General features: G+C 72.0%; 90 protein-coding genes and 4 pseudogenes. 49 read left to right on the forward strand and 45 right to left on the reverse strand.

What is annotated here, in order from left to right:
* Window positions 1-131: 131 nt before the first annotated feature.
* A complete protein-coding gene (locus AB0435_RS12000; RefSeq protein ID WP_366426799.1) occupies window positions 132-1,313 on the reverse strand; it encodes a glycerate kinase in 1,182 nt (393 codons plus the stop codon).
* Window positions 1,314-1,463: 150 nt separating this feature from the next.
* Between AB0435_RS12000 and AB0435_RS12005 the strand changes: the two genes are divergently transcribed.
* Complete coding sequence (locus AB0435_RS12005) at window positions 1,464-3,170, forward strand: BCCT family transporter (protein WP_366426800.1); 1,707 nt, start codon at window positions 1,464-1,466, stop codon at window positions 3,168-3,170.
* A gap of 131 nt (window positions 3,171-3,301) precedes the next feature.
* Here the strand turns inward: AB0435_RS12005 and AB0435_RS12010 are convergent, their stop codons facing one another.
* On the reverse strand, window positions 3,302-3,562 hold the full coding sequence (locus tag AB0435_RS12010; protein ID WP_366426801.1) for a hypothetical protein: 261 nt from the start codon (window positions 3,560-3,562) through the stop codon (window positions 3,302-3,304).
* 134 nt (window positions 3,563-3,696) lie between these two features.
* Between AB0435_RS12010 and AB0435_RS12015 the strand changes: the two genes are divergently transcribed.
* Window positions 3,697-4,467, forward strand: a complete 771-nt coding sequence (locus AB0435_RS12015) for a TetR/AcrR family transcriptional regulator (protein WP_366426802.1) — start codon at window positions 3,697-3,699, stop codon at window positions 4,465-4,467.
* A 91-nt stretch (window positions 4,468-4,558) separates the two neighbouring features.
* On the opposite strand, the gene AB0435_RS12020 is transcribed toward AB0435_RS12015, so the two are convergent.
* From AB0435_RS12020 to AB0435_RS12040, 5 genes are all read right to left on the reverse strand, one after another.
* Window positions 4,559-5,344, reverse strand: a complete 786-nt coding sequence (locus AB0435_RS12020) for an SDR family oxidoreductase (protein ID WP_366003568.1) — start codon at window positions 5,342-5,344, stop codon at window positions 4,559-4,561.
* 72 nt (window positions 5,345-5,416) lie between these two features.
* Window positions 5,417-6,007 (reverse strand): TetR/AcrR family transcriptional regulator, encoded by a 591-nt coding sequence (locus AB0435_RS12025; protein ID WP_366003569.1) that lies wholly within the window; start codon window positions 6,005-6,007, stop codon window positions 5,417-5,419.
* 62 nt (window positions 6,008-6,069) lie between these two features.
* Window positions 6,070-6,672 carry a DUF4865 family protein gene (locus AB0435_RS12030; RefSeq protein WP_366426803.1) on the reverse strand — a complete coding sequence of 201 codons (603 nt, stop codon included), beginning with the start codon at window positions 6,670-6,672 and terminating at the stop codon, window positions 6,070-6,072.
* A 35-nt stretch (window positions 6,673-6,707) separates the two neighbouring features.
* Window positions 6,708-7,277 (reverse strand): TetR/AcrR family transcriptional regulator, encoded by a 570-nt coding sequence (locus AB0435_RS12035; protein WP_366003571.1) that lies wholly within the window; start codon window positions 7,275-7,277, stop codon window positions 6,708-6,710.
* Window positions 7,278-7,362: 85 nt separating this feature from the next.
* Window positions 7,363-7,575 (reverse strand): hypothetical protein, encoded by a 213-nt coding sequence (locus AB0435_RS12040; RefSeq protein WP_366003572.1) that lies wholly within the window; start codon window positions 7,573-7,575, stop codon window positions 7,363-7,365.
* Between the two features lie 2,039 nt (window positions 7,576-9,614).
* Between AB0435_RS12040 and AB0435_RS12045 the strand changes: the two genes are divergently transcribed.
* From AB0435_RS12045 to AB0435_RS12055, 3 genes are read left to right on the forward strand one after another with little or no spacing between them, the layout of a single operon-like run.
* Window positions 9,615-10,397, forward strand: a complete 783-nt coding sequence (locus AB0435_RS12045) for a Sir2 family NAD-dependent protein deacetylase (RefSeq protein WP_366003573.1) — start codon at window positions 9,615-9,617, stop codon at window positions 10,395-10,397.
* A 32-nt stretch (window positions 10,398-10,429) separates the two neighbouring features.
* On the forward strand, window positions 10,430-10,705 hold the full coding sequence (locus AB0435_RS12050; protein WP_366003574.1) for a hypothetical protein: 276 nt from the start codon (window positions 10,430-10,432) through the stop codon (window positions 10,703-10,705).
* The gene (locus AB0435_RS12055; RefSeq protein WP_366003575.1) at window positions 10,702-11,292 is read left to right on the forward strand and encodes a hypothetical protein; all 591 of its coding nucleotides are present in this window, start codon (window positions 10,702-10,704) and stop codon (window positions 11,290-11,292) included. Before AB0435_RS12050 ends, AB0435_RS12055 begins: the two co-directional genes overlap by 4 nt.
* Before the next feature lie 138 nt (window positions 11,293-11,430).
* On the opposite strand, the gene AB0435_RS12060 is transcribed toward AB0435_RS12055, so the two are convergent.
* The 5 genes from AB0435_RS12060 to AB0435_RS12080 all read right to left on the reverse strand — a co-directional run bounded on the left by AB0435_RS12060 (window position 11,431) and on the right by AB0435_RS12080 (window position 15,834).
* Entirely contained in the window at window positions 11,431-11,940 is a 510-nt protein-coding gene (locus tag AB0435_RS12060; protein WP_366003576.1) for a methylated-DNA--[protein]-cysteine S-methyltransferase, read from the reverse strand.
* A 5-nt stretch (window positions 11,941-11,945) separates the two neighbouring features.
* Window positions 11,946-13,421 carry an AlkA N-terminal domain-containing protein gene (locus AB0435_RS12065; protein WP_366003578.1) on the reverse strand — a complete coding sequence of 492 codons (1,476 nt, stop codon included), beginning with the start codon at window positions 13,419-13,421 and terminating at the stop codon, window positions 11,946-11,948.
* A gap of 116 nt (window positions 13,422-13,537) precedes the next feature.
* On the reverse strand, window positions 13,538-14,092 hold the full coding sequence (locus AB0435_RS12070; protein ID WP_366426804.1) for an isochorismatase family protein: 555 nt from the start codon (window positions 14,090-14,092) through the stop codon (window positions 13,538-13,540).
* 9 nt (window positions 14,093-14,101) lie between these two features.
* The gene (locus AB0435_RS12075; RefSeq protein WP_366003580.1) at window positions 14,102-15,394 is read right to left on the reverse strand and encodes an MFS transporter; all 1,293 of its coding nucleotides are present in this window, start codon (window positions 15,392-15,394) and stop codon (window positions 14,102-14,104) included.
* A gap of 8 nt (window positions 15,395-15,402) precedes the next feature.
* Window positions 15,403-15,834, reverse strand: coding sequence for a MarR family transcriptional regulator (locus tag AB0435_RS12080; protein WP_366003581.1), 432 nt, complete (start codon window positions 15,832-15,834; stop codon window positions 15,403-15,405).
* Window positions 15,835-15,996: 162 nt separating this feature from the next.
* Between AB0435_RS12080 and AB0435_RS12085 the strand changes: the two genes are divergently transcribed.
* The 5 genes from AB0435_RS12085 (at window position 15,997) to AB0435_RS12105 (ending at window position 21,637) form a co-directional block, all read left to right on the forward strand.
* The gene (locus tag AB0435_RS12085) at window positions 15,997-16,839 is read left to right on the forward strand and encodes a nitrilase-related carbon-nitrogen hydrolase (RefSeq protein ID WP_366003584.1); all 843 of its coding nucleotides are present in this window, start codon (window positions 15,997-15,999) and stop codon (window positions 16,837-16,839) included.
* Complete coding sequence (locus tag AB0435_RS12090) at window positions 16,836-18,191, forward strand: aspartate aminotransferase family protein (RefSeq protein ID WP_366003585.1); 1,356 nt, start codon at window positions 16,836-16,838, stop codon at window positions 18,189-18,191. The genes AB0435_RS12085 and AB0435_RS12090 overlap by 4 nt, the downstream gene beginning before the upstream one ends.
* Complete coding sequence (gene hydA, locus AB0435_RS12095; protein ID WP_366003587.1) at window positions 18,188-19,588, forward strand: dihydropyrimidinase; 1,401 nt, start codon at window positions 18,188-18,190, stop codon at window positions 19,586-19,588. The genes AB0435_RS12090 and hydA overlap by 4 nt, the downstream gene beginning before the upstream one ends.
* 11 nt (window positions 19,589-19,599) lie before the next feature.
* Entirely contained in the window at window positions 19,600-20,604 is a 1,005-nt protein-coding gene (locus AB0435_RS12100; RefSeq protein WP_366003588.1) for a TIGR03842 family LLM class F420-dependent oxidoreductase, read from the forward strand.
* A 349-nt stretch (window positions 20,605-20,953) separates the two neighbouring features.
* A complete protein-coding gene (locus AB0435_RS12105) occupies window positions 20,954-21,637 on the forward strand; it encodes a GNAT family protein (RefSeq protein ID WP_366426805.1) in 684 nt (227 codons plus the stop codon).
* A 19-nt stretch (window positions 21,638-21,656) separates the two neighbouring features.
* Here the strand turns inward: AB0435_RS12105 and AB0435_RS12110 are convergent, their stop codons facing one another.
* Window positions 21,657-22,712, reverse strand: a complete 1,056-nt coding sequence (locus AB0435_RS12110) for a biotin/lipoate A/B protein ligase family protein (protein ID WP_366426806.1) — start codon at window positions 22,710-22,712, stop codon at window positions 21,657-21,659.
* A gap of 143 nt (window positions 22,713-22,855) precedes the next feature.
* Between AB0435_RS12110 and AB0435_RS12115 the strand changes: the two genes are divergently transcribed.
* The 3 genes from AB0435_RS12115 to AB0435_RS12125 all read left to right on the forward strand — a co-directional run bounded on the left by AB0435_RS12115 (window position 22,856) and on the right by AB0435_RS12125 (window position 27,054).
* Window positions 22,856-24,667 (forward strand): gamma-glutamyltransferase, encoded by a 1,812-nt coding sequence (locus tag AB0435_RS12115; protein ID WP_366426807.1) that lies wholly within the window; start codon window positions 22,856-22,858, stop codon window positions 24,665-24,667.
* A gap of 82 nt (window positions 24,668-24,749) precedes the next feature.
* Window positions 24,750-25,577, forward strand: a complete 828-nt coding sequence (locus AB0435_RS12120; RefSeq protein WP_366426808.1) for an inositol monophosphatase family protein — start codon at window positions 24,750-24,752, stop codon at window positions 25,575-25,577.
* 28 nt (window positions 25,578-25,605) lie between these two features.
* A complete protein-coding gene (locus AB0435_RS12125) occupies window positions 25,606-27,054 on the forward strand; it encodes an NAD(P)/FAD-dependent oxidoreductase (protein WP_366426809.1) in 1,449 nt (482 codons plus the stop codon).
* Here the strand turns inward: AB0435_RS12125 and AB0435_RS12130 are convergent.
* The 3 genes from AB0435_RS12130 to ggt all read right to left on the reverse strand — a co-directional run bounded on the left by AB0435_RS12130 (window position 27,042) and on the right by ggt (window position 30,010).
* The gene (locus AB0435_RS12130) at window positions 27,042-27,626 is read right to left on the reverse strand and encodes a Clp protease N-terminal domain-containing protein (protein ID WP_366426810.1); all 585 of its coding nucleotides are present in this window, start codon (window positions 27,624-27,626) and stop codon (window positions 27,042-27,044) included. The two genes, AB0435_RS12125 and AB0435_RS12130, sit on opposite strands and share 13 nt — an antisense overlap.
* Window positions 27,627-27,722: 96 nt before the next feature.
* Window positions 27,723-28,094, reverse strand: a complete 372-nt coding sequence (locus AB0435_RS12135; protein WP_366426811.1) for a hypothetical protein — start codon at window positions 28,092-28,094, stop codon at window positions 27,723-27,725.
* An 83-nt stretch (window positions 28,095-28,177) separates the two neighbouring features.
* On the reverse strand, window positions 28,178-30,010 hold the full coding sequence (gene ggt / locus AB0435_RS12140) for a gamma-glutamyltransferase (RefSeq protein WP_366426812.1): 1,833 nt from the start codon (window positions 30,008-30,010) through the stop codon (window positions 28,178-28,180).
* Window positions 30,011-30,460: 450 nt separating this feature from the next.
* Here ggt and AB0435_RS12145 point away from each other — a divergent pair, with 450 nt between their 5' ends.
* Both AB0435_RS12145 and AB0435_RS12150 read left to right on the forward strand, forming a co-directional pair.
* Window positions 30,461-31,069, forward strand: coding sequence for a TetR-like C-terminal domain-containing protein (locus AB0435_RS12145; protein WP_366003599.1), 609 nt, complete (start codon window positions 30,461-30,463; stop codon window positions 31,067-31,069).
* A 283-nt stretch (window positions 31,070-31,352) separates the two neighbouring features.
* Window positions 31,353-33,599, forward strand: coding sequence for a LuxR C-terminal-related transcriptional regulator (locus AB0435_RS12150; RefSeq protein WP_366426813.1), 2,247 nt, complete (start codon window positions 31,353-31,355; stop codon window positions 33,597-33,599).
* A 234-nt stretch (window positions 33,600-33,833) separates the two neighbouring features.
* Here the strand turns inward: AB0435_RS12150 and AB0435_RS12155 are convergent, their stop codons facing one another.
* On the reverse strand, window positions 33,834-35,855 hold the full coding sequence (locus AB0435_RS12155; RefSeq protein ID WP_366426814.1) for an FAD/NAD(P)-binding protein: 2,022 nt from the start codon (window positions 35,853-35,855) through the stop codon (window positions 33,834-33,836).
* Between the two features lie 263 nt (window positions 35,856-36,118).
* Between AB0435_RS12155 and AB0435_RS12160 the strand changes: the two genes are divergently transcribed.
* Together AB0435_RS12160 and AB0435_RS12165 are read left to right on the forward strand one after the other, a co-directional pair.
* Complete coding sequence (locus AB0435_RS12160; RefSeq protein WP_366426815.1) at window positions 36,119-37,738, forward strand: class I adenylate-forming enzyme family protein; 1,620 nt, start codon at window positions 36,119-36,121, stop codon at window positions 37,736-37,738.
* A gap of 67 nt (window positions 37,739-37,805) precedes the next feature.
* Window positions 37,806-39,143 (forward strand): NAD(P)/FAD-dependent oxidoreductase, encoded by a 1,338-nt coding sequence (locus tag AB0435_RS12165; protein ID WP_366426816.1) that lies wholly within the window; start codon window positions 37,806-37,808, stop codon window positions 39,141-39,143.
* A gap of 67 nt (window positions 39,144-39,210) precedes the next feature.
* Here AB0435_RS12165 and AB0435_RS12170 read toward each other — a convergent pair whose 3' ends face one another.
* The 3 genes from AB0435_RS12170 to AB0435_RS12180 form a co-directional block, all read right to left on the reverse strand.
* Window positions 39,211-41,463, reverse strand: a complete 2,253-nt coding sequence (locus AB0435_RS12170) for an MMPL family transporter (RefSeq protein WP_366426817.1) — start codon at window positions 41,461-41,463, stop codon at window positions 39,211-39,213.
* A gap of 139 nt (window positions 41,464-41,602) precedes the next feature.
* On the reverse strand, window positions 41,603-42,553 hold the full coding sequence (locus tag AB0435_RS12175) for a UbiA family prenyltransferase (RefSeq protein WP_366426818.1): 951 nt from the start codon (window positions 42,551-42,553) through the stop codon (window positions 41,603-41,605).
* A gap of 38 nt (window positions 42,554-42,591) precedes the next feature.
* On the reverse strand, window positions 42,592-43,401 hold the full coding sequence (locus tag AB0435_RS12180) for a methyltransferase domain-containing protein (RefSeq protein WP_366426819.1): 810 nt from the start codon (window positions 43,399-43,401) through the stop codon (window positions 42,592-42,594).
* Window positions 43,402-43,591: 190 nt separating this feature from the next.
* Here AB0435_RS12180 and AB0435_RS12185 point away from each other — a divergent pair, with 190 nt between their 5' ends.
* From AB0435_RS12185 to AB0435_RS12235, 11 genes and pseudogenes are all read left to right on the forward strand, one after another.
* Entirely contained in the window at window positions 43,592-44,632 is a 1,041-nt protein-coding gene (locus AB0435_RS12185) for a hypothetical protein (protein ID WP_366426820.1), read from the forward strand.
* A complete protein-coding gene (locus AB0435_RS12190) occupies window positions 44,622-45,506 on the forward strand; it encodes a sugar phosphate isomerase/epimerase family protein (protein WP_366003610.1) in 885 nt (294 codons plus the stop codon). The genes AB0435_RS12185 and AB0435_RS12190 overlap by 11 nt, the downstream gene beginning before the upstream one ends.
* The gene (locus tag AB0435_RS12195; protein ID WP_366426821.1) at window positions 45,503-46,804 is read left to right on the forward strand and encodes a M20/M25/M40 family metallo-hydrolase; all 1,302 of its coding nucleotides are present in this window, start codon (window positions 45,503-45,505) and stop codon (window positions 46,802-46,804) included. The genes AB0435_RS12190 and AB0435_RS12195 overlap by 4 nt, the downstream gene beginning before the upstream one ends.
* Complete coding sequence (locus AB0435_RS12200; RefSeq protein WP_366426822.1) at window positions 46,801-47,976, forward strand: Ldh family oxidoreductase; 1,176 nt, start codon at window positions 46,801-46,803, stop codon at window positions 47,974-47,976. The genes AB0435_RS12195 and AB0435_RS12200 overlap by 4 nt, the downstream gene beginning before the upstream one ends.
* Complete coding sequence (locus tag AB0435_RS12205; protein ID WP_366426823.1) at window positions 47,973-48,938, forward strand: Gfo/Idh/MocA family oxidoreductase; 966 nt, start codon at window positions 47,973-47,975, stop codon at window positions 48,936-48,938. Before AB0435_RS12200 ends, AB0435_RS12205 begins: the two co-directional genes overlap by 4 nt.
* Window positions 48,935-49,342: a hypothetical protein gene (locus AB0435_RS12210; protein ID WP_366426824.1), complete on the forward strand. Its 408-nt coding sequence runs from the start codon at window positions 48,935-48,937 to the stop codon at window positions 49,340-49,342. The genes AB0435_RS12205 and AB0435_RS12210 overlap by 4 nt, the downstream gene beginning before the upstream one ends.
* 262 nt (window positions 49,343-49,604) lie before the next feature.
* Window positions 49,605-49,778, forward strand: a complete 174-nt coding sequence (locus AB0435_RS12215; protein WP_366003641.1) for a transketolase C-terminal domain-containing protein — start codon at window positions 49,605-49,607, stop codon at window positions 49,776-49,778.
* A pseudogene (locus AB0435_RS12220) lies at window positions 49,763-50,281 on the forward strand (flavodoxin-dependent (E)-4-hydroxy-3-methylbut-2-enyl-diphosphate synthase); the annotation flags it as partial. The gene AB0435_RS12215 and the pseudogene AB0435_RS12220, both read left to right, overlap by 16 nt.
* Window positions 50,282-50,454: 173 nt before the next feature.
* Complete coding sequence (locus AB0435_RS12225) at window positions 50,455-51,642, forward strand: DegT/DnrJ/EryC1/StrS family aminotransferase (RefSeq protein ID WP_366426825.1); 1,188 nt, start codon at window positions 50,455-50,457, stop codon at window positions 51,640-51,642.
* Window position 51,643: 1 nt separating this feature from the next.
* The gene (locus tag AB0435_RS12230; protein ID WP_366426826.1) at window positions 51,644-52,759 is read left to right on the forward strand and encodes a DegT/DnrJ/EryC1/StrS family aminotransferase; all 1,116 of its coding nucleotides are present in this window, start codon (window positions 51,644-51,646) and stop codon (window positions 52,757-52,759) included.
* A gap of 225 nt (window positions 52,760-52,984) precedes the next feature.
* Entirely contained in the window at window positions 52,985-54,247 is a 1,263-nt protein-coding gene (locus AB0435_RS12235) for a nucleotide sugar dehydrogenase (RefSeq protein ID WP_366003617.1), read from the forward strand.
* 201 nt (window positions 54,248-54,448) lie between these two features.
* On the opposite strand, the gene AB0435_RS12240 is transcribed toward AB0435_RS12235, so the two are convergent.
* From AB0435_RS12240 to AB0435_RS12265, 6 genes and pseudogenes are all read right to left on the reverse strand, one after another.
* Entirely contained in the window at window positions 54,449-55,315 is an 867-nt protein-coding gene (locus AB0435_RS12240) for an AfsR/SARP family transcriptional regulator (protein WP_366003619.1), read from the reverse strand.
* Between the two features lie 220 nt (window positions 55,316-55,535).
* Window positions 55,536-56,183 (reverse strand): hemerythrin domain-containing protein, encoded by a 648-nt coding sequence (locus tag AB0435_RS12245; RefSeq protein ID WP_366003620.1) that lies wholly within the window; start codon window positions 56,181-56,183, stop codon window positions 55,536-55,538.
* Between the two features lie 370 nt (window positions 56,184-56,553).
* Window positions 56,554-57,975 carry a 3-carboxy-cis,cis-muconate cycloisomerase gene (gene pcaB / locus AB0435_RS12250; RefSeq protein WP_366003643.1) on the reverse strand — a complete coding sequence of 474 codons (1,422 nt, stop codon included), beginning with the start codon at window positions 57,973-57,975 and terminating at the stop codon, window positions 56,554-56,556.
* Window positions 57,976-58,099: 124 nt separating this feature from the next.
* Window positions 58,100-58,252 (reverse strand): annotated as a pseudogene (locus tag AB0435_RS12255) (transposase); the annotation flags it as partial.
* 72 nt (window positions 58,253-58,324) lie between these two features.
* A pseudogene (locus AB0435_RS12260) lies at window positions 58,325-58,681 on the reverse strand (zinc ribbon domain-containing protein); the annotation flags it as partial.
* A gap of 150 nt (window positions 58,682-58,831) precedes the next feature.
* Complete coding sequence (locus AB0435_RS12265) at window positions 58,832-59,725, reverse strand: SGNH/GDSL hydrolase family protein (protein ID WP_366426827.1); 894 nt, start codon at window positions 59,723-59,725, stop codon at window positions 58,832-58,834.
* Window positions 59,726-59,877: 152 nt separating this feature from the next.
* Here AB0435_RS12265 and AB0435_RS12270 point away from each other — a divergent pair, with 152 nt between their 5' ends.
* From AB0435_RS12270 to AB0435_RS12295, 6 genes are all read left to right on the forward strand, one after another.
* Window positions 59,878-60,897, forward strand: a complete 1,020-nt coding sequence (locus tag AB0435_RS12270; protein WP_366426828.1) for an IPT/TIG domain-containing protein — start codon at window positions 59,878-59,880, stop codon at window positions 60,895-60,897.
* 146 nt (window positions 60,898-61,043) lie between these two features.
* Complete coding sequence (locus AB0435_RS12275; protein ID WP_366003623.1) at window positions 61,044-61,874, forward strand: TIGR03619 family F420-dependent LLM class oxidoreductase; 831 nt, start codon at window positions 61,044-61,046, stop codon at window positions 61,872-61,874.
* Between the two features lie 457 nt (window positions 61,875-62,331).
* Window positions 62,332-63,963, forward strand: a complete 1,632-nt coding sequence (locus tag AB0435_RS12280) for an aromatic amino acid ammonia-lyase (protein WP_366003624.1) — start codon at window positions 62,332-62,334, stop codon at window positions 63,961-63,963.
* A 51-nt stretch (window positions 63,964-64,014) separates the two neighbouring features.
* A complete protein-coding gene (locus AB0435_RS12285; RefSeq protein ID WP_366003626.1) occupies window positions 64,015-64,458 on the forward strand; it encodes an Rrf2 family transcriptional regulator in 444 nt (147 codons plus the stop codon).
* 83 nt (window positions 64,459-64,541) lie between these two features.
* Window positions 64,542-65,732, forward strand: a complete 1,191-nt coding sequence (locus AB0435_RS12290) for a globin domain-containing protein (protein ID WP_366003627.1) — start codon at window positions 64,542-64,544, stop codon at window positions 65,730-65,732.
* Between the two features lie 171 nt (window positions 65,733-65,903).
* Window positions 65,904-67,484 carry a CocE/NonD family hydrolase gene (locus AB0435_RS12295; RefSeq protein ID WP_366426829.1) on the forward strand — a complete coding sequence of 527 codons (1,581 nt, stop codon included), beginning with the start codon at window positions 65,904-65,906 and terminating at the stop codon, window positions 67,482-67,484.
* 197 nt (window positions 67,485-67,681) lie between these two features.
* On the opposite strand, the gene AB0435_RS12300 is transcribed toward AB0435_RS12295, so the two are convergent.
* Window positions 67,682-68,773 (reverse strand): tryptophan dimethylallyltransferase family protein, encoded by a 1,092-nt coding sequence (locus AB0435_RS12300; protein WP_366426830.1) that lies wholly within the window; start codon window positions 68,771-68,773, stop codon window positions 67,682-67,684.
* A 534-nt stretch (window positions 68,774-69,307) separates the two neighbouring features.
* Here AB0435_RS12300 and AB0435_RS12305 point away from each other — a divergent pair.
* The 3 genes from AB0435_RS12305 to AB0435_RS12315 all read left to right on the forward strand — a co-directional run bounded on the left by AB0435_RS12305 (window position 69,308) and on the right by AB0435_RS12315 (window position 78,298).
* Window positions 69,308-76,810 (forward strand): amino acid adenylation domain-containing protein, encoded by a 7,503-nt coding sequence (locus AB0435_RS12305; protein WP_366426831.1) that lies wholly within the window; start codon window positions 69,308-69,310, stop codon window positions 76,808-76,810.
* Window positions 76,811-76,871: 61 nt separating this feature from the next.
* On the forward strand, window positions 76,872-77,102 hold the full coding sequence (locus tag AB0435_RS12310) for an MbtH family protein (RefSeq protein WP_361525978.1): 231 nt from the start codon (window positions 76,872-76,874) through the stop codon (window positions 77,100-77,102).
* Window positions 77,099-78,298 carry a cytochrome P450 gene (locus tag AB0435_RS12315; protein ID WP_366426832.1) on the forward strand — a complete coding sequence of 400 codons (1,200 nt, stop codon included), beginning with the start codon at window positions 77,099-77,101 and terminating at the stop codon, window positions 78,296-78,298. Before AB0435_RS12310 ends, AB0435_RS12315 begins: the two co-directional genes overlap by 4 nt.
* Before the next feature lie 83 nt (window positions 78,299-78,381).
* Here the strand turns inward: AB0435_RS12315 and AB0435_RS12320 are convergent, their stop codons facing one another.
* From AB0435_RS12320 to AB0435_RS12340, 5 genes are read right to left on the reverse strand one after another with little or no spacing between them, the layout of a single operon-like run.
* Window positions 78,382-79,398, reverse strand: a complete 1,017-nt coding sequence (locus AB0435_RS12320) for an aldo/keto reductase family protein (protein ID WP_366003632.1) — start codon at window positions 79,396-79,398, stop codon at window positions 78,382-78,384.
* Between the two features lie 48 nt (window positions 79,399-79,446).
* Window positions 79,447-80,313: an amino acid ABC transporter permease gene (locus AB0435_RS12325; protein ID WP_366426833.1), complete on the reverse strand. Its 867-nt coding sequence runs from the start codon at window positions 80,311-80,313 to the stop codon at window positions 79,447-79,449.
* Window positions 80,310-80,954, reverse strand: coding sequence for an amino acid ABC transporter permease (locus tag AB0435_RS12330; protein WP_366003634.1), 645 nt, complete (start codon window positions 80,952-80,954; stop codon window positions 80,310-80,312). The genes AB0435_RS12325 and AB0435_RS12330 overlap by 4 nt, the downstream gene beginning before the upstream one ends.
* Entirely contained in the window at window positions 80,951-81,871 is a 921-nt protein-coding gene (locus tag AB0435_RS12335; protein WP_366003635.1) for a glutamate ABC transporter substrate-binding protein, read from the reverse strand. Before AB0435_RS12335 ends, AB0435_RS12330 begins: the two co-directional genes overlap by 4 nt.
* A gap of 19 nt (window positions 81,872-81,890) precedes the next feature.
* Complete coding sequence (locus AB0435_RS12340; protein ID WP_366003636.1) at window positions 81,891-82,634, reverse strand: amino acid ABC transporter ATP-binding protein; 744 nt, start codon at window positions 82,632-82,634, stop codon at window positions 81,891-81,893.
* Window positions 82,635-82,842: 208 nt separating this feature from the next.
* Between AB0435_RS12340 and AB0435_RS12345 the strand changes: the two genes are divergently transcribed.
* The gene (locus AB0435_RS12345; protein ID WP_366003637.1) at window positions 82,843-83,589 is read left to right on the forward strand and encodes a GntR family transcriptional regulator; all 747 of its coding nucleotides are present in this window, start codon (window positions 82,843-82,845) and stop codon (window positions 83,587-83,589) included.
* Window positions 83,590-83,768: 179 nt separating this feature from the next.
* Here the strand turns inward: AB0435_RS12345 and AB0435_RS12350 are convergent, their stop codons facing one another.
* On the reverse strand, window positions 83,769-84,209 hold the full coding sequence (locus AB0435_RS12350; protein WP_366003638.1) for a DUF6278 family protein: 441 nt from the start codon (window positions 84,207-84,209) through the stop codon (window positions 83,769-83,771).
* 148 nt (window positions 84,210-84,357) lie between these two features.
* Between AB0435_RS12350 and AB0435_RS12355 the strand changes: the two genes are divergently transcribed.
* Entirely contained in the window at window positions 84,358-86,193 is a 1,836-nt protein-coding gene (locus AB0435_RS12355; RefSeq protein WP_366426850.1) for an SGNH/GDSL hydrolase family protein, read from the forward strand.
* Window positions 86,194-86,218: 25 nt separating this feature from the next.
* On the opposite strand, the gene AB0435_RS12360 is transcribed toward AB0435_RS12355, so the two are convergent.
* Genes AB0435_RS12360 through AB0435_RS12370 form a run of 3 tightly spaced genes read right to left on the reverse strand, consistent with a single transcriptional unit; the run spans window position 86,219 to window position 89,589 of the window.
* Entirely contained in the window at window positions 86,219-86,998 is a 780-nt protein-coding gene (locus tag AB0435_RS12360) for an exodeoxyribonuclease III (protein WP_361525957.1), read from the reverse strand.
* 31 nt (window positions 86,999-87,029) lie between these two features.
* Window positions 87,030-87,668 (reverse strand): MBL fold metallo-hydrolase, encoded by a 639-nt coding sequence (locus AB0435_RS12365; protein WP_366426834.1) that lies wholly within the window; start codon window positions 87,666-87,668, stop codon window positions 87,030-87,032.
* Between the two features lie 22 nt (window positions 87,669-87,690).
* Window positions 87,691-89,589: an alpha/beta fold hydrolase gene (locus tag AB0435_RS12370; protein ID WP_366426835.1), complete on the reverse strand. Its 1,899-nt coding sequence runs from the start codon at window positions 89,587-89,589 to the stop codon at window positions 87,691-87,693.
* A 1,043-nt stretch (window positions 89,590-90,632) separates the two neighbouring features.
* Here AB0435_RS12370 and AB0435_RS12375 point away from each other — a divergent pair.
* The 4 genes and pseudogenes from AB0435_RS12375 to AB0435_RS12390 form a co-directional block, all read left to right on the forward strand.
* Window positions 90,633-92,453 carry a VCBS repeat-containing protein gene (locus AB0435_RS12375; RefSeq protein ID WP_366426836.1) on the forward strand — a complete coding sequence of 607 codons (1,821 nt, stop codon included), beginning with the start codon at window positions 90,633-90,635 and terminating at the stop codon, window positions 92,451-92,453.
* A 46-nt stretch (window positions 92,454-92,499) separates the two neighbouring features.
* Window positions 92,500-94,971 carry a glycoside hydrolase domain-containing protein gene (locus AB0435_RS12380; RefSeq protein WP_366426837.1) on the forward strand — a complete coding sequence of 824 codons (2,472 nt, stop codon included), beginning with the start codon at window positions 92,500-92,502 and terminating at the stop codon, window positions 94,969-94,971.
* A 93-nt stretch (window positions 94,972-95,064) separates the two neighbouring features.
* Window positions 95,065-96,633: an FG-GAP-like repeat-containing protein gene (locus AB0435_RS12385; RefSeq protein WP_366426838.1), complete on the forward strand. Its 1,569-nt coding sequence runs from the start codon at window positions 95,065-95,067 to the stop codon at window positions 96,631-96,633.
* 951 nt (window positions 96,634-97,584) lie between these two features.
* Window positions 97,585-98,667: pseudogene (locus AB0435_RS12390) on the forward strand (VCBS repeat-containing protein); the annotation flags it as partial.
* A gap of 14 nt (window positions 98,668-98,681) precedes the next feature.
* Here the strand turns inward: AB0435_RS12390 and AB0435_RS12395 are convergent.
* From AB0435_RS12395 to AB0435_RS12425, 7 genes are all read right to left on the reverse strand, one after another.
* Window positions 98,682-100,943: a trehalase family glycosidase gene (locus AB0435_RS12395; RefSeq protein WP_366426839.1), complete on the reverse strand. Its 2,262-nt coding sequence runs from the start codon at window positions 100,941-100,943 to the stop codon at window positions 98,682-98,684.
* 148 nt (window positions 100,944-101,091) lie between these two features.
* Window positions 101,092-101,661 (reverse strand): hypothetical protein, encoded by a 570-nt coding sequence (locus tag AB0435_RS12400; protein ID WP_366426840.1) that lies wholly within the window; start codon window positions 101,659-101,661, stop codon window positions 101,092-101,094.
* Window positions 101,658-102,776 (reverse strand): ROK family glucokinase, encoded by a 1,119-nt coding sequence (locus AB0435_RS12405; RefSeq protein ID WP_366007605.1) that lies wholly within the window; start codon window positions 102,774-102,776, stop codon window positions 101,658-101,660. The genes AB0435_RS12400 and AB0435_RS12405 overlap by 4 nt, the downstream gene beginning before the upstream one ends.
* Window positions 102,777-102,957: 181 nt before the next feature.
* The gene (locus AB0435_RS12410; RefSeq protein WP_366426841.1) at window positions 102,958-103,746 is read right to left on the reverse strand and encodes an ATP-binding cassette domain-containing protein; all 789 of its coding nucleotides are present in this window, start codon (window positions 103,744-103,746) and stop codon (window positions 102,958-102,960) included.
* Complete coding sequence (locus AB0435_RS12415; RefSeq protein ID WP_366426842.1) at window positions 103,743-104,783, reverse strand: ABC transporter permease; 1,041 nt, start codon at window positions 104,781-104,783, stop codon at window positions 103,743-103,745. The genes AB0435_RS12410 and AB0435_RS12415 overlap by 4 nt, the downstream gene beginning before the upstream one ends.
* Window positions 104,780-105,760, reverse strand: coding sequence for a sugar ABC transporter substrate-binding protein (locus AB0435_RS12420; protein ID WP_366426843.1), 981 nt, complete (start codon window positions 105,758-105,760; stop codon window positions 104,780-104,782). Before AB0435_RS12420 ends, AB0435_RS12415 begins: the two co-directional genes overlap by 4 nt.
* A gap of 429 nt (window positions 105,761-106,189) precedes the next feature.
* Complete coding sequence (locus AB0435_RS12425) at window positions 106,190-106,909, reverse strand: GntR family transcriptional regulator (RefSeq protein WP_366426851.1); 720 nt, start codon at window positions 106,907-106,909, stop codon at window positions 106,190-106,192.
* A 265-nt stretch (window positions 106,910-107,174) separates the two neighbouring features.
* Here AB0435_RS12425 and AB0435_RS12430 point away from each other — a divergent pair, with 265 nt between their 5' ends.
* A complete protein-coding gene (locus AB0435_RS12430; RefSeq protein WP_366426844.1) occupies window positions 107,175-107,804 on the forward strand; it encodes a LysE family transporter in 630 nt (209 codons plus the stop codon).
* Between the two features lie 130 nt (window positions 107,805-107,934).
* Window positions 107,935-108,627 (forward strand): DUF6875 domain-containing protein, encoded by a 693-nt coding sequence (locus AB0435_RS12435; RefSeq protein WP_366426845.1) that lies wholly within the window; start codon window positions 107,935-107,937, stop codon window positions 108,625-108,627.
* A gap of 194 nt (window positions 108,628-108,821) precedes the next feature.
* Here the strand turns inward: AB0435_RS12435 and AB0435_RS12440 are convergent, their stop codons facing one another.
* On the reverse strand, window positions 108,822-109,043 hold the full coding sequence (locus AB0435_RS12440) for a hypothetical protein (protein WP_366007599.1): 222 nt from the start codon (window positions 109,041-109,043) through the stop codon (window positions 108,822-108,824).
* Window positions 109,044-109,176: 133 nt separating this feature from the next.
* Here AB0435_RS12440 and AB0435_RS12445 point away from each other — a divergent pair, with 133 nt between their 5' ends.
* Both AB0435_RS12445 and AB0435_RS12450 read left to right on the forward strand, forming a co-directional pair.
* Window positions 109,177-109,998 carry a helix-turn-helix transcriptional regulator gene (locus tag AB0435_RS12445; RefSeq protein WP_366426846.1) on the forward strand — a complete coding sequence of 274 codons (822 nt, stop codon included), beginning with the start codon at window positions 109,177-109,179 and terminating at the stop codon, window positions 109,996-109,998.
* Complete coding sequence (locus AB0435_RS12450) at window positions 109,995-110,189, forward strand: DUF397 domain-containing protein (RefSeq protein WP_366007597.1); 195 nt, start codon at window positions 109,995-109,997, stop codon at window positions 110,187-110,189. The genes AB0435_RS12445 and AB0435_RS12450 overlap by 4 nt, the downstream gene beginning before the upstream one ends.
* Window positions 110,190-110,419: 230 nt before the next feature.
* Here the strand turns inward: AB0435_RS12450 and AB0435_RS12455 are convergent, their stop codons facing one another.
* Complete coding sequence (locus tag AB0435_RS12455; protein WP_366426847.1) at window positions 110,420-110,683, reverse strand: hypothetical protein; 264 nt, start codon at window positions 110,681-110,683, stop codon at window positions 110,420-110,422.
* 578 nt (window positions 110,684-111,261) lie between these two features.
* Between AB0435_RS12455 and AB0435_RS12460 the strand changes: the two genes are divergently transcribed.
* Both AB0435_RS12460 and AB0435_RS12465 read left to right on the forward strand, forming a co-directional pair.
* Window positions 111,262-111,621 carry a transposase gene (locus AB0435_RS12460; protein ID WP_366426848.1) on the forward strand — a complete coding sequence of 120 codons (360 nt, stop codon included), beginning with the start codon at window positions 111,262-111,264 and terminating at the stop codon, window positions 111,619-111,621.
* Window positions 111,507-111,956, forward strand: a 450-nt coding sequence (locus AB0435_RS12465; protein ID WP_366426849.1) for a transposase, incomplete at its 3' end; no start/stop codon positions are given. The genes AB0435_RS12460 and AB0435_RS12465, both read left to right, overlap by 115 nt.

A 111,956-nucleotide genomic window follows, 5' to 3' on the forward strand; every position in this document is an offset into this window, starting at 1 on the left:
GGGCTTCCGGGCCTGCTTATCCCCCCCGTGCCGGTGTTTGAGGACACCGCGCGAAGCGCGGTTCGGGGGTCTGGGGGCTTGCCCCCAGTTTCGGGAAGGGGCGGGTAGGGGAAAAAGCCCGCCGCAGGCGGTCAAAGAAGGAAATCCGCCGCCACCCGCTCGGCGAGCCGTTCCAGCAAGGGCCCCGCCTCAGCCATGCACCGCTCCCGGTCCCGCTCCAGCGAAGCGATCGCGTACGCCCGCGAGATCCCCGCCCCCCGCAGCTCCGCCGCGGAGAGCGAGAGCACCCCGCAGACCGCCGCCACCGGCACTCCCCTCCGCCGCGCTGCCGCCGCCACCCCCGCCGGGGCCTTGCCGTGGAGCGTCTGCGCGTCCAGGGAGCCCTCCCCCGTGATCACCAGGTCCGCCCGCTCCAGCGCCGCGGCGAAGCCCAGCGCGTCGAGCATCACGTCGATGCCGGGGCGGAAGGCGGCGCCCAGTCCGACGAGCGCGCCGTAGCCGACGCCGCCCGCCGCGCCCGCACCCGGAGCGCCCGCGTACTCGGCTGCCCGGGGGCCGACGGTGTCGGCCAGGACGCGGGCGTACCGCGCGAGGGCCGCGTCCAGCTCGGCCACCTCGTCCGGGGAGGCGCCCTTCTGCGGCCCGTAGACCGCGGCGGCGCCCTTCGGCCCCGTCAGGGGGTTGTCGACGTCGCTCGCCAGGACGACCCGGGTGCGCGCGAGCCGCGGGTCGAGGCCGGACAGGTCGGCGCGCGCGAGCCCGGCCAGCGGGCCGCCGCCGGAGGTCAGCGGCGTGCCGTGCGCGTCCGTGAAGCGCGCGCCCAGGGCGCTCAGCATGCCCGCTCCGCCGTCCGTCGAGGCGCTGCCGCCGACGCCGAGGACGACCGTGGCCGCGCCCGCGTCGAGCGCCGCCCGCAGCAGTTCCCCGGTGCCGTACGTCCCGGCCGTGAGCGGGGCGTACCGCCCGCCGGGCAGGTGCCGCAGACCGGAGGCCTCGGCCATCTCCACCACGGCGGTGTCGCCGCGCAGCGCGTACGCGGCCGTGACGGGCTCCCCCAGCGGCCCGGTGACCCGCTCCGTGCGGCGCTCGAAGCCCGCGGCCACGGCGGCGGCCACCGTGCCGTCGCCGCCGTCCGCGACGGGGAGCTCCTCGGCCCGTACGCCGGGCGCCGCGCGCCGCAGGCCGGCCGCCACGCGCTCGGCGACCTCGACCGCCGTGAGCGAGCCCTTGAACTTGTCCGCGGCGATCAGCACCCGGCGGCCGGACGCGCCCGAGCCCCCCGCCGTCGCCCCCGCGGCCGTCGCGTCTGTCATCCCGCCGTCCCCTCGCCGTCCGGGCCCGCGCCGCACAACGAGCACGGGCCGCCGCGCCGCGACCCTACCCGGGGGATTGCGTGTTGCCCATGCCTGCGGACGGCGTGCCAGGACGCCCAATTCAGTGCATCCCGGCCATAGTGGGGCGACATGAGCACCGACGCATACGAGTCGCCCGACCCGGCCGCCTCCGGTCCGCCGGCGGACGACTCCCCGGACCTCACCCTCGTCGCGATCGGAGCCGCCGCCGTCCTCGCGGTGGTGGCGTGGGCGGCGCTGGCCAAGCACTCCTTCGACCGGACGACGTCGGCCGCGCTGAACTGGGTGCTGTCCAATTTCGCCTGGCTGTTCGTCATCGCCGCCGACGTGTTCCTCGCCCTGTGCGTGGTGATCGCGTTCAGCCGCTTCGGGCGGATCCGGCTGGGCCGGGACGACGACCAGCCCGAGTTCAACAATCTCGCGTGGATCGCCATGATGTTCAGCGCGGGCATGGGCATCGGCCTCATGTTCTACGGCGTGGGCGAACCGCTGCTGCACTTCGTGTCCCCGCCCCCCGGCAGCGGCGTCACCGCCAACTCGCCCGCCGCGGCCCGCACGGCGCTGGAGTACTCCTTCTTCCACTGGACCCTGCACCCGTGGGCGATCTACGGCATGTCCGGCCTCGCGCTCGCCTACGCGGGGTTCCGCAAGGGCCGCGGCAACCGGCTGAGCTCCGCTTTCGTCCCGCTGCTCGGCGAGGAGCGGGCGGCGGGCTGGCCGGGGCGGGCCATCGATCTGCTCGCGGTCTTCGCGACCGTCTTCGGCACGGCGACCAGCCTCGGGCTGGGCGCGCTCCAGGTGTCCAAGGGCCTCAACATCACCACCGGCGTCAAGGACTCCACCACCCTCGAACTGGTCATCATCGGCGCGCTGTCGGCGGCCTTCGTACTGTCGGCCTTCTCCGGCCTGCACAAGGGCGTCAAGTGGCTGAGCACCCTCAACATCGTGCTCGCCGCGTGTCTGATGCTGTTCGTGTTCGTCCTCGGCCCGACCGTCTTCGTCCTCAACACCATCCCGGCGGCCACCGGCGGCTATCTGCACGACCTGCTGAACCTGGCGACGCGCACCGGGGCGTTCACCGACTCGGCGTGGCTGGGCGCGTGGACGATCTTCTACTGGGCGTGGTGGCTGTCCTGGGCGCCCTTCGTCGGGACGTTCATCGCCCGCATCTCGCACGGCCGGACCATCCGGGAGTTTCTGATCGGGGTCCTGCTGGTGCCCAGCGGGGCGACGGTGGTGTGGTTCTGCGTGATGGGCGGGAGCGCGCTGCGCCTGGACATGACGGGCGCGGCGGACATGGCCGGGACGGTCAAGGAGGGCGCGGAGGCGTCGCTGTTCGCGCTGCTGGACACCCTGCCGCTGGACGCGCTCACCTCGTGGATCGCGATGGCGCTGGTGATGACGTACTTCATCACCAGCGCCGACTCCGCGTCCCTGGTGATGGGTTCGCTCTCCAGCCGGGGCGCGCTGCACCCGCGCACCTGGCTGGTGGTGACGTGGGGCGTGCTGATGGCCGCGGTCGCGGCGGTCCTGCTGGTGGCGGGCGGCCTGAAGTCGCTCCAGTCGGCGACGATCCTGGTCGCCCTGCCGTTCGTCCTGGTGATGCTGGCGCTGTGCTGGTCCCTCGTACGGGAGCTGCGCGAGGACCCGGGCGCGGGTCCGGCGCGGCACCACCCGCTGCACGGGCTGCGGGACGCGATGCGCACGATGATCGGCGACGCGATCACGGAACAGGGCCCGGTCCGCCACCCCCGCCTGCGCCGCGTCGCGGAGAGCGTCCGCGACCGGGAGGACGGCGACAAGGGCGGCGGGGCGTAGGGCCTGTCCGGCGGATCTTGTGATCGGTGCCGCGGGTAGCACCGTCTGCGCACCACCGCTGCGCGGCGGTGTCCTCAAGCTCCCCCAGAGGCAACGGGCCCGCAGACCGGCAAAGATCCGCCGGACACCGCTCAGGCCGCGCCCTGCGGTTCCTTCTCCTCGCGCGCCAGCGCCTTCTTGTGGCCGGTGTCGAGAACGGCGACGACGGCGAACGCCACGAGCACGACCGCCACGGCTCCGACGTAACACCAGGGCGCCGGCAGGTAGTTGACCGCGATCATCGGCGACGGCTCCTTGCCCGTGAACAGCCGGAAGAAGAGGGCGGCCGCCCCTTCCCAGAATCCCGCTATGAACACCAGGAGCATTCCCAGCCGATACCAGCCCTCGTCCATGACCGCCTCCGGATCACGTCGCGCTTTCCCGTCATCTACGTTACGACCGTATCAGTCACAAGGAGTAGAATCCTAAGGATTCATTAGGCAATATCCCTTTTCGTCACACATTCCGGCGAGCGTATGCTGCACATATGCGTGACGAAAAGAAGGCCGCCGGCTGCCGGGTGTGCAAGGCGCCGCTGCCCCGGGCGACCCGGGGCCGCCCGCCCGCGTACTGCTCGCGCGGCTGCCAGGCCAAGGCGTACCGGCAGCGGAAGAGGCCGCCGGTGGCCGCGCCCGAGGCTCCCGCCGGGCCGGGCGGCACGCGGGCCCGCAGGCGCCGCGAGATCGCCGAGGCCGTCTGGCGGATCGCCGCCGGGCGCGGACTCCACGAGGCGAGCATGCGGGAGATCGCCACCGAGGCGGGCGTGTCACTGCGGGTCGTGCAGTACCACTTCACCGGCAAACACGAACTCCTCGTCTCCGCGCTCCGGATGCTGCACGAGGAGAACGAGCGCCGCGCCCGGGCGCGCGTCGAGGCGCTGCGGCGCCCGGACGATCCCCGTGCGCTGCTGCGGGCAATCCTGGACGAGTTCCTGCCGCTGGACGAGCACCGCCTCATGTCCTTCCGGGTGTTCGCCGCCTACTACGCGCGCAGCCTCACCGACCCGGAGCTCGCCGCGGTCTTCCTGCACGGCGACCAGCCCCTGGAGGAGCTCGTCGCGGCGGTCCTGCGCGGGGCGCGGGAGGCCGGCAGGGCGGCCCCGGGCATCGATCCGTCCCGGGAGGCGGATCTCCTGGTCTCGGGCATCACGGGCCTGGGCATGGACATCGTCCACACCCGCCGCACGCCGACGTCGGTGAGCGAGGTGATGGACTACCACCTGGACCGGCTGCTGCCCGTGGGAGCCCCGGGCGCCTGAGCGCTCCGCCGGAAGTCCGGTACGCCGCCTGCGGGTCGTGGCCGGTCGCGCCCCACCGGGGCGCAGCCGCACCGGACTTCGCCGAGCCCGCCTAGACCGTCTTGACCGCTCCCCCGTCGATGCGCAGCTCCGCGCCCACGATGCTGCGGGCGTGGTCGGAGAGCAGGAAGGCGACCAGGGACGCCACTTCCTCGGGTTCGGTCATGCGGTTCGTCGTCATGCCGATCATCTGCGGGACCTGCTCAAGGAAGGTCTCCAGGTCCGCCGCGCCCATCGCCTTGGCGAGGTGGTCTCCGAAGCCGTTCTCGGCCTCCCACAGAGGGGTGCGGACCGGGCCGGGAGAGACCGTGTTCACGCGCACTCCGCGCGGGCCGAACTCCTCGGCCAGGGACCTGCCCAGGGCGTTCAGCGCGGCCTTGGCGGTGGTGTAGTCGACCGGCCCGCTGGAGGGCACGCGGGCGCCCATGGAGGAGATGTTGACGACGGCACCGCCCCGCTCCAGCAGGTCCGGCAGGGCGGCGCGGGTGACGCGTACGGCGCTGAAGAAGTTGATGCCGAAGGTGGCGTCCCACGCCGCGTCGTCGGTGGCGAGGAAGCCCTCGACGGAGTACGAGTCGCCGCCGCCGACCCCGTTGACCAGCAGGTCGATGCCGCCGAGCGCGTCACGTGCCGCGTCCACCGCATGGATTGCGCCCTCGGCGGTGGCGAGGTCGGCCGAGACGGCGACCGCGCCGCTGGCGGTCAGCTCGTCCGTGATCGTACGGGCCACGCCGACGGTCCGTACGCCCTCGGCGACGAGCCGGCGGACGGTGGCGAGGCCTATGCCCCGGCTCGCGCCGGTGACGAGCGCGGTCTTGCCTGTGAGGTGGAGGTCCATGGGAAGCTCTTTTCTTTACCTGTAGGTACAGAATCAAGGCATGGGCGGGTCCGGCGAGCCGGACGAGGGGGTTCAGAGGGTGCCGAGCACCCCGTCGAGCGCCCCGTCGACGACCCGGTGCAACCGCTCCGGGCCGTCGGCGGTGCGGGCGATGACGCGCATACCGATCACGGTCGCCAGCAGCAGGCTCGCGGCGGCGTGGACATCGAGGCGGGCGTCGATCTCGCCGGAGCGCCGCCCCTCTTCGAGCGCCGCCCGGAAGGCCCCTTCGGTGCGCTCGAACATGCGGCGCACGAGCTCGGTGGCCTCCTGGTCCACGCCACCGAGCTCGGTGGCGGTGTTGACGCCGAAGCAGCCGCGCCGACCGGGGTCGCCGAGGTCGATCTCGACGAGGACCTCGAACCCGGCCCGCAGCCGGTCCCGCACGGAACCGTGCCCGCCGAGCAGTTCGACCAGGGCGGCCGCCTGCGTGTCGCGGTAGCGCTCCAACGCTCGGGTGAACAGGGCGTGCTTGCTGCCGAAGGCGTGATAGAGGCTGCCCTTGCCGATGCCGGTCTCGTCGACGAGGTCCTGCGGCGTCGTCGACCCGTACCCCTTGCGCCAGAAGACGTCCATGGCCTGGTCGATCACCACGTCCGGGTCGAACTGCTTCGGTCTGCCCATGCGTTGGAGGCTAAGCCTTTCTTGACCTACAGGTCAACTATCGGCCGCGAGAAAATTCCGAGCTACCAGTGGCGGCCGTCGGGGAGTTCGGACAGGTGCGGGGCGGACAGGTGCAGCACTTCGTACCGCTCGGTGACGTCCTCGGCCCCGGGCACGGCGTGCCCCCACAGGACGAACCGCATCAGCTGCCAGTGCCGGGGGTCGACCGCCAGCGCGGCGGTGTGCACGCCGTCGCGCCGCGCCAGCGCGCGCAGTTCGTCGGTCTCGCGGCGGACGAGTTCGGTGAGACCCATGGGGTCGGCGTCGACGGGGATCGGGGTCAGGCGGCGGGAGGCGGCCTTCGGCGTCGCGGCACGGGCCGGGCCCGCCTCGGTGGCGACGCCCGCCCAGTGCTGGACGACCGGCCGGCCGAAGTCGCGGACGATTCCCTGGAAACCGCCCCCGCCGACGAGGAAGGCGCTCATCGCGCCGGTGTCGTTCCAGAGGTAGAAGGGGGCGTACTGGTTGACGGGAGAGCCGTTCACTCCGCGCTCGCGGATGACGTACGCCTTCAGACCGAGCCCGGCCCGGTCGTCGAGGGTGTGGCCGAAGTCGGCCACGCGCTTGCGGATGACGCGCATGTCGTAGTCGGCGGGCAGGGTGATCTCGTACTGCTGGGCGTGCATGCGGATCGGTGTCTTCCTGGTGGCGTTCGGGTCTTTCACCGGGCGGTGGCGTGGCCGGCCAGGAGGCCGAGCACGCCGGTGACGGCCTGCTGGAACGGCTCCGTCGAGTGCGCCGCGCGGGCCAGGACGTAACCGCCCTGGAGCACGGCGACGACGGCGGAGGCGGTGGCGACAGGGTCCAGCGCCGCGTCCAGCTCACCTCGGTCGCGGCCTTCCGCGAGGATCCCGGCGAGGCGGCCGCGCAGCCAGTCGAAGGTCTCGTCGACCGGGCCGCGCAGCGCCTCGTCGGCCATCACCTCCGGGTCCTGCGTCAGCCGGCCGACGGGGCAGCCCTTGAGGACGTCGCGCTCGCGCAGCAGATACGCGGTGATCCGCTCCAGCGCCGTGCCCGGGGCGGAGAACTGCTCCTCCGCCTTGGCCCGCATCTCCTCCGCGGTGCGGCGGATCGCGGCGAGCGCCAGATCCGGCTTGCCCGCGAAGTGGTGGTACATGCTCCCCTGCCCGGCCCCCGCCCGCTGCTGGATGGCCTTGGGGCTGGTACCGACGTATCCGCGCTCCCACAGGAGCTCGCGGGTGCTCTCGATCAGGCGTTCCGAGGTGCTCATGAGGCGAGTGTACATACCAGTAGGTACAGAGGAGGAGGGGCGAGTGGCCCGCCGACGGGCGACGGGCCACTCGGGGGTTCGGCGGTCAGTAGGGCTGGCAGACCCCGAAGACCTTGAGGGTGACCTCGCTGGGGCTGACGCTGTTCACTCCCAGCAGATAGCGGTTCTCCTCCACGAGGGGGTACTCGGCGACCTTCTCCAACGCCCCCGACCAGGTGCCGGCCTGGGCGTATCCGCCACCGACGATCCGCGTGCCGGCGGGGCACACCGGGCTCTTCAGCACTTGCTCACGGGCCATGGAGGCGATGGTGAACTCCTGCTGGACGACCCTCGGGGGACGGCCGCTCCCGGGTGCGCCCTTGCGGCCGATGCGTCCCGCGGTACTCGCGGAGCCGGGGGGCCCTGCGGGACCGGGAGGTCCTGCGGGACCAGGGGCTCCCTGCGGGCCCGCGGGGCCGGTGGGGCCCTGCGGTCCGGTGGTACCGGGAGGACCCGCGGGGCCCGCGTCTCCGATGTCGCCCTTCTGACCCTTCTGCCCCATCGGCCCTGTGGGCCCCGCCGGGCCCGCGGCGCCGGCCGGGCCGTCCTGGCCTTGGCGGCCGGCGGGGCCGATCGGGCCGGTGGGACCTGCTGGCCCCGCAGGCCCCGTGGGACCGGCGGGACCCGTAGTGCCTCTGTCACCCGTGGCACCCGGGTCACCACGGTCACCCTGGGGGCCGGGAGGGCCGCCGGGGCCCGCGGGTCCTGCGGATCCGGCGGGACCCGCAGGCCCGGCCGGGCCGGGTCTGCCCGTGGAGCCGGACGGCCCGGCGGGTCCGACGGGGCCACTGGGACCCGTAGGCCCGGCGGGTCCGGTGTCACCGGGCTCGCCCCTGTCACCTCTGGGCCCGGCCGGACCGACAGGGCCTCCGGGATCGCCCCGGTCGCCCTTCTCCCCCTTCGCCCCCGCGGGTCCGGTGGCACCAGTGGGACCGACGACCCCGGCTTCTCCCTTGGGACCGGGAGGACCCACCTGACCGGTGGCACCGGCAGGACCGACCGCCCCTGTCGCACCGGACGGACCGGCAGGCCCCACGTCCCCCTTGGGTCCGGCCGGACCCACCGACCCGCTGGGACCGGCCGGACCACCGGGCCCCGCAGGCCCCTTGGCTCCCGCAGGGCCCGCGGGCCCCACGCGTCCGGGGTCACCCTTGGGGCCGGCCGGGCCTACAGGCCCGGCATCCCCGGCCGGGCCGCCAGGGCCCGCGGGCCCCGTGGCACCTGTCGGCCCCACTCGGCCGGGGGCGCCCTTCGGACCCACCGCGCCGGGATCGCCCTTGGAGCCGGCAGGCCCCACGTCACCCACGTCACCCTTGGGGCCTGCCGGACCCGCCGGTCCGGTGGCTCCTCCCGGGTCGCCCTTCGGTCCTGCGGGGCCTACGTGTCCGGGGTCGCCTTTCGGGCCGGCGGGACCCGCAACGCCCGGTCTGCCCTGCGGACCCACCCGCCCCGGATCGCCCTTGGACCCCTTCGACCCCGCCGGGCCTCGGTCCCCCTTCGGCCCCTTCGGGCCCTTCGGCCCTGCGGGACCTGCCGGGCCCCGATCACCCTTGTCACCCTTGGGCCCCCTGGGTCCCCTCGGGCCCGGGTCGGGGCGGTGGTCGTGGTGACCGTCGCCGCACACCGGCACCGAGCCGTACGCGTGGACGTAGCGCGCGCTCATCCAGCCGCCGCCCCGGACGAGCCTGTACCACGAGCGGTCTCCGCCGATGTTCTCGCCGACGGCCCTGCAGTCGATGCGCACGCTCGCCCCGGAGCCGTAGTCGCCGACGATCGGCGTCGAGGTCGACGGCCCTTTCCGTACGTGCTGACCCACCCCGGAGACCACTTTTCCGGGGACCCCGTCGTAGCGCCCTCGCGCGGCCGCCGACAGCATGCCGCCCGCCGACGTGCAGAGCGCGAACATCACTCCCAATGTGACGGCGCCGCCGCCCGCCACGACGGCTCCGACCCGCCTCCTCTTTAGCGACATATCGCTCCTATCACCCTCAGAAACCTGGAGTCGCACAGGACCACAGCCGCAGGAACGCTCCGTCGAGACAAGCCCGCACCTTGGCCCGGATGCGGGCACTTCACCACCCGAGGGAGGGAGGGCAGGTCATACAAAACGACCCCAGAAGGGTGACGAGTCGCAAAGTCGACAAATCTCCAGCCAAGGGCGACCTCGCGCCACCGCCCGGACGGGAACGGGCGAATATCGACAGATACCCAGAACGGCGGCACGGGACGGCTGCCGACGAGCGGCCCACCGCGAGTAAAGCCGTCGCCCGGGCGGGGCCCGCTGCGTACGCTCGCGCCATGAGCAGCGGCGAGGCGAGGCCCGGGGAGCGGCGGCCCCTGGTGGTGGTCATGAGCGGGGCCGGGATCTCCACGGATTCCGGGATCCCCGACTACCGCGGGCCCAACGGGCTGTGGCGGCGCGACCCGGAGGCCGAGAAGCTCGTCACGTACGCGTACTACATGTCCGATCCCGAGATCCGGCGGCGGGCGTGGCGGATGCGGCGCGAGGGTCCCGCGCTGCGGGCGCGGCCGAACGTGGCGCACGAGGCCGTGGTGCGGCTGGAGCGGTCCGGTACGCCGGTGCGTGTGGTCACCCAGAACGTGGACGGGCTCCACCAGCTGGCGGGGACGCCGGAGCGGAAGGTGCTCGAACTGCACGGTTCCGCGCGGTCGGTGCAGTGCACGCGGTGCAAGGTCCGGTCGGGCATGGAAGAGGCGCTGGAGCGCGTGGCGGCGGGTGATCCGGACCCGGCGTGCGAGGCGTGCGGCGGCATCCTGAAGTCGGCGACGGTGATGTTCGGCGAGGGGCTGGACCCGGTGGTGCTGGGCGAGGCGGTGGCCGTGACCAAGGCGTGCGAGATCTTCGTCGCGGTGGGTACGAGCCTCCAGGTGCACCCCGCCGCCGCGCTCGCGGGGCTGGCCGCCGACCACGGCGCGCGGCTGATCATCGTCAACGCGGAGCCGACGCCGTACGACGACCGGGCGCACGAGCTGGTGCGCGAGCCGATCGGGACGTCGCTGCCGAAGCTGCTGGAAGGGATCGCCGCGGGACGGACGCCACCGATGTCAAGGGAAGGTTGACAAACGATCGACGTCAAGGAAATCTTGACATCATGATCACCGACACGCGGCCGGCCACGGACCGCAGCAGCACAGCCCTCCGGGCCGGCGCCTTCGGCATGTTCCCCATGGCGTTCGCCCTGATCGTCATGGGCGCACAGCTGTCGGACGGTTCCGGCATCACCCTGTACATCACCTGGGGCGCCGCCGTCTTCATCGTCCTCTGCGCCATCGCCGCCCTGGCCGGGGCGGGCCGGGCGGCACGGCGTGAGCGTGACCGCGCGGCCCTGGACGCGCTGGAGCCGCTGCGGGCGGCGGACGGCCGATGAGCGACGAACCGCTGATCGGCCCGGAGGAGGCCACCGGCATCCGCGAAGGGATCGCGGGCGCCGTCCTCGGCGCCCCGGACGGACTGGCCGAGTCGCTGGAACACGACGCCGAGGGCTACCTCCGCCTGGTCGCCGCCACCCGGGTCGGCGCCGAGGAGACCAGCCGGCTGCTGCGCGAGGCGGTGCAGGGCGCGCGGGCGGCGGGCCACAGCTGGGACACCATCGGCCGCATCCTCGGGGTGAGCCGGCAGGCGGCGCAACAGCGGTTCGCCGCGAAGGGGTCCGCCACCGCGCCCGGTGCCACGGCCGGAGGGCCGGGCGTGCCGGAGCGCCGGGTGCTCACCCCGCTGACCGCCTTCGACGAGATGGCCGCGCTCGCGGAGGCGGGGCCGGAGGGCTGGCACGTCGTCGACTACGGTCCGTACTTCCACGTGGTCGAGGCGTCGGACCACCCGTGGGAACACCGCCGCGTCCCGTTCGCCATCGGCAACAGGCACCGGCGGATGGAAGCGGAGGGCTGGGTGCAGGTGGGGGCGGGGTCCTTCCCATGGGCTTACTACAAGCGGCCGTTGAAGGGCCAGGGCTAGGCACGGGCCGGTCACCAGGCGGGCTGGATGTGGCTGATGCCGGTATGCCTTCCAGCCCGTCCGGCGTTTGAGGACACCGCCGCGCAGCGGTGGTGCGGACGACACAGCCCGCACCCGGCCACCGGGCCCCGCCACCACCTAGAACAGCCGGTCCGAAGCACCCGCCCCCACATCCGCCCCGCGCTCCAGCGCAAGAAGCATCCGCTTGCGCTCCAGGCCCCCGCCGTACCCCGTGAGCCCGCCCGTCGAGCCCACGACCCGGTGGCAGGGGACGATGATGCCGATGGGGTTCTTGCCGTTCGCCAGGCCCACCGCGCGGGACGCGTTGGGCGCGCCGATGTGCTCGGCGAGTTCGCCGTACGAGAGCGTCTCGCCATACGGGATCTCCAGGAGCCCCGCCCATACGCGCTGTTGGAACGGCGTGCCGTCCAGTCGCAGCGGGAGCTCGAAGCGGGTCGTCCCGCCCGCGAAGTACGCCGCGAGCTGGCGCAGTGCCTCCGCGAAGGGCCTGTCGTCCCGCTCGCCGAACGTCTCCTGGGGCGGCCGGTGCCGCTGTTCGGTCATGTAGAGACCGGACAGGGTGCCGTCGGTGGCGACGAGGGTCAGGGGACCCACGGGGCTGTCGGTGACGGTGTGTACGCGCTGCATGGTGCTCAGTCCTTGGGCATGTCGTTGATGGGATGGTCGTGGGCCGCCCACAGGTGCTGGACGGCGTACGCCCGCCACGGCCGCCACGCGGCGGCGTGCCGGGTCAGTGCCCCGGGGGTCGCGGGCAGGCCGCGGGCGGCGGCGCCGTGCCGGACGCCGAGGTCCGTCGGCACGAAGGCGTCGGGGTCGCCGAGCGCCCGCATCCCGATGATCCCGGTGGTCCACGGGCCCATGCCGGGGAGCTCGGCGAGCTGTGCGTACGCCTGTGCGCGGTCGCTGCCGACGCCGAGGGAGAGTTCGCCGGACGCGAGGGCCCGGACCAGCGTCACGACGGTGGTCCGGCGGCCGCCGGGCATGGCGAGCGCCGCGGGGTCGAGGCCGGACAGCGCCTCGGCCGACGGGAAGAGGTGGGTGAGGCCGCCCCCGGCCGGGTCGTCGACGCGCTCGCCGTGGGCGGTGACGAGGCGGGCGGCGAGGGTGCGGGCCGCGGCGGTCGACACCTGCTGGCCGAGCACGGCCCGTACGGCGAACTCCTCCGGGTCCACGGTGCGCGGCACGCGCCGGCCGGGGGTCTTGGCGACGAGCGGGGCCAACCGCTCGTCGGCGGCGAGCAGTTCGTCCACCGCCTCGGGGTCCGCGTCGAGGTCGAGGAGGCTCCGGCAGCGGCTGATGGCTCCGGCCAGGTCGCGCAGGTCGGAGAGGGCGAGCCGGCAGTCGATGTGGTCGGGGCGCGGGGCGAGGGCGACGGTGCCGTGGCCGTACGGGAGGCGCAGGGTGCGGCGGTACGCGCCGTCGCGCCACTCCTCCACGCCGGGCACGGCGGTCGCCACGAGGTGGCCGAAGAGGTTGTCGGGGCACAGGGGCGCCCGGAAGGGCAGCCGGAGGGCCAGCACGCCGGGGGTGGCGGGTTTCCGGCCGTGGGCCGCGCGGGCGCGGAGTTCGGTGGGAGAGAGCGCGAAGACCTCGCGCACGGTCTCGTTGAAGGCGCGGACGGAGGAGAAGCCGGAGGCGAACGCGGCGTCCGCCATGGGCAGTTCGCTGGTCTCGATGAGGATGCGGGCGGTCTGGGCGCGCTGGGCGCGGGCCAGGGCGAGCGGGCCCGCGCCCAGCTCGGCGAGCAGCTGGCGCTCGATCTGCCGGGTGCTGTAGCCGAGGCGGGCGGCGAGCCCGGGGACGCCCTCGCGGTCGACCGTGCCGTCGCCGATGAGCCGCATGGCCCGGGCGACGAGGTCGGCCCGCTCGTTCCACTGCGGCGAGCCGGGGCTGGCGTCGGGCCGGCAGCGCTTGCAGGCCCGGAAGCCGGCCTGCTGGGCGGCGGCCGCGCTGGGGTAGAAGGTCATGTTCCGGTCCTTCGGCGGCACGGCCGGGCAGCTCGGACGGCAGTAGATGCCTGTGGTGAGCACGGCGGTGTAGAACCACCCGTCGAAGCGGGCGTCCTTGGAGCGGACGGCCCTGACACAGCGGTCGAAGTCGGTGTACATGCTTCAAGGATCGTCCGCGGTGAGGGCTTTGGCTCGCGGAAATCCGACATGAACGTTCGAGGGGTCCGGGTGCGCCCCCGGCGGAGGGCGCACCCCTGTCGGACCAGCCTGCCGGCCTAGGAGGCGAGCAGTTTCAGGATGTTCTCCGTCGTGTCCGTCTCGGCCAGGCGCGGGAAGACCCGTTCCACGGTGACCCGGTGGATCTCCGGGTCGGGGTCGGTGACGGCGTCGGTGGCGACCGTCACGTGGTAGCCGTGTTCGTGGGCCGCGCGGGCGGTCGACCCGACGCCCGCGCCCGTCGCGATACCGCCGAGGACGATCTGGGTGACTCCCCGGCGCCGCAGCTGGAGATCGAGATCGGTGGCGTGGAAGGCGCCCCAGGTGTGCTTGGTGATCACGATGTCGCCGTCCTGGCAGTCGAGTTCGGGGGCCAGGTCGGCGAAGTCGGCCGGGGGCTGTCCGCCGCGCAGCGGAGCGTCGGAGCGGCCGGGCGCGGCGCCGGCGACGCGTACGAGCACGACCGGCAGGCCGCGCTCGCGGAAGGCGGCGGCCAGCCGGGCGCCGCGGGCGAGGATCTCGGCGGAGGGGTGGGCGGTGGGGAGGGCGAGGATGCCCTTCTGGAGGTCGATGAGGACCAGTGCGGTCCTGGGGTCGAGGGTGGTGGCGGGCACGGTGGTCTCCTAGGTGCGGGCGCGCAGGGCGCGGTCGGTGACGGTCAGGACGACGAGGGACAGGCTCAGCGCACCGGTGACGGTGGCGAGGTGGTGCAGGCCGGTGTCGGTGGCGCGCTGCCCGTAGCAGAGGCCGATCAGGGCGGTGGCGGCGACGGCGCCGAGGTACTGCGCGGCGCGCTGGATCCCGGCCGCGGCGCCGACGCCGCCGGGCGGGGCCTGGGCGTAGACGGCGGCCTGGTTGCCGGTGGAGGAGAGGCCCTGCGGTACGCCGAAGAGCGCGGAGACGAGCAGCAGCGCGGCGAGCGGGGTGCCGCCGTGCGCGAGGAACAGCCCTCCGCTGCCCAGGGCGAGCAGGGCGGCCGCCGCGGTGAGAGGTGCGCGGAGCCCCTTCGTGCGGGCACCGAGCAGTGAACACACCGCCGCCGCACCGGACATGGGGAGCATGACGAGGCCGGTGGCGAAGGAGGAGTAGCGGTGGGCTTCCTCCAGCCATTGGGTGAAGCCGTAGAGCGTGCAGTAGATGGTGAGGTAGGCCAGTCCGTGCCGCAGGCAGGTGACGACGAGGGGCCGGTTGCGCAGGAGCGCGGACAGCGGGGTGCGTTCGGCGGCGGGGCGGTCGCGGCCGCGTGCCGGACGTACGGTGTCGCGCGGCAGCCAACGCAGGCCGAGGACGAGCGGGACGATCGCCAGTGGCACGTTGACGGCGAAGATGCCGCGCCAGCCGGTGGTGGCGGTGAGCAGCCCGCCGAGCGCGGGGCCGATCGCCGCGCTGCCGAGCGCCGCGAGGGAGAGCCGCCCGAGGACGGTGCGCGGTGGTTCGCGGCCGACGCGCAGGGACTCGGTCCGGAGCATGGCCATGGCGGCGGGGTAGGCGGCGGAGGTGCCGATGCCGAGCAGGACGCGGGAGACGATCAGCTGGCCGAAGCCGGAGGCGAGCGCGCCGGTCAGGCCCGCGGCGCACACCACCACCAGGCCGGCGAGGAAGACGCGGCGCGGGCCGAGCAGGTCGGCGAGCCGTCCCATGAGGGGCTGGCCGACCGCGCTGGCGAGGTAGAGGGAGGAGACCAGCCAGGCGGTGCCTGCCGGGCCGGTGCCGAAGTCGTGGCCGATGGCGACGAGGGCGGTGGCGATCGCGGTGGTGTTGACGGGATTGAGGACCGCGCCGAGGAGCAGCGGTGCCATGAAGCGGCCGCCGAAGGCCGGGCCGGCGCCATGTTCCGACGGCGGCACGCCCGTCCCGGTGCCGTCGTGCGACGCCCCGGTGGCGGGGGTCCGGGGCGCGCTTCCGGGACCTTTCATTCCTCGGCTCACTCCTCGACCAGGCGTTTGAGGAGGCGGGTGGCCTCGATCAGGGTGCGCTGTTCGCCGGGGTCCAGGCGGCGCTCGATGGCGGCCGCGAGCCAGCTGTTCTTGGAGTCGCGTACGGACGCGAGCGCTTCCTCGCCCTCGGCGGTGAGGGAGAAGACGACCTGCCGGCCGTCCGTGGGGTGCGGGGAGCGGGCGACCACCTCCATCTCCTCCAGCACGCCGAGGATCACGCGCATGGACTGGGGGCGTACGAGTTCCGCGCGGGCCAGGGCGGCGGTCGTGGCGGGGCCGTCGGTGCCGAGCCGGCTGAGCACGGCGCGCTGGGAGGGGGTGAGGGCGCCTTGGGGCGAGGCCGTGCGCAGGCGCCGCATGAGCTGGGAGACGGTGGCGGCCAGATCGGCGGCGACGCGTTCCTGTTCCTTGTCACTCATGGCCCCACCGTAAAGAACGACAGGAAAACTTGCAAGTTTTCCTGTCGAGTTATCCACAGGCCGCGCGCTGGTCTTGCCACCGAGCGTGACGGGTCATACGGTCGCAGCACACGTGGATCTACGCGTGTCAGCCTGGCTGACGCCCCGGCAAAGGAGCAGCTCATGGCCAATGTTGTGCGCGCCGCTCTGGTTCAGGCGACCTGGACCGGCGACACCGAATCGATGATCGCCAAGCACGAGGAGCACGCCCGCGCGGCCGCCGCGCAAGGTGCGCAGGTGATCGGCTTCCAAGAGGTCTTCAACGCCCCGTATTTCTGCCAAGTGCAGGAGAGCGAGCACTACCGCTGGGCCGAGGAGGTGCCCGACGGACCCACCGTCCAGCGGATGCGGGAGCTCGCACGGGAGACCGGCATGGTGATCGTCGTGCCCGTCTTCGAGATCGAGCAGTCCGGTTTCTACTACAACACGGCGGCCGTGATCGACGCCGACGGCCGCTATCTGGGGAAGTACCGCAAGCACCACATCCCCCAGGTCAAGGGCTTCTGGGAGAAGTACTACTTCAAACCGGGCAACCTCGGCTGGCCCGTCTTCGACACGGCCGTCGGCAAGGTCGGCGTCTATATCTGCTACGACCGCCACTTCCCCGAGGGCTGGCGCTCGCTCGGCCTGGCCGGGGCCCAGCTGGTGTACAACCCCTCCGCGACGTCGCGCGGACTCTCCGCCCATCTCTGGCAGTTGGAGCAGCCCGCGGCGGCCGTCGCCAATGAGTACTTCGTGGCCGCGATCAACCGCGTGGGCCGCGAGGAGTACGGCGACAACGACTTCTACGGCACCTCGTATTTCGTGGACCCGCGCGGGCAGTTCGTCGGCGACGTCGCCAGCGACACCAAGGAGGAACTGGTCGTCCGCGACCTGGACTTCGGCCTCATCGACGAGGTCCGCCAGCAGTGGGCCTTCTACCGCGACCGCAGGCCCGACGCCTACGACGGGCTGGTCCGGCCATGAGCGCCGCGCCCCCGGAGGTGCCTCCACCCGGCCGCGCGCCCGCCCCCGCCACCCATCTGCACATCCGGCACCGGGCCGTGATGCCCGAGTGGCTCACGCTCTACTACCGCGAGCCGCTGGAGCTCACCCACGGCGAAGGCCGCCACGTGTGGGACGCCGAGGGCCGCCGCTATCTCGACTTCTTCGGCGGCATCCTCACCACCATGACCGCCCACGCCCTGCCCGAGGTCACCAAGGCGGTCGCCGAGCAGGCGGGGCGCGTCCTGCACACCTCCACGCTCTATCTCGACCGCCACATGGTCGAGCTGGCCGAGCGGATCGCCTCGCTCTCCGGGATCCCCGACGCACGGGTCTTCTTCACCACCTCCGGCACCGAGGCCAATGACGCGGCCCTGCTGCTCGCCACCACCCACCGCCGGTCCAACCAGATCCTGGCGATGCGGAACAGCTACCACGGCCGGTCCTTCTCCACCGTCGCCATCACCGGCAACGCCTCCTGGTCACCCACCAGCCTCTCCCCCTTGCAGACCCTCTATCTGCACGGCGGCGTGCGCACCCGCGGGCCGTTCGCGGAGCTGTCCGACGCGGAGTTCACCGCGGCCTGCGTCGCGGATCTGGAGGACATGCTCGGCCAGGCACACGGCAACGTCGCCGCCCTGATCGCCGAACCGGTCCAGGGCGTCGGCGGGTTCACCGCACCGCCCGACGGGCTGTACGCCGCGTTCCGCGAAGTCCTCGCGCGCCACGGCATCCTGTGGATCTCCGACGAGGTGCAGACCGGCTGGGGCCGCACCGGTGACCACTTCTGGGGCTGGCAGGCGCACGCGGCGAGCGGCCCGCCCGACATCCTCACCTTCGCCAAGGGCATCGGCAACGGCATGTCCGTCGGCGGGGTCGTCGCCCGCGCCGAGGTCATGAACTGCCTCTCCGCCAACTCCATCTCGACCTTCGGCGGCAGCCCCGTCACCATGGCCGCCGGCCTGGCCAACCTGACCTATCTGCTGGAGCACGACCTCCAGGGCAACGCCCGCCGCGTCGGCGGCCTCCTCATCGAGCGGCTGCGCGCCGTCGCCGCCGGGCTCCCCGTCGTCCGGGAGGTGCGCGGCCGCGGCCTGATGGCCGGTGTCGAGCTCGTACGGCCCGACGGGTCGCCCGCGCCGGAGGCCGCCTCCCTCGCCCTGGAGCACGCCCGCGAGCGCGGCCTGCTGATCGGCAAGGGCGGCCACGACGGGAACGTGCTGCGCATCGCCCCGCCCCTCACCCTCACCGTCGCCGAGGCCGAGGCCGGCGCCGCGGTCCTTGAAGAGACCCTGCGCCAGGTGCAGCACGCACAGGAGGGGGAACGGCCATGACCAGAACGGCCATTCGCGGCGGGCTCGTCATCACCGCCGCCGAGGAGACGACGGCGGACGTCCTGGTCGAGGACGGCAGGATCGCCGCCCTGGCCACGCCCGACAGCGCCTTCGCCCAGGGCTGGACGGCGGACCGCACCCTGGACGCCACGGGGAAGTACGTCATCCCCGGCGGGGTCGACGCCCACACGCACTTCGAGTTCCCCTTCGGCGGCACCGCCTCCTCCGACACCTTCGGGACGGGCACCCGCGCCGCCGCGTGGGGCGGCACCACGACCGTCGTCGACTTCGCCGTCCAGCCACGTGGCGGGGCGCTGCGCGAAGGGCTCGACGCCTGGCACGCCAAGGCCGAGGGCACCTGCGCGATCGACTACGCCTTCCACATGATCCTCTCCGATGTGAACGAGAGCTCGCTGAAGGAGATGGATCTCCTGATGGGCGAGGGAGTCACGTCGTACAAGCTCTTCATGGCCTATCCCGGGGTGTTCTACAGCGACGACGGGCAGATCCTGCGAGCCATGCAACGCGCCGCGGGCAACGGCGGGTTGATCATGATGCACGCCGAGAACGGCATCGCCATCGACGTCCTGGTGGAGCAGGCTCTCGCCGCGGGCCGCACGGATCCGCGCTACCACGGCGAGGTCCGCCGGGCACTGCTGGAGGCCGAGGCCACCCACCGCGCCATCCAGCTCGCCCGGGTGGCCGGCAGCCCTCTCTACGTCGTGCACGTCTCGGCGGAGGAGGCACTCGCGGAGCTGGCGCGGGCGCGGGACAAGGGCCTCCCGGTCTTCGGCGAGACCTGCCCGCAATACCTCTTCCTCTCGACCGACAATCTCGCCGAACCGGACTTCGAGGGCGCCAAGTACGTCTGCTCGACGCCCCTGCGGCCGCGTGAGCACCAGGAGGCGCTCTGGCGCGGGCTGCGCACGGACGACCTCCAGGTGGTCTCCACCGACCACTGCCCGTTCTGCTTCGCCGGCCAGAAGGAGCTGGGCCGCGGGGACTTCTCGAAGATCCCCAACGGCCTGCCCGGCGTGGAGAATCGCATGGACCTCCTCCACCAGGCCGTCATCGAGGGCCGCATCACACGCCGCCGGTGGATCGAGATCGCCTGCGCCGCCCCCGCCCGGATGTTCGGCCTCGCCCCGCACAAGGGCACCATCACGCCCGGCGGTGACGCCGACATCGTCATCTACGACCCGCACGCGCGGCAGACCCTCTCCGCCGCGACCCATCACATGAACGTCGACTATTCCGCCTACGAGGGCAAGCGGATCACCGGACAGGTCGAGACCGTCCTGTCGCGCGGCGAGACCGTCATCGAACAGCGGCAGTTCACGGGGCGTGCCGGGCACGGCCGTTACGTACCGCGCACCCCCTGTCAGTACCTCGCGTAAGGAGCACCGCCGTGGACTTCGGAATCGTCCTCCAGACCGACCCGCCCGCCTCCGCCGTCGTGGACCTGATGCGCCGCGCCGAGGGCGCGGGCTTCCACTACGGCTGGACCTTCGACTCCGCCGTGCTGTGGCAGGAGCCCTTCGTCATCCTCAGCCGCATCCTCGACCACACCGAGCGGCTGACCGTCGGGCCCATGGTCACCAACCCCTCCACCCGCACCCCCGAGGTCACGGCCTCCACCTTCGCCACGCTCAACGACATGTACGGCAACCGCACCGTGTGCGGCATCGGCCGGGGCGACTCCGCGATGCGGGTGGCCGGCCGCAAGCCGAACACCCTCGCCACCCTGAGCGAGGCGATGCGCGTCATCCGCGACCTCGCGGAGGGGCGCGAGGCGGATGTGGGCGGCACACCGATGCGCCTGCCCTGGGTGCGGGACGGCAGCCTGCCGGTGTGGATGGGGGCGTACGGCCCAAAGGCGCTCGCCCTCGCCGGGCGGGAGGCCGACGGCTTCATCCTCCAGCTCGCCGACCCCTTCCTCACGGAGTGGATGGTCAAGGCCGTGCGGACCGCGGCCTCCGACGCCGGGCGCGACCCTGACTCCGTCACCGTCTGCGTCGCCGCGCCCGCCTATGTGGGCGACGACCTGGACCACGCGCGCGAGCAGTGCCGCTGGTTCGGCGGCATGGTCGGCAACCACGTCGCCGACCTGGTCCAGCGGTACGGCGAGCACTCCGGTCTGGTGCCCGAGGCCCTCACCGCGTACATCAAACAGCGCCACGGCTACGACTACAGCCACCACGGCCGCGCGGGGAACCCCTCCACGGACTTCGTGCCCGACGCGATCGTGGACCGGTTCTGCCTGCTCGGCCCCGTCGAGGCACACCGCGAGCGGCTGGAGGAGCTGCGGGCGCTGGGGGTGGACCAGTTCGCGGTCTACGCGATGCACGACGCGAAGGAGTCGACGATCGACGCCTACGGCCGGGACGTCATTCCCGCGCTGGCCGGCTCCTAGGGGTTCCGCCTCGACCGCCGGCCGCCGGACCGGGCCTTCTCCCGGTCCGGCGGCCGGGGCTCCTCCGGATTGGCCGCCGGGGCTCCCCCGGTCCCGTGGTCGAGACTCCCCCGGTCCCGCGGCCGACCGCCTCACACACAGGCCGCACGTATTCGCATACGCAATGCGACGGGACCGCGAAGTGCCCCGCACCTCGCCTTCACCTGCCCGTCCCCTGACCTTCGCCCCGCCGACCCCCGCCCGGTGACTTCCCGGACGCACACTGGCCACATCCGGCGCACCTGCCTCGCGGCGCACGCGACGCCCGCCGCCGGGCTCCCCGTTCCCCCGCTGAAGGAGGCAAGGGCCCATGCCCGTACCCGTCTTCCTCCACGGCCGCGGTGTGCGGCTGGAGCCGCTCGGCGAGCGGCACGTCGAGGCGCTGGCCGCGGCGGCGGCCGAGGACCGCGGCGGCTATGTCTTCACGCCCGTGCCCCACGGGGTGGAGGCCACCAAGCGCTATGTCGCCGAGGCGGTGGCGGCGCGGATCTCGGGGCGGGCGCTGCCCTTCGCCGTGGTCCGGGCGGCGGACGGCCTGGTGGTGGGCTCGACGCGGTTCTGCGAGCTGGACTACTGGCAGGGCCCGGTGCCCTGGCCGCCCGCCCCGCGCGAGCCCCTGGGCGACCCGCTCACCGCGATACCCGACGCGACGGAGATCGGCGGCACCTGGCTCTCCCCGCGCGCCCGGGGCACCGGGATCAACACCGAGGCCAAGCTGCTCCTGCTGCGCCACGCCTTCGAGACATGGGACGTCCGGCGGGTGTCCCTGCGCGCCGACGCCCGCAACCTGCGCTCGCGCGCGGCGATCGAGCGCCTCGGCGCGGCCCTCGAAGGCGTCCGCCGGGCCCACACCCGCGGCCTGGACGGCATGGTGCGGGGCACGGCGTTCTATTCGATCCTCGACGAGGAGTGGCCGCACGTGCGGGAGCGGCTCGAACAGCGGGTGGCGGCGGGCCCCGGGCCGGAGCGGCTGCGTCCGCTCATGTCGGCCTAGACCGGGCCCGGACCGTCCCTTACGGGACGCGCGCCGTCCACTCCTCCGAGCTGAACTTCGTCTCCGCCAGGGAGCGGGCGCGGGCCATCTCCTCGGGGGTGACCGCGCCCTCCGTCAGGCCGTAGCGGTCGCGGAAGGACGCGACCATGCGCTCGATGACGGCCGCCCGCGGCAGGCCGGTCTGGCGGCGCAGCGGGTCCACCCGCTTCTTCGCGCTCTTCGTCCCCTTGTCGGACAGCTTCTCCTTGCCGATCCGCAGCACGTCGAGCATCTTGTCGGCGTCGATGTCGTAGGCCATGGTCACGTGGTGGAGCACCGCGCCCTCCGCCCCGACCAGCCGCTTCTGGGCCGCCCCCGCGATCTTCCCGGAGTCGGTGGCGATGTCGTTGAGCGGCTGGTACCACGCCTTGACGCCCATGCCCTCCAGCGCGCCCAGCACCCAGTCGTCCAGATAGGCGTAGCTGTCGGCGAAGGACAGGCCCTGCACCAGGGCGTCGGGCACGCACAGGGAGTAGGTGATGGTGTTGCCCGGCTCGATGAACATCGCGCCGCCGCCCGAGATCCGGCGGACCACGGTCATGCCGTGGCGGGCCGCGCCCTCGGGGTCGACCTCGTTGCGCAGGGACTGGAAGCTGCCGATGACGACGGCGGGCGAGCCCCACTCCCACACCCGCAGCGTCGGCGGCCGCCGCCCGGCCGCGACCTCGGCCGTGAGCACCTCGTCGAGCGCCATGTGCAGCGCCGGGTCCTGCGGGCCGTCGTGGATGAGCTGCCAGTCGTAGTCGGTCCAGTCGGTGGCCTGGGCCAGGGCGCGGCGGACCGCGACGCCCACCGACTCCGAGGTGAAGCCGAACATCACCGTGCCCTCGGGGAGGGCCGCGTCGACGCGTGCGGCGAGCTGCGGGGCGAGGGTGTCCGCGGGCGCGCCCTCCAGGGCGCGGTTGATGTCGAGGAGCGCCTCGTCCGGTTCGAGGAAGAAGTCACCGGCCACCCGGACGTCGCGCAGGGCTCCGTCCTCGACCTCCAGGTCCACGACGACGAGCTTCCCGCCCGGTACTTTGTATTCGCCGTGCACGGCGCGTCCTCCTGCTTGTTCTCTCGGGGCGCCCGGCCGCCCGGCCGCTCGCGGGATCAACCGTAACGCCACCGCCGGCGGAGCCCCGCCGGGCGTCGCGGCGCTATTGCGCGCCGGTCGGGGAATCTGCCTTCCTAGAGGCCATGTTCACCACGCGCCCCACCTTGCAGGGCACTTTCGGCATGGTCTCCTCCACGCACTGGCTCGCGTCGCAGTCCGCGATGGCCGTGCTGGAGGGCGGGGGCAACGCCTTCGACGCCGCGGTGGCGGCGGGCTTCGTCCTTCAAGTGGTCGAGCCGCACATGAACGGACCGGCCGGTGAGGTGCCCGCCGTGATCGCCCCGGCGGGCGGCGCCGTGCGGGTGCTCTGCGGTCAGGGGCCGGCGCCCGCGGGGGCGAGCATCGCGCACTACACCTCGCTGGGGCTGACGCTCGTGCCCGGCACCGGGCCCCTCGCGGCCGCGGTGCCGGGCGCGTTCGACGCCTGGCTGCTGCTGTTGCGCGACCACGGCACCAAGTCGCTCGCCGACGTCCTGTCGTACGCCATCGGGTACGCGGAGACCGGGCACGCCCCGGTCCCGGCGGTCGGCATGACCGTACGGGCGGTGCAGGAGCTGTTCACCCGTGAGTGGCCGGACTCCGCCGCGCTGTATCTGCCCGGCGGCCGGCCGCCCGCCCCCGGCCGGCTCTTCCGGAACCCGGCGCTCGCCGCCACCTGGCGCCGGCTCCTCGCCGAGGCCGACGCGGCGGGCGGCGGCCGGGAGCGGCGCATCGGCGCCGCCCGCCGCGTCTGGCGCGAGGGCTTCGTCGCCGAGGCACTCGTACGGACCGCCACCCGCCCCACCCTGGACTCCTCCGGTGAGCGGCACGCGGCCCCGCTCACCGGTGACGACCTCGCGGGCTTCCGGGCCGGTTACGAGGACCCGGTCACGTACGACTGGAACGGCTGGACCGTGTGCAAGGCCGGCCCCTGGTCGCAGGGTCCGGTCCTCCTCCAGCAGCTCGCCCTGCTGGGCGAACTCCCGGAGTACGGCACCGGGGACTACGTCCACACGCTCGTCGAGGGCGGCAAGCTCGCCATGGCCGACCGCGAGGCGTGGTACGGCGACGCCACCGGTGACGTGCCGCTGCGCGAGCTCCTCTCGGACGGCTACAACTCGGAGCGCCGGTCCCTGATCGGCGACTCCGCGTCGTACGACCTGCGCCCCGGCAGCCCCGGGGGCCGCGTCCCGCGGCTGCCCGAGCACGCGCTCACCCCCGTCGGCGCGGCGGAGGCGCTGTTGGCGTCGGGCGGCGGCGAGCCGACCCTCGCCTACGGCGCCGACCCGGCCGTCGGCCCCGACGGGGTGACGCGCGGCGACACCTGCCACCTCGACGTCGTCGACCGCTGGGGCAACATGATCTCCGCGACGCCCAGCGGCGGCTGGCTCCAGTCCAACCCCGTCGTCCCCGAGCTCGGGTTCCCCCTCGGCTCCCGGCTCCAGATGACCTGGCTGGAGGCGGGGCTGCCCAATTCCCTCACCCCCGGGCGGCGGCCGCGCACGACCCTGACGCCGTCCCTCGCGCTGCGCGGCGGCGAGCCGGTGCTGGCCTTCGGCACACCCGGCGGCGACCAGCAGGACCAGTGGCAGCTGCACTTCTTCCTCGCGGCCGCGCTGCGCCCCGCCGTGCGCGGCGGGCTCGACCTCCAGGGCGCGATCGACGCTCCCAACTGGCATCAGGAGTCCTTCCCCAGCTCCTTCCACCCGCGCGCGACGCGGCCCGGCTCGGTCACGGTGGAGGCCCGGATCGGGGAGCGGGTCGTCGAGGAGCTGCGGCGCCGCGGCCACGACGTGACGGTCGCCACACCCTGGTCGGAGGGGCGGCTGTGCGCGGTGGCGCGCGACCCGGAGACGGGCGTGCTGTCGGCGGCCGCCAATCCGCGGGGCATGCAGGGCTACGCGGTGGGCCGCTGACCGCGAGGTCCGTTCACGCGGAAGACATCCTGTGGCCATGACCACGCCCCCGGATGTCGGTGGGGCGTGGTTCGATGGACGCATGATCGATGAATTTCTCGCAGGTGATCTGAACCACGTCGAGGAGGCGATCCGCAAGGCGGCCGCCGCCGAGATCATGCCGCGCTTCCGGCAGCTCGCCGCGGACGAGATCGTCGAGAAGAACGGCCCGCACGACCTGGTGACGGTCGCCGACCGGCTCGCCGAGGAGCACCTGACCGCCTCGCTCACCGCCCTGCTGCCCGGATCCGTCGTCGTCGGGGAGGAGGCCGTGCACGCCGATCCCGGCATCCTCGACGCGCTGCGCGGCAGCGCCCCGGTGTGGATCGTGGACCCGGTCGACGGCACCCGGCAGTTCGTCCACGGCGACCCCGGGTTCACCACGCTCGTCTGCCTGGCCCACCACGGCGAGCTGCTCGCCTCCTGGACGTACGCGCCCGCCCTGGACCTGATGGCGACGGCCCGCCGCGGCGGCGGCGCGGCGCTCAACGGCACCCCGCTGCGCTCCGGCTCGCCCGATCCCGGCAAGGTCCTCGAAGTGGCGACCTCGCACTACGACTTCACGAACGACGAGCAGAAGCGCGTGCTGGCCGCCCTGCGCACGGACGGCGTCGCGCCACGCCCCTGCGGCTCGGCCGGGCTCGAATACCTCAACGTGGCACGGGGTCACATCGACGCGCTCGCCTTCTCGTGGGAGAACGCCTGGGACCACGCCGCCGGGCTGCTGCTGGTCGCCGAGGCCGGCGGGGCGAGCGGCACGGTCGCGGGCGAGCCGTTCCGGATAGCCGGTGGCAACGCCCTGCCGTTCGCCGCCGCGCGGGACGAGGTGACGCTCCGGCATATCCTGGGCCTGCTGGCGTCCGCCGGCTGATCCACGGGGACGAGGGGAGTTGCGTCCGGTGCCCACCATGCTCGACGCGGTCGTCGTAGGTGCCGGGCCCAACGGGCTCACGGCGGCGGCCGAACTGGCCCGCCGGGGCCTGGCCGTGGAGGTGTTCGAGGCCGCGGAGGCGATCGGGGGCGGCGCGCGCACGGAGGAGCTGACGCTCCCCGGCTTCCGCCACGACCCCTGCTCGGCCGTACACCCGCTGGCGGCGGGCTCGCCCGCCTTCACCAGGATGCCGCTGCACCGGCACGGCCTGGAGTGGATCCACCCCGAGGTGCCGATGGCGCACCCCTTCCCCGACGGCAGCGCCGCCGTCCTCTCCCACAGCGTCGGGGAGACGGCGCTGTCGCTGGGGCCGCGCGACGCCGGCACGTACCGGCGGCTGGTCGCGCCCTTCCGCGGCCGGTGGGACACGGTGGCCGCCGACTTCCTGCGCACCGCGTGGGACGGCCTGCCGCGCGACCCCGTGCTGTACGCGCGCTTCGGCCTGCTCGCCGCGCAGCCCGCGGCGCTGCTGACGCGCCGCTTCCAGGACGCGAAGGCCCGCGCGATGTTCGCCGGGCTCGCGGCCCACGGCATCGCGCCGCTCACCGGCTTCGGCACCGGCGGCATGGCCCTGATCTTCGCGCTCGCCGCGCACGCGGGCGGGTGGCCGGTGCCGCGCGGCGGCTCGCAGTCGATCGCCGACGCCCTCGGCTCGTACGTGCGGGAACAGGGCGGCGCCCTCCACACCGGCTTCGAGGTCAAGCGCCTCGACGACCTCCCGCCCGCCCGCGCGTACGTCTTCGACACCTCGCCCACCGCCCTCGCCCGCATCGCCGGGCTCGGCGACGCCTACCGGAACTTCCGCTACGGCCCCGGCGTGTTCAAGATCGACTACGCGCTGAGCGGGCCCGTGCCCTGGGCGTCGGAGGCCGCGCGCCGCGCGGGCACGGTCCATGTCGGGCCGACGTACGGGGAGATCGACGCGGCCCTCGGCGCCGCGCTGCACGGCGGCGACCCCGCGGTGCCCTTCCTCATCACCGCGCAGCCCAGCATGGTCGACCCGACGCGGGCACCGGAGGGCAAGCACACGTTCTGGGTGTACGGGCACGCGCCGAACGGCTGGGAAGGCGACGCGACCGAGGTGATCGAGCGCCAGATCGAGCGCTTCGCACCGGGCTTCCGCGATCTGGTGCTCGCCCGTGCGACGGCCGGACCGCCGGAGCTGGCCACCCGCAACGCGAACTACGTGGGGGGCGACATCGCCGCCGGCTCGGTCGCCGGGCTGCGGCTGCTGATCCGCCCCAAGCTCGCGCGGGTCCCCTACACGACGGCCCGCCCGAACGTCTTCATCTGCTCCTCGTCCACGCCGCCCGGGCCCGGGGTGCACGGCATGTGCGGGCACCACGCGGCGCGGGCGGTCTGGCGGCAGCTCGGGAAGGGCCGGAGGCGGGCCGCCGGCGCGGATTACGCGGCGTAGTACCGCACGAGGTCGGTCAGGGCCTCCGCCCGCACGGCCTTCGCTTCCGTGCCCAGCCGACGGAACATCCGGACGATCACCTCGTCCTCGGGGGCGAGGATGCCGTACAGCACGTGCTCGGGCGCGATGCGGCTGTCGCCCTGGGACACGGGCACGTCGCCCGCCTCCTCCAGCGCCCTCTTGCCGTTGAGCGTGAACGGCAGGTGCTGACGCAACTGCCGGTCACGCACCGCCGCCGGGTCCTCCTGCGGTTCCGCCTTGCGGCGGCCGAAGAGCGACCGCCGCTGCCTGGGCCCGGGGGCCGTGTCCGCGGGCAGCAGGATGCCGAACTCGCGCAGGGCCGCCGTGTCCGTCGCGGACAGGCCCGCACCGCCGCGCACCTCGGCGACGAGCGCCTCCTGGCAGGCGTCTGCGGTGATGCCGTAGCGGACCAGCGCGTTCGGCGTGCAGTTCTCACGGAAGAGCCCGAGCAGCAGGTGTTCGCTGCCGATCCACGGGTGTTCCAGCTCCCGGGCGACCTCCTGGGCGCGTATGACCGTCATCCGCGCGTTCATCGTCATCCGCTCGAACATGCCTTGCCTATCTCCTGGGTGCTCACCGTGGGCCCGGCAGACGACACGGGCCCGCACGTCAACCTACCGTGACGTGCGGGGCGCCGGGCCCGGCGGTCACAGGGGAGGGACGAGGGCGAAGTAGCGGTCGAGCACACCGCGGTCCCCCGTCACGTCGAGCCGGTCCGCCGGGACCCGGTGCCACAGGAACAGCACCAGGTCCGACGCCGTGCCGGCCAACTCGACGTCGGCGCCGGGGCCTTCGCCCTCGGTGAGCCTGACCTCGGCGCCGTCGAAGTGGACGGCCCAGTCGCCGTCGCCGTCCGTCTGCCGGAACCGGAACCGCTCGCCCACGGCCGGGGGGAGCTGCCGCCGGGCCCGCCGGGCGGGTGCCATCTCCTCGAAGTTCTGGGCGACGGCGGCCGCGGCGAGTTCCGTCGCGAGCGGCCGGGCCGCGCCGAGCGCGTGCTCGGCGTCCCAGCGGTGCACGGCCGTCTCGATGGCCTGTATCCGCGTCCAGAACGCGACGGTCCCGTCCCTTCCCGGACCGGGGCTTCGGGCCCCGGTCGTGGTCAGTGCCTCGACAGCGGGCCGTCCGGGTGGACGACCAGGGCGGAGCCGCCGCCGCGGCGTGTCCGCTCCGCGGCGGCCACCCAGCGGCCGTCGGGCAGCCGTTGGACGCCCGTCGCCGCGCCGATCTCCGGGTTCCGTGTGAACGCGTGGCCGATGGCCTCCAGCTTGCCGCGCAACGCGCTGTTCCACAGCGCCGGTTCGAGCTCGGTCGTCGTGGCGTTGCGCTGGCTGGCGCGGGGCGCGGCGATCGCGTCGACCAGGGGCATGCCGCGGTCGACGTGGTTGAGCAGGGTCTGGAGGACGGTCGTGATGATCGTCGCGCCGCCGGGCGAGCCGAGCGCGAAGGCGGGCCGGCCGTGGTCGAGGACGATCGTCGGCGAGATGGAGGAGCGCGGCCGCTTGCCCGGCCCCGGCAGGTTCGGGTCGTGGACGCCCGGGGTGACGGGCACGAAGGAGAAGTCGGTCAGTTCGTTGTTGAGCAGGAACCCGCGGCCGGGCACGGTGATGCCGCTGCCACCGGTCTGTTCGAGGGTGAGGGTGTACGCGACGACGTTGCCCCACCTGTCGGCGACGGTCAGGTGGCTGGTGTTGTCGCCCTCGTACGGCGTGGCCGCCGCCCTGCCGCGCGTACCGCAGGGCACCGGCCGCCGGGGGTCGCCGGGGGCGAGCGGGCTGGTCAGGACGTGGTCGTCCGAGATCAGGCAGGCGCGGGAGGCGGCGAACGCCTTCGAGGTGAGCGCCTTCGTGGGCACCTTCTCCTGGGCGGGGTCACCGACCCAGCGGTTCCGGTCGGCGAAGGCGATCCGGCTGGCCTCGATGTAACGGTGCAGGTAGGTCTTCTCGCTCACCTTGGAGAGGTCGCCGTGCTCCAGGATGTTGAGTGCCTCCGCGACGGTCGTGCCGCCGGAGGAGGACGGGGCGATGCCGTACACGTCCAGGCCGCGGTAGCTCGTACGGGTCGGGGCCTGCTCCTTCGTCGCGTACGCGCGCAGGTCCCGCTCCGTCAGGTCACCGGGGCGCGCGACGCGCCGCGACTTCGGGTCGACGGGGGGTTTGCGTACGGTCCGTACGAGGTCACGGCCCAGGTCGCCGCGGTAGAGGGCCCCGGTGCCCTGCCGGCCCAACTGCTCGTACGTACGCGCCAGGTCCGGGTTCCGCAGCGTGCTGCCGACGGCCGGGGGGCGGCCGCCGGGGAGGTAGAGCGCCGCCGTGGCCGGGAAGTCCTTGAACCGCGACTGGTTGTCCGCGGTCTGCTGACGGAAGGTGGCGTCGACGGTGAAGCCGGTGCGCGCGATGCGTTCGGCGGGCCGCAGCACCTGGCCCAGGGACCGGCTGCCCCACGAGCGCAGCGCGGTGTCCCAGGTGGCGGGCGTGCCGGGGGTGCCGACGCTCAGGCCGCTGGTGACGGCGTCGGCGAACGGGAGCGGTTTCCCCTTCTCCAGGAAGAGGTCCTTGCCCGCGCTGAGCGGGGCGCGCTCGCGGCCGTCGATGGTGGAGACGCGGTGGCTCTTCGCGTCGTAGTAGACGAAGTAGCCGCCCCCGCCTATGCCGGCGGAGTACGGCTCGGTGACGCCCAGGGCCGCTGCGGTGGCCACCGCGGCGTCCACGGCGTTGCCGCCCTTGCGCAACACGTCGATGCCGGCGGCGGAGGCGTCCGCGTCGACGCTGGCCACGGCGCCGCCGTGGCCGACGGCTACGGGGGTCTTGGCGGGTGGGTGCGGGTGCGGGTTCGCTTGCGCTTGCGCGGTGGCGGGTGCGATGCCGAGGCCGGCGATCAGGCCGGCGGTGGCGGCGAGCACGGGCAGGCGGCGGGTCGTTCTCGCGCGGATCATCCCTACCTCCTTGCGGACGGACGGGCACCGGAGCCTACCCGTGGCTCGCTGGGCGCGCCACGGGTACGGGCCTGTCGTGGGACGGCGTCTTCCGTTGCCGGATGCGGGTGCGCGGCGGTTGCGGTTCGGGTGGCCTCAATCGCCGGCCGGGCTTTGGTTTGGGGATGGTGCCGGGGGTGGGTCCTCCGGGCTGGGAACCTGGAACGCGGTGCGGGTGCCGTTTCGCGTATGGCGTGCCGTGACAACGCACCGCGTTCCAGAACCCCACCCTCCGGGCCCACCCCCTCCCGCCGGAGGGCAATGTCTGGCCCCCTCCCGGCGGGGGCGGCGCGCACCACGCCGCTCCACCGGGGCCGGCCCGGTGGGGCCCGGCCGCCAAGGTCGTTTCGCTCAGACCATTTGTGGTGCAAGCTGTTCCATAGAAGTAGTCGGTGAACGGAGGCGTGACCCATGACCGGGAGCAGCACCAAAGAGAAGGGCAGGGTGGGCCGGGGGCCCGACCCGCGGGCGGAACGCAATAGGGCGGCGGCGCTCGCCGCCGCAGGTGACCTGCTGATCGAGGGCGGCTGGGCCGAGGTGACACATGTGTCCGTCGCCGCGCGCAGTGGTGTCGGACGGACGACGCTGTACCGGCACTGGCCGGAGCCGGCGCTGCTCATCCAGGAGCTCCTGGCCGACCTGTTCCAGGTGGAGCACGGCGCGCGCACGGCCGATCTGCGCCGCGACCTGATCGGAGAACTGAACGCGTTCCTGGACGTGTTGCGCAACCCGAAGGGGGAGCGGGTGCTCCGGGTCATCATCGATCAGGCGCCCCTCGATCCCCGGTACGCGGCGGTCCTGGAGTCCTGCAGCCGCAAGGGGACGGGGATGCTGCGCGAGATCATCGACGAGGCCAAGTCCACGGGGGAGATCGTCGGGAAGCTGGACACCGATGTGGCGGTCGACCGGCTCATCGGGCCGCTGGTCTTCCGGAGGCTGGTCGAGGGCGGCACCTTCGGCGAGGGCTATGTTCCCGAGCTGGTCGACGATTTCCTGAAGGCGCACGGATCGACGGGCTGAGGGTGGGCACCGGAACCTGAAGGCGCCGTTCCGTGATCTTGATTGGTTCTCCAGTGGAACACCTGCGGGGCACGAAGCGCCCCGCGAATCCTCGGGCATCATCTATGGAACATCTTGTGCCACGAAGTGGGGGGCGCAGGTGTTTCTTCTGATGCCCGGGGGTGGGGGACGCCTCCGTCGGGCTGCCAGCTGCACGTTATTACCTGCTTTAGGCAAAAATATTTGCTGATGGGAGTAAATCGTGAGCCAGCTCATGGACTGCGGTGTTCGTGGAGAAGTGCGTGTGCACCATGGGGCACGGCTGTACGGCAGGGAGGGGGACATCGCGGAGCTCTCCCGGCTACTGCACCTGCCGGAAGTCCGGCTGCTGACCGTCACCGGGCCGGCGGGGGTGGGGAAGAGCGCGCTGGCGACGGTGGTGCTGGCCACCGTCGTACCGTCCGCCGCCGACGCGGTCGTCGGGGTGGACCTCGCGTCGACCGGCGATCCGCTGGCCGCCTGGCGCAAGGTCGCCTCGGGCCTCGGGATGTCCGACGCGGCCGTACCGTCCCCGGACCGGATCGGGGCGTGGATCGGGGACCGCAGGGTGTTCCTCGCCCTGGACAACAGCGACTTGGTGGCACCGCTGCTCGCCCCCGGCATCGGCGCCCTGCTGGGCCTCTGCCCCCGGCTGCGCGTCCTGCTCACCAGCCGCTCCTCCCTCAACGTCTATGCGGAACGCCTCTTCCCCGTCGCGCCGTTGCCGGTGCGGCCGCGCGGCCGGGGAACGGGCATCTCCGTCGCGGCGCGGCTGTTCCTGGACCGGGTCGGGGCCCACTACCGCAGGGACGTCCTCCAGGGCGGCGACCTGCGGAACATCAGCGAGATCTGTGAGGCGCTGGACGGCCTGCCGCTCGCCATCGAGGTGACGGCGCGGGCCGTCGGCACGATGGGCACGGCGGAGCTGCTCCAGGCGCTGCGGAGCGGGGAGTTCCCGTATCGCAGCCAATTACTCGATGTGCCCACCCGCCATCAGTCGGTCCCGGGGGCACTCTCCTGGGGGGACCGGGCACTGACGTCGGACGAGCGTTCCCTGATGCGGCGGCTGGCAGTCTGCGAGTCCTCGGTCGATCTGCTGACGGTGCAGCGCCTGGGGGGCTTCAGCCGGATGCAGGCCGCGGGGCGGCTGGACTCGCTCGTGCACAAGAGCCTGCTGGTGAGCGCGAAACGCGCCGACGGCGAGCCGGAGTTCAGGATGCTCGCCGTGGTGCGCAGCCACTACCGCAAGCAGCTCGCCCGGTCCCCCGAGGAGTCGGCCGAGGCCCGCGCCCGGCACATGGACCACTACACACGGTTCGCCGCCGTCGCGAAGAGCGGGCTGTGCGCGGCCGAGCGGCGGTCGCGCTGGCTGGACCTCGTCCTGACCCGGCTGCCGGACATCCGCACGGCCGTGCACGGACTACAGGCCGGGGGCGCCCATGCCGAAGTGGTGCGCCTCCTGCTCGCGCTCGACGACGCCCTGACCGTCCACCATCTGCTGCCCGAGGCGGCCGTGATGCTGGAGCGTTCGCTCGCCGCGCTCCGGGCGGCCGACCCGCAGGACGACGGGCTCACCCCGCTCCTGGCCGACGCACTCAGGACGGCCGGCCGCTGGGCGATGGTGGGCGGGGACCGGGAGCGTGCCGGCGAGCTGCTCACCCGCGCCGGCGAGCTGTACGAACGCGCCGGGGTCCCCGGCGGCAGCGCCAAGGCCGCCGTGTTCCTGGGCGAGTTGGCGCGGCGGGCGGGCGACCTGCGCGGCGCGGTGGCCCTGGCGGAGGGCGCCGTGGCGACGCTCGACGCACGGCGGGAGGTCAGAGGCGCCGCAGCCGCCCGGCGGCTGCTCGCGCTGGCCCTGGCCGGCCTGGGCGACGCCGAGGCGGAGGAGCCGCTGCTCCGGGCCCTCGACGATCTGTGCTCCCTCGACGATCCGTACGCCCGCGCCCTCGCGCTGGTCGACCTGGCCAGGGTCAGGCTGCTGCGGGGCCGGTGCGCGGCGGCGCACGGCGCGGTCCGCGAGGCGATGGAGCTGCTTCTGCTGCACAGCGGGGGCCCCTCGGACGTGGTCCTGGCACTGGAGACCACGGCCCGGGCGGCGCCCGACCGGAGCGATGCCGGACGACAGCTCGTCCGGCAGGTGCTCGGAGCGGCCCGCACGTTGCGCGAGCGGCACGGTGTGCCGCCGGACGGCGACCCGGTGCCGGTGTCCGAAGGGGAACCGCCGGCCGACTGCCTCTCGTTGGAGTCCGCGCTCGCGCTCGCCCTGTCCGTGCCGTCCGCGCCCGAGGCCGCCGACGAGTCCGAGGCGGACGCCGTCCGCCCGGCCGGGCTCACTCCGCGCCAGTACCAGATCGCCGAGCTGGTGGCCGAAGGAATGACGAACCGTCAGATCGCCCGCACGCTCGAGCTGTCCGAGTGGACGGTGGTCAACCATCTCCGGCAGGTCATGAACAAGCTGGAGTGCCCGTCCCGGGTGCACGTGGCCCGCGTCATGCGGCAGCGGGCGGGCTGACGGAGCCGGGGAACGACGGCTGGGGCCGGGGCGACCCGATCCCACGGTTCCCCGGCCACCCGGGGTCCGGTCCGGTCAGGGCGCCGACAGGCTGCCCGGCAGGGCGAAGACGACGTCCTCGGATCTCGAACGCCCGCTCGACCATGCCGATGGCGCGCCGCACGCCCGCGCAGAACCCCCGTGGCTCGGCCAGGACTATCCGTTTGCGGGTGGGTGCGGGGGTACCGATGGCGTTCACTGGCCACTCCCGGGGCTCGTGCGGTTGCGGACAAGGTGGCGAGGACGGCTGTGGGAACGACCGCGGGCGCGGCCCGTCGGCGGTGCCGCCGCGTCGGTGTGGGGCGGGGCGTCCAGGGCGAGGACGGCGCGCGCCATGGCGTCGGAGTCGGCCAGGGTGACCGAGTCGACGCCGGGCCGGATGCCCGCGGCGGTCACCCAGTGCACGGCCTCGGTGGGCACCCCGAAGGCGAACCGCCGGGGGTGCGCGCGGCCGGAGGCGTCCACAACCCGGTAGGGGCGCCCGGTGACGGCCAGGCCGCCGGTCTCGTAGCCGTCGCCGCGCGCGGACGGGATGCGGTACGGGCGGCATTGGCCGGTGGCGAGCAGATGGCGCAGCAGCGGATCCGCCGTGCGGCGCAGATCCGTCTCCGGCAGCCTGGCCTCGATGAGCGCGCGGGCGTGGACGCGGGACGACGGGACGGCCGGCGACTCGGCGGCGAAGAGGCCCGAGGGCCGGTCGGACCACACCCGCATGCGGGGGCCGACGATCCGGACGAGGCCCGCCTCGACCAGGGCGAGCAGTTCCTCGGTGCGCCGGGCGGGCGGGCCGATGGACAGGTAGGCGTTGAGGGGGGTGTACCAGCCGTCGAGGTCGCGGCGGTGCGAATCGCCGTCCAGGCCGCCGTGATCGACGGCGAGGCGTATCTCGTTGCGCAGGTCGCGCAGCAGATCCAGGGCCGCCTTGAGCGGATCGGTGACGTTTCCGGCCCGTGCCGCGGCGATGTCCGCGCGCAGATGGTCCGCCAGCCAGCGGTGGAAGTGATCCGGGCCGTTGAACTCCAGGTCCCGGTAGGGCCGTTCGAGGGTGTGCCAGTCCCAGCGGTCGTACGGGAGGAGGCCGAAGCGGCTCAGCAGGCGCTCCTGCTGTCCGTCCGCGTCCTCGGAGGCGAGATAGAGCTCGCGGAACTCACCGGCGTCCGCGCCCTGTCCGCGGGCGGACAGCAGCGTCGTGTAGTAGACCGTCTCGACTTCCCTGGCGACGAGCGGCCACAGGTCCGTGCGGAAGTCCAGCCCCGTGCCGCCCGCCGTCTGGGCCCGCATCTTGGCGATCAGTTCCGCGGTGAGCAGTCGGGGGGCGCAACGGCCCGAGGCGCCCTTCTCGTTCTCGCCGCGCGCGTGGTAAGGCACCCCGCGCCGTGAGCCGGCCAGCAGTCGGGGCTCCCGGCCGGAGGGCAGATAGACCAGCCGCCCCGCTCTCCGTACGAAGCGGCCGCCGCGGCCGCTGGTCAGCAGGGCCATGTGATCGAAGAAGTTGAGTCCGAGGCCGCGCAGCAGCACCGGCTCGCCGGGGGCGACGGCGGTGAGGTCGACGTCGGCGGGGTTGGCGGGTGGCAGATACGTGAGGCCGCGCCCGGCGGCGAACACGCCGAACGCGGTCTCCGTCTCCGAGGGCTGGAGCGGCAGGTGGCCCTGGGCCAGAACGACCGCGTGCAGTCCGGTGATCCGGGTGCCGTCGTCCAGGGTGACGGTCTGGGTGCCCGTGGGGCCGTCGTCGAGTGCCACGGCCGTCCGCCGGTGCACGTGGACGGTGACGCCCGCCGGGGCGTGGGCCGACACGCGGTGGAACACCCAGTCCAGATAGGCGCCGTACAGGGTGCGGGTGGGGTAGGAGTCGGGGCCCAGCGACCGGGCCTCCGCGAGGACGGGCGCATCGTGCGGTCCGGCCTGCTCGTCTCCGTACCGCGACAAGCGCCGCGCCCATGCGTACAGGCTCGGGCCGCTCTCCCGGGGGCCCGCCATCTCGACGCTCTCGTCGGTGAAGGCGGTGACCTGGCAGGCCACGGTGTTCATCAGCAGATCGCGGGGCTGGCCGGTCCGCCAGACGCGGCCGGGGCCGGGCGCGTACGGGTCGACGACGTGCACGGCGACCGGGCGGGGCGCCGACGGGAGCCGGGCGTTGGCGCAGATGCGCTCCAGGGCGGAGAGGCCGCGGGGGCCCGCCCCGATGAGGCACAGGTCGAGGCGTGTGCCGCTCATGTCAGGTCTCCATTCCCCGTACCACTTATTGCTGGGATCAGGTGTCATCGGACTGGGATCAGGAGGCGATTCTGCCGGTCCGGGCGAGGGCGCATAAGCGGCTGATTATTGCTAGCCGTCCGGGCGGAACTTGTCAGGTGGCTTGCCATGGCCGCGCGCCCGGTTCGTTCCCTATTTTGGTGAACTCTTTAAGCGGTGAGCCCCCATGGCATTCCGAGCCATTGCCGGCTCACAAATGTCATTCCTGATGGGGAGTGCTGAAAATGCGGTTCCGTAAGCATCCGACAAACCTGGGAGTGCTGTTCGACTGGCACGCGGAGGCGGATCGCCAGACCGTCGCCTGCCTCGACCGGCCCTTCGACATCGCCCCGGACCGGGGGACACGCCTGTCGGCCGAGCAACTCGCCGACACCGTGCGGGACTTCTCCGCCCGGCTGTACGCGGCCGGGGCGCGGCGCGGGGACAGGGTGGCCATCGTGAAGGACAACCATCTGGACATGACGCTGGCCGCCGCGGCGGCGGCCCGGTTCGGCGCGGTTCCCGCGACGATCTCCGCCGTCAACACGCCCGAGGCGCACCGGGTGATGATCGCCCGGCTCGCCCCGACGGTCCTGGTCGTCTCGCCGGGGCCGCTCGCCCGCGCCGCTGCCGCCGGGGTCGAACTGGCGGGCCCCGGCACGCGGGTGGTGGTGCTGGGCGAGCTCGGCGAGGGCGCGCCGCCCGGTGCGCTGGCCCTGGCCGATCTGGACGGGGCGCAGGCGCCGTCCGTGCGCCTGGCCGGCCGGGACGACCCGATGCTCATCATGCACAGCTCGGGGACGACGGGGGTGCCGAAGCTGGTCGTCCACTCCGCCGGGACGATGCTCGGCGGCATCGCCCGGATGGAGCGGATCCGCTTCCCCGTGCTGGCGAGCAAGCACCGGGACGTGGCCGCCACGTCGGTCTCCTTCGCCCACGGCAGGATCGTCTCCTGGGTGCTGGGGCAGTTCGTGCTGGCCCCCGAGAAGATCGTGATCATTTCGAGGCACGGCACCGATGTCGCCGAGCGGATGCTCGACGAGCACCGGCCGACCACGCTGGAGGCATGCCCCAACATCTTCCAGAAGTGGGAGGAACTGGCCCTCGCCAGGCCGGAGCTGTTCCGCCGGGTCCGGCTGTACGTGGGCACCTTCGACGCGGTGCACCCGCGTACGGTCCGTACGTTCCTCAAGGCGTCCGGCAGGCGTTTCCCGGTGTGGCTCCAGGGCTGGGGCCAGAGCGAGGTGGGGCCGGTGTGCTTCACGCTGTTCACCCGCGGCCGGATGCGGTCCCGGCGCGCCGGGACCGCCGTGACCAGCGACATCGGCTGGCCGTCCCCCGGCTTCAACAAGGTGCGCGTCGTCGACGTGGAGACCGGCCGCCCGGTGCCCCGGGACAGGCCCGGCATCATGATGGTCGCCACCAAGGCGCGCTGCCTGGACTACCTCGGGGAGTCCGACCGCTGGCGGGACAAGGCCCGTGGCACCTGGTGGAACACCGGCGACGTCGGCGAGGCCGGGCGGTTCGGGCGGCTGCGGCTGGTCGACCGCGAAGTGGACACCATCCCCGGCACGAGCGGCATCGAGCTGGAGAGCGTCCTGCTGGACCGGCTGCCCCGGGTGTCCGACGTGACCGTCCTCGGCGTGCCCGGCGAGCTGCCCGTGCCCGTCCTGTGCACGACCGACGGACGGCTGGACCCGGACGACTGGCGTGCCGCGTGCGAGGGCCTGCCACCGCTCGGTGAGCCGCGGCTCGTCGCGTTCGAGGACGTGCCCCGCACGGCCACCTGGAAGGTGCGCCGCCACGACCTGCGCGAGCAGGTGCTCGGCACCAAGGAGTCCATCGGCACCGGCCGTTGGACCTGACCGTTTCCCCGCGCTCCCGGAGCCCGCGCGGCTCCGGGAGCGCGGCCGTTCTCCGGGAGGTACAGCAGTGACCGACATCGACATCGCCGTGATCGGCGCCGGCATCGCCGGACTGACCACCGCCTACCGGCTGGCCGGGGAGGGCCACCGGGTCGAGGTGTTCGAGGCCGCGGACGAGCCAGGCGGGCGCATGCGCTCCGCCCGCGTCGACGGCTACACGATCGACTGCGGGGCCGAGACGATCGCCCCGAACGGCTACCCGGCCACCTGGGAGTTCATCCGGGAACTGGGCCTGGAGCGGGACGGTGCGCTGCACCGCATCCAGCACCCCGTGGGTCTGTGGCGCGAGGGCCGTACCCACCCCTGGGTGGGGCATCCGAAGTCGCTGCTGAGCGGTGCCGGGATGTCCTGGCGGGGGCGGCTCCAGCTGGTGCGGATGATGGCGGCGGGCGGGCGCCGTTCGGGCCGGGTCGACCCCGACCGGCCGGAGGACTCCCCCCACGGTGAGCTGACGCTCGCCGGGTACGGTGCCCGTCACGGCGGGGAGTTGGTCGACCGGTGCCTGGGCCCGGTGGCGTCCGCGGCCTTCGGCTGGCGGCCCGAGCGCAGTGCCGTGGCCCCGCTGCTGGCCATCATGCAGGGCACCAGGGGCATCTACCACTGGCAGACCTACCGGGACGGCCAGGACACCATGGCCCGTGCCCTCGCCGAGCGGCTGAAGGTGCACCTGTCCAGGCCCGTGACCCGGGTGGAGCGCGACGGCAGGGGCGCGCGGCTGGCGTTCGCGGACGGTACCGAACTGACCGCCCGCGCGGCCGTGCTCACGCTGCCGTCGCCGGAGGTGGCCTCGGTGCGCCCGGATCTGCCGGAGGAGGAGCGGGCATTCCTGGAGGCGTCGACGTTCAGCTCCATGATCCGGGTGGCCGTCATGCTGGACCGGCCGCTGGAGCCCCGGCGCAGCGGATCGCAGCCGCGCCTGTACGCGTTCGTGATGGCGGCGGGCGAGGACTCGCTGCTGTCCGGTGGCACGGTCGAGCACAACAAGTGCTCGCACCGTGTGCCCGCCGGGCGCGGCCTGGTCACCCTGCTCGTCTCGCCGCGCAGGGCCCGCGAGGTCTACGACCTGCCCGACGACCAGGTCCTGGAACGGGCGCTCGACGAGAGCGAGCGCTTCATCGACGGTCTGCGGGCGGCGTATGTGGGCCACCGGGTGATCCGCTGGCGTCACGGCCTGCCGGAGGCGCCGCCCGCCGCGCTGGCACTGCGCAAGGCGTTCGTCTCCAGGGCCGCCCAGCCCGTCGAGTACGCGGGGGACTGGCTGTATCTGCGGCCGAGCAGTGAGGCGGCGGTCGCCTCCTCCGCCCTCGCGGTGGAGCGCGTGCACGCCTGGCTCGCCGGCAACTGACGCCACGCGCAGGGGGCCCGTACACCGGTCGGTGTACGGGCCCCCTGCCACTGTGAGCCGGGGGAACTCACAGCCGGCTGGTGGTGGCGCCGATGTCCACCCGCGCCGCGGCAACGGGAGTCTGCGCCGCGCCCTCCTCGCTGATGCCGTAGCGGGCGTGGAAGCGGCGCAGCGGGCCGGGCGCCCACCAGCTGCGGTCGCCCAGCAGCCGCATGGCGGCCGGGAGCAGGATGCCCCGGATGAGCGTGGCGTCCAGCAGGATGGCCAGGGGCAGGCCCAGGCCGAGCGCCTTCAGGTAGCTGATCCCGGAGGTGATCATCACGATGAAGACCAGGGACAGCAGGACGGCCGCGTAGGTGACCACCTTGCCGACGCGCTCCAGGCCTGTCGCCACGGCCAGTTGGTTGTCCCCGGTGCGGTCGTATTCCTCCTTGACCCGGGACAGGATGAACACCGCGTAGTCCATCGACAGGCCGAAGCCGATCGCGGCGACGAGGATGGGGGTGGTCCAGGTGATGGCGCCGGTGTTGATGAAGTCGCCGACCAGGCCGCGCAGATGGCCGTCCTGGAAGACGTAGACCAGCGAACCGAAGGTGGCGCTGAGGCTCAGCGCGCTCAGCAGCATCGCCAGGAGCGGCAGCAGGAGGCTTCCGGTGAGCAGGAACAGCAGGATGTATGTGCCGAGTCCGACGATGCCCAGGGCGTAGGGGAGCTTGTCCTTGAGGATGTCGAAGGTGTCGACGGAGATGGCGGGCTGGCCGCCGACGGTGACCGGGAAGGGCGAGCCGGCGTCGCGGACGTGGGTGACGATGTCCTTACCGGCGGTCGACAGCCCGTCCACCGCCGGGACCACCGACAGGTAGGTGGAACCGTCGCTCGCGAAGCGCCTGGAGGCGTCGGTCGCGGGGGCGACCTGCTTGCCGTCGGCGTACGAGCCGGTCAGCGCGTCGACCCGGGCGACGTCGGGCAGGCCCGAGAGTTTCGTGGCGTAGGCGGCGATGTCGCCGGTGTGCCCCGCGGGCGAGCCGATGCCGCGGCCGACGACCTGGATCGCCTGGGCCTCACGGCTGTTGAAGTCCTGCTGCACGGACCTGGCCACCTGGGCCGACTGGGCGCTCTTCGGCAGGATCTGCTCGTCCGGCAGCCGCATGTTGAGGTCGACGGCCGGTGAGGCCAGGAACGCCATGACCGCGAGGACCCCGATGGCGAGCGGCACGGGGCGCCGCATGACGACGACCGCCAGCCGGTGCCAGAAGCCCTGGCCCTCCTCGGCGGCCGGGCGCGGCTTGCGCCGGATCAGGCGCAGCTTGTCGATCCGGGGGCCGGTCCAGGCCAGCAGCGCGGGCACGATGACCAGCGTGGCGACCGCGGCGACCAGGGTGGTCAGCGTGCCGCCCACGGCGATCGACTGGAACATGCCGAACGGAATGACCATCAGGGACAGGAACGCGATGGCCAGGGTGACCGCGGAGAACGTCACGGTGCGGCCGACGGTGCGCATGGTGGCCCGGATGGCCTCCGAGGTCTGCCCGCCGTTCTTCCCCAGTTCCTCGCGGTAGCGGGTGATGAACAGCAGGCTGTAGTCGATCGCGAGGCCGAGGCCGAGGAAGGTGGTGATGTTCATGAGCAGGTTGTTCGCGTCGAACACGAAGGTCAGCGCGAACAGCAGCCCGAAGACCAGCATCAGCGTGCCGAGGGCGACCGCGAGCGGGAGGAACGCCGCCACCAGCGAGCCGAAGATGATCACGAGGACGATGAGCACCAGCGGGAAGACCATGCCCTCGGCGCGCCCGGCGTCCTTGGCGGCCTGCTGGGTGTTCTCGTAGTTCATCAGGGCCAGGCCGCCGAGCTTGACGTCCAGGCCGTCGACCTTGCCGGTGTACTCGTCCTTCAGGCCCTTGACGCGGTCGTTGACCTTGTCGAAGTCGCCGAGGATGGTGCCGCTGACCAGCGCTTGGTTCCCCGACGCGCCGCGCAGCGAGGGCGACTTGCCGGTCGACCAGTACGAGGCCACATTGCTGAGGTCCTTGTTCTCCTGGAGCCGCCGTGTCAGCTTCAGCCCGGCCTCGGTGACGGCGGGGTCGTCGACGCCGCGGTCGGCCTTGACCAGGATGGTCAGATTGGTCCGGCCCTGCTTGAAGTCCTTCTCCAGGGCGGACTGGGTCTTGGCGGACTCGGTGTCGTTGTTCTCGTAACCACCCATGGTCAGACGGCCGTTGAGCCCCATGGAACCGCCGCCCACGCAGAGGACGATGACCAGCACGGCCAACAAGATCTTCTTTGGCCGGGGAAGGATCAGCCTCGCTAGCCTGTCGAGCATGTCGGTAATCTCCTGTCAGGCGGCGCGCCGTCAGGGGTGATGCGCGCTCACATTTTATGGAACAGGGTGTTTCAGAGTTGCGGGACAGTCTGCACCGAAGTTGGTTGCGGTGCAAGGTGCTTCATGGACGCGACGGTCATCACGTGTGCAGGGCCAGCACGTTGGCGGCCACCAGGACGGGCACGCCCCAGCGGTGCAGCTTCATACCGAGGACACGGGCGACCAGGACGTCGCCGCGCACGAGCCCCGCGTGCGCCTGACGCGCCCGTACGGCCCAGAGCGGCAGCGCGAGCGCCGCGAACCACACCGGTACGGCATCCAGGGCGATGGCGGCCACGAGCGCGGCGGGCTCCAGCAGATGGATCGCCGCGACCATCCGCCGGTAACCGGCGGCCGAGCTGCGCGTGGCCAGGTTCCGGCGGCCGGCGAGCCGGTCCCCCTCGACGTCGTTCATGTTGGAGTAGAGCGACACGAGCAGGCTCCACAGCCCGACGAGGCAGGTCTCCAGGACGACCAGGCCGGTCGCCTCCCCGGTCAGCAGCACATAGGGGACGAGCACGGCGAGACCCGGAGTGAGCAGGATCAGCTCCTGCCCGCCGCGATAGCTGATCTTGAGCCCGTAGGAGTACTGCACATTGCTGGCGAGCACCGCCGCCAGCGTCACGCACGCCCACAGCGACCGCTCCGGCGCCACGGCCAGCGCGATCCCCCAGAAGACCGCGCCCCACACGGCCGCGCCCCAGCCGAACAGCTCTGCCTGGCGCACCGTCAGCGCACCGCTCAGCAGCGGCTTGCGCGAACGGTCCCGCAACGTCCCGTCCTCGGGAGAGTAGTTGCGCGCGTCACTGCCGTCCCGGATGCCGGTCACGTCGTCGAGGGCGACCGTGGCCGCCACCACGCCGACATAGCCGACAGTGTGGAGCAGCAGGACCGACCAGGTGCGGCCGTCCCACAGGAGCGCACCGGGCAACGCCGTCCAGACGACGAAGGCGGCCAAGTAGTAGTCGTAGAAGGAGAGCTTTCCCAGCTTCGCGTAGACCCTCAGACGCCCCGTGACGCCTGACGGTGACACCGTGCTGACCGCGGACATCGATCGGCCGCCTTTCGTCGTGGAGGAGGACGGGCGGCTCAGAGCGGCCTGCGCCCGCAGGTGGAGATGAGCACCTGCGACAGCCAGCGGTGCGCCGGATCGGCCATCTCGCGCAGCGCCTCGTCGATACGGGCACCGTCCACGAGGCCCTCGGCGACGAGGCGCGGGCGCAGGAACTCCAGCCACAGCTGGTAGTGCCTGGCCTGCTCCGAACCGCCGTACACCAGCACCGCGCGACCCTCCGCCGAGACGTCCTCGAGCCCCGCCTCCAACACGGCCTCGAGATCGAAGTGGCCGCCCCTCGGCTCGTGGCCCGAGCGGCGCATCAGGCCGTAACCGGCCACGCGGATGTCCTGCAGGAAGCCCTCGGAGACCGAACTGCGGAACAGCGTCAGGGAGTCGGTGTCCTCCAGAAAGAGCGTTCCGCCCGGCTTCAGCGCGCGGACCAGGGCGGCGACCGCCGCGGGCCGGTCCTCGAGGTGCTGGACGACCATCCGGGAGTGGACCAGGTCGAAGGAGGCGGCGGGGAGCTCGTCGCTACGGATGTCGGTCCTCACGACCTCGACATGGGGCGCCTCGATCCAGCCCAGCCGGTCGGCCGCCAGGTCGGCCGCGACCACCCGGCCGGACGGACCGACACGCTGTCCGAGCCAGTGGGCGATGGACCCGGACCCCGCGCCCACCTCGAGCACCGACCAGCCCTCGGTGACGCCCAGCCGTTCCAGGCGCTCGACCGTACCCGGGTCCCACAGCGACTCGTTGGTGCGCAGCCGCTCCGTCTCCCGCTCCCACGCCGGATCGAAAACGTACTCCTTGACGTCACCGGCCGGAATTGCGTCAGCTGTCATGGAACCTCTCCCTCGAGAATCTCGCCACCGGAAATCGCACTCCCACGCTAGGAAGCGGACAGGCCCACCGGCTATGGCAATTGAGTGCGCCGGAGGCAGGGGCACAGACAGTTATCTGCTAAGGACCGGCAGGCCCTGCGCGGCCTAGCGTGAGCCCTCCAAAACCAGTGAATTACGGGAGGAGCTCCCGGTGTTGCACACACTGCTTGTCGGGCTCGGACGATCGGGGCGAGAACTCCACCTGCCCGTGTTGCGCAGGCTGCGCGAGGAGGCCGCCGCGACGGGCGCGCGGAGCCTCTTCGCGCCGGACGACCCCCTGGGCTACGACATCCTGCCGACGGCACCCGTCCCCGGACTGCTGACCGTGCCCTCGCTCGCCCAGGCCCGCGCACGGCTGGACCCCGCCGTCACCGTCGTCCACCTCTGCAGCCCGCCGACGGAGCGCGTCGAGGTCCTGCGGGAACTGGCCCGACTCGGCTTCCGCTCCTTCCTGGTGGAGAAGCCGATCGGCACCGACAGCGCCGTCGTCGACGCCATGCGCCTGCTGCGGCACGAGTACGGCCTGCGGCTCGCGGTGGTCGCGCCCTGGCTGCACAGCACGCTCACCGAACGGCTGGAGCGGCTCGTCCGCTCGGGCAGCCTGGGCCGGCTCCGCCATATCACCGTGCACCAGCACAAGCCGAGGCTGCGCAGATCGCTCAGCACCCCGAGCCATCCGACGGCCTTCGACGTCGAACTCCCGCACTCCGTCGGCGTGGTGCTGCGCCTCGCCGGTGCCGGCCGTGTGACGACGGCGTCCTGCACCGACGCGAGGGTGGGCGGCGCCGTGGTGCCGAGGATGGGCACGGCCGGGCTGACCCTGGAACACACCGGCGGCGCGGTCAGCCGGATCTCCACCGACCTCGCGTCGCCCCTGCGGGAGCGCCGCATCGTGCTCGGCTTCGACGCCGGCACGGCGGTCGGCCACTATCCGGTCAGCGGCGAGGATTCGTACGCCCACCTGCGGGTGACGCCCATCGGACTGCCCGAGCAGTACGAGATCTTCCCGGACGAGGCCCTGGACGCCTGCCTCCTCCAGACCTACCGGGGCTTCGCCGAAGGCGCCGACTTCGCGGCGGACTTCGCCCTCCAGGCCGGGGTGGTCGAGGCCCTGGACCAGGCGAAGAACCACGTCGCGACGGACGCGGGCGAAACCACGCACACCGGGGGGCGAGGGCTCCGTGTCGGCTGAGACCCGCCCCTCCCCCCTGCTCCCGCCCGGGATCGAGCTGTCCGGCATCGGCGACGAGGCGGGCACCTCACTCGGCGAGCAGATCGCCGCGCTCTCCGCCCTGGGATGGGGAGCCGTCGAGCTGCGCACCGTGGACGGCACCGCCGTCGCCGACCTCGACGAGAACGGCTTCGAGCACCTCTGCGTACGCCTCGCCGACGCCGGGCTGAGGGCCGCCTGCGTGGACTCCCGCATCGCTGACTGGGCCCGGCCGGTCACCGCGGACTTCGCTGCGGACCTGCGGGAACTCGACATCCTCGGCAAGCGCTGCGCCCGGCTCGGCACCCGCTTCGTCCGCGTCATGTCCTACCCCAACGACGGGCTGGACGAGGACGCCTGGCGCAGCGAGGTGCTCCGCCGCATGAGGGAGCTCACCGCGCGCGCCGAGGACGCCGGACTCGTGCTGCTGCACGAGAACTGCGCCGGCTGGGCGGCGACCCGCGCGGACCGCATGCGCACACTCCTCGAGCACGTCGACAGCCCCGCGCTCAGGCTGCTCTTCGACACCGGCAACGGCGTCGCCTACGACTACGAGGCGTACGACCTGCTGCCCGAGATCGCGCCCTACGTCGCCCACGTGCACGTCAAGGACGCCCTCGGCACCCCGGACGACACCCGCTACACCCTCCCCGGCCGGGGCCGCTGCCGGGTCCGCGACGCGCTGCGCCTGCTGCTCGACCACGGCTACACCGGCGTCTGGTCCATCGAGCCGCACATCAACGTCCGTCCGCACGAGTCCCTCACCACCACGGGCCGCTCCGGCGTGGAGGCGTTCGTCGCCTACGGCCGGGAGCTGGAGCGACTGGCCGGCGGCCTGGGACGAGGTGCCGCATGACCCGCGTCGAACTGCTCCCGGCCGAGCGTGAACTGCTGCTGCGGCTGATCGAACTCCCCACTGCCGGGCCACTGGAGACCGGCGAGGACGGGCCGCGCCCGCTGCTGTGGGAGGCCCAGCGCACCTACGCCGACGCGGCGGCCGACCTGGGCCTCACCGTCGTCCACCACGAGGCCCCCGCGCCCGCGGTCCTGGACCGGGGCGGCGTCCCGGCCACGGTGCGCGAAGCCGCCGCGCTGATGCCGGACTTCCTGCGCTGCCAGCCGAGCATGGTGCTGCGCCTGGGCCCGCCCCTGCCGCCCGAGCACACCGTGATGTTCAACGCGCACCTGGACACGGTGGCCGGCTGGGAACCCCCTCGGTACGAGGACGGCCGCTTCCACGGCCGCGGCGCCATCGACGCCAAGGGCCCGGCCGTCGCCCTGCTCGCCGGCCTGCGCCGAGCGGTGGAGACCGTACCCGGGCTGGGGCGGGACACCGGCGTCCTCGTCCAGCTCGTCGCGGGCGAGGAGGGCGGCGCCATGGGCGTCTTCGGCACCCGCCCGCTGGTCGAGAGCGGCTACACCGGCAGGCTCAACATCTTCTGCGAGCCCACCCGGTCCCACCTGGTGCCCCGGTCCACCGCCGCCGCGACCGCCCTCGTCGAGATCACCGGACAGGACTCCATCGACGACCGCCCGGAAGGCGGCCACAACGCCAGCGTCCTGCTGGGCTTCCTGGCCCAGCACCTCGCCGAGCGGCTTCCCGGCAGTGCCGAGGGCGGCCGGGTGTGCGTGGCCGGGCTGCACACCGGCCGAATGCACAACAAGGTGTACGGCACCGGGCAGCTCCTGCTGAACCTCGCCTACGCCACCACGGCGGCGGGCCGCACCCTCACGGAGGCGCTGGAGAGGGAACTGCCCGAAGCGCTCGACGCCTTCGCCCAGCGCTTCGGCCGGCAACCGGACTTCGCCCGCACCGCCGCCGACGCCCACACCGTCACCACCCTGCGCTGGCTCAAGCGCGGGCTCCCCGCACTGGACGGCGACTCCCCCCGCTCCTCCTGGGCCGAACGCCTGCTCGGGCAGGAAGCGGGCATCCCGTACGCCCCCCAGGACTGGCCGGCCTGCACCTGCGACGCCATCTGGATGCAGGGCGTTCCCGACGCGTACACCGCCGTCTACGGCCCCGGCGACCTCGAAGCCAACCACGCCCATGCGGCCGGGGAGTTCGCCGAAGCCCACAGCCTCGAAGAGTTCGCCACCGGCATCACCTCACTCCTGAAGCAGTTCGCCCAGGCAACGGAGGAACCGTCATGACAGCCATGTCCCCCACAGCCCCCACAGCCCCCACGGAGCGTACGGCCGGTGGCCGAGGCAGCCCGGACAGGGCGGTGCGCGTCCCCCACGCGTCCCTGGTCGCCTTCGCGGCCGAGGTGTTCGAGCGCCGCGGCGTGCCGCCCCGGCGGGCCCGTACCGCGGGCGAAGCGCTGGTCTACGGCGACCTCAGCGGCATGCGCTCCCACGGCCTCGCCAACCTCACCCGCCTCTACCTCCCGCTCCTCGACGACGGCAGGGCGCTGCCGGATGCCGAACCCGAAGTGCTCGCCGACCGGGGGGCCGCACTGCTCCTCGACGCCCACAAGGCGCTGGGCCTGTGGGCCGCGAGCGAGGCACTCGACCTGGCCGCCGAACGGGCCGCCGACTCCGGAATAGGGCTCGTCTCCGTCCGCAACGCCACCCACTTCGGCTGCGCGGGCCACCACACCCGGCGGCTGGCAGAACGCAATCTGATCGGCATCCTCGCCTCCAACTGCGGACGCCAGCGGATCGCCCGGCCGCCGGGCGGGCGAGCCGCGATGCTCGGCACCAACCCGATGAGCATCGCCGCACCGGCGGGCCCCGGACTGCCGCCGTTCGTCCTGGACATGAGCACCACCGCCGTGCCCACCGGCAAGGTCCGCGAGGCCGCGCGAGCCGGCCGTTCCATCCCCGAGGGCTGGCTCCAGGACGAGCGGGGACGGCCGGTCACCGACCCGGGCGCCCTCGACCGGGGCGAGGGCTTCCCGCTGTGGCTCGGCGGCCGCCCCGAGACCGGGGCGTACAAGGGATACGGGCTGGCCCTGCTGGTGGAAGTCCTCGCCGCGCTCGTACCCGGCGCCGGGCTCGGACCCGCCGAGGAGGCCCACACCGGCCACGGCGGACCCACCGGGCGCGACGACGACATCGGCTTCCTCGCCCTGGCCGTGGCCCCCGGCGCGCTCCGCCCGGTGGACGGCTTCCTCCAGGACGCCGCCGGCCTCTTCCAGGCCCTGGTGGACTGCCCGCCGCTCGACGCGAACGCACCCGTCAGCTACCCCGGCGCGCGCGAAGCGGAACTGAGCGCCGGTGCGCTCGCCCACGGCGTCGGGATCACCCCCGAGCTGTATGCCGAAATCCGCTCCGTCGCCGCCGCCCTGGGCATCGACGCCCCGGAAGGAGAACCGTCATGACCGTGATGAAGGACGATCCGGCCGAGCTGCGCATCGGCATCGTCGGCCTCGGCGTCATCTCGCGCTTCTACGTCGCGGCGTTCGACGAACTGCCGGACCTGCGGCTGGCCGCCGTCTGCGACCTGCGCCCCGAGGCGCTGGCCCCCTTCGAGGGCCGCGCCCTGTGCTACACCGACCACCGCACGATGATCGCCGAAGCCGGTCTCGACGCCGTCGTCGTCAACGTGCCCAACGACGCCCACGCCGGTGTCTGCGCGGATCTGCTCGCGGCCGGTCTCGCGGTCTGTGTGGAGAAGCCCCTCGCGACCCGCGTCGAGGACGGGCGCGACCTGGTCCGTACGGCCCGGGAGCGTGGCACGGTGCTGTTCACCTCCTTCCACCGGCGCTACAACGACAACGCGCTGGACCTGCTGCGGCGGATCGCCGGCAGCGCGGCACCCGTCGCCTCGCTCACCGTGCGCTATCTGGAGAAGATCGAGGAACACGCGGGCACGGACCGCTGGTATCTCGACCCCCGGCGGTGCGGCGGTGGCTGCGTGGCCGACAACGGTCCCAACGCGTTCGACACCGTAAGGCAGTTCATCGGCCCGACCGAGGTCACCGATGCCGTGGTCATCCGGGACGCCGGAGGCACCGACCGGCGGGCGACCGTCCTGCTGCGCTCCACGGCCGGCGCCACCGCGCGCGTGGTGCTCGACTGGGCGTACCCCGGGGAGCGCAAGGACATCGAGGTCCGCCTCGCCGACGGCACCGTCCACACCGCCGACATGCTGGCCGGCCACCCCGCTTTCAAGCAGTCCCTGTGGCACGAATACGCCGGAGTCCTGCGGGACTTCGCCGCCGCGGTGCGCGCGGGCGAGGACCGCGGCGAGGGCGGCCTCGCCGCACTGGAGCTGGTCGCCGAGGTCTACCGCCGCGAGTCGGCGACAGCGGGCGCGGCCCTGGCGGGAGGCCGCCGGTGAACCCGGCCGAGGACGGAGCCAAACGCCCGGTCGACGGCAGCCTGGTGAAGATCCTCACCCACCGCCGCGACGACCGCGGCATGAGACTCGAGGAATTCGCCGGCCGCTGCGTCCGGCGCGGCGAGATCCACGAACTGGTGACCACGGACCAGCACGACACGACGCCCGGCGCGGTCGTCGACCGCGTCGGCTTCCTCGGCTTCGTCGAGGTCGGCACCGGCGGCGTGCTCGACCGCGGTGACGAGGTGCGGATCGACGGCCGCCCGGTGGGCACCGTACTGGGCTTCGACGCCTGCCACTTCCCCAACCACTACAACGTGCTGATCGCCGTCGACACCACGACCACCGGCCCGGAACTCGGGCTCCGGCCCGGCATGGAGGTGCGTTTTGGCTCCGGTTCTTGACCCGGTCGCCCCCTCGGCAGCCCCGCGGGAGACAACCCTGCTCCACACCGTCACGGACCCGGCGAGCCTGCGTGCGCTCGCCCCGGACCGGCCGGCGGAACTGGCCGGGGAGTTCCGCGACTTCCTCGTCACGGCGGTGTCCCGCACGCTGCGCAGGCAACTCCGCGAGGCGCTGGAGGTCGAGGACGCCCCCACCGCGGTCCGCTACCCGAAGAGGCCGGTCCCCGCCGCCGAAGTGGAGCCGGTCGACGTGCTCGCCGGGATGGACGTACCGGCCCGCCCGCGCGGCACGGTGGACGTCCTGCTCGTCTCGGTGGGCGCGATGGCGCCCGTCTGCCTCGCGGCCGCCGAGGAGCTGTCCGGGCGGGGTCTCGGGGTGACCGTGCTGGACCCAGGCTGGGTGGTACCCGTCAACCCCGCCTGCACCTGGGGGTGACGGAGGCGGGCCCGGCGTTCCAGGGCACGGTCAAGTCGGCGGTGGCCTTCGGCGCGCTGCTCTCCGAGGGCAACGGCGACACCATCCGGGTCTCGCTGTCGGCGCCGCCCGCGGAGGAGGTCAAGGCCGGCATCCAGATCCTGGAGTCGCTGAACCTGCGGCAGCGCCGGCTGGAGATCGTCTCGTGCCCGTCCTGCGGGCGGGCACAGGTGGACGTCCACAAGCTCGCGGACCAGGTGACGGCCGGCCTGGAGGGCATGGAAGTGCCGTTGCGGGTCGCGGTGATGGGCTGTGTGGTCAACGGTCCCGGCGAGGCGCGCGAGGCGGATCTGGGGGTGGCCTCGGGCAATGGCAAGGGCCAGATCTTCGTGAAGGGCGAGGTCATCAAGACCGTGCCGGAATCGAGGATCGTGGAGACCCTCATCGAGGAGGCGTTCAAGCTCGCCGAGCGCATGGAGGACGGAGGAGCGCCCGCGGGCGGACCCCAGGTCATCGCCGGCTGAGCGGAATGCCGTTCCGCCCGCCGGAGCCCTCGACACGACAGAACGGTCGTGCGGGGGCTCCGGCATGCCCGAGCGGATGACAGGGAAGTCCGGCGTTCCTGCTAACCCGTCCGCGGTGGCGGCAATTTCTTGCCCGTAGCGCGAGGACTTCTCCTCTTCGTAGCGTCATTCCCATGCCGATCCCCTCAATTCAACACCAGGATCCGCCTGTTCCGTTCTTCGACCAGACGGAGTCCTTCACCTCCCTCTGGCCCCTCATCGCCCGGCACACCGACGACGTCTTCGACCGGGGCAAGTTCTCCCACGGCAGGAAAGTGGCCGAACTGGAGCGGGCCCTCGCCGAATACACCGGTGCCAAACACGCGGTGGCGGTGAACAGCGGCACCGACGCACTGGTCATTCTGCTGCGCGCGGCAGGCATCGGTCCGGGCGACGAAGTCGTCGTTCCCGCCTTCTCCTTCTTCGCGTCGGCGTCCTCGGTCAGCATGGCCGGGGCCACACCGGTCTTCGCCGACATCACCACGGACGGCGACTACGGCCTCGACGCCGCTTCCGTGGAGGCCGTGATCGGCGAGCGCACCCGCGCCGTGCTGCCCGTGCACCTCTTCAGCCAGCTCGCGGACATGACGGCCCTGACCGAGCTGGCGCGGCGCCACGGCCTGATGGTGCTCGAGGACAGCGCCGAAGCCATCGGGATGCGGTGGGACGGCACCCACGCGGGGCTGCTCGGCACCGGCGGCGTCCTGTCGTTCTTCCCGACCAAGACCCTCGGCGCGCTGGGGGACGCGGGGATGGTGCTCACGAACGACGACGAGGTCGCCGAGAAGGCCGGGGTGCTGCGCCACCACGGCCGGATGGGCAAGACCATCGACCACATCGCCGGCATCTCCAACCTCTCCGGGGTCTCCGGTACCAACAGCAAGATGGACGACGTCCAGGCGGCCGTGCTGCTGGCCAAACTCTCCCGCCTCGACCGGGACATCGCGCGCCGCCGCGAGCTGGCCGACGCCTACACCGCACGGCTGCGCGGGACCGACGGGGTGCTGGCCCTGCCCCGGACCGTCCCCCGCCCGGTGCGCGCCGACCCGGTCTCCTACGTCTACCTCCTCGAGGTGGAGCGGCGGGACGAGCTGGCGGCCCATCTGGCGGCGCGCGGCATCGGCACCGAGACGTACTACCCGCGACCGCTCCCGCTGCAACCCTGCTACACGGACGAGGGGCGCAACCGGCCGGGACGCTTCCCCCACGCCGAGGCGGCCAGTGAACGGACCCTGGCGCTCCCCCTGTATCCGGACCTGACCGAGGAGCAGCTCGAGACGGTCTGCGCCACGATCTCCGACTTCTACGCCGGGAGGCGGTGACATGACGATCCCCTTCTTTCCCCCGGATCTCTTCGAGCAGGACCGGCAGGTCTTCAAAGATCTGCTGTACGAGGTGGGTACCGACCCGGAGCAGCGCTTCATCCTCGGGCGGCGCACCGCCGCGCTCGAAGCGGAACTGCGCCTCACCACCGGGGCGGGACACGTCATCGCGTGCTCCAGCGGCACCGGCGGGCTCAACCTCGCGGTCCAGGCCCTCGGGATCGGCCCCGGTGACGAGGTCGTCGTCCCGGCGTTCTGCTGCCAGCCGGTGGCCAGTTCGGTGGCCGGCCTCGGGGCGACGCCGGTCTTCGCCGACGTCGATCCGCACACCATGGTCATCGACCCGGACGACGTGGAGAGGCTGATCTCGGAGCGGACGCGCGCGATCATGCCGGCCCATGTGTTCTCGATCATGGCGGACATGCCGCGCCTCACCAAGATCGCCCGGGAGCACGGGGTGAAGGTCATCGAGGACGCGGCGGTGGCCGAGGGCGCGGTGCTCGACGGCGTCCCGTCCGGCCGCTGGGGTGACCTCGGCGTCTTCTCGTTCTTCCAGGTGAAGGCGTTCGGCACCGCCGGGGAAGGCGGCGTCGTGCTGACCGACGACCCCGAACTGGCCGAGCACGTCCGGATGCTGCGCAACCACGGCCAGGACGGCGTCCACCGCTTCGTGCACCACCACATCGGCCAGAACAGCCGCTTCGACGAGATCCTCGCGGCCTTCCAGCTGCACCGCCACGCCGGCTTCGAGGACCGCCTCGAACGCCGCGCCCGGATCGCCGACTACTACACGGAGCGCTTCGCGCCGCTGGCCGAGCGCGGGCTCCTGGCGCCGCCCGCCGGGCGCAACGGCCGCTGCTACTACGTGTACTCCCTGCTGGCGCGGCGCCGCGGCGACCTGCGCGCCTGGCTCACGGAGAAGGAGATCGGCACCCACGTCTACTACCCGGTGCCGCTGCCGGGCCAGCCCGCCTTCGCCCGGTACGCCCCCGAGGGCCGGGAGTGGCCGGGAGCCCGGTACGCGAGCGACCACAACCTGGCCATCCCGATCTGGCCCCATCTCACCGATGCGCAGGTGGAGTACGTAGCCGACTCGATCTGCGAGTTCTACGCCTGAGCGCTCCGCCGGAAGTCCGGTACTCCGACCGCGGGCCGTTCGCGGCCGGTCGCGCAGTTCCCCGCGCCCTTTCGGGGCGCGGCAGCGCACCGGGCTTCGGCAAGTCCGCCCAGGTGCGGCCTTCGACCGAGTGCCGCCTTCGACTGAACGGGGCGTTCCGAGCGGGTTCTCCGCCCACGGCGCGGCCCCGGCGCACGCGCCTTCCGAGTGACTGAGGAGTTTTGGATGACCACCAAACTGGTTGTCATGGGGCAGGGGTACGTCGGTCTGCCCCTGTCCGTCGCGGCGGCCGAGCACGGTTACCACGTCGTCGGGTACGACACCGACGCGACCCGGGTGATGCGGCTGGCCGCCGGCGAGTCGTACGTGGGGGACGTGTGCGCGGACCGGCTCGGCGCCGTGCTCGACCAGGGTACGTACCGGCCGAGCATCGACCCGGACGACCTGGACGGCTTCGACATCGCCGTCATCACCGTGCCCACCCCGCTGCTGGACGGGGTGCCCGACCTCTCCTTCGTCGAGGCGGCGGGCGAGGCGCTGGCGTCGCGGCTGACGCCCGGGTCCACCGTGATCCTGGAGTCCACCAGCTATCCGGGCACCACCGAGGAGGTCCTCGCGCCCATCCTGCAGAAGGGCTCGGGGCTGAGCCCCGGGCTCGACTTCCACCTGGGCTACAGCCCCGAGCGCATCGACCCGGGCAACCCCGAGTGGACCTTCGAGACCACGCCCAAGGTGGTCTCCGGCGTGGACGAGGAGTCACTGCGGGAGGTGGATGCCTTCTACGCCACCATCGTCCGCGAGACCGTGCTCGCGCCGTCGACGCGGGTCGCGGAGCTCGCGAAGGTGCTGGAGAACACCTTCAGGCACGTGAACATCGCCCTGGTGAACGAGCTCGCCACGCACGCCGCCGGCATCGGCGTCAACGTCTGGGAGGCACTGGACATCGCCTCGACCAAGCCGTTCGGCTTCATGCGCTTCACGCCCGGTCCGGGCGTCGGCGGCCACTGCCTGCCGGTCGACCCGCTGTATCTGTCCTGGCGGGTCGAGCGGACCCTGAGCAAGCGGTTCCGGCTGGTCGAGCTGGCTCATGAACTCAACAGCCAGATGCCGGAGTACGTGGTCAGCCGGCTCACGCGCGGGCTCGACCGGCGGCGGCAGACCGTCACCGGCTCGCGCATCCTGATGCTCGGGCTCGCCTACAAGGCGAACACCGGAGACGTACGGGAGTCCCCGGCGCTGCCCATCGCCCGGATGCTCGTCGAGGCGGGCGCCTCCGTCCGGGTGGTCGATCCGCACGTCACCGAGAGCGTCGGCATACCGGGGCTCACCCGGGTCGAACTGACCGAGGAGGAGCTCAGGGAGGCGCACGCGGTCCTCATCACCACCGACCACGATGCCGTCGACTACGAAGCCGTCGCCTCCGCGGCACGGTATGTGTTCGACTGCCGTCGCCGCGTCCCGTCGGGGGAGAACATCGAGTCCCTGTGACCGTCTCCGTGACCACGGCATCGCCCTTGTGCCTCGCGCGAGGGCGTCGTCCGGGTCCCGCCGGGACACGGCGGCTCCGCCGGCGGGGCGGCGGACCACCGGTCGGACACGGCCCCGGGCGGAGCGCTCTGCCCGCCACGCGGCCAGGACCGTCCCGCTCACCACGGGACGGCACGCGGTTCACCACCGGACGGAACGCGGTCAGGACTCCGCGCAGTAGTCCGTACGCGCGCAATTCGCCAGAGCGGTGTCCGGCACGCTGTCGGGCGGCACCACCCCCGGTGGCGCCGCGCCGGTGAAGTCGAAGACGGAATCGGTGCCCGCGTGCGTGTCGATCAGCGGGTCGCAGACCAGCATGGCCCGGTGGAGCCCGTGGATGCCGGGGGACGGCTCGAGCCCGAGCTCGTCGTGCATCACCTGCCGCAGACTCTGCGCGACCCTCAGCGCCTGGGTGCGGCGCCCCGACCGGTACAGGGCCAGCATCAGCTGCGCGTGCAGGTACTCGTGCGTGGGGCACTGCGCGGCGAGTGAGCTCAGTTCGCCGACCAGTTCGCGGTGGCGGCCCAGGCGCAGCTCGGCGTCGACGCGCTGCTCCCGTACGCTGATGCGCTCCTCTTCCAGCCCGATCAGGTGGGCCCGGAGCACCGGTCCGGCCTGGACGTCGGACAGGGCCGAGCCCTGCCACATGCGCAGCGCACGGCAGAGCAGCGCCGACGCCTGCGCGTCGTCCCTGCGCAGTCGGGCCCGGCCCTCGCGCACGAGCGCCGTGAAGTTGTTGATGTCGAGTTCGTCATTCCTGGCGATCAGGATGTAGCCGCCGTCCCGGGTCGCCAGCACGCGTCGTGCCGCCTGCGGGCTCCCGATGCGCGGAATCGCGCCCAGTGCCCTGCGCAGTTGGAGGATGTACGACTGGACGGTGGAGAGCGCGGAGTTCGGCGGGGAGTTGTCCCAGAGTTCGTCAATGCAGGTGCTCGTCGTGACCACTTGGTTGGCGCTCAGGAGCAAGAGGGCCAGGAGCTGCCGCTGTTTAGGCGCGGTCGGGGTGCAGTCACGCCCCTGTTCGCTCACGCGCAATGGGCCTAGAATGGAAAATTCCACGATGTCTTCGCACACCTTTCAAGGCGAGCGGGCCGAAAAGCTTTGCTCTCGAAGCCATGAACGGGCAGGAAAGAACCGGCGGGCTCCGCAGGACTGTAAGCCAGTTACCACGACATTTCAATGATCTCCGGCGCTCCGGCCAACCGGTGAACGCCGTTCCGGGTAAGGGCCGTACGGATTTCGGACCCGGTCACGGCATCGAGGAGTAGTGCCACGGGGCTGTGCGCTCGTACCGTGGCCGCCAGGTGAAATGGTAGGCGAATCGCTGGGGCGGCGACAGCAATCGCAGCATATGCCGTCGGGTGGGCTCGGGCGCGCCGTCCAGCAGCCACGGATAGAACGACGCCAGTCCCTCGCGGCCCACTCGGCGGCGGCGTTCCCGGTCATAGGCCAGCCAATCGCGCCGATCGAGCAGGGCCAGGGCGGGAGGGAATAATTCCGCTTCCTCGTGGCCGAGATGGGCCAGCAGCGAGATGCAGAAGTCCTCCATGTGCGGACGCACGGGCGATCGGCGCGAACCGGAGAGCGTGCGCTCGATCTCCTCGGCCAGGTCGCCCAGCCGGGCGCGCTCGCCCCTGAGTGCGGCCAGGGGGGCGGGTGGCCGACCGGCGGCCGCCAGTCCGGTGCGTACGGCGGGCCACAGCGCGAGCTCCTCGGCGCCGTGCTGGATCGACAGATAACCCTTCAGCACCTCCCATCCGGCCCTGACCGCGGGGTTCCGCGAGGCGTGTTCGTCGCTCGCCGCCGTCATCAGCCGTGCCGCGTCGCGCCGGAAGGCGTCGTGGATCGCGTACAGGGTCGCCACAGCTCGACCGCGCCGGGCCGGACTGACAGTCATGGGTCAACTCCTCACGGTCGAACACCCAAGTGGCATGGCCGACGCGCTCGGACAGGGCACGCGGCGGGCGCTGTGCGGCCTTGGTCCGAAGTATCCGCCGAGCCAGGCTCTGGGGCAAGTTGTTCCATAGATAATGTTACCGTCGGCCCGGATGTACGGCGGTCACCCGTCCATACCCTCGGGCGCCTGCGGGAACCGGAAGCGGAGTGCGGCAGGCCATTTCCCGGTCCGGCCTCGTTCCGGGCGGGGGCGCGACGCCCCTCAGCACGGCAGGTGGAGTCCGGCCCGACGCCCCGCACGCCGGGCGGGGACCGGCCGGACCGTCAGCCCTTCCGGCCCGGTACCCGGCCGGCCGCGGACAGCCGGGACATCACCGTGCCTCCGGGCCGTCGGCGGGCGCCGCGGTGAGCGCGCGGAAGACCAGCGAGTGCGCGACGCCGGTGTAGGCGGTGGGATCGAGCAGCTCGTCCAGTGCCTCCTTGGTGAAGTGCGCGGCCACCTCCGGCAGGTCGAGCAGCACCTGCCCCAGCGGGAGGCCGCCCCGCTCGGCGGTGAGCGACGCCCAGGTCACCAGCTCCTTGGCGCGGACCTTGCCGAGGCTCGGGGCGAGGACGGCGGCCAGCCGCTCGGACACCAGCTGGCTGCCGGTGAGGTCGAGGTTCTCCGTCATCCGCCCGGGCCGGGGTGTCAGTCCTCCGGCGAGTTCGGCGGCTGTCCACGCGGCACCCCCGGCGAGGCGCAGACATTCGCGCAGCAGCAGCCACTCGGCGTGCCAGGCGCCCGCCGGCCGTTCGTCCTCGGCGATCAGACATTGCGTCAAGCCGGTGGCCAGTGGCGGGACCTGGATGGCCGCGCTGCGGATCAGCGTGGAGAGCACCGGGTTGCGCTTGTGGGGCATCGCGGACGATCCGCCGCGGCCCGCCACGTAGGGCTCGGCGACCTCACCGATCTCCGTCCGGGCCAGCACCTGGACATCGGCCGCGAACTTGCCGAGCGCACCCGAGGTGAAGGCGAGCGCCGCCGCGGCATCCGCGATCGGCGTGCGCAGCGCGTGCCACGGCAGGACCGGGCGGGCGAGCCCGGTCTCGGCCACGAACGCCTCGACGAGCCGGTCCTGGTAGTCGCCGGGATCCGTGACACCGGCCTCGAGTCGCGCGTACTCGAGATAGCCGGCGAGGGTACCGGCGGCCCCGCCGAGCGAGACCGGCAGCGATCGTCGCACGGCGGCGATCCGCGCCTCGGCGTCCAGCACCAGCTGCCGCCAGCCCGCGGCCTTCAGGCCGAACGTGGTGGGGACCGCGTGGAGGGCGAGCGTACGGCCCGCCATGACCGTCGTCCGGTGCCGCTCGGCGAGCACGGCCAGCGCTTCGGCGGTCCGTACGAGATCGGCGCCGATCAAGCCCATCGCCTCGCGGCACACCAGCATCATGCCCGTGTCCAGTATGTCCTGGCTCGTCGAGCCGCGGTGCACATACTCGGCGGCCTCCGGCGCCTCGGCCGCCACCACCTCCGTCAGCGCACGCACGAGACCCACGACCGGGTTCGCCGTCTCCCGCGCGGCCAGGGCCAGGGACCGCAGATCGAGCCGCTCGGCCCGAGCGGCACGCGTGATGGCCTCGGCGGCCGCCACCGGCACCGTGCCCAGCGTCGCCTGCGCCCGGGCGAGCGCCGCCTCCGCGTCGAGCATGGCCTGCAACCACGCCGTCTCGGCGACGGCTTCCTCGACGGGGGCACCCACCCGCACCGGCGACAGCAGCCCCGCGTCGAGCCCTCCGTCGAACCCTCTTGCCATGCGCGTCATGTACTCATCTCCAGTAGATCGGTGTGCAGGACAAGTAAAGCCTGGCGGACCGCGCGTGCCGTGATGAGCGTCGCCTGCGCCCGTGTGATGCCGCCGCTGACCGCCGAGGGCCACCGAGGTCGTTGTCGTAGCCGGTGAGCATCGTCAGCTCGGCCGGCGCCTCGTCGTCGCGGTCCGCCGCGCGCAGGGTGTGCCGCATGGACCCGGCGGTCCCGGCGATCACGAACGCGTCGCGGGCATCGGTCCTGACCCCGCCCGAGTGCAGGTCGGGATGCACTCCGATGCTGTGGACGTGACTCCACCCACGCCCAAAGTCGCGGGCTTCCTGTGTCGGTGGCCAAGCCTCCGCGCGGAGGACCGGCCCGGCCCTGATGCGCACATCGAGCGCGCCGACGTGGTCGGCGTTCGCGACCAATCCGCACGCGGTGCACTCGGACTGCGCTTGGGTAACGCGGTTCTCCTTGGCGACGTGCCCGCAGTCGGGGCATGTGCGGGAGGTGTCGCGGGCGTCCACCGGGATCACGCGGCGAGCGGCACTCTCAGCCTTCCGCGCCAGGATTCCCAGGAACAGTCCCCAACCCGCTTCGGGGATGCCGCGGTTGAGCCCGGCCTTCGCGGCGGCACCGTTCGGGAGGAACACGCCGGGCTGCCCGGGATCGGGCCTGGATGCCGGGGCCTTGGTCATCCCGGCGGCGCTCGGAAAGCCCCCCACCCCGCCAAAACGGGGCGCCCCCTGGCCAGGCCTTGACGGAACCCTAGGAAGTCCCATCACCCCAGCTCAGAGGGCATCCGTGTCTTCATGTCCGATCCCTGGACCGGCAATTGTCCGGTGGATCGAGGCTTGGCCTCAGCCGCCGAGTGCCCCCTGCACCGCCGTCGCCATCGCCGACTCACCCTTCGCGTTCGGGTGGAAAGGAGCCGCCGGACTCTCCGGCTTCACGCCCTCGATCCACCGATCCGCCGCGGCGGCGCACGTGTCGTGGCCCACCGTCGGCCCGTACGTGTCGGCGTAGCGGACGTGCGCCTTGGCCGCTTCCTTCTTCAGCATCGCGTTGAGGCCCTTCTCCGTGTCGCGGAGGTAAGGGACGTCGCCTGCCGCGATCGGCACCGCCGGGAAGCAGCCGATGCCGCTGTCCGGCATGATCGAGGGGTAGCCGACGAGCGCGACGCGGGCGTGCGGCGCGCGCTGGTGGACGGCCTTGAGGACGGCGGCTATCTTCCGCGAGGCGCCGGCGATCCGCGCGGTGAGCTGGTCGCTGCCGTCGGCGTTGGTGAACTGCTTCTTGCAGGGCGCGCCGGTGGGGTCGGTCTGGGACAGCTTGGCGCAGGTGCCGATGATGTCGCTGAAGCCGATGTCGTTGCCGCCGATACCGACGGTGACGAGCGTGGTGCGCTTGTCCAGGGCGTTGAGCTGTGCGGGGTTGGCACCCTGCGCGCGCCACATGTCGTCGGTCTTCGCGCCGCTGCAGCTGACGTCCTTGAAGGTCGCGACGCGCAGCTTCGCGGCGGTGAGCGCCGGGTAGTTGACGCTGGAGCGGAGGCAGTCGCCGCCGGTCTGCTCGGGGATGCCGGGGCCGGAGGTGTAGGAGTCACCGAGGGCGACGTAGCGCTCGCCGCCGCGGTCCGGCGTGGCCTGGGCCGCCGTCGCGGGGGTGGCGGCCGTGGCCGCCAGGGCCGCGGCCGCGCCGAACGCCGCCATGGCCTTCCCGTACTGCCCACCGCGTCTGTGTACCTGTGCCACCCGTGCCTCCGATGTCGTTCCACGGTCCGTTCGACCGTCAGTGCGTCGCAAGACTCGCTTCGTGGTGACCGTCTGTCAATGTGGCTCGATGACGCCGTCGTGACGCGGGAGCCGTAACGGGGCGGGCGAATCAGGCGATGACGGGCCATGTGATGACTCGCATAGCAGCATCCTGTGTGGCGGCCGCGCTCGCCACGATCGCTCTGGTCACGGCGCCCTCCGCGGCGGCCGGCGAACCCGTCCAGGGGCCCGACGTGTCCGTGGGACAGGCGGGCAACTACCCGACGAGACCCGGCGACCACGGCAATTTCTCGGTGTCCTGGAAGTCCGAAGGGTCCCAGGACGTCACGGGGGTGACCCACCTCACCGTGGACCTTCCGCCCGGTGTGACGACGAGCGGCGCGCTGATGTATTCGACGCCCTACGACTACACCTTCACCGAGACGGTCTCGCCGGACGGCCGCCATCTGGACGCCACCTACGTGGGCACGATGGTGCCCGGCCGGAGCCACTTCATGAAGGTGCAGGTCACCGCGGGGGCCGGCATCCCGTCCGGGGTGATCAGGGCGACCGTCGCCAACGCCGAGGACGTGAACCCGCAGAACAACGTCTCCACGTACACCCTCGACGGCCCCTCCGAGCCCCCGGCGGCCGCGCCGGAGCCGGTGGTGACCGGGGTCGACACGGTCACCGGCCCGGGGGCGGGCGGGACCGCCGTCACGGTCACGGGCTTCGGCCTGGACTCCGGGCTGGTGCTGTTCGGGGACGACGCGGCGCGGACGTCGTGCACGAGCACCGCGTGCACGGCGGTCGCCCCGGGCGGCACCGGTGCCGTTCCCGTCGACGTCCTCACGCCGGGAGGGGCCGCGGAGGCCGGGCAGTTCACGTACACGGGCGCGGGCCCGGCGGATCCGCCCGCGCCCGTCGTCCGGCAGCTGTCCGCGCGGAGCGGACCGGCGGCCGGTGGCACGGCCGTGGCCGTCTTCGGTACGGGCCTGGCCCACGGCACCGTGCGCTTCGGGGGACGGCCCGCCGAACACGCCTCCTGCGGGCCGGACTATTGCAGCGCGGTCTCCCCGGGCGGCACAGGGACGGTCGACGTGACCGTGGAGACGGCGGGCGGCACGAGCGCGGTGGGCGCGGCGGCGCGTTTCACGTACGCGGCGAACTGATCGGGTAATTCGCACCGGGGTCAAGCACCGGGCGGGCTCGATTTCGCGGGCGCGGGATGCGAATTCGAGCCCGTTCACCCGGAATCTTCGGTGAATTGGCGATGTTGCCGCTGACATCGGTCCCACCGTTTCACCGAGGAGCCACTGTGCGACTGCATGTCATCCTTCCCGACGAATCAGCCGCGATGCCCGCGTCCCGGCTCGTGGAACTCGCCCAGGAAGCGGAAACCCTGGGATTCGCCGGGGTGTGGCTTCCCGACCATGTGCTGCCGCCCGCGGAGTACGGCCCCGTCTACGGTGGTGTGTACGAGCCGTTGACCATGCTCGCGCACCTGGCCGCCGTCACCACCCGTGTCACTCTGGGCACTTCGGTGCTCGTGCTGCCGCTGCGGGAGCCTCTCGTGCTGGCGAAGCAGGCGGCCACGCTGGCCCATCTGAGCGGCGGGCGGTTCGTGCTGGGTGTCGGGACGGGCTGGGAGGCGTACGAGTTCGAGGCGGCCGGGGCGGAGTTCGCCGCGCGCGGCGCCCGTACCACCGAGGCCCTGCGGATCGTCCGCCACCTGCATACGCGGGGCGGCGGGCCGTATGCGGACGACGTCCGCTCCTTCGACGAACGCGCCGTCTTCCAGCCGGTTCCCGCCGTGCCCGTGCCGTTCCTGATCGGCGGGAACTCGGACGCGGCGCTGCGCCGGGCCGCGCGCGTCGGGGAGATGTGGCAGGGCGTCGGCCTGACACCCGAGGAGTTCACCGCGCGCCGGGCGAGGCTGCGGGAACTGGGCGGGGAGCACGTCTCGGCGGGGGCCCGGGACGCCTGGAACGACGACGCGCGCCCGGTCGGGGACGTGGCGGAGCGCGTACGGGACTGGGACCGGGCCGGCGCCGAGGACCTGGGGCTGCACTTCGGCCCCGTCGAGGGCTTCGGGCCGCGCATGCGGACGCTGGCGGCCCGGGTGCCCGAACTGCTCTCCGGCAGCTGACCGGCAGCGCCGCGGGCCGCGGCGCCGGAGCCCGCGGCCCCTGGCCGGATCCCCGGGAAACGGCCGGATCCATTTCCCGGGCATTACCGTCCTGTGAGCAAGGCCATAGCCGTGGCTCCGGGCCCTTTTGATAGGTTTTCGAATACCGCTGCATTGCAGCCGAGTTCGAACCGGGGGGACGAACTGATGCCTTCTCAGCACGCCGCCGTCCCGGCGGCCGGAGCCGCGCACCGCTCCTGCTCCGCTCTGCTCTAGCCGCGTGGCCGGCATCGCCGTCGGCACGCCGCGGACACGAGCCGCGAAACGCGCGACCCCGCCCTCTCCGCGCCGCATTCCCCGGAAAAATCCGATCCCACGCCATAAGCGTCCCACGGGCACGTGAAACGACCGGCGCCGCACATCGCCGGTCCGGCGCGCTCCGCTCCATCCCGCCCCCACGGAAGGAATTACGCACATCATGCTTGACTCCACGGCAGCAGACGCCCGGTCCAAGTCCGAACTCCCCATCGACGGGCATACTCTGACGGTCAGTGATGTGGTCGCCGCCGCACGGGGGAAGGACGACGCGCCCCGCGTGACCCTCGCCGAGGACACGGTGCGCCGCATGCTCAAGTCGATCGAGCTGAAGGGGCAGGTCATCGAGGCCGGCATCCCGGTCTACGGGGTGACCTCGGGCTTCGGTGACAGCAACACCCGGCAGATATCCGGGAAGAAGGCGGAGGACCTCCAGAAGAACCTCATCCGCTTCCTGTCCTGCGGCATCGGCCCGGTCGCCGCCGAGGACGTCATCCGCGCCACGATGGTGATCCGCGCCAACTGCCTGGCCCGCGGCTACTCCGCGGTCCGCCCCGAGGTCGTCGAGCTGCTCCTCGAATGCCTCAACCACGACATCCTCGCGCCCATCCCCGAGCGGGGCTCGGTCGGCGCGAGCGGTGACCTCGTCCCGCTCAGCTACATCGCGGCGCTCGTCACCGGCCAGGGCCGGGCCCTGCACGAGGGCGAGGAGAAGAGCTCGGCGGACGCCCTGGCCGCGGCCGGTCTCACCCCGGCGGTGCTGGAGGCCAAGGAGGGGCTGGCGCTCGTCAACGGCACGTCCTTCATGTCCGGGTTCGCGGCGCTCGCCCTCCACGACGCCGCGGAGCTGGCCTTCGCGGCGGACCTGTCCACGGCGCTGGCCTCGCAGGTGCTCCAGGGCAACCCCGGCCATTTCGCGCCGTTCATCTTCGACCAGAAGCCGCACACGGGCACTCGCCGCAGCGCGCTCACCATCCGCGATCTGCTCGGCAACCCCGAGGACCGCGACCCGGGCGTCGCGCAGCGCGACGCGTCGCTGTCGGAGGCCGGCTTCCGCGAGCTGGAGGAGCCGATCCAGGACCGGTACTCCATCCGCTGCGCCCCGCATGTGACCGGCGTGCTCCGCGACACCCTGGACTGGGCCACGAACTGGGTGGACATCGAGATCAACTCCACCAACGACAACCCGCTGTTCGACATCGACGCCGGTGTCGTCCGCAACGGCGGCAACTTCTACGGCGGCCACGTCGGCCAGGCCATGGACTCCCTGAAGACCGCGGTCGCCAGCGTCGCCGACCTGCTCGACCGCCAGCTGGAGCTGGTCGTGGACGAGAAGTTCAACAACGGCCTGACGCCCAACCTGATCCCCGACTTCGAGGCGGACAGCTGGGACGCGGGGATGCACCACGGCTTCAAGGGCATGCAGATCGCCGCCTCCGGCCTCACCGCCGAGGCGCTGAAGAACACCATGCCCGCGACCTCCTTCTCCCGCTCGACCGAGGCGCACAACCAGGACAAGGTCAGCATGGCGACCATCGCCGCGCGGGACGCCCGTACGGTCGTGGAGCTGGTCCGCCAGGTCGCCGCGATCCACCTGCTCGCCCTGGCCCAGGCCGCCGACCTGCGCGGCACCGAGGTGCTCAGCGGCCCGACCAGGGCCGCGTACGACCTGATCCGCTCGGTCTCCCCCGCGCTGGAGGGCGACCGTCCGCTGGCGGCCGACATCCAGCGGGTCACCGCGCTCATCGCCTCCGGCGAACTGCGCGCCGCCGCCGAGGCGGCCGTGACCGGCTGAGACGCCCGCCCTTAATTGGTTTCTCAGATTCCAATTAGTTAGAGTCGCACCGTGCGACTCACCAAGGGCACCGACATCGCGCTGCGCATCGCCATGCGCCTCGCGGTGGCGGGCGACGAGGAGGCGCCGACCACCCGCGAGGTGGCCGGCGCGGTCGGCGTGCCGTACACGCACGCGGCCAAGGTCGTCAGCAGGCTCCAGCACCTGGGGGTCGTCGAGGCCCGCCGGGGCCGGGGCGGCGGGCTCGCGCTCACCGCCGCCGGCCGCACGGCCTCGATCGGCCGCCTGGTGCGCGAGCTGGAGGGCGCGGGCGACGTCGTCGGCTGCGAGGACGACCCACCGTGCCCGCTGCGTGCCGCGTGCAGACTGCGCGGCGCGCTGCGGCAGGCCCAGGAGGCGTTCTTCGCCGCCCTGGACCCGATCACCGTCGAGGAGCTGACCGCTCCCCCGACCGGCCCCCTCCTGCTGAGCCTGGGCACCGGCCCCGGCGAGTGACCCCCACCGCCTCCCCCGAGGCCGCACCGCACCGTTAAATACGACTCTTGAATACCAGTTTCAGTCGAGCGTCAGGAGCCCCGATGCTGTCCCCCAGGTCGACCGAGATCGTCCGCGCCACCCTCCCCGCCGTCGGCGGCGCCATCGGCGAGATCACCCCGCTCTTCTACGACAAGCTCTTCGCCGATCGCCCGGAGCTGCTGCGCGATCTGTTCAACCGGGGCAACCAGGCCAACGGCGCCCAGCGCCAGGCACTCGCGGGCGCCATCGCCGCCTTCGCCACCGCGCTGGTCGAGCACCCGGAGACGCGCCCCGACGCGATGCTCTCGCGCATAGCCCACAAGCACGCCTCGCTCGGCATCACGCGGGAGCAGTACCCGCTGGTGCAGAAGCACCTCTTCGCCGCGATCGTCGAGGTGCTGGGCGACGCGATCACCCCCGCGGTCGCCGGCGCCTGGGACGAGGTCTACTGGCTGATGGCCAACGCGCTGATCACCATCGAGGCCCGGCTCCACGCCGAGGCCGGCGCGCGGGACGGCGACACCCGCGTCCCCTACGGCATCGTCGGCCGGATCCAGGAGACCGCCGAGGTCACCACCTTCCTCGTCCGGCCGCTCGACGGGCGGCCGCTGCCCGCCTCCCGCCCGGGGCAGTACGTCTCCGTCCAGGTCGAACTCCCCGACGGCGCCCGGCAGATCCGCCAGTACAGCCTCTCCGGCCACCCCGACGACGCGCTCCAGTTCTCCGTCAAGCGGGTGACCGGGGACCCGGACGGCGAGGTCTCGCACCACCTCCACGAGCGGCTCGGCGTGGGTGACACGCTGCTGGTCAGCGCGCCGTTCGGGGATGTCGTCCTGGAGGAGGGCGACGCGCCCGTGCTGCTCGCGTCCGCGGGCATCGGCTGCACCCCGATGATCGGGATGCTCTCCCACCTGGCGACCACCGGCGCCACCCGCCGGGTGATCGCCGTCCACGCCGACCGCAGCGAGTCCACGCACGCCTTCCGTGCCGACCTCCTCCAGCTGACGGCCAAGCTCCCGGACGCGGTCGCGCACGTCTGGTACGAGGAGCCGGAGGCCGAGCGGCCCGCCGACCGCACGGGCCGCGCCGACCTCTCGCTCATCGACATCCCGGCGGGCACCACGGCCTACCTCTGCGGACCGCTGCCCTTCCTGCGCGCGGCCCGGACCCAGCTCCTGGCGGCGGGCGTGGCGGCGGCCGACATCCACTACGAGGTCTTCGGCCCGGACCTGTGGCTGGGCGAGGGCGCCTGACGGACCGTCGGCGGAGCGCGGTCGGCGGCACCTCGGGGCGGATCGTTACCCACGCGTAACTCGCGCGACCATTACCCTCGGTAAGTGATCGAGGTTACCGTCGGGTCACTTCGCTTCGGAGTGCCGCACCCCCCGCACCGCAAGCGCGGCACCGACCTCAGGAGTGTGACCGTGCGACACCCTCACAAGGCCCTGCGCGCCACGGCCGTCGGCGCCGCCTCCGCCGCCCTGCTGGCCGGCACCGCCCTCGGATCCGCCCCCGCGGCCTGGGCCGCCCCGGACCGCCCGGCCGCGGTGGCCCACGCCGCCGCGTCCGTACGGTTCACCGACATCCCCGGCTCCGGCGGCATCACCCTGAAGGGCAACGTCTTCACCCCCGGGGACACCGGCGGCGGCCGCCGCCACCCCCTGATCGTGCTCCCCACGAGCTGGGCCATGCCCCAGCTCGAATACCTCGCCCAGGCCAAGCAGCTCGCCGAGTCCGGCTATGTCGTGGTCAGTTACACCGCCCGCGGCTTCTGGCTCTCCGGCGGGAAGATCGAGACGGCCGGCCCGCAGGACATCGCCGACGCCTCCTCGGTGATCGACTGGGCCCTCGCCCACGCGCCCGCCGACCCCGCGAAGGTCGGCATGGGCGGGGTCTCCTACGGGGCGGGCATCAGCCTGATGACCGCGGCCTTCGACAAGCGCGTCAAGGCGGTCACCGCGCTGAGCGGCTGGGCCGACCTCATCGAATCGATCTACGGCGAGCACACCCAGCACAAGCAGGCCGCCGAGCTCCTCGGGGGCCTGGGCGGCCTCACCGGCAGACCGGGCGACGAACTCCAGCGCATCCTCAAGGAGTTCCTCGGCAACGACCTCTCCAAGGAGAAGGACATGCTGGCCTGGGGCGCACAGCGCTCCCCCGCCACCTATGTCGACCGCCTCAACGCCCAGGGCACCGCCGTGATGCTGGGCAACGCCTGGGGCGACTCGCTCTTCACCCCCGACCAGTACGCCAAGTTCTACGAGCGGCTGACCGGGCCCAAACGCCTGGAGTTCCGCCCCGGCGACCACGCCACCGCCGAGGCCACGGGGCTGCTCGGGCTGCCCAACGACACCTGGACCCACGCCCACCGCTGGTTCGACCACTACCTCAAGGGCGAGGCCAACGGCATCGACCGCGAGGCGCCCGTCCAGATCTCCTCCCGCACCGGCGGCGGCTACGAGTCGTACGCGAACTGGCCGGACGTCGAGCGGAACCGGCACACGGTGACGATGGACGGCGCGCAGAGCATCCGCACCGGCGTCGACTCGGGCGCGGACGGCGGCACCGTCATCCTCTCCAACGCGCTCGACCAGTTCCTGAAGATCCCGCCGATGGTGTCCGTCCCGCTGCTGCCCCGGACGTACGCCGCTGTGTGGCAGACCGGTCCGTACGGCTCCGGGCAGCGCATCCGGGGCAGTGTGCGGGTGAACACGACGATGACGAGCGACAAGGAGACGGGGACGGCGATCGCCTATCTCTACGACGTGGGGCCGCTGGGCGTGGGCAAGTTGATCAGCCACGCGCCGTACACGTTCCGGGACCAGGTGCCGGGGCGGGGCTTCGGGGTCGACCTGCCGCTCTACGCCACGGCCTACGACGTGCCGGCCGGGCACCGGCTCGCGCTGGTCGTGGACTCGGTGGACCCGCTCTACATCTCGCACAACCCGGCGGGGGCGCGGCTGTCCTTCGGCGCACCGACGCTGTCCGTCCCGGTGCGCGACTGAGCGCTCCGCCGGAAGTCCGGTGTGTCATCTGCGGGTGCGTCGTGGCTTGTCGCGCGGTTCCCCGCGCCCCTTCGGGCGCCGCCGAACCGCAGGACTTCGCCGAACCCGCTCAGGCGGCGGGCGCTTCCCCGGAACCGGGGCCGGATGTGCCAGGGGTGATCGTCGGCCCACGGCACATCCGGACCCCGGGCGGAGCCCTACGCCTCGCGATAGACCCCCGGCGCCAGATAGACCGAGAACCTCGGCGTCTCACCGCCCCGGTACGAGATGAAGTTCTGCGTGCGGGAGTGCTCCAGCGGGCCCTCCGCCAGCGCGCCCAGCACGGACTCGTACCCCGACGCGTCCACGCCCTCGGACCGCAGGAACGCCGCCACCCTCTCCCGGGCCGCCGCGTCGTTGTCGTGGACGGGGATCATCGGGATGTACAGCGTGGCCACCGGCGTCGCCCGGCCGGGCTGGAGCGTGAAGGTCGTGACGGGTGGCTTCCGCTTCCATTCCGGGGCGTCGTCCGGGCCGTTGACCGCCCGGAGCGCGCGGGCGAAGGAGCCGGGCGTGTGGCCGGGGTCGGCGGCGGCCTTCGCGTCGATGCCGTCGGCGGAGACGCCGGAGTGCGCGATGTAGACCTGGGTGCGCAGTTCCTCGCCGGGCACGAGGTCCATGGCCAGGGCGACGGGTTCGTGCTCCGGGCCGTAGGAGCCGCCGAGGTGCTCGGTGAGGGCGCGCCAGGGGCGTTCGAGGCCGAGGCGGATCAGGGCCTCTTCCGTGCGGGCGGCGGACTCCTCCCGGCCGTTGACCGCCGGGTTGAGGAAGATCTTGTAGGCGGGAGGGCCGCCGGGGACCCAGGCCACCGCGTGGGCGATGGTGAAGAAGCCCTGCGGATCGTCGGCGGTGAAGAGGTCCTCGACCCGGAGGTAGGGGTCGACGGAGACGCCGAGGCGGCCGGCGAGGCGGCGGGTGAGCTCCATGCCGTCCTCCATCCGGCGCTTCGCCGGGCCCCTGGGGGACTCCAGGGAGAGCCGGACGCCGGCCTTGCGCCCGGCCCAGGCGATCGAGGTCTCGATGGGCATGCCGTCGACGGAGACCCAGCAGGCGTCCTTTGGCGGTGTGCCGACGGGGAGTTCGCCCCAGGGGTCGGTCAGCTCCCGCAGGAACGCGAGGAGCGACTCCCGGCTCCCCGCGTCGACGCCGAGGCTCTCGCGGGCGCGCCACACCTTGTCGCAGGCGACCTCGGCGTAGCGGGTGGCGGGTGGGTAGCGGTCGGAGTCGAAGCGCAGCGGGCGGCCGACCATCTCGGCTACGACTCCCGTGTCCGGGGTGAAATCACCTGACCGGAGGGGTGGTTGGGGACCGGGGCCTGCGGACTCCATCGTGTCTCCCTGTGCGTCGTGACGGCAAAAACGAGCGCGATCTTCCCACCGTGGGGCGGGGCCTGTCAGAGCTTTGCCCGACAATTGCCCGGGAGCCCGTTATCGGGTCTATGTTCCGGCCAATCTGTCGCTCTTCGCGCGTACGGGCGATCCGCTCCAGCTCGCACCGGTCCCCGGCCGGTGGTCCGCCCGGACCACGACGGCGGAACGCCCCGTTCGCCCACCCACACCTGCGCCTTACCGACGGTTACGATCAGCCTTGGGCAAGGATTCATAAGAACGGCCGGATCATGCACGGCGCTGGTCCGTAACACGACGTTTCTGCGACATGATCGCTACACATCGTTCGCTGGTGCATGCCGCCCGCGAAGGGATGTGCCCTGTCCACATGCGGCCAACCGGAGACTGTCGGCGCCGTCGTGCTCCGGGAAGCCTGTGCAGAGGAGTTGTTGACGCGTGTCCGCACAGCACCACTCCGCCCGACCCCGGCCCACTGCCGGTGCTCCGCGCTCCTTGTCCCCCACCGACACCGCCGCACCGTCCGACGAGGCGCCACCCGCGACGCTCCCGGAGGCGTTCGCCCGGCAGGTGGCCCTCACCCCCGACGCGACCGCCCTGGTGAGCGGTGCGGACACCTCCTTGACCTACCGTCAGCTCGACGCCCTCGCGGACCGGCTGGCGCGGCGGCTGACGGCGGAGGGCATGGCACCGGGCGGCACCGTTGCGGTGCTGATGGACCGCTCGGCCGAGCTCGTGATCTCCCTGCTCGCGGTCGTCAAGTCCGGCGGCTGCTACGTCCCGTTGGACCCGCGGCAGCCGGTCTCCCGATTACGGTGGATCCTGGACCAGACGGGCGCCGGTCTCGTACTGACGTCGGGCCAGGCACCGGACGCCCGGCTCACGGCGGGGCGCAGGGTGCTGCCCGTGGCGGTGGACGCGCGGGACGCCGACCGGCCGGCGGGCGGCGAGGCGCCTCGCGCGCTCCCGCACCAGCTGGCGTACGTGATGTTCACCTCCGGGTCCACGGGCACGCCCAAGGGCGTCGCCGTGACCCATGAGAACGTGGTGGGCCTCGCCCGGGACCAGGCGTGGCGCGGCGGTGCGCACGGCCGGGTCCTGCTGCACTCGCCGCACGCGTTCGACGCCTCCACCTACGAGCTGTGGGTGCCGCTGCTGTGCGGTGGCGCGGTGGTCGTCGCGCCGCCCGGCGACCTGGACGCGCGGAGCATCGCCGCCGCGGTCACGGACTCCGGGATCACCGGGCTGTGGGTGACGGCGGGCCTGTTCTCGGTGCTGGCCGAGGAGGCCCCCCGGTGCTTCCTGGGGGTGCGGGAGGTGTGGACCGGCGGGGACGCGGTCTCCCCCGCGGCCGTCCGGCGGGTGCTGCTGGCGTGCCCGGAGACGGCGGTCGTCAACGGCTACGGCCCGACGGAGACGACCACCTTCGCCACCTGCCACCGGGTGGCCGACCCCGGCGGCCTGGGCACGGTCGTGCCCATCGGCGCGCCGATGGCCGGGATGCGCGCGGAGGTACTCGACCGCGAGCTGGCGCCGGTGCCGCCCGGCGAGGTCGGCGAGCTCTACGTCGGCGGCTCGGGGCTGGCCCGCGGCTACTGGAACCGCCCGGGGCTCACCGCCGAGCGGTTCGTGGCCGACCCGCTGGGCGAGCCCGGTGCCCGGCTGTTCCGCACCGGTGACCTGGTGCGGCGCGGCCCGGAGGGACTCCTGGAGTTCGTCGGCCGCAGCGACGACCAGGTGAAGATACGCGGCTTCCGGGTCGAGCCGGGCGAGGTCGAGGCCGTACTCGCCGGGCACCCCGGGGTCGCCCAGGCCGCCGTCGTCGTCCGGGAGGACAGGCCCGGACAGAAGCGGCTCGTCGGCTATGTCGTCCCCGCGGAGGAGAGCGCCGCCGAGGATCCCGCGGACGGCACGGACCGGGTCGGCGAGTGGCAGGAGATCTACGACTCGCTGTACAGCGACGTCGCGCGGGCGCGCTTCGGCGAGGACTTCTCCGGCTGGAACAGCAGCTACGACGGCGAGCCGATCCCCCCGGCGCAGATGCGCGAGTGGCGTGACGCCACCGTGGCCCGGATCCGTGAGCTCCGGCCGCGCCGGGTGCTGGAGATCGGCGTCGGCACCGGACTGCTGATGTCCCGGCTGGCCCCGCACTGCGACGCCTACTGGGGCACGGACCTCTCCGGCCAGGTCATCGAGGCGCTGCGGCAGTTGGTGCGGCAGGACGCCGAGCTGGCGGACCGGGTCGAGCTGCGGGCCGGCGCCGCCGACGACACGGCGGACCTGCCGGCCGGCTTCTTCGACACCGTGGTCGTCAACTCCGTGACGCAGTATTTCCCCGACGCCCACTACCTCGCGGACGTGCTGGCCAAGGCCGTGGAGCTGCTGGTGCCCGGCGGGGCGGTGTTCGTCGGCGACGTCCGCAACCTGCGGCTGCTGCGCTGCTTCCACACCGATGTCCGGCTGCGCCAGGCCGAGTTGCCGGCCGACCCCGCCGCCGTCCACGCGGCCGTCGAGCACGGCATGGTGCGGGAGAAGGAACTGCTGGTCGACCCGGCGTTCTTCGCCGAGCTGGCGGCCGGCCTGCCGGACGGGGTCGGCAGCGAGGTGCGCGTGAAGCGCGGCCGCGCGGTCAACGAGCTGACGCGCTACCGCTACGACGCCGTTCTGCGCAAGCTGTCCCCCGAGGAGCAGGAGCCCCTGTCCGTACGGGAGTTGCCGTGGGGGCAGGACGCCTGCACGCTCGACGACCTCGCGGCACTCCTGCGCGCGGAGCCGCCGGCCGGCGACGTCCTGCTGACGGGCGTGTCGGACAGCCGGCTCGCGCCGGTGGCCGACGCGCTGCGGGCCCTGGAGGGCGGTACGGGCCGGGTCCGCGCCCTGAGCGCGCGTGACGACACCGACACCGACACCCTGGAGCGCCTCCACGAGCTGGCGGACGGGCTGGGCCTGCGGGCCTCGGCCACCTGGTCCGCCGACGTCGAGGGCACCCTGGACGTGCTCCTGACGCCGCGTCGGCCGGGCTCGGCGGGCGGACGGCCCAGGACGGCGGACACGCCGCTGTCCTCGCTGGTCAACGCCCCCGCGTCCGCGCGGGACACCGGCGCGCTGGTCTCCTCGGTCCGGGCCTATCTGCGCGAGCGGCTGCCCGACTACCTCGTCCCCGCCGCGACGGTGGTGCTGGAGACCCTGCCGCTGACCCCGAACGGCAAGGTCGACCGGCGCCGCCTGCCGGAGCCCGGCACCGGGTCCGCCGAGGGCGGCCGGGCGCCCCGCAATCCGCTCGAAGAGCTGCTGTGCGGGCTGTTCGCCGACATCCTGGGGGTCTCCGGGGTCACCGTCGACGACAGTTTCTTCACCCTGGGCGGGCACTCGCTGTCCGCGACCCGGCTGAGCACCCGGCTGCGGTCCGTCCTCGGCCTGGAACTGCCGGTGCGCGCCGTCTTCGAGACGCCGACGGTCGCCGGGCTGGCCGAGGCCGTACGCCAGGCGTCGGCCGGGGACCGCCCGCCGCTGGAGCCCGCGGCGCGCCCGGAGGAGGTGCCGCTGTCGTTCGCCCAGCGCAGGCTGTGGTTCCTCGACCACCTCCAGGGGCCGGGCTCCGCCTACAACGTCCCCCTCGTGCTCGATCTCGACGGCGAGCTCGACCGCGCGGCGCTCGAAGCGGCGCTGGGCGATGTCCTGGCCCGGCACGAGAGCCTGCGGACGGTCTTCCCGGAGACCGCCGGGGTGCCCCGGCAGCTGGTCCTGGACACGGCCGCCGTGCGCCCCCGGCTCGACGTGAGCGCGGTGGCGCCGGAGGAGCTGGACGCGGCGGTGGCCGCCGCGGTCCGGCACCCCTTCGACCTGGCGGCCGAGATCCCGGTCCGGGCACGGCTGTTCACCACGGGCCCCGCCCGGCACGTCCTTGCGCTGGTCGTCCACCACATCGCGTGCGACGGCTGGTCGCTGGCGCCGCTGTGGCGCGACCTCGCCACCGCCTACGCCGCCCGCCGCGCCGGTGCCGCGCCCGACACCGAGCCGCTGCCGGTGCAGTACGCCGACTACACCCTGTGGCAGCGCCGGCTGCTGGGCGAGGAGGACGACGCCAAGAGTCTGGCGTCCCGTCAGATCGCCTACTGGACCGAGGCGTTGACGGGCCTGTCCGAGTGCGCCGAGCTGCCCGTGGACCGGCCCCGCCCGCAGGTGGCCTCGCACCGCGGCGACACCCTGCACTTCACGGTCGACGCCGGGCTGCACCGGCGGATCACGGAACTGGCCGCGGGCTGCGGGGCGAGCCCCTTCATGGTCGTGCACGCCGCGCTGGTGACGCTGCTGACGAAGCTGGGCGCCGGCCCGGACATCGCCGTCGGCACCCCGGTCGCGGGCCGCACCGACCACGCGCTCGACGGCCTCGTCGGCTTCTTCGTCAACACCCTGGTGCTGCGCACGGACACCGCCGGGAACCCCGCGTTCCGCGACCTGCTGGCCCGGGTCCGGGAGACGGACCTCGCCGCGTACGCCCATCAGGACGTGCCCTTCGAGCGGCTCGTCGACGCCCTCGCCCCGGCGCGCGGCCTCGCCCACCACCCGCTGTTCCAGGTGCTGCTGGCGATGCAGAACGCCCCGGGGGGCGCGGCGGAGCTGCCGGGCCTGAGCGTGGCGGAGCGGGCGGTCGGCACCGGGGCCTGCCGGTTCGACCTGTCGCTGAGCCTGCGGGAGCGGCACGGCGCCGACCAGCGGCCGCTGGGGATCGACGGGGTCGCGGAGTACAGCACCGACCTGTTCGACCGGTCCACCGTCGAGCGCCTCGTCCACCGCTTCCTGCGGCTCCTCGACGCGGTCACCGCCGACCCCGGCCGCCGGCTCGGCTCGCTCGACGTGCTGCTGCCCGACGAGCGGGAGCGGCTGCTGGCGCAGAGCGGGGACGACGTCCCCACGTCGCCGCTCGGCCACCTGCCGGAGCTGTTCGAGGCGCAGGTGCGGCGGACGCCGGACGCGACCGCGCTGATCCACGACGACGGCACCGGCGTCGTCAGGACGCTGACGTTCCGTGAGGTGAACGCGCGGGCGAACCAGCTCGCCCGGTATCTGATCGGGTGCGGCGCCGGGCCGGAGCGGTTCGTGGCGATCGCCCTGCCGCGTACGGCGGACTCCGTCGTCGCGACGCTCGCGGTGCTCAAGGCGGGGGCCGCCTATCTGCCGCTGGACGCGGGCTATCCGGCGGCCCGTCTCGCCTATATGACCGAGGACGCCAGGCCCGCGATCCTGCTGACCGACTCCGGCACGTCCCTGCCACTGCCGGACGATGCGGGGCTGCGGACCGTCGTGCTGGACCGGGACGAGACCCGGCGGGCCGTCGGCCTGTGCTGGGAGGCCGATGTCGCCGACGGCGAGCGGCTCGGGTCGCTGACCTGCGCGTCCCCCGCCTATGTCATCTACACCTCCGGTTCGACCGGCCGCCCCAAGGGCGTCGTGGTCACCCACGCGGGAGTCACCGGCGTGGTCGAGGCGCAGGTGCGGCGGTTCGGGGTGACGGCGGCGAGCCGGATCCTGCAGTTCGCCTCGCACAGTTTCGACGGCGCGGTGTGGGAGCTGTGCGGCGGGCTGCTGACCGGCGCCACCCTGGTGATGGCCCCCGCGGAGCTCACCGCGCCCGGCCCTGAACTGGCCGCGCTGGTCGGGCGGCACCGGGTCACGCACGCCACGCTGCCCCCGGCCGCGCTGTCGGTGATGGAACCGGACGATCTGCCGTCGCTGCGCTGGCTGATCACCTCGGGCGAGGCGCCGTCCGCGGAGACGGTGCGGCGCTGGTCGCGGGGGCGGAGGTTCCTCAACGGCTACGGCCCGACCGAGACCACGGTGTGCGCGACGCTCAGCGCACCGCTGTCCGGCGGCGGGACGCCCCCGATCGGGCGGCCCACCGTGGGCGCCCGCGCCTACGTCCTGGACCGTGACCTGTGCCTGGTGCCGCCGGGGGTGCCCGGGGAGCTCCACGTGTCGGGCGCCGGGCTGGCCCGCGGCTATCTGCACCGCTCGGCGCTGACGGCGGAGCGGTTCGTGGCCGACCCGTTCGGGGCGCCGGGCGAGCGGATGTACCGGACCGGGGACACGGTGCGCTGGAACGCCGACGGCGAGCTGGAGTTCATCGGCCGCACCGACGGGCAGATCAAGATCCGCGGCTTCCGGATCGAGCCCGGCGAGGTCGAGGCCGTGCTGGGCGGCCACCCGGGCGTGGCCCAGGCGGTCGTCGTCCCGCGCAAGGACGCCCGCGGCGGTACGTACCTGGCGGCGTACGCGGTGCCCTCCGGTGACGCGGCGGGCCGCCTGGACGGGGCCGGGCTGCGCGACCGTCTGGCCGGTCTGCTGCCCGGCTATATGGTGCCGTCCGCGGTCGTGGTCCTGGACTCCCTGCCGGTGACGGCCACCGGCAAGGTGGACCGCTCCGCGCTGCCCGAGCCCGACTTCGGGGCGCTGTCCACCGGCCGGGAGCCCCGCAACCCCCGCGAGCAGATCCTGTGCGAGCTGTTCGCCGAGGTGCTGGGGGTACCCCGGGTGACCGTCGACGACAGCTTCTTCGACCTGGGCGGGCACTCGCTGCTGGTGACCCGGGTGATCAGCGGGGTGCGCCGCCGCCTCGGCGTGGAACTGCCCGTCCGCACCCTCTTCGAGCGGCAGACCGTGGCCACGCTGCTGGAGGCCGCCGACGCCCCCGGCACGGCCGGCGGGGCGCCCGCGCGGACCCGGGTGGACCTCGCCGCGGAGGCCGTGCTGGACCCGGCGATCACCGTGGGCCGGGCGGCGCGGAGCGGGCGGGCGGACGGACGGGAGACGATCCTGCTGACCGGCGCCACCGGCTTCCTCGGGGCGTTCCTGCTGCGCGAGCTCCTGGACCGGACGAGCGCGGACATCCACTGCCTGGTGCGCGCGGACGACGCCGCGCAGGCGGACCGCCGGATCCGGCGGAACATGGCGGAGTACGGACTGTGGAACGAGTTCTCCCGCAGCCGGATCGTCGCAGTCCCCGGCGACCTGGAGAAGCCGCTGCTCGGCCTCACCCCCGAGCGCTTCGAGGCCCTGGCGGGCCTGGTCGACGCGGTCTACCACAACGGCGCGCGCGTCAGCGCGGTCGACCCGTACGAACGGCTGCGCGCGGCGAACGTCGCGGGCACCCAGGAAGTGCTGCGGCTGGCGGCCCGGTGCGCCACGCCCGTGCACCACGTCTCCACGGCCGCCGTGTCGGTGGGCACCGCCGAACTCCCCGGCCCGGTACCGGAGTCGCACCGGGTGCGGCCGGAGGACGTCCTGCCCGGCGGCTACACCGAGAGCAAGTGGGTGGCCGAGCAGCTCGTCCGGCAGGCGGCCGGGCGCGGGCTGCCGGTGACCGTCCACCGGTGCGGGCGCATCAGCGGACACACTGTCAGCGGCGCCGGTTCGAGCCGGGACGTGTTCTGGCAGCTCGTCCGCGCCATGCTCGTCCTCGGCGCCGTGCCCCGCCCGGCGGCCGACGGCACGGAGCCGGTGGTCGACCTGATCCCCGCCGACTGGACCGCGGCCGCCGTCGTCCACCTCTCCCGCACCCCGGGCGCCGAGGGTCTCGCGCACCACCTCACCTGCCCGGCGCCCGTCCCCTTCGAGACCGTGCTCGGCCATCTGCGGGAGTACGGCTACCGCCTGGACAGCCTGGACCTCGACGACTGGACCCGCCTCCTGCGGGAGCGGGCCGACGCGGCGGCGGACGGCGGGCCGGCCGCGGGCGAGGGGCTGCTGGACGCCGCGGTGCTGCTCACCGACACCCTCCCCGCGCTCGCCCGCGTGGGACGGATCGACCTGGACCGCACCAACACCCTCGCGGGGCTGGCCGGTTCGGGCCCGGAGTTCCCGCCGCTCGACGGCGAACTGATCCGGCGCTACGCCGACTTCTTCGTCTCGTCGGGCTTCTTCCCACCGCCCGCCGCGCGCTGAGCGGCGCCGTCACCGTGCCGGGGCCCGGCCCCGGCACGCCCTCCACGGAAAGGTACGCATCGTGAGCAACCCCTGGGACGACACCGAGGGCACCTTCCTCGTGCTGGTCAACGACGAGGGACAGCACTCCCTGTGGCCGTCCTTCACCACCGTCCCCGCCGGGTGGACCGCCGTCCGCGGCCCCGCCACCCGCGACGAGTGCCTCGCCTACATCGAGGAGAACTGGACCGACATGCGCCCCAAGAGCCTCGTCGAGCACCAGTCGCGGCTCTCGGAGGTGCGGTCCGCATGAGCAACGACGAACGCGCGCCCCTGAGCTACCCGTTCAACGAAGCGGTCGCCCTGGACGTCGACCCGCTCTACGCGAAGCTGCGCGCCGAGGAACCCGTCGTACGGGTCAGCTGCCCTTTCGGCGAAGACGCCTGGCTGGTCACCTCGCACGCGGACATGAAGACGATCCTCGGGGATCCCCGGTTCAGCCGGGCGCTGGCCGCCGAGCACGACGAGTCGCGGCTGACCCCGCTGCCCATCCACACCAGCATCCTGGGCATGGACTCCCCCGACCACACCCGGCTGCGCCGGCTGCTCGCCAAGGTCTTCACCATGCGCCGGGTCGAGCTGCTGCGCCCGCGCGTCGAGGAGGAGGCGAACCGGCTGATCGACGAGCTGGTCGCGGCCGGGCCACCGGGTGACCTGATGGAGGGCTTCGCGGTGCCCTTCGCGGGCACCGTCGTCTGCGACCTGCTCGGCGTGCCCTTCGAGGACCGGGAGCAGTTCCGCGGCTGGCTGGACGCCTTCTCCGCCACGACGGTGATGACGGAGGAGGAGATCGAGGCGGACACCGAGCGGCTGCACGGCTATATCGCGCGGCTGATGGTGAGCCGGCGCGCGGAGCCGCAGGACGACCTCATCAGCGCCATGGTCAAGGCCAGCGACGAGGAGGAGAAGCTCTCCGAGAAGGAGCTCGTGGAGCTGGCCAGCGTGCTGCTGATAGCCGGTCACGAGACGGTCTCCTCCCAGCTGATCGACTCCCTGCACGTGCTCTTCACGCACCCGGAACAGCTGGAGATGCTGCGGGGCAAGCCCGAACTCATGCCGGGGGCGGTCGAGGAGCTGATGCGCTACGTGCCGCTCATCTCCCATGTGACCTTCGCGCGTTACGCGACGGAGGACATCGAGCTGAGCGGGACGCTCGTGCGCGCCGGCGAATCCGTGCTGCCCGCCATTCCGTCCGCGAACCGCGATGAATCGGTCTTCGAGAACGCCGACCGGTTCGACCTCACGCGGGAGCACAATCCGCATCTGGGATTCGGTTACGGAATCCACCGCTGCCTGGGCGCCCCACTGGCCCGGCTGGAATTGCAGGTGGCGCTGGATTCGCTGCTGACGCGGCTGCCGGGTCTGCGGTGCGCCGTTCCCGTGGAATCGCTGGAATGGAAGGACGGCATGCAGGTGCGCAGCCTGCTGGAGCTGCCGGTCGTCTGGTGATCCGGCGGTATCCGGTGACCTGGCGGTAAAGAAAAAGGGGGCCTCCTCGCGGACGCGAGGAGGCCCCCTTTTCGCCATGTGCCTCAGGCGAGGCGCCAGTCGGGGGCCGTGGGGCTGCTGTCCCGGGTGGCGCCCGGGTCACGGCTCACCACCGGGTCGAGGGCCGCGTCGATCGCCGCCATCACGTCGGCCTCCAGCCGGACCTCGGCCGCCTTGGCGTTGTCGGTGATCTGCTCGGGGCGGGAGGCGCCGAGCACGGCGGAGGCGACGTTCGGGTGCTGGAGCACCCAGGCGAGGGAGAGTTGAGCGACCGTCAGCCCGTGGTCGGCGGCGAGCGGCCGCAGCTGCTGCACGCGGGAGAGGACGTCGTCCTTGAGCCAGCCCGCCAGCACCGGCGAGCCATCGTTGGAGTCCAGGGCCCGGGACTGCTCCGGCCACCGCTGGCCCGGCAGATATTTGCCGGTCAGGACGCCCTGGGCCAGGGGCGACCAGACGATCTGCCCGACACCGAGCTCCTCGCAGACGGGCATCACCTCCCCCTCGGGCACCCGCCACAGGGCGGAGTACTGCGGCTGGTTGGAGACCAGCGAGATCCTCAGCTCCCGGGCCAGCGCGTGCCCGCGCCGGATCTGGTCGGCGGTCCACTCGGAGACGCCGATGTAGTGCGCCTTGCCGGCGTGCACCACGTCGGCGAGCGCCTCCATGGTCTCCTCCAGCGGGGTGGAGGGGTCGAAGCGGTGGGCCTGATAGACGTCGACGTGGTCCGTGCCCAGCCGGCGCAGGGAGTTGTCGATGGACTCGAAGATGTGCTTGCGGGAGAGGCCGAGGTCGTTGCGGCCGGGGCCGGTGGGCGCGAAGACCTTGGTGAGGATCTCCAGCCCTTCCCGCCGCTCGCCTTTCAGCGCCCGCCCGAGGGATTCCTCGGCGAGCGTGTCCGCATAGACGTCCGCGGTGTCGAAGGTGGTGATTCCGGCGTCGAGTGCGGCCCGCACGCAGGCGAGTTCCGTCTCCTCACTTCTCGAAGAACTCCGGGTGAGCCAGTTGCCGTAAGCGACCCGGCTGACTATCAGTCCACTGCGTCCCAGGTGACGGAAATCCATGGGCCCACATTAGCAACGGAGTTGGGCCCGTCCGCCAGAACGCGGAATTCACGGCCCGTGCGCTCCGGCACCCGGCAGCAGCGTTCCGGGTTCGGGCTCGGCGACCTCGACGGCCTCGGTCTTGAGGCTGCCCCGCTGCCGCCTCGCGGCCACATGGGCGAGCCACGAGAGGATCATGCACATCCCGATGTAGATCGGCGAGATGATCATGACGACGGGGATGAACGGGAGCCCGTAGTCGAGATTGCTGGCGATCAGCTTGCCCGCGTGCAGGAACTCCTCGTAGGTGATCAGGAAGCCCAGCGAGGTGTCCTTCAGGGCGACGACGAGCTGGCTGATGATCGTCGGCAGCATCGCCCGCAGCGCCTGCGGGACGAGGACGTGCGTCATCACCTGGCTCTTGTGCATGCCCAGGGAGTACGCCGCCTCCCGCTGGCCGCGCTCGACGGAGTTGACGCCGGTGCGGAAGACCTCCGCGAGCACCGATCCGTTGTAGAGGGTCAGCCCGGTGACGAGGGCGGGCAGCGGCTGCACCTTGAGGGCGACGAAGACGAAGAAGATCATGACCAGCACCGGCATCGCGCGGAAGAACTCCACGAGCAGGGTGGCGATCCAGCGCACGGGCCGGTGCTCGGAGAGCCGGGCCGTGGCGAGCACCCCGCCCAGCACCAGGGAGAGCACGGCGGCGTAGGCGAAGGCCTTGAGGGTGTTGCCGAGCCCGCGCAGCAGCAGTTCCTGGATGCCCTTGTAGGTGAAGGGATCCCACTTCTGGGCCGTGAACTGGTGGGTGTCGAAGAGGAGATACACGAACCAGACGACGAGGCCGACGATCACGGCCGTCGCCGCGAGGCCGTAGACCAGGTGCCGCCGCCGGGCCTGGGGGCCCGGGACGTCGTACAGCGCGGTCGTGGTCATCGGGCGACTCCCCAGCGCTTCTCCAGCACGTTGAAGACCGCGCTGATGGTCAGGGTCACGATCAGATAGCCGACGGCGATCCAGACGAAGGACCAGATGATGCTGTAGCCGAGCTCGTTGAGGGTCTTGTAGGTGCCGAGCAGCTCGGTGACGCTGAACGACCCGGCGATCGCGGAGTTCTTGGCGAGGGCGATCAGCGTCGAGCCGACCGGCGGGATGACGGAGCGGAACGCCTGCGGCAGCACGATCGCGCCGAGGGTCTGGGTGAAGGTCATCCCGAGACTGCGGGCGGCCTCGCCCTGGCCGGTCGGCACGGTGTTGATGCCGGAGCGCACGGCCTCGCAGATGAAGGCCGAGGTGTAGCAGCCGAGGGCGAGGACCGCGAAGAGCTGGAAGGGCAGGACCACGCCGAACCTCGGCAGGCCGAGCAGCACCGCGAAGAACAGCAGGGTGAGCGGGGTGTTGCGCAGCACCGTCACCCACACCGTGCCGACGACGCGCAGCGAGCCCACGGGGGCGACGCGGAAGGAGGCCATCACGAAGCCGAGGACGAGCGCGAGCAGGGAGGCGTAGACGGTGAGTTCGACGGTGCCGAGCAGCCCCTTGCCGTAGAGGGACCAGTTGTCGGTCAGGACGTTCATGACGTGCTCCCGTAGCGGTCGACGGCCGGGGGCGGCGGGGCCGGCACCCCGGACAGGCCGAGGGTCGCGTCGTACGCCTTCTTCCAGTCGCCGTTCTTCTCGTGCGCCTCGATGGCGTCGTCGAGGGCGAAACGCAGGGCGGTGTCGCCGCGGGGCACGCCGATGCCGTAGGGCTCCTTGGAGAACGGCTTGCCCGCCATCCTCAGCTCGTCGGGCGCCTTGGCGGCGAAGCCCATGAGGATGGTGTCGTCGGTGGTGACGGCGTCCACCTGGAGGCTGAGGAGGTTGTCCACGCAGATCGAGTAGGTGTCGTAGGCGACGGCGATCGCCTTGGGGTAGTCGCGCTGGATGCGCTGGAGCGGGGTGGAGCCGGCCGCCGAGCAGACCTTCTTCCCCGCGAGGTCCTGCGGCCCGTCGATGCCTTTCTCGTCCTTGCGCACCAGCAGCGACTGCCCGGCGATGTAATAGGGACCCGCGAAGCCGACCTGGCGTTTACGCAGGTCGTTGATGGTGTAGGTGCCGACGTAGTAGTCGATCTGACCGTTCTGGAGGGCCGTCTCGCGGTTGGCGGAGGCGATGGTGCGGAAGCGGATCGTCCTGGGGTCGAAGCCGAGCGAGGCGGACATCATCTTGGCGATCTCGATGTCGTAGCCGGAGTAGACGCCGGTCGCGGGGTCCTTCTCGCCGAGGTAGGGCTGGTCCTCCTTGGCGCCGACGACGAGGTGGCCGCGGCTCTTCGCGGCCCGCCAGGTGGATGAGTCGGTCAGCTCGAAGCCGGTGGCCACGTGGTAGACGGGCAGCTGGTCGGCGCGGGGGCCCTTGACGGGCGGGCTGCCCTCCTTGCCGCAGGCGGCGGCGAGCAGGGCGAGTGCGGCGAGGGCCAGGGCCGCGGTGGCACGGCGCGTACGGCTCGTCATCAGCGTGTTCACCCGCCCCTCAGTGCTTGAGGATCTTGGAGAGGAAGTCCTTGGCCCGGTCGCTCTCGGGAGCGGTGAAGAACTCCTCCGGGGTGCGGTCCTCGACGATGCGGCCGTCCGCCATGAAGACGACGCGGTTGGCGGCGGAGCGGGCGAAACCCATCTCGTGGGTGACGACGACCATGGTCATGCCGTCCCGGGCGAGCTGCTGCATGACCTCCAGCACCTCGTTGATCATCTCCGGGTCGAGCGCCGAGGTGGGCTCGTCGAAGAGGAGCGCCTTGGGGTCCATCGCCAGCGCGCGGGCGATGGCCACGCGCTGCTGCTGGCCGCCCGAGAGCTGGGCGGGGTACTTCTCCGCGTGGGCCAGCAGGCCGACGCGCTCCAGCAGTTCGCGCGAGCGCTTGTCGGCCTCCTCCCTGCCGCGCTTGCGGACCTTGATCTGGGCCAGGGAGACGTTGGCGAGCACGGTCTTGTGGGCGAAGAGGTTGAAGGACTGGAAGACCATGCCCACCTCGGCGCGCAGCCGGGCCAGCTCCCGGCCCTCGTCGGGCAGCGGGTGACCGTCGAGGGTGATGGTGCCGGACTCCACGGGTTCCAGGCGGTTGATGGTCCGGCAGAGGGTGGACTTCCCGGAGCCGGAGGGGCCGATGACCACGACCACCTCGCCCCGGCCGACCGTCAGGTCGATGTCCTTGAGGACGTGCAGCTTTCCGTAGTGCTTATTGACATTCCGCAGTTCGATCAGAGGATCGACGGCCATACCCAGCCCTACCCACTCTCAGCTGTCCCGCGGTCGGCACACGCTATCGGCGCAAACTACCGGCGCCGTACCGGACTTCTTCGCTGACACGCTCATATATAAGGATTTGGGGCACTACGCCCGCCATTTGCCCTAGGTACACAGACCGGCCTGGGTACCTAGCCTGTGTAGCGTCGAACTGGGGGAGACACGGGGGAAGGAGCCGGGGGTGGGCGACAGCAGGCCCGTCTACCAGCGCATCGCGGACGATCTGCGCCGCCGCATCGACGAGGGAGGGCTCGCCGTCGGGGACCGCATCCCCTCGCGGTCGGAGCTCAAGCGCGCGTACGCGGCGAGCGACCAGACCGTGGACCGCGCGGTGCGCGTCCTGAAGGCCGCCGGATACGCGGAGGGCCAGTTCGGGCGGGGCGTCTTCGTCACCGACCGGGTGCCGCTGGGCAGTCTGCTGCGCTCGACCGGCGCCGTCGACTCCCCCTTCGCCGCCCGGATGACGGCCCGGGACACGACCCTGACCTGGGAGGCGTCCTCCAACGAGGCGCCCGCCTCGGACCGGGTCGCCGAGCGGCTGCGGATCGGAGCGGGCGACCGGGTGCTGTGCACGCAGTACGAGTACCTCGCCAACCGGCACCCGGTGCAGCTCGCCACCAGCTGGGAGCCGCTCGCCATCACCGAGGGCACCGACGTGGTGCTCCCCGAGCGCGGGCCCTACGCCCGGCGCGGTGTGCGCGGCAGACTGGCGGCCATCGGCATCCGCGTCGTACGGGCACAGGAGCTGGTGGGCTCACGGCCGGCGACGACACCGGAGGCGGAGGCACTCGGCTGCGCGGCCGGTCAGTGCGTCACCGTCATCGAGCGCACCCACTTCGACGGGGACGGCCGGGCGGTGGAGACGTCCGACATCGTCGTACGAGCGGACCGCTGGCGGCTGGAGTACGACATCCCCTTCATCAGCTGACCAGTCGCCTGGGCGGCGTGCGGCGGATGTCTGTGAGCAGACTCCGCGGGCCGCACTTGGCCCTCAACCTGCGCCCATCCAGCCCGTCCGGCGTTTGAGGACGCGCCCGAAGGGCGCTCCGGCCGCAGGCCGCAACGAGCCCGCACCCGGCAAGAACCCGCAGGCAAAGCGCAAGCGGATCAGTTCTCCGCGAGCTCCCCGTAGAGCTGGGAAAGCTCGGGCGCGCCGTCGGCCGCCCAGCTCTGGCCCGCCTCGACCACGTCGATCTCCCGGCCGTTGGCGAGCAGGACGACCGGCTGGCCGTCGGAGCGGATCCACCAGCCGGCGCCCTCCACCGTGCGGACGACGACCGTGCCCAGATACAGCCCCGCGTCGTTGCCCAGCCACGGCAGCAGCTCGGGGTCCTCGCGCCAGCGCGGCTGGAGCTGGTCCAGCGCCTCCAGGGACATCGGCGAGTCGTCGAGGGTGACCCCCGCCGACTCCGCGTGCGCGCGCAGCAGTTCGCATTCCGACAACAGCTCGGCCAGGCCCTCCGGGTCCCGGTCGACCGCGTCCGCCAGCGCCACCCCACGGTCCGGGGCGTGCCGCTTGCGCCAACTGTCCAAGAAGGGAATGTTCATACCGGACAGGATCGCACTCGCACGGATGGCCTCACCACAGGCGCGCGGCGCCCGACGTGGCCGGTTGGCCTCCTTGACGTACCCCAGGTGTCTCCTTAGCTTCATGCCGCCACATTCAGAGCGGGGAACGCTGGGAGGCATGACTCACATGCTCCGGACATCGAGGCTCGGCGGGGTACGGCACAGACGGTGGACGGCGGCGGGGATCGTCGCGGCGGGCGCCGTCTGCGCCGTTGCCGCCGCGAACACCCCGGCGCTCGCCGACACCGTGCCGCGCGCAAGAGAGCCGCTCCCCTTGGAGCGGCTCTTCGACAACACGGCGGTCCGCGGGGACACCCACCCGGACGACGCCGATTTCGACGGCGCGGGCAACGCGCTGTCGGCCAAGGACCTCGACGCCGCGGGCTGGAGCCCGGGCCGCGCCCTGGCCATCGACCGCTCACCGCTCCGCTGGCCGCGCTCCGCCGCAGGTCAGCCGGACAATGTGCGGGCAGCCGGGCAGGTCGTCCGGCTCCACGGCAGCGGGGAGGCGCTCTCCTTCCTCGTCGCCGGGACCACCGAGGGCGCGCCCGGCCAGGACGTCACCGGCACCGGCACCGTCCGCTATCGCGACGGCTCCCGCAGCACCTACCGGCTGACCGCGCCCGACTGGCGGGGCGGCCCCCTCACGACGAAAGCCGTCGGACTCCCCCACCTCGCCACGCCCGACGGCCAACGGGCGGAGACCACGCGGCTGTACGCGGTGACGGTCCCGGTGGCGCGCGGCCGCGACGTGGACTCGGTCGTGCTGCCGGACGAGTCGGAGCCGGAGACCGCCCTGCACGTGTTCTCGATGGCGTTGCGGGGTCCCACGAACGGGTGGACCGGCAGCTGGGCGGCTTCACCTTCGGGTTACGCCGCGGTGGGGCCGTGGAAGGACCGGACGCTGCGGCTGGTCGTGCACGGCAGCGCCGGCGGGCCGCGCACCAGGATCCGGCTGGAGAACACCTTCGCGCCGCGACCGGTCCGCATCGGGCACGCGACCGTGGCGCTCCAGGAGCGCGGCGCGGCGGCGGCAGGCCGGCCCCGGGAACTGACCTTCGGCGGACACCCCGGAACCGAACTTCCGGCGGGCACCCAGCAGTTCAGCGACCCGCTGGGATTCCGGGTGCCCGAGGGTGCCGACCTCCTGGTGAGCATCCACCTGCCGGGCACGGTCCGGGCGCTGCCCGTGCACAGCTACATCGATTCGGTGTCCTATCTGACGGCCGACGGCGCCGGTGACCGCACGGGCGACCGCGGCGCGGGCGCGTACTCCGCGAAGCTCGACTCCTGGCCGCTGCTGACGGGCGTGGACGTCGGTGACGGCGCCGGGTCCGTGGTGACCCTCGGGGACTCGATCACCGACGGCGAGCGGTCGACGCCGGGCACCAACGGACGCTGGCCGGACCTGCTGGGCCGACGGCTGCGCGGACAGCACTCCGTGCCGAAGTTCGGGGTGCTCAACGAGGGGATCTCCGGCAACCGAGTGGTCGACGACCGCTATCCGGGTGACAACACGAGCACGATCCTCAGCGGGGTCAGCGCGGGCCACCGGCTGGAGCGCGACGTGCTGGCGCAGACCTCGGCCCGTACGGTCATCGTCTTCGAGGGCGTCAACGACATCCGGGCGGGGACCACGGCCGCCCAGGTGATCCCGGCGCTGCGGGCCATGGCGGCACGGGCGCACGAGCGCGGCATGCGGTTCGTCGCCGCGACCATCGCGCCCTGCGGCGGCTTCTACGACTGCACGCCGGCGGCCGAGGCGGAGCGCACCGCCATCAACCGGCACATCCGGGCGAACGGCGGCGCGTACGACGCGGTGCTCGACTTCGACGCCGCCATCCGCGACCCCCACCAGCCCGACCGGATGCTGCCGGCCTTCGACGGCGGTGACCACCTGCACCCCAACGACGCCGGGATGCGGGCCTTCACCGACTCGATCGACCTGCGCAAGCTGATCTGACGGCGCGGGGCGGGGCGCCCGGGCCTCAGACGTCCAGGTCGACGACGACCGGGGCGTGGTCCGAGGCGCCCTTGCCCTTGCGCTCCTCCCGGTCGACGTAGGCGTCCTTCGCCGCCTGGGCGAAGGGGGCGTTGCCGTAGACCAGGTCGATGCGCATGCCCTTGTTCTTCGGGAAGCAGAGCTGGCGGTAGTCCCAGTAGGTGTACGGGCGGTCGTATTTCAGGGGGCGGGGCACGACGTCGGACAGGCCGAGGTCGCGCAGGGCGCCCAGGGCGGCGCGCTCGGCGGGCGTGACGTGCGTGGCGCCCTCGAAGACCGCCGGGTCGAAGACGTCCTCGTCGGTCGGCGCGATGTTGAAGTCACCGAGCACCGCGAACGGCCGCTCCCCCTCGGCGTCCGCGGCGACGGCGTCGCGCAGGGCCTCCAGCCAGCGCAGCTTGTAGGCGTAGTGGTCGTGGCCGACCTCGCGGCCGTTGGGCACGTAGACCGACCAGAGGCGGGCGCCCCCGCAGGTCGCGGAGATCGCCCGGGGCTCCTGCGCGCCGTCGTAGTCGGGGCCGCCCGGCAGGCCGGAGACGACGTCCTCCAGGCCCACCCGGGAGAGCAGCGCCACGCCGTTCCACCGGCCGGTGGCGTTGACCGCCGCCTCGTAGCCCAGCTCGCGGAGCTCGTCGAACGGGAAGGCGTCCTCCCCGCACTTCGTCTCCTGTATGCACAGCACGTCCGTGCCGCTGCTCTCCAGCCAGGCGAGCAGCCTCGGGAGACGGGCGGTGATCGAGTTCACGTTCCAGGTGGCGATGCGCATGGGCCAACCCTAACGGCCGGGTGTGACAACGTCAGAGAGCGACGGTCTCGCCGGGCGCCAGGCGGGTGTGGTCCGTGCCGCCCGGCCCGTCCGGGCCCAGCATCCGGTCGTAGACGGGCCGGGCCAGGTCGGTGAGCAGCGCGTCGTGGATGTCGATGGCGCGCCGCGGGGCGACCTCACGAAGGTAGTCGATGACCTCGGCGACCTTGTTCCACGGTGCCATGACCGGGACCATCAGGGTGTCGACGGGCCGGCCGGGCACGGTCAGGGCGTCCCCGGGGTGGAAGACCGAACCGTCCACGAGATAGCCGACGTTGGTGATCCGGGGGATGTCCGGGTGGATCACCGCGTGCAGCTGCCCGTGCACCTCCACCTCGAACCCGGCCGCGGTGAAGGTGTCCCCCTCGCCGACGGTGTGCACCCGGCCGGGGAAGGCCGCGGAGACCTGCTCGGCGACGCTGCGGAGCGTCCACAGCTCGGCGGCCGGGTTGGCGTCCAGGGCGGCCCGCAGCCGGTCCTCGTTGAAGTGGTCGATGTGCTCGTGGGTGACGAGGATCGCGTCCGCGCCGACGGCCGCGTCCTCCTCGCTGAAGGCACCGGGATCGATGACGAGCGTGCGGCCGTCCTTCTCCAGCCGGACGCACGCGTGGCTCTTCTTGGTCAGGTTCATGATCCCCATACTGCTACGCCGGCTACGCGCGCGGGGCCGGTCCCTCCGCGATGACGCGCCGCGCGACCTGGAAGGCGGCATCGGCGGCGGGCACGCCGCAGTAGACGGCGGTGTGCAGAAGCGTTTCCTTGATCTCGTCCGGGGTGACGCCGCAGCGCAGCGCGGCCCGCGTGTGCAGGGCGAGGCCGTCGAGGCGGCCGCCCGCGGTGAGGGCGGCCAGGGTGATCAGGGCGCGGGACCGGCGGTCGAGCCCCGGGCGGTCCCAGACCCCGCCCCAGGCGTAGCGGGTGACGAAGTCGTCGTAATCACCGGTGAACTCGTCCCTGGCCGCTTCGACGGCGTCCACGTGGGCGTCGCCGAGGACCTCGCGCCGGATGAGCGCGCCGCGGTCGTACGGGTCCGGGGCGGCGGGTACCGGTTCCGGGTCCAGGGCGGGCGGCGGCCCGAAACCGACGGGGGCGGGGGCGGGCTGCTGGGTCATGGGCGTGGACGTCCCGCCCGGCGCGGCGGGCGGGAACCCGTACCCGGCGGCGTGCCCCGGCAACTGCCCGGAGGCGCCGGCCGGACCGTGCGCCGGGCCCGCGTGACTCGGCGCGGGGGGCGGGAAGCCGTACCCGGAGGCGTGTCCGGGCACTGCCTGACCTGGCGCGGCGGGCGGGAACCCGTATCCGGAGGCGTGCCCCGGGACTGCCTGACCCGGCTCGGGGGCGGGAGGCGGGAACCCGTACCCGGACGCGTGCCCCGGGACCGGCTGACCCGGCGCAGGGGCGGGAGCGGGGACCGGAGCGGGGGCCTGGGCGGCGATCCGTACGGTGTCCGGGTTCAGGTCCTGGGCCGGGGCTTTGCCGGGGTTGCGGACGGTGTCCGGGTTCAGGCCCTGGACCGGGGCTTTGCCGGGGTTGCGGACGGTGTCCGGGTTCAGGCCCTGGACCGGAGCCTGGCCGGGCGTCTCGCCCCGCTCCGGGGCGGGGGCCGGAGCCGGCCCCGCGGCGGGGCCCGCGGCCGGGAACGGCGCCTGCTCCTGATCGGCCGTCCGGCCCGGAGCGGGGCCGAACGCCTGGCCGGGCACCGGGCCCGGAGCGGAAACCGCCGCCTGCGGCATCGGCGCGGCGACCGGGGACAGGTTCTGCTGGGTGGACAGCTGCCAGGCCGTGGTGAAGTGGCGGACCAGCAGGTCCGTGACGGCGGCGGGCTGCTCGACCGGGGCGAGGTGCGAGGCGCCGGGGACGACCGCGAGCCGCGCGTCGTGGATGCCGGCGACCAGGACCCGGGCGTCGGCGGGCGGCGTCACCTGGTCCTCGGCACCGACGAGCACCAGCGCGGGCACGCCGATCCGGCCCAGCTCGGCGCGGACGTCGAAGGCGGCCAGCGCGTCGCACGCGGCGACGTAGCAGCCGGGGTCGGTGGTGCTGACCATCTGCACGGCCCAGTCCACGATGGCGGGCTGGGCGGCCGCGAAGCCGGGGGTGAACCAGCTCTCGGGCGCCGACCGGGCGATGGGGTCCATGCCGTTGCCGCGCACGGTGTCGCCGCGCTGCCGCCAGGAGTCGGCCGTGCCCGAGCGGGCGGAGGTGGCGATCAGGGCCAGCGCGGCGAGCCGGTGCGGGTGCCGCAGGGCGAGGTCGGCGCCCATCGCGCCGCCGATGGAACAGCCCGCGTACCCGAAGCGGTCGACGCCGAGCCCGTCGAGCGTGGCGAGAAGCCGGTCGGTGAGGTCACCGACGACCGGGGCGGGCTCGGCGGGCGCACCGCCGTGCCCCGGCAGGTCGAAACGGAGGACACGCCAGTGGCGGATCAGCTCCGGTATCTGCCGGTCCCACATGTGCCATGTGGTACCCAACGCGGGCCCCAGGACCAGGACCGGAGCGTCTTCTCGCCCGTCGACGCGGTATTGCAGGGTGTTCGCCGGTGTCTCACTCACCCGCCAGACCCTCTCATCTGTCACGAGATGTCACATCGCCGGGGTGAACCTGGCGGGTCTCGGCCCTCTCGCCACGGCGGATCCGGGACCTGCCGGAACCCTGGAGCGCCCAGGTACGTGTTCCCCGGCGTGTACTCGTGACCGCGCCGACAGTGGGTCCGGGCTTTCCACGAGCCGGGCCGGACGAGCGTCCCCATCCCGAGTCCGGCCGGTTCCTCCCGCGAGGCGGAACCGGCAGTGATGAGTACGGCCTTGAGCTGATTGATGGCCTGCGTGCGGGCCTTGAGGGCCGACACCTTCGTGAGTTCGTACATCCTGGGTATCTGCACCGGCCCACCGCCCGCGCCTGGCCGACCCGGAGGCCGCCCCCCCGTTCACCCTTCATGGACTGTGGCGGTTTCTCTCTATCCGATGACCGGCTTCCGACCAGGCGTGACTCGCTGTAGCGTCTGCGCGCGTCAGGAGAGGGAACCGAACGACCGGGCAGGAGAAGCATTGTTCACTGGGGGCGCTGCGTGATGCCTGGACAAGGCTGTCAGGGATCAAAACGCCAACGCCATGGACGATCCCCCGGGTGGGTTCGCGTACACGACGACCTCTCCATGAAACAGACCGCAGGAGGCTGACTCCGTCCTCGGGCGGGCCCCGAAGACCTCCCGGGCGACATGGCCGGCGGGGGCGCGTCCACCTTCTCTTCACCGGAATCCTCTCCACCGGAAAATTTTTCCGCGAACCTGTCACATCTTCGACACATGAAGCGTCAGGGCAGTGACGGCAGTTGAAGCCGTTGCCCGACGACGCCGAAGGAGACCATGGGACAGCTACGCATGTGCGGGCCCTGGAGCGGGCGGCCACGCCGACAGGGATCAGCCTTCTGCCGCTGATCCGGTCTCCCAGCGTTCGCGAACACCTCTTGCCACACCTCCCGCGCGGCCCCCGCATTCGAGCGGTCCTCTGACGACGCCCTGCGACGCCGCGTACACCACCCACGCACCTCGCCACGCCGAAGGCTGCCCGAAAACAGAAGGCTGGAGAAAGCACACATGAAGATCTCTCGAATACGCCGCGCGTCATCCATCGCCGCCCTGGTGACAACCGCACTTGCTTTCACTGCAGTTGGCACCATCGCTCCGACAGCCGTCGCCGACTCCCGCGCAGCCGCCTCTTCCGGGACGAAGGACGACCGCCCGAGCTCGGGACAGGGCGCCTCCACCTCGGAGCTCCAGCGCAAGGGCCTGATCTCGTCGAGTCTCGTGGCCAAGCCCATCACCCGCAGCGAGACCCTCAGACGCGCCGCCAGCTGGTTCGGCAAGGGCCTCCACTACAGCGGCGACAACACCTATCAGGGCTGGCGCACGGACTGCTCCGGTTTCGTCTCCATGGCCTGGGGGCTGCCCGGCCCGGGCCAGACCACCGATTCGTTCATTCCCGCAGGCGTCGCCCACGAAATCTCCAAGGACGAGCTGAAGCCCGGCGACGCGCTCAACAACAAGGCGCCCGGCAACGACGGTCACGTCGTCCTGTTCGAAAAGTGGGCCGATTCCTCCCAGTCCTCCTACTGGGGTTATGAGTTCAGCAGCAGCGGTCTACACCACCATGTGATCCCGTACGCCTACTTCTCCAGGTCCGAGCAGTACCGCCCAATCCGTTTCAACACCATCGTGGACGACGACACGGCCACGGCGCCCGCCGAGGACAACGCCCGGGTCCAGGGCGACTTCGACGGCGACGGCCGCGACGACGTGGCGGTGCTCTACGACTACGGCAGGAAGGACGACCGCAGTCGCTCGGCCCTGTGGACGTTCAACAGCAACGGCAGCGGCTTCAACAGCCCCAAGCAGGTGTGGGACAGCGGGACGACGGAGAGCTGGAACTGGGCCTCCAGCAAGTTGACGGTCGGCGACTTCAACGGCGACGGCAAGGCCGACATCGGCGTCCTCTACAACATGGGCGCGACCGAGGACGGCCGCAACCGCACCAAGCTGTTCGTGTTCACCAGCACCGGCAGCGGATTCGCCGCCCCGGTCAAGGTATGGGACAGCAACGACGACCCGGTCAAGAGCTGGAACTGGAACGCCAGCAAGCTCACCGTCGGCGACTTCAACGGCGACGGCAAGGCCGACATCGGGGTGCTGTACGACTACGGCAAGGACGACGACCACAACCGGACGGGGCTCTGGACGTTCACCAGCACCGGCAGCGGGTTCAACAGCCCGAAGCAGGTGTGGGACAGCAACAACGACCCCGTGAAGAGCTGGAACTGGGAAGCCAGCAAGCCCGTCTCCGGCGACTTCAACGGCGACGGCAAGGCCGACATCGGCGTCCTCTACGACTACGGCAAGACCGACTCCGGCAGCCGCACCGGGCTCTGGACGTTCAACGGCAATGGCAACGGGTTCAACAGCCCCAAGCAGGTGTGGGACAGCAACAACGACCCGGTCAAGAGCTGGAACTGGGAAGCCAGCAAGCCCGTCTCCGGCGACTTCAACGGCGACGGCAAGAGCGACATCGGCGTCCTCTACGACATGGGCCGCACCGAGGACGGCCGCAACCGCACCAAGCTGTTCACCTTCACCGGCACCGCGACCGGGTTCAACAGCCCGGTCAAGGTATGGGACAGCAACGACGACCCCGTGAAGAGCTGGAACGCGTCCGCGAGCAAGCCCGTCGCAGGTGACTTCAACGGCGACGGCAAGGCCGACGTCGGCGTCCTCTACGACTACGGCAAGACCGACTCCGGCAACCGCACCGGACTGTGGACCTTCAACAGCAACGGCAGTGGCAGCGACAGCCCCAAGCTCGGCTGGGACAGCAGCACGGACCCCGTCAAGAGCTGGAACTGGAGCGCGAGCAAGCTCGGCTGACCGGCTTCGCCCCTCCTCATCTCACCGTTCGGGAGAGCCACCGCCCATGCGAACCATACGAATACGAAGAACGAACGGCGTGGCCTTCGCCGCCGCTGCCGCCCTGATGGCCCTCGCCGCCTCCGGCACAGCCACGGTCCAGGCCGCGCCCTCGCACGCCGGACGGTCCGGCACCGCTCCGATCACCTACCGTGGCCTCACCCTCGACATACCCTCCGGGTGGCCGGTCGTGGACCTGGAGAAAGGCCCGCACACGTGTGTGCGGTTCGACCGCCACACGGTGTACTTGGGCCACCCCGGCACCGAACAGTCCTGCCCCTCCCATCTGGTCGCGGACAAGACGGATGCCCTGATACTGGAGCCGATCACCGGAGCGGGCGGCCAGGACGTCTCCCACGCGCTGCGCGTCCCTGCCGGGGCCCCGATGCCGCACGAGCTGCCGGTGACGTACGACCACGAGACGAAGGTCGCCGTCGAAGACGCCGGAGTCATGGTCACGGCCTCCTACGGCACATCCAGTACGACGGTCACCGCCGTCCTCGGCTCGGCCCGTACGGACGCGACAGCCAAGCCGACCCCCCTGCCCGGCAAGGCGGGCAGCGGCCTCGTGGCTCCACCGGTCGCCGCCGTCACGGCCGACAAGGAGTACACAGGGCTGGGCTTCGAGTCCTGCACCGCTCCTTCGTCCGCCGCGATGAAGACGTGGAAGGCCTCGTCGCCCTACGGTGCCGTCGGCATCTACATCGGCGGTCGCAAACGGGGCTGTCCGCAACCGGAGCTCACCGACGACTGGGTGCGTCAGCAGACCGCCGACGGCTGGCACTTGCTGCCTCTCTTCGTGGACCTCCAGGCCGGCGGCATCTCCCCGGCCACCGCGGACGCGCAGGGCCGCGAGTCCGCGGACGCCGCCGTGGCCAAGGCGGCGGACCTGGGCCTGGGCCCCGGGACGGTCATCTACAGCGACATGGAGAACTACGACAGCCGCTCGTACCGGGCCCGGGTCATCGACTACGTCTCGGGGTGGACCAGCCGCCTCCACGAACGTGGCTACCGCTCCGGTGTGTACGCGAGTGAAACGAGCGGCATCCCGGACCTCGCCTCGGTGGCCGACGACGCCAACTACGCGTCGCCCGACGTACTGTGGTCGGCGAACTGGAATCTGAAGGCCGATGTGTCGGACGCGTCGATGGGACTTCCGGGCCCCGGCTACTGGCCCAATGGGCGGCGCATCCACCAGTACCGCGGCGAGGTGAACGACACCTACGGCGGTGTCACCCTCGCCATCGACCGCGACTACGTCGATGTCGCCCCGTCCTCGGCCCTGCCCGCACCCGGCGGAGAAGACGGTTCGTCGCGCGTCAAGGGCGACTTCGACGGCGACGGACGCGACGACGTGGCCGTGCTGTACGACTACGGCAAGGAGGGCGGCGTCAGCCGGTCCGCGCTGTGGACGTTCGCGGGGACCGGCGGCGGCTTCGGCGCCCCGAAGAAGGTGTGGGACAGCGGAGCGGCGTCGGACAGCTGGAGCTGGTCGGCCGCCAAGCTGACGGCCGGTGACTTCAACGGCGACGGAAGGACCGACCTGGCCGTCCTGTACGACATGGGCCGCACCGAGGACGGCCGCAACCGCACCAAGCTGTACGAGTTCACCAGCAACGGCAGCGGATTCAACAACCCGGTCAAGGTCTGGGACAGCAACGACGACCCCGTCAAAAGCTGGAACTGGAACGCCAGCAAGCTCACCGTCGGCGACTTCAACGGCGACGGCAAGGCCGACATCGGGGTGCTGTACGACTACGGCAAGGACGGCGACCGCAGCCGCACGGGCCTGTGGACCTTCACCAGCAACGGTGCCGCCTTCACCGGCCCCAAGCAGGTGTGGGACAGCAACAACGACCCGGTGAAGAGCTGGAACTGGGAGGCCAGCAAGCCCGTCTCCGGCGACTTCAACGGCGACGGGAAGGCCGACATCGGCGTCCTCTACGACATGGGCCGCACCGAGGACGGCCGCAACCGCACCAAGCTGTTCACCTTCACCGGCACCGCGACCGGGTTCAACAGCCCGGTCAAGGTATGGGACAGCAACGACGACGCCGTGAAGAGCTGGAACTGGAACGCCGTCAAGGTAGTTGGCGGCGACTTCAACCGCGACGGCAAGAGCGACATCGGGGTGTTGTACGACTACGGCAAGGACGGCGACCGCAGCCGCACCGGACTGTGGACCTTCACCAGCAACGGCAGCGGGTTCAACAGCCCGAAGCAGGTGTGGGACAGCAACAACGACCCGGTGAAGAGCTGGAACTGGGCCGCGAGCAAGCCGGTCGCAGGGGACTTCAACGGCGACGGCAAAACGGATATCGGCGTGCTCTACGACTACGGAAGGACCGACTCCGGCAACCGCACCGGACTGTGGACCTTCACCAGCAACGGCACCGGATTCGATACACCCCTCTTGGGCTGGGACAGCGCAACGGATGCCGTGAAGAGCTGGAACTGGCGGTCCAGCAAGGTGAGTTGATGCCCCTCTTGTGAGACGTGGGGCACCCATCGGCGCCCGTCCGGCCCGGTTGCGGCCCGGCCGGACGGGCCCGTCATTCAATGGAAGGAAGAAGTGGATCCCTTGATACGCAAGACCCGCACCCTCCGCAGGAAGGCCAGACGCGCGGGCGTGGCGGCGGTGTCGGCCTCCGGCATGCTGCTTGCACTGTCGGTCACCGGCGCCCCCGCCCAGGCGGCATCACTCGCCACCTGGGAGAAGATGGCCCAGTGCGAGAGCAGTGGGGACTGGGGATACAACCAGGCACCGTACTACGGCGGCCTGCAATTCCTGGAGAGTACGTGGGTGGCGTACCACGGAACGGACTATGCGCCATACCCCTATCAGGCCACCAAGGAACAGCAGATCCGGGTCGCGCAGCGGGTCCTCGACAATGAGGGCGCGGGTGCCTGGCCGCACTGCGGAAAGGAGATGGGGCTGGCCGACGACGACGCACGCCCCTTCCCCGACGCGTCGGACGACGGCGCCTCCGCCCGGGTCAACGGTGACTTCGACGGCGACGGACGCGACGACGTGGCCGTGCTGTACGACTACGGCAAGGAGGGCGGCGTCAGCCGGTCCGGACTGTGGACGTTCACCGGGAGCGGTACCGGCTTCGGCAGCCCGAAGAAGGTCTGGGACAGCGGATCGGTCAGCTGGAGCTGGTCGGCCGCCAAACTGGCCGTCGGCGACTTCAACGGGGACGGGAAGGCCGACATCGCGGTCCTGTACGACATGGGCCGCACCGAGGACGGCCGCAACCGCACCAAGCTGTACGAGTTCACCAGCAACGGCAGCGGATTCAACAGCCCGATCAAGGTGTGGGACAGCAACGACGACCCTGTCAAAAGCTGGAATTGGGCCTCCAGCAAGCTGACTGTCGGCGACTTCAACGGCGACGGCAAGGCAGACATCGGCGTCCTCTACGACTACGGCAAGACCGACTCCGGCAACCGCACCGCCCTATGGAACTTCACCAGCAACGGCAGCGGGTTCAACAGCCCCAAGCAGGTGTGGGACAGCAACAACGACCCCGTGAAGAGCTGGAACTGGGAAGCCAGCAAGCCCGTCTCCGGCGACTTCAACGGCGACGGCAAGACCGATATCGGGGTGCTGTACGACTACGGTAAAACCAACTCCGGCAATCGCACCGGACTGTGGACCTTCACCAGCAACGGCAGCGGGTTCAACAGCCCCAAGCAGGCCTGGGACAGCGGATCGGAGAGCTGGAGATGGTCGGCGGCCAAGGTGGTCGGCGGCGACTTCAACGGTGACGGCAAGGCCGACATCGGCGTGCTGTACGACCTCGGCAGGAACGGCGACCGCAACCGCACCGAACTGTTCACGTTCGCGGGCAACGGCACCGGTCTCAACGCGCCGACAAAGGTGTGGGACAGCCAGGACGACAGCGCGGTGAAGAGCTGGAACTGGGCCGCGAGCAAGCCGGTCGCAGGGGACTTCAACGGCGACGGCAAAACTGATATCGGCGTGCTCTACGACTACGGCCAGACCGACTCCGGCAACCGCACCGGACTGTGGACCTTCACCGGCAACGGCAATGGATTCGCCGGCCCCAAGCTCACGTGGGACAGCCGTACCGACCCCGTCAAGAGCTGGAACTGGAACATGAGCAAGGCCGGCTGAGCCATTCCTGTCGTACAGAAGAGGAGAGGAAGGATGAAATACCGACTGAGAACGCTGCTCACTTCCATAACAGGCCTGTGCGCCCTGCTCGTTCCGGTGCATTCGGCGGCGCAGGCGGCCGGGCCGGGGCAGGGGCGTTCCGCGGTGTCCGCGGCCGCCGCACGGGAGCAAAGTCCGCCGGCGCTGCTCGCCGAGCCGGAACTACGTGTCGTCTCCTGGAACATCTGCGGGGAGGCCGGCGGACCGCGCGGGGACGGCGGCTACTGCCCCTACCGCAACGATCCCCAGGCGAAGGTCGACCAGATCGCGCAGGTGGTCGCGGAGCGCGGTGCCAATGTCGTCATGCTCCAGGAGGTGTGCGGCGAGGCGCCCGGCAGCCATATGGAGCGGCTGCGCGCGGCCCTGGGCAGCGGATGGTCGATCGCGCACGCCCCGGGGGCCCGCCCGGACGACGGGACCACGAACTGCCGGGGCGGGCTCAGCGGCATACTGGGCGTGGGGATCGCGGTGAAGGGGCGCGTCACCGAGACCACCGCGACGAACACCGTGCCCGGGGGCGGCGTTGACAAGCAGACCCTGCCCGTCCTCTGTGTACGCGTCGAGGGCTGGTCGTCCAGGATCTGCACCACCCACATCCTGTCCGACCCCGCCGACCCGCGCAGGCCGGGGCAGATCCAGAACGTCAAGAACGAGATCTGGCAGGACCGCTATCAGCTGGTGCTCGGCGGCGACTTCAATATGTTCCCCGACTCCGCCGAGCTCAAGCCGATCTCGGACGATTTCGACGAGTGCGACCGCCGCTCCTACGGCGCCGGTGACACGGTCAACGAGGTCACCCATCACTCCTGGGAGAAAAAGGGCGGACACATATGGCGCAAGCGTGACCACATCTTCGCCTCGTGGGGAGAGTCGGGGAGCCAGTTCACATCCTGCGAAGTCGACCGGACCCGGATGGACACCACCGAGAACGCGCCCGACAGCGGTCCCCCCAACGGGTATTCGGACCATGCGCCGATCATCGGCCACCTCAAGCCGCCGCGGCACCTGAGCACGTCCGGGGACTTCGACGGCGACGGCAAGACCGACATCGCGGTCCTCTACGGGCAGGGGAAGACCTCGGACGGCCACAACCGGTCCAGCCTGTGGATCTCCAACGGTTCCGGTACCGGAGCGGAGACCGGATTCGCCGCGCCGCGCGAGGTCTGGGACAGCGGTGCCGACAGCTGGAACTGGTCCGCGAGCGCGCTGACCTCCGGGGACTTCGACGGCGACGGCAAGACCGACATCGGCGTCCTCTACAACTACGGCAGGGACGGCGACCGCAACCGCACCGCGCTGTGGACCTTCAAGGGGACATCGAACGGCTTCGAGGCGCCCCGCAAGGTGTGGGACAGCCGCGACGACACGGCCGTTCCCAGCTGGAACTGGTCCACGAGCAAGCTCGTCGCGGGCGATTTCAACGGCGACGGCAAAGCGGACATCGGCGTCCTGTACGACTACGGCAGGACCGGCTCCGGCAACCGCACCGGACTGTGGACCTTCACCAGCAACGGCACCGGATTCGGCAAGCCCCACCTGGCATGGGACAGCTCCACCGACCCGGTGAAAAGCTGGAACTGGGCCGCGAGCAAGCCGGTGGCCGGGGACTTCAACGGGGACGGCAAGGCCGACCTCGGCGTCCTCTACGACTACGGCAACCACACCGCCCTATGGACCTTCACCAGCAACGGCACCGGATTCGCCAGCCCCAAGCAGGCCTGGGACAGCGGATCGGAGAACTGGAGCTGGTCCGCCGCCAAGCCGGTCGCAGGTGACTTCGACGGCGACGGCAGGACCGACATCGCGGTCCTGTACGACTACGGCAGGACCGCCTCCGGCAACCGCACCGGACTGTGGACCTTCACCAGCAACGGCACCGGATTCGGCAAGCCCCACCTGGCATGGGACAGCTCCACCGACCCGGTGAAAAGCTGGAACTGGGCCGCGAGCGAGCCGGTGGCCGGGGACTTCAACGGGGACGGCAAGGCCGACCTCGCGGTGATGTACGACTACGGGAACGCGCCCAACGGCCGCAACCGCACCGCGCTGTGGTCCTTCACCGGCCGCGGCACGGACTTCGCCGCCCCGCGGGCGAACTGGGACAGCAGCAGCGCCGCCGACCAGCTGAAATTGGGCGAGTTGAGGGCGGCTCCGCTCAGCGGGTCGTAGTTTTCCATGATCGGCCCGTTGCCGGTCAGACCGGCCGCTCTCCCGATCAGCCGCGCGGCCAGCGTGTCCGCGTCGCGGCCGAATCCGTAACGGCGCATCCCGGCGATCGCGAAGTACGCCTGGTCGAGCCAGACGGGGCCGCGCCAGTACTGCCGCGCGGCGAAGTACGGCGAGCTCCTGGAGACCGTCGGCAGGGGCATCGCGGTGGCGAACTCAGAGGGATCCAGGAGCCGTTCGCGTACGGCGGCGGCCTGCGCCCGGGTCGCGACGCCGCTCCACAGCGGGATCACGCCCTCGATCCCCCTGCCCCGGTCCGTCAGCCGAGTGCCGGAGCCGAGAGCGGTGTCGTGGAACCAGCCGGTCGCCGGGTCGTACATCCTCTCCCGTACGGCCCGGCCGGTGGCAGCCGCCCTGGCCCGCCAGCCGTCGGCGGCCGCCCGCTTCCCCAGCTCCGCGGCGATCCGGCCCAGATGCTCCTGGTCGACGGCGAGATAGGAATTGAGGTCCACGGACTCCTGGGTCAGCGAGTAGCCGATCACCCGCCCGGAACCGTCCCGGTTCGGCACGACCGAGGTGCCCGACGCGGCGTCGAACCGGGGCGCGTCGTCCATGCCGCTCTCCCAGGCCGCGGCCAGCCGCTGCTCGCCGGGCGAGCCGTTGGCGGGGTCCACGGTCGCGCCGTACTCCGCGAGCCCGTTGTGGTCGTGGTCCCGGTTGCGGTACCACCACTCCTCGTACGCGGCCAGCTTCGGGTACACCTCCCGCAGGAAGTCCTTGTTCCCGCTCCGCTCGTAGACCTGCCACACCGACCAGGCGCCCAGCGGCGGCTTGCTGTTCCGCTCGTTCCAGTTGGTACCGCCCCGCTGCGGGTCGTTGTAGAAGACGGCGTCCGGGATCATCCCCGCGTCCTGCGGGCGGATCGTGGAGCCGGGAGGTATCTGGTGGTCGAGGACCGAGCGGATCTGCGCCTCGGCGAGCCCCGTATCGAAGCGTGCCGTGCCGACCGCCTGTTTCCAGGTGTCCCAGGCCCAGAAGCCGCCCGCGAACCACTTGTACGAGAGGGACGGCGTGATCCCGTCGTGTGCGAGACTCCCGGCGGCGCCGCGCCAGTTGGTCACCAGCGTCTCCAGCGCCTTGACGGCGAGCCGCCGCCGGCCGGCCGGCACCCCGGCGGTCACGCCGTCGACATACCCCCGCCAGCGGGCGTCGGCCGCCCGGACGGTCCGCGCCGGATCGGCGAGCACCCGCCGTGCCGCACCGGCTTCCGCGGTGCGCTCGGCCTCCGTGAAGGTGTAGCTCTCGGTCCAGTCCAGGGAGCGTGCCGCGCCGGGCGCGAGGGTGAAGGGCGCGGCCAGTTCCGTACGGTAGGAGTCCCCCTCCCCCGACACGGTCGTACGCACCGGGTCCCGGTGCCGCACCTCGAACCGTTCGGTGCCGTCGGTGAGGAAATCGTCCGGCGCACGCACCTTGGCGAAGTCGACGGCGACGCCCTCGGGCGCGACTGCCAGCGAGGGCGCCTGCCTCATGGGTGCCTCGGCGGGCCGCAGCAGGCTTCCGGCCCAGTCGGCGCCGAGGGTGCGCAGGATGCGGCCAGTGTTGCGCACAGCGGCCCCTATCAGCGCGGTGCGGTGCGTGGCGTACCGAAGCTCAAGGGTGAGCCGGAGGCCGTCGCCGAGGTCGTAGGCCTGGGCCAGGGACCCGGGCCGGGAGGTGAAGCGCGGCGGTCCGCCGCCGGCGAGGTCGAGCGGGCGGCCGTCCTCGCTCAGCCGGATGCGGCTGAAGGAGGCGCTCAACCACCAGGGGTACTCCTGCGCGATGTAGAGGGGGCCGGTGAACCCGCCGGAGCCGCCCGGGGTGCCCGCGGCCGGGAGGGCGTAGGCATGCCAGGCCCCTCGGTCGGCGAAGACGTTGATCGGGTTGTTGTCCTTCTCGCGTCCGGGCAGCGCCGCCGTCGGGGTGCCCCGTAGATCGAGCACGTCGTCGTAGCCGTCGCCGGCGGAGGCCGTCCGCCGGGGCGGGGCGGCAGCCGTCGGCTGAACGCAGGCGGTGGCCACGGCCAGGAGGAGAGCGAGGGCGAACAGGGCGCACGCGTGCGGACGCATCGGCGAACTCCAGTTCTTCCAAGGGCCGCGTCCGGGATCCGACGAGGATGTTCGGCAGCATGGAACAAACGCCGCGTCCGCAACACGCGATTCGCTCTCTCCGGCCGGAACTCGCCCCCACGCTGTCCGCCGGGGCGGGCCCCTGGGCTCAAGGAGTGGTCGTCGAGACGACGAAGACCTGGGGGTAGTCCGGGTTGTCCAGATTCGCCGTGATGGCGAGCGACGGCTTGGGCTTGTCCTGTTCCCTGACCGTGCCCGCCCAGCGGTGCCCGGAGCCGAACTTCCAGCCGACCTGTGCCGCCTGGTCGTCGTCGATGGTGACGTCGCCGTCCTTGAGCGCGGAGGCGCTCGTGCCGACGTCGGTCAGCCACTTCGCGAACTTGGCGCGGGTGGTGGTGAACTGGAGGAAGAGCGAGCTGGACTTCCACGAGTTGGTCTCGAAGCTGGCCACGTTCTCGGCGTACGGCGGCACCGTCACCTCGTAGATGCGGCGCTGGAGCTGGGACGGCCAGCCCTCCTCCAGGCCGGTCGCCGCGGCCTGCTCCTTCTTCGAGTCGCTGCCGCCGCGGCTCTGCATCGCGGAGATGTAGAGGTAGCCCGCGGGGATCGTGATCAGCAGGAAGACGATCACGGCCTTGAGCCAGCGGCGCCGGGGGCGGCCCGTGCCCGGCTCCTGCGGCTGCGCGGTGCGCTCGGTGAGTTCCATGGTGGCCGTCACCCGCGGCCCGCCTGTGCGTAGCGTTCGTAGCGCTCGACGCGGCGCCGGTTGGCGCGGCGGAAGCGGCGGGCGACGAGCCGGGCCAGGTCCGCGGCGCCGACCATGCCGGCCTCGGGGCCCAGCTGCGCCTTGACGATGCGCGCCTCGGGGCGGTAGCCGCGGCCGGTCAGGTGGCGGCGGAAGGCGTCCCGGGCGGGGCCGATGAGCAGGTCGTCGGCGGCGCTGACGCCACCGCCGATGACGAAGCAGGACGGGTCGAGGGCGGCGGCGAGGTTGGCGATGCCCACGCCCAGCCACTGGCCGATGTCCTGGAGCAGCTCGACGCACATGGCGTCGCCGGAGCGGGCCAGCTCGGTGATGAGCGGTCCGGTGATCTCGTGGATGTTGCCGCCGACGCGGTCGATGATGCCGTACGCGACCGGGGACTCGGCGGCGGCCAGCTCACGGGCCTCGCGGACGAGGGCGTTGCCGGAGCTGTACTGCTCCCAGCAGCCGCGGTTGCCGCACGGGCAGCGGTGGCCGCCGGGCACGACCTGCATGTGCCCGAATTCGCCGGCGACCCCGTACTTGCCGCGCTTGACCTGGCCGTCCTCCAGGATGGCGCCGCCGATGCCGGTGCCGAGGGTGATCATCACCAGGTGGTCCTCGCCCCGGCCCGCGCCGAAGCGCCACTCCGCCCAGGCGGCGGTGTTGGCGTCGTTGTCGACCATGACGGGGACTGCGAGGCGGCCGGCGAGGCGGTCGCGCAGCGGCTCGTTGCGCCAGGACAGGTGCGGGGCGAAGAGCACGCGGTTGCGGTCGGCGTCGACCCAGCCGGCCGCGCCGATGCCCACGGCGTGCACGTCGTGCCGGTCGGAGAGGTCCAGGACCAGCTCGGTGATGGTGTCCTCGACGACCTTGGGGCTCTTGGACTTGTCCGGCGTCTCGGTGCGGATCTTCTCCAGGATGGTGCCGTCGGCGTCGACGACGCCCGCCATCACCTTGGTGCCGCCGATGTCGATGCCGACCGTGGGGACGCGCGGGGCGGTCAGGTGCGAGCGGCGCTCGCGGGTGCCCACCGTACGGAGCACGGTCGCTCTCGCCGCACCCCGGTGGAGCTCGCGGTACATGCTCATCGTGCCTCCACTGCGTGAGGCCTGGCGGTACGGGGGCGTGCTCGCACGAGTCGGTGTCCCTGCGCTGGTCTGGAGGCGGGGCCTCACGGATACGGTCGGTGCGATTGTGCCTCACTGAGCCGCTCGGCACCGCATCGCGGGGAGCACGGCCGGAGCCGGGGGCCGCGCCCCGGGCCCGGGGTCACGCCTCGCCCGAGGCGGCCCTCTCCAGCTCGTGGCTGAGCTGGTCGAGCTCGCTGCCGCCCGCCATCTGGCGGGTCAGCTCGTCCAGGGCGATCTCCGACTTCGCGTGGCTGCCGGCCATCGCCCCGCGCTTGAGCAGGACGAACCGGTCACCGACCAGATACGCGTGGTGCGGGTTGTGCGTGATGAGCACCACGCCGAGCCCGGCGTCGCGCGCCGCGGCCACGTACTTCAGCACGACGCCCGACTGCTTGACGCCGAGCGCGGCGGTCGGCTCGTCCAGGACCAGGACCTTCGCCCCGAAGTAGACGGCCCGCGCGATGGCGACGCACTGCCGCTCACCGCCGGAGAGCGTGCCGATGGGCTGGTCGACGTCGCGCAGGTCGATGCCCATGCGCAGCAGCTCGGCCCGGGTGGTCTCGCGCATCTTGGCGACGTCGAGCCGCTTGAAGGGGCCGGCGCCCTTCGTCGGTTCGGAGCCGAGGAAGAAGTTCCGCCAGACCGGCATCAGCGGGACGACGGCGAGGTCCTGGTAGACGGTCGCGATGCCGCGGTCCAGGGCCTCGCGGGGCGAGCCCAGGCGGGTCTCCTCGCCGTCGATCGCGAAGGTGCCGGCGTCGTGCTGGTGCAGCCCGGCGATGATCTTGATGAGGGTGGACTTGCCCGCGCCGTTGTCACCGAGGACGCAGGTGATCTCGCCCGCGTGGACCTCCAGGGAGACCCCTTCGAGGGCGCGGATGTTCCCGTAGAACTTGCTGACGTCCGTCAGCTCCACCAGAGCGGTCACTTGCTCGCCTCCGCACGCTTACGGACCCACGCGTTCAGCAGCGTCGCCAGCAGCAGCATGGCGCCCAGGAAGAACTTGAACCAGTCCGGGTTCCACTGGGCGTAGACGATGCCCTTGCTGGTCATGCCGAAGATGAACGCGCCGACCGCGGACCCGATGGCCGAGCCGTAGCCGCCGGTCATCAGACAGCCGCCGATGACGGCCGCGATGATGTACAGGAACTCGTTGCCGACGCCCTCGCCGGACTGCACCACGTCGTACGACATCAGCAGGTGCTGGCCGGAGATCCAGGCGCAGAAGGCGACGGCCATGTACAGGCCGATCTTGGTCTTGTTCACGGGGACACCGACCGCGCGGGCCGCGTCGGAGCCGCCGCCGACGGCGAAGATCCAGTTGCCGACGCGGGTGCGCAGCAGCACCCAGGTGGCCAGGGCCACCAGGCCGAGCCACCACAGGACGGTGACCTGGAGGTCCACGTCACCGATCGACAGGTGGGAGGCGAAGACCGCGCGGGCGGACCCGAAGCCCTCCATGTCGCCGATGGTCTTGGTGGAGACGGTGCCGCTGATGAGCTTGGTGAAGCCCAGATTGAGGCCCGTGAGCATCAGGAAGGTGCCGAGCGTGATGATGAAGCTGGGCAGCTTGGTGCGGGTCAGCATGAAGCCGTTGAAGAAGCCGATGCCCAGGGTGGCCAGCAGGGACACCCCGATACCGACCCAGACGTTGGCCGTCATCTGATAGCTGAACATCGAGGAGACCAGCGCGGAGCTGGTCACCATCACACCGGTCGACAGGTCGAACTCGCCGCCGATCATCAGCAGCGCCACCGGCACCGCCATGATCCCGATCGTCGAGGACGCGTACAGCACGGTGGACAGGCTGGACGGCTGGAGGAAGCTGTCGGCGACGAACGAGAAGAAGAGGAAGACCGCGGCCGCGCCGACGACCGAGCCGAGCTCGGGGCGGCCCATCATGCGGCGCAGGCAGCTCTGGCGCACCAGCCGTTCGTCGGCCCGCTCGGTGGTGGCTGTACTCATCGGGTGCCCCGCTTCGCGAACTCGGCCAGGGTCTTCGCGTCGTCCTTGGTGATGATCTGCGGGCCGGTGAGGACCGGGCGGCCACCGCCGAGCATGTCGCGGTTGTACTTGTAGAGCCAGAGCAGGTCCACGGCCTCGTAGCCCTGGAGGTACGGGTCCTGGTCGACGGCGAAGCCGAGCGCGCCGCTCTGGAGGTCCTTGGCGACCTGGGCGTTGAGGTCGAAGGTGTCGACCTCCGCCTTGCTGCCGGCCTGCTGGGCGGCCTTGACGGCGGTGGGCGCGAAGGGCGCACCGAGCGTGACGACGGCGTCGATGTCCTTGTCGGACTGGAGCTTGGCCTCGATGGAGGACTGCACGTTGGGCATGTTCGTGCCCTCGACGTAGAGGTTCCGCACCTCGCCCTTGAAGGACTTCTTCACGCCCGCGCAGCGCTGCTCGTGGCCGACGTTGCCCTGCTCGTGCAGGACGCAGACCGCCTTCTTCCTGCCGCGCTTGTTGAGCTCGTCACCGACGGCCTCGCCCGCGACGGTCTCGTCCTGGCCGACGTGGGTGAGCGCCCCGAAGTCCTTGGACTGCTCGGAGCCCGAGTTCACGGTGATCACCGGGATGCCGGCCTTCACCGCCTTGGCGACCACGTCCTTCATCGCGTCGGGCTTGGCGAGGGTGACGATCAGGCCGTCGACCTTCTGGTCGATCATGGCCTGGACGTTCTGGGCCTGCTTGTTCCCCTCCACATCGTGCGCGTAGAGGAACTTGATGTTGTCCTTGGCCGCCGCCTGCTTGGCACCGCTCTGGACGATGTCCCAGAAGGTGTCGCCATCGCCCGAGTGGGTGACCATCGCGAAGGTCCAGCGGGGCGTGTCGACGTTGGCGCGCCCCTGGGACGCCTTCGCGGCCCGCTCCTCGGCACGCTTTCCGCCCGTACTGCTGCACCCCGCCAAGGTGGCGCCGAGCACCGCTGCCAGCACGGCGCTCACCGCACGTACGCCTGTCCGAACCCTTGCCACGAGGAGATGCCCTTCTCACTGTCTTTCACGGTGCGGCCGGACCCCGTCCTGCGGGCCCAACCGCCCAAGTATCCGTCACCATCCGTCACCGCCGTCCGCCGGGGTTTCGGCGGGACCGTGCGGGGCTGCCGCCCGTGGGTGAGTTCTAGTGGCGGACGCCACACTCCGTCAATACTTTGTCCGAACATTCTGACGGACTGACCTGCCCAGCACGCTACGCCGTGCCCGGCAGATCCCGCGACGGGGCACCGCAGGCGGCGCTCTCGAGCACCGTAAGGGCTTACGCCGTCCTGTGGGGTGCCCCGGTCAAGCCCGTCCGGCGTTTGAGGACGCGCCCGCAGGGCGCTTTCCCACAGCAGGGCGAGCGACGGACCGATGCAAGCCTCGCCAGGCCACTGCCTAAGGGCGCACCAGCAGCTGGAAGTCGAAGGAGTAGCGCGACGCCCGGTAGATGTGCGAGCCGAATTCCACCGAGCGCCCGGTGTCGTCGTACGTCGTCCGTTCCATGGTCAGCAGCGGCGCGCCTTCCGGCTCGGCGAGCCGCTCCCCCTCCTCGGCGGTCGCCGCGCGGGCGCCGACCGTCTGCCGGGCGCTGTGCAGGGTGATGCCCGCCGCGCGGATCAGGCGGTAGAGGCCGGTTTCGGCCAGCTTCCCGCCGTCGAGGTCGAGCAGGCCCACGGGCAGGTGGTTGCGCAGGTGGGCCATGGGCTCGCCGTGCGCGAGGCGCAGCCGCTCGATCAGGACGACCTCGGCGCCCTCCGCGACCCCGAGGGCCGCGGCCACCCGCGCCGTGGCCGGCTCGACCAGATGGCGCAGCACACGCGTGGCGGGCTGCTGCCCGGCGGCCTCCAGGTCGTCGTAGAGGCTGCTGAGCTCCAGCGGGCGCTTGACCTGGCTGTGCAGCACCTGCGTACCGACGCCCCTGCGCCGTACGAGCAGGCCCTTGTCCACCAGCGACTGGATGGCCTGCCGGACGGTGGGCCGGGAGAGGCCCAGCCTGCCGGCGAGGTCGATCTCGTTGCCCAGGAGGCTGCCGGGGGCGAGCGCGCCCTGCTCGATGGCCGCTTCGAGCTGCTGCGACAGCTGGTAGTAGAGCGGTACGGGGCTGCTGCGGTCCAGGCTGAACTGGAGGGATCGATGGGTCGCCACGAAGGGAGCGTAACCGGGCGACCGGATGACGGGAAGTTCGGAGGTCAGGTTGTCCTGACATTGCTCGGGAGCCAACGGAACCCGGCTCCTCTCTTACCGGTACGGGTGACCGGGCCGTCAACTCCGCGCCGACGACTCGCGTCTTGTGCGATACAGATGACAACGTAGATGTCAGTGAATATGCCCTGATTTCGCATGTGCTCCTGTCCTGGCCTACCGAGGGGAAGGCGAGTTCATGGAAGAGCTGGCTCTGGGGGTCGCGCTGGGCTTCAGCGCGGGCATCAGTCCGGGCCCGCTGCTCGCCCTGGTGCTGTCCGGGACGCTGCGCGGCGGGCTGGGCGTGGGCCTGCGGGTGGCGGCGGTGCCACTGATCACCGACCTGCCGGTGATCGTCCTCTCGGTGACCGTGCTGGCCGTGCTGCCGGGCCGGGCGATCTCCGCCGGCGGCGTGGTCGGCGGCCTCTTCCTCGCCTGGCTGGGCGCGACGACGCTGCGCGAGTCCCGCGCGGCCGAGATCCCGGCCGCGCGGGAGGCCGCCGCGGCCCGCGCCGAGGGACGGCGGACACTGTGGCAGGGGGTCCTGGTCAATCTGCTGAGCCCGCACCCCTGGGTGTTCTGGCTGACGACCGGGGCGCCACTGCTGGTGGCCGCGTGGCGGGACAGCCCACCGGGCGCGGGCGGCTTCCTCCTCGGCTTCTACGGGCTGCTCGTCGGCAGCAAGGCGGCGCTCGCCCTGATCGTGGCCCGCGCCCGCCACCGCATCGGGACCCGCGGCTACCGGCTGCTGCTGGGCGGCTCCGGCGTACTGCTGCTGGCGGCCTCCGCCTTACTGCTCGTCGAGTTCGGGTCCGCGCTGGTGGCGTAGCCGCCGTGGTCACGGATAAGGGCGCGCCACCGGCACGCCCGTGCGACTTTCGCCCTCCTGCTCAACCGCGCCACGACTCCGGCCCGTTTCTGTCTTCAGAGGCACCACGACACAACGGGGGAACCGCACCATGAGCCACCGGTACGCGTACGACGCCCCTCTCGCTCCCGCACCCCTACGGCTGTACGACCAACAGGAGGCGGCCGCCCACGACCGGCTCCGGCCCGTGGCCGACTGGGTCTCGGGCCACGTCGCCCGCCCGCACCCGGACCTCGGGCGCCGCGGGGCCGTCTGCCCTTTCGTCCCGCTGTCCCTACGGCTGGACCTGCTGCGCTTCGCCCTCGCAGACCCGCCCGCGACCGATGAGCCGACCCTGCTGGCGGCCACGGCCGCGCTCAAGGCGCACTGGCTGGCGATGGAACCGCGCACCGGTCCGCACACCATCGACAAGACGATCATCCTGGTGCTGCCGGGCCTGCCGAAGGAGATCGTGATCCGCGTCCACGACCGCCTCAAGCCGGAGTTCGTCGCGGACGGCATGATGCTGGGCGAATTCTTCCCCGACCACCCGGGCCCGGGCCTGCGCAACCCCGCGTTCCGCCCCCTGCACAGCGACGTCCCGCTGCTGGTGGCCCGCAGCATGGTCGCCAACGACCTCCCGTTCCTGACGGAGAAGCGGTATCCGCCGGCGTGGCGGGCGGGGTTTGTGGCGGCCTTTCTTGAACACCAGTCCGCGGCGAGCGCGGCCACGCGGCAGCGGGCGCGGGAGGAACTGGGGGTGGCGCGGGGGGAGATGGGACGGTGTCCGTCGCCGGACCGGTGACTGCTACCGGCCATCATGCGCCTGCCCCCAGTGCCACTGGAACGCGCGCGCCGCGTGGGCTGCCGCCGAGTGATCGGCGGTCGCCCATGCCCAGTGCCGGGCGTTTCTCAAACCGACGCAGGTGGGGCACCGGTCGGCTGCGCCGCCGACCACGACGCCGGGACCGGAGGTGTGCGGCAGGGAGACGACAGCCATCAGTTCACGCTCCGGGGGCCGATCCCGAGCTTCGCGCGCTCCTCGGTCGTGGCGATGCGCAGACGGGTCGAGTGCGCCGTCCACAAGGACCCGTCCCGCAACGACTTGACGGTGTAGATCCGCCCCGCCGCCCCTTGCGTCACGCCGACTTCGCCGGTCTCCTTGTCGACCACCAGCGCTCCGGAGCGGTAGCCCGTTCCCCATGGCGTCATGTTCGTCATCCGTTCGAACCTCCGTGTGCCGCTCATGCGGAGCGGGCAACTCCCTGTTGTGATCCGAGAGTTGCGTCACATCACTTACGGTGGCTAGATCAGAACCCATGACACCCGCACCGTCATGGAAAGGGTCAAACACATGGCCGAAGAGACCGGCCCGGCACCGGACCCGACGCGCTCGCTCCTCGCCTTCTTCGGCTCCGAGACCTCCCGCCTCCGAGGAGAGGCGGGCATGTCCCAGGAGGCACTGGCCGAGAAGGCGCACACCACGCAGTCGATGATCAGCAAGGTCGAGGCGGCGAAGCGCGTCCCGTCGAGGGACCTCGCCCGCGATCTGGATCTGGCGTTGAAGACCGGCGGGCACTTCGGGAGACTGCATCCGCTCATGCTCACGTTCGCGTATCCGTCGTGGTTCCTGCCGTATGTCGAGTTGGAAGGCGACGCCAAGTCCATCAGGTCCTTCCAGGCGCAGATCCTTCCCGGACTTCTCCAGACCGAGGAGTACGCGCGGGCAATGCTGGAGGCCGTACGCGCGATCAACCTCGAAGACCTTGTCGCCGCCCGCATGTCCCGGAAATCGGTCTTCGAGCGCCCGGTCCCACCTTCATGCTGGTTCGTGCTCGACGAGCACGTCTTGCTCCGTCCCATAGGGGGCCCGGACGTGATGCGTGCTCAGTTCCAACATCTCCTGGAAGCCGGCACGGACCCGCGCAACGTCATCCAGGTCATCCCACGCCAGGTGGCCGCGCACCCAGGTGTCGCGGGACCGTTCACCCTCCTCAGCTTCGACGAGGGTGAGGACGTGCTGTTCGTGGACGGCTTCTCCCAGGGCCGATTGGCCCTGGAACCCCGCGAAGTCGCCGACGGCGCACATGCCTACGATCTCCTCCGGGCGATCGCCCTATCACCCAAGGAATCAGCCGACTTGATCCACGAACACCTGAAGGAGCTAGGCCCGTGATAGCAAGCCAACTGTCCATTACATGGCGGAAGAGCAGCTACAGCACCAATGGCGGGGACTGCATAGAGATAGGCGAGGGCCTGGCCGACGTCGTCCCTGTACGCGACAGCAAGGACGCCAACGGCCCGGCCCTCGTCTTCGAGCACGCCTCGTGGGCAGCTCTCATCTCCCACGTCAAGGCCATTCCGTAAAATCGGTACGGCCCCGGGTTACCTCAGGCCCAGGAACTGTTTGTTTTCACCATAACCGTGAACGCCATATGCCTCCGGAACCCGGAAGAACGATGGGCTCGCCATTCTCCAGCGAGCCCCTCACTCAGGCCTCATGCTGAGGTTGCCCTCTATCACCAGGCATGGCGAACGACGGGCCTGTCCAGCAGACTGGCCAGCCTGCTGGGGAACCCAGGCCCGGACGGAGGAATCTAGCCCTCCTCCATCCGTTCAAGAATGAGGTCGTGGTCAGATTCGATCTCTTGCTCCGCCGTTAGGTGAACATGAGAACCTTCGCGAACACCTTCCTGAGCAAGGGTCAATAGATGACGCGCCAGAGAGGTCAATCCGGCGCGATTCGCCTTGATGACAACATCCGTCGAGCTGACCGTCAACTGAATTTCAAAATCATCATCCCAGGCGAAACGCAGCCCTTCGCCAGTCCGGTATTCTGGAACATCGATCACACAATCCATCGCTACTTCCGCTTCCTGTGGTGACAACTCAGCGGGGAGCCGCTGAGATCTTATTCAACGACTCCCCATATGCGCGCCTATTCGAGATAGATTGTCGATTCTCGACAGCTATCGATTTCCCAGGCTTCTTCGGGTTAGGCTCCAATCGCTCAAAGTTCATGTGTGGGCCACCACCATGTTGTCCTGTGATATCCCCTTCACCCATCCTAGCAACGCGCGTGCCGTCCTTCGAAACGTACCGCCCACTACCTTTCACGGGCTCAGAATAGCCGGGGCCAACCCACTTCTCCGCCGCGTCAATAGCTTCGCTAGTCGGCAACCGAGTTCCATCCACCGGATGGCCATCGCCATCGAATTTCCGGTAAGAAGTCCAGGGGCCCTTCGCCGCTTTCGCGACCCGCGACTCTCGAGCTGCAGCTTCGACCACCTCGACGGAAAGCTTTTCTGCCTTCAGAATCCTCCCTTCGGGGAGGACCATGGCGACGGCAACAGCACATCTACCCAGAGCGGGATTCTCGATGCATTCCTTAGAGGCTGTCTCACGTGGTGATGGTGTGTCTGCGGCATGATGTCTCTTCGTGAGAGCTGATCTGTCGCAGCGGCTGGTTCCTGACGGACTGTGGGATCTGGTCGCGCCGTTGCTGCCCTCATTCAACTCCCGTCCGCAGGGCGGCGGGACCGCGCCGTTGGACGAACGGGCCGTGTTCACGGCGGTGGTGTACGTGCTGACCAGCGGATGCGCCTGGCGGCACCTGCCTGAAACGTTCGGGGTGTCACCCGCAACGGCACATCGCCGGTTCGCCGCGTGGACCCGGGCCGGACTGTGGCGACGCCTGCACCGGGCGGTCCTGGACGAACTCGGCTCCCGTGGCGGGCTCGACTGGAGTTCGGCGATCGTGGATGCCGCGTCAGTGCGAGCGAAAAGGGGGGCTCGCTGACCGGGCCGAACCCGGTCGATCGCGGCAAGAAGGGCAGCAAGCTGCACGTGCTGTCCGAAGCCCAGGGCATCCCGCTCGCCGTCGCCGTGTCCGGCGCGAACATGCACGACAGCCTCGCCCTCAAACCGTTGGTCCGCGGCATACCCGCCATCCGCTCCCGGCGCGGGCCCCGCCGTCGCCGACCAGTCAAACTCCGCGCCGACAAGACACGTACTTCTCCGCCGAACACCTCTCCTGGCCGCGCGAACGGGGACTCGTCCCGCGCATCGCCCGACCGGGCATCGAGTCCGGCGAACGGCTCGGCCGGCACCGCTGGAAGATCGAGCGGTCCATCG

The sequence above is a fragment of the Streptomyces sp. NPDC051173 genome (assembly GCF_040689515.1).
Taxonomy (GTDB): domain Bacteria; phylum Actinomycetota; class Actinomycetes; order Streptomycetales; family Streptomycetaceae; genus Streptomyces.

Coding starts and splice junctions, on each gene's coding strand:
- AB0435_RS12180 (WP_366426819.1), bottom strand. CDS start 43,401: ATGACAGCTGACGCAATTCCGGCCGGTGACGTCAAGGAGTACGTTTTC.
- AB0435_RS12010 (WP_366426801.1), bottom strand. CDS start 3,562: ATGGACGAGGGCTGGTATCGGCTGGGAATGCTCCTGGTGTTCATAGCG.
- AB0435_RS12090 (WP_366003585.1), top strand. CDS start 16,836: ATGAGCGCCGCGCCCCCGGAGGTGCCTCCACCCGGCCGCGCGCCCGCC.
- AB0435_RS12065 (WP_366003578.1), bottom strand. CDS start 13,421: ATGTACACCGACTTCGACCGCTGTGTCAGGGCCGTCCGCTCCAAGGAC.
- AB0435_RS12445 (WP_366426846.1), top strand. CDS start 109,177: ATGGCCGAAGAGACCGGCCCGGCACCGGACCCGACGCGCTCGCTCCTC.
- AB0435_RS12270 (WP_366426828.1), top strand. CDS start 59,878: ATGACTCGCATAGCAGCATCCTGTGTGGCGGCCGCGCTCGCCACGATC.
- AB0435_RS12020 (WP_366003568.1), bottom strand. CDS start 5,344: ATGGACCTCCACCTCACAGGCAAGACCGCGCTCGTCACCGGCGCGAGC.
- AB0435_RS12205 (WP_366426823.1), top strand. CDS start 47,973: ATGACCGTGATGAAGGACGATCCGGCCGAGCTGCGCATCGGCATCGTC.
- AB0435_RS12195 (WP_366426821.1), top strand. CDS start 45,503: ATGACCCGCGTCGAACTGCTCCCGGCCGAGCGTGAACTGCTGCTGCGG.
- AB0435_RS12325 (WP_366426833.1), bottom strand. CDS start 80,313: ATGACCACGACCGCGCTGTACGACGTCCCGGGCCCCCAGGCCCGGCGG.
- AB0435_RS12455 (WP_366426847.1), bottom strand. CDS start 110,683: ATGGATTGTGTGATCGATGTTCCAGAATACCGGACTGGCGAAGGGCTG.
- AB0435_RS12145 (WP_366003599.1), top strand. CDS start 30,461: ATGACCGGGAGCAGCACCAAAGAGAAGGGCAGGGTGGGCCGGGGGCCC.
- AB0435_RS12235 (WP_366003617.1), top strand. CDS start 52,985: ATGACCACCAAACTGGTTGTCATGGGGCAGGGGTACGTCGGTCTGCCC.
- AB0435_RS12035 (WP_366003571.1), bottom strand. CDS start 7,277: ATGAGCACCTCGGAACGCCTGATCGAGAGCACCCGCGAGCTCCTGTGG.
- AB0435_RS12290 (WP_366003627.1), top strand. CDS start 64,542: ATGCTGTCCCCCAGGTCGACCGAGATCGTCCGCGCCACCCTCCCCGCC.
- AB0435_RS12040 (WP_366003572.1), bottom strand. CDS start 7,575: ATGGCCCGTGAGCAAGTGCTGAAGAGCCCGGTGTGCCCCGCCGGCACG.
- AB0435_RS12300 (WP_366426830.1), bottom strand. CDS start 68,773: ATGGTCGGCCGCCCGCTGCGCTTCGACTCCGACCGCTACCCACCCGCC.
- AB0435_RS12170 (WP_366426817.1), bottom strand. CDS start 41,463: ATGCTCGACAGGCTAGCGAGGCTGATCCTTCCCCGGCCAAAGAAGATC.
- AB0435_RS12060 (WP_366003576.1), bottom strand. CDS start 11,940: ATGCAGCGCGTACACACCGTCACCGACAGCCCCGTGGGTCCCCTGACC.
- AB0435_RS12320 (WP_366003632.1), bottom strand. CDS start 79,398: ATGGATTTCCGTCACCTGGGACGCAGTGGACTGATAGTCAGCCGGGTC.
- AB0435_RS12315 (WP_366426832.1), top strand. CDS start 77,099: ATGAGCAACGACGAACGCGCGCCCCTGAGCTACCCGTTCAACGAAGCG.
- AB0435_RS12330 (WP_366003634.1), bottom strand. CDS start 80,954: ATGAACGTCCTGACCGACAACTGGTCCCTCTACGGCAAGGGGCTGCTC.
- AB0435_RS12155 (WP_366426814.1), bottom strand. CDS start 35,855: ATGAGCGGCACACGCCTCGACCTGTGCCTCATCGGGGCGGGCCCCCGC.
- AB0435_RS12245 (WP_366003620.1), bottom strand. CDS start 56,183: ATGACTGTCAGTCCGGCCCGGCGCGGTCGAGCTGTGGCGACCCTGTAC.
- AB0435_RS12050 (WP_366003574.1), top strand. CDS start 10,430: ATGATCACCGACACGCGGCCGGCCACGGACCGCAGCAGCACAGCCCTC.
- AB0435_RS12085 (WP_366003584.1), top strand. CDS start 15,997: ATGGCCAATGTTGTGCGCGCCGCTCTGGTTCAGGCGACCTGGACCGGC.
- AB0435_RS12280 (WP_366003624.1), top strand. CDS start 62,332: ATGCTTGACTCCACGGCAGCAGACGCCCGGTCCAAGTCCGAACTCCCC.
- AB0435_RS12200 (WP_366426822.1), top strand. CDS start 46,801: ATGACAGCCATGTCCCCCACAGCCCCCACAGCCCCCACGGAGCGTACG.
- AB0435_RS12175 (WP_366426818.1), bottom strand. CDS start 42,553: ATGTCCGCGGTCAGCACGGTGTCACCGTCAGGCGTCACGGGGCGTCTG.
- hydA (WP_366003587.1), top strand. CDS start 18,188: ATGACCAGAACGGCCATTCGCGGCGGGCTCGTCATCACCGCCGCCGAG.
- AB0435_RS12395 (WP_366426839.1), bottom strand. CDS start 100,943: ATGCGTCCGCACGCGTGCGCCCTGTTCGCCCTCGCTCTCCTCCTGGCC.
- AB0435_RS12105 (WP_366426805.1), top strand. CDS start 20,954: ATGCCCGTACCCGTCTTCCTCCACGGCCGCGGTGTGCGGCTGGAGCCG.
- AB0435_RS12025 (WP_366003569.1), bottom strand. CDS start 6,007: ATGGGCAGACCGAAGCAGTTCGACCCGGACGTGGTGATCGACCAGGCC.
- AB0435_RS12350 (WP_366003638.1), bottom strand. CDS start 84,209: ATGAACATTCCCTTCTTGGACAGTTGGCGCAAGCGGCACGCCCCGGAC.
- AB0435_RS12130 (WP_366426810.1), bottom strand. CDS start 27,626: ATGTTCGAGCGGATGACGATGAACGCGCGGATGACGGTCATACGCGCC.
- AB0435_RS12405 (WP_366007605.1), bottom strand. CDS start 102,776: ATGAGCATGTACCGCGAGCTCCACCGGGGTGCGGCGAGAGCGACCGTG.
- AB0435_RS12225 (WP_366426825.1), top strand. CDS start 50,455: ATGCCGATCCCCTCAATTCAACACCAGGATCCGCCTGTTCCGTTCTTC.
- AB0435_RS12005 (WP_366426800.1), top strand. CDS start 1,464: ATGAGCACCGACGCATACGAGTCGCCCGACCCGGCCGCCTCCGGTCCG.
- AB0435_RS12365 (WP_366426834.1), bottom strand. CDS start 87,668: ATGAACCTGACCAAGAAGAGCCACGCGTGCGTCCGGCTGGAGAAGGAC.
- AB0435_RS12115 (WP_366426807.1), top strand. CDS start 22,856: ATGTTCACCACGCGCCCCACCTTGCAGGGCACTTTCGGCATGGTCTCC.
- AB0435_RS12000 (WP_366426799.1), bottom strand. CDS start 1,313: ATGACAGACGCGACGGCCGCGGGGGCGACGGCGGGGGGCTCGGGCGCG.
- AB0435_RS12435 (WP_366426845.1), top strand. CDS start 107,935: ATGAGCCACCGGTACGCGTACGACGCCCCTCTCGCTCCCGCACCCCTA.
- AB0435_RS12120 (WP_366426808.1), top strand. CDS start 24,750: ATGATCGATGAATTTCTCGCAGGTGATCTGAACCACGTCGAGGAGGCG.
- AB0435_RS12430 (WP_366426844.1), top strand. CDS start 107,175: ATGGAAGAGCTGGCTCTGGGGGTCGCGCTGGGCTTCAGCGCGGGCATC.
- AB0435_RS12215 (WP_366003641.1), top strand. CDS start 49,605: ATGGACGTACCGGCCCGCCCGCGCGGCACGGTGGACGTCCTGCTCGTC.
- AB0435_RS12380 (WP_366426837.1), top strand. CDS start 92,500: ATGCGAACCATACGAATACGAAGAACGAACGGCGTGGCCTTCGCCGCC.
- AB0435_RS12030 (WP_366426803.1), bottom strand. CDS start 6,672: ATGCACGCCCAGCAGTACGAGATCACCCTGCCCGCCGACTACGACATG.
- AB0435_RS12230 (WP_366426826.1), top strand. CDS start 51,644: ATGACGATCCCCTTCTTTCCCCCGGATCTCTTCGAGCAGGACCGGCAG.
- AB0435_RS12375 (WP_366426836.1), top strand. CDS start 90,633: ATGAAGATCTCTCGAATACGCCGCGCGTCATCCATCGCCGCCCTGGTG.
- AB0435_RS12160 (WP_366426815.1), top strand. CDS start 36,119: ATGCGGTTCCGTAAGCATCCGACAAACCTGGGAGTGCTGTTCGACTGG.
- pcaB (WP_366003643.1), bottom strand. CDS start 57,975: ATGGCAAGAGGGTTCGACGGAGGGCTCGACGCGGGGCTGCTGTCGCCG.
- AB0435_RS12055 (WP_366003575.1), top strand. CDS start 10,702: ATGAGCGACGAACCGCTGATCGGCCCGGAGGAGGCCACCGGCATCCGC.
- AB0435_RS12045 (WP_366003573.1), top strand. CDS start 9,615: ATGAGCAGCGGCGAGGCGAGGCCCGGGGAGCGGCGGCCCCTGGTGGTG.
- AB0435_RS12340 (WP_366003636.1), bottom strand. CDS start 82,634: ATGGCCGTCGATCCTCTGATCGAACTGCGGAATGTCAATAAGCACTAC.
- AB0435_RS12440 (WP_366007599.1), bottom strand. CDS start 109,043: ATGACGAACATGACGCCATGGGGAACGGGCTACCGCTCCGGAGCGCTG.
- AB0435_RS12075 (WP_366003580.1), bottom strand. CDS start 15,394: ATGAAAGGTCCCGGAAGCGCGCCCCGGACCCCCGCCACCGGGGCGTCG.
- AB0435_RS12335 (WP_366003635.1), bottom strand. CDS start 81,871: ATGACGAGCCGTACGCGCCGTGCCACCGCGGCCCTGGCCCTCGCCGCA.
- AB0435_RS12355 (WP_366426850.1), top strand. CDS start 84,358: ATGCTCCGGACATCGAGGCTCGGCGGGGTACGGCACAGACGGTGGACG.
- ggt (WP_366426812.1), bottom strand. CDS start 30,010: ATGATCCGCGCGAGAACGACCCGCCGCCTGCCCGTGCTCGCCGCCACC.
- AB0435_RS12015 (WP_366426802.1), top strand. CDS start 3,697: ATGCGTGACGAAAAGAAGGCCGCCGGCTGCCGGGTGTGCAAGGCGCCG.
- AB0435_RS12415 (WP_366426842.1), bottom strand. CDS start 104,783: ATGAGTACAGCCACCACCGAGCGGGCCGACGAACGGCTGGTGCGCCAG.
- AB0435_RS12360 (WP_361525957.1), bottom strand. CDS start 86,998: ATGCGCATCGCCACCTGGAACGTGAACTCGATCACCGCCCGTCTCCCG.
- AB0435_RS12080 (WP_366003581.1), bottom strand. CDS start 15,834: ATGAGTGACAAGGAACAGGAACGCGTCGCCGCCGATCTGGCCGCCACC.